The sequence below is a fragment of the Rhizobium freirei PRF 81 genome, assembly GCF_000359745.1.
GTDB lineage: Bacteria > Pseudomonadota > Alphaproteobacteria > Rhizobiales > Rhizobiaceae > Rhizobium > Rhizobium freirei.
Genome location: NZ_AQHN01000067.1, coordinates 56,990 through 138,466 on the forward strand (window position 1 = coordinate 56,990; position 81,477 = coordinate 138,466).

67 protein-coding genes and 1 riboswitch (1 of these 68 running past the window's edge) are annotated in these 81,477 nt (G+C 60.1%); of the genes, 42 read left to right on the forward strand and 25 right to left on the reverse strand.

The window, feature by feature from the left end; all coding sequences use genetic code 11:
* The 8 genes from hppD to RHSP_RS17885 all read left to right on the forward strand — a co-directional run.
* Positions 1-871 carry the 3' portion of a 4-hydroxyphenylpyruvate dioxygenase gene (hppD, locus tag RHSP_RS17850; protein ID WP_004120271.1) on the forward strand. Its footprint begins 239 nt before the window's first position, so only the last 871 of its 1,110 coding nucleotides appear in the window; its start codon lies off the left edge, out of view; its stop codon occupies positions 869-871.
* Positions 872-929: 58 nt separating this feature from the next.
* Positions 930-2,291, forward strand: a complete 1,362-nt coding sequence (hmgA, locus tag RHSP_RS17855) for a homogentisate 1,2-dioxygenase (RefSeq protein WP_004120272.1) — start codon at positions 930-932, stop codon at positions 2,289-2,291.
* Between the two features lie 122 nt (positions 2,292-2,413).
* Positions 2,414-3,439: a fumarylacetoacetate hydrolase family protein gene (locus RHSP_RS17860; protein WP_004120274.1), complete on the forward strand. Its 1,026-nt coding sequence runs from the start codon at positions 2,414-2,416 to the stop codon at positions 3,437-3,439.
* Positions 3,436-4,068: a maleylacetoacetate isomerase gene (maiA, locus tag RHSP_RS17865; RefSeq protein ID WP_004120277.1), complete on the forward strand. Its 633-nt coding sequence runs from the start codon at positions 3,436-3,438 to the stop codon at positions 4,066-4,068. The genes RHSP_RS17860 and maiA overlap by 4 nt, the downstream gene beginning before the upstream one ends.
* A 208-nt stretch (positions 4,069-4,276) precedes the next feature.
* Entirely contained in the window at positions 4,277-6,031 is a 1,755-nt protein-coding gene (locus RHSP_RS17870) for an alkaline phosphatase (RefSeq protein ID WP_004120279.1), read from the forward strand.
* Between the two features lie 75 nt (positions 6,032-6,106).
* Entirely contained in the window at positions 6,107-6,571 is a 465-nt protein-coding gene (locus RHSP_RS17875) for a hypothetical protein (RefSeq protein WP_004120281.1), read from the forward strand.
* 5 nt (positions 6,572-6,576) lie between these two features.
* Complete coding sequence (locus tag RHSP_RS17880; RefSeq protein ID WP_004120283.1) at positions 6,577-7,263, forward strand: ABC transporter ATP-binding protein; 687 nt, start codon at positions 6,577-6,579, stop codon at positions 7,261-7,263.
* Positions 7,260-8,543, forward strand: coding sequence for an ABC transporter permease (locus RHSP_RS17885; protein ID WP_004120285.1), 1,284 nt, complete (start codon positions 7,260-7,262; stop codon positions 8,541-8,543). The genes RHSP_RS17880 and RHSP_RS17885 overlap by 4 nt, the downstream gene beginning before the upstream one ends.
* Before the next feature lie 71 nt (positions 8,544-8,614).
* On the opposite strand, the gene RHSP_RS17890 is transcribed toward RHSP_RS17885, so the two are convergent.
* The 6 genes from RHSP_RS17890 to RHSP_RS17915 all read right to left on the reverse strand — a co-directional run bounded on the left by RHSP_RS17890 (position 8,615) and on the right by RHSP_RS17915 (position 14,970).
* On the reverse strand, positions 8,615-9,682 hold the full coding sequence (locus RHSP_RS17890) for an ABC transporter ATP-binding protein (RefSeq protein WP_037152676.1): 1,068 nt from the start codon (positions 9,680-9,682) through the stop codon (positions 8,615-8,617).
* 32 nt (positions 9,683-9,714) lie between these two features.
* A complete protein-coding gene (locus RHSP_RS17895; RefSeq protein ID WP_037152680.1) occupies positions 9,715-10,569 on the reverse strand; it encodes a carbohydrate ABC transporter permease in 855 nt (284 codons plus the stop codon).
* The gene (locus tag RHSP_RS17900; protein WP_420820097.1) at positions 10,559-11,464 is read right to left on the reverse strand and encodes a carbohydrate ABC transporter permease; all 906 of its coding nucleotides are present in this window, start codon (positions 11,462-11,464) and stop codon (positions 10,559-10,561) included. Before RHSP_RS17900 ends, RHSP_RS17895 begins: the two co-directional genes overlap by 11 nt.
* A gap of 100 nt (positions 11,465-11,564) precedes the next feature.
* Complete coding sequence (locus RHSP_RS17905) at positions 11,565-12,779, reverse strand: ABC transporter substrate-binding protein (RefSeq protein ID WP_004120316.1); 1,215 nt, start codon at positions 12,777-12,779, stop codon at positions 11,565-11,567.
* Positions 12,780-12,864: 85 nt separating this feature from the next.
* Positions 12,865-13,650: a DUF4037 domain-containing protein gene (locus tag RHSP_RS17910; RefSeq protein WP_004120318.1), complete on the reverse strand. Its 786-nt coding sequence runs from the start codon at positions 13,648-13,650 to the stop codon at positions 12,865-12,867.
* A 33-nt stretch (positions 13,651-13,683) separates the two neighbouring features.
* On the reverse strand, positions 13,684-14,970 hold the full coding sequence (locus RHSP_RS17915; RefSeq protein WP_200863271.1) for an alpha-L-fucosidase: 1,287 nt from the start codon (positions 14,968-14,970) through the stop codon (positions 13,684-13,686).
* Positions 14,971-15,206: 236 nt separating this feature from the next.
* On the opposite strand from RHSP_RS17915, the gene RHSP_RS17920 reads away from it, so the two are divergent.
* Positions 15,207-16,214, forward strand: a complete 1,008-nt coding sequence (locus RHSP_RS17920) for a LacI family DNA-binding transcriptional regulator (protein ID WP_004120323.1) — start codon at positions 15,207-15,209, stop codon at positions 16,212-16,214.
* 145 nt (positions 16,215-16,359) lie between these two features.
* Here RHSP_RS17920 and RHSP_RS17925 read toward each other — a convergent pair whose 3' ends face one another.
* Genes RHSP_RS17925 through RHSP_RS17935 form a run of 3 tightly spaced genes read right to left on the reverse strand, consistent with a single transcriptional unit; the run spans position 16,360 to position 19,710 of the window.
* Entirely contained in the window at positions 16,360-17,514 is a 1,155-nt protein-coding gene (locus RHSP_RS17925) for an ABC transporter permease (protein WP_004120325.1), read from the reverse strand.
* Positions 17,511-18,728: an ABC transporter permease gene (locus RHSP_RS17930; protein WP_004120327.1), complete on the reverse strand. Its 1,218-nt coding sequence runs from the start codon at positions 18,726-18,728 to the stop codon at positions 17,511-17,513. The genes RHSP_RS17925 and RHSP_RS17930 overlap by 4 nt, the downstream gene beginning before the upstream one ends.
* A gap of 1 nt (position 18,729) precedes the next feature.
* On the reverse strand, positions 18,730-19,710 hold the full coding sequence (locus RHSP_RS17935; RefSeq protein WP_037152685.1) for an HlyD family secretion protein: 981 nt from the start codon (positions 19,708-19,710) through the stop codon (positions 18,730-18,732).
* Between the two features lie 718 nt (positions 19,711-20,428).
* Here RHSP_RS17935 and RHSP_RS17940 point away from each other — a divergent pair.
* The 4 genes from RHSP_RS17940 to RHSP_RS17955 all read left to right on the forward strand — a co-directional run bounded on the left by RHSP_RS17940 (position 20,429) and on the right by RHSP_RS17955 (position 24,846).
* Complete coding sequence (locus RHSP_RS17940) at positions 20,429-21,523, forward strand: GGDEF domain-containing protein (protein ID WP_051074098.1); 1,095 nt, start codon at positions 20,429-20,431, stop codon at positions 21,521-21,523.
* A gap of 85 nt (positions 21,524-21,608) precedes the next feature.
* Positions 21,609-21,866: riboswitch (cobalamin riboswitch) on the forward strand.
* A 162-nt stretch (positions 21,867-22,028) separates the two neighbouring features.
* On the forward strand, positions 22,029-23,045 hold the full coding sequence (locus tag RHSP_RS17945) for an ABC transporter substrate-binding protein (protein WP_004120334.1): 1,017 nt from the start codon (positions 22,029-22,031) through the stop codon (positions 23,043-23,045).
* Between the two features lie 2 nt (positions 23,046-23,047).
* The gene (locus tag RHSP_RS17950) at positions 23,048-24,085 is read left to right on the forward strand and encodes a FecCD family ABC transporter permease (protein ID WP_004120336.1); all 1,038 of its coding nucleotides are present in this window, start codon (positions 23,048-23,050) and stop codon (positions 24,083-24,085) included.
* Positions 24,082-24,846, forward strand: a complete 765-nt coding sequence (locus tag RHSP_RS17955) for an ABC transporter ATP-binding protein (RefSeq protein ID WP_004120338.1) — start codon at positions 24,082-24,084, stop codon at positions 24,844-24,846. The genes RHSP_RS17950 and RHSP_RS17955 overlap by 4 nt, the downstream gene beginning before the upstream one ends.
* A gap of 113 nt (positions 24,847-24,959) precedes the next feature.
* Here RHSP_RS17955 and RHSP_RS17960 read toward each other — a convergent pair whose 3' ends face one another.
* The 6 genes from RHSP_RS17960 to RHSP_RS17985 form a co-directional block, all read right to left on the reverse strand.
* The gene (locus RHSP_RS17960; protein ID WP_004120340.1) at positions 24,960-25,289 is read right to left on the reverse strand and encodes an ArsR/SmtB family transcription factor; all 330 of its coding nucleotides are present in this window, start codon (positions 25,287-25,289) and stop codon (positions 24,960-24,962) included.
* Positions 25,273-25,785 carry an SRPBCC family protein gene (locus tag RHSP_RS17965; RefSeq protein ID WP_004120343.1) on the reverse strand — a complete coding sequence of 171 codons (513 nt, stop codon included), beginning with the start codon at positions 25,783-25,785 and terminating at the stop codon, positions 25,273-25,275. Before RHSP_RS17965 ends, RHSP_RS17960 begins: the two co-directional genes overlap by 17 nt.
* Before the next feature lie 210 nt (positions 25,786-25,995).
* Positions 25,996-26,481 (reverse strand): GNAT family N-acetyltransferase, encoded by a 486-nt coding sequence (locus tag RHSP_RS17970; protein ID WP_004120346.1) that lies wholly within the window; start codon positions 26,479-26,481, stop codon positions 25,996-25,998.
* 407 nt (positions 26,482-26,888) lie between these two features.
* Positions 26,889-27,587 (reverse strand): 4'-phosphopantetheinyl transferase family protein, encoded by a 699-nt coding sequence (locus tag RHSP_RS17975; RefSeq protein ID WP_004120349.1) that lies wholly within the window; start codon positions 27,585-27,587, stop codon positions 26,889-26,891.
* Positions 27,584-31,603, reverse strand: coding sequence for a Pls/PosA family non-ribosomal peptide synthetase (locus RHSP_RS17980; protein ID WP_081615328.1), 4,020 nt, complete (start codon positions 31,601-31,603; stop codon positions 27,584-27,586). Before RHSP_RS17980 ends, RHSP_RS17975 begins: the two co-directional genes overlap by 4 nt.
* A gap of 392 nt (positions 31,604-31,995) precedes the next feature.
* On the reverse strand, positions 31,996-32,940 hold the full coding sequence (locus tag RHSP_RS17985; RefSeq protein WP_004120352.1) for a GlxA family transcriptional regulator: 945 nt from the start codon (positions 32,938-32,940) through the stop codon (positions 31,996-31,998).
* A gap of 128 nt (positions 32,941-33,068) precedes the next feature.
* Between RHSP_RS17985 and RHSP_RS17990 the strand changes: the two genes are divergently transcribed.
* The 3 genes from RHSP_RS17990 to RHSP_RS18000 all read left to right on the forward strand — a co-directional run bounded on the left by RHSP_RS17990 (position 33,069) and on the right by RHSP_RS18000 (position 37,801).
* Entirely contained in the window at positions 33,069-33,866 is a 798-nt protein-coding gene (locus RHSP_RS17990; protein WP_037152693.1) for an SDR family NAD(P)-dependent oxidoreductase, read from the forward strand.
* A gap of 354 nt (positions 33,867-34,220) precedes the next feature.
* Positions 34,221-35,423, forward strand: coding sequence for a DUF3422 domain-containing protein (locus RHSP_RS17995; RefSeq protein WP_037152696.1), 1,203 nt, complete (start codon positions 34,221-34,223; stop codon positions 35,421-35,423).
* A 467-nt stretch (positions 35,424-35,890) separates the two neighbouring features.
* Positions 35,891-37,801 (forward strand): potassium transporter Kup, encoded by a 1,911-nt coding sequence (locus RHSP_RS18000; protein ID WP_004120359.1) that lies wholly within the window; start codon positions 35,891-35,893, stop codon positions 37,799-37,801.
* Positions 37,802-38,389: 588 nt separating this feature from the next.
* Here RHSP_RS18000 and RHSP_RS18005 read toward each other — a convergent pair.
* Genes RHSP_RS18005 through RHSP_RS18025 form a run of 5 tightly spaced genes read right to left on the reverse strand, consistent with a single transcriptional unit; the run spans position 38,390 to position 43,491 of the window.
* Positions 38,390-39,700: an aspartate aminotransferase family protein gene (locus tag RHSP_RS18005; RefSeq protein ID WP_004120361.1), complete on the reverse strand. Its 1,311-nt coding sequence runs from the start codon at positions 39,698-39,700 to the stop codon at positions 38,390-38,392.
* Positions 39,700-40,518, reverse strand: a complete 819-nt coding sequence (locus tag RHSP_RS18010; protein ID WP_004120363.1) for an N-formylglutamate amidohydrolase — start codon at positions 40,516-40,518, stop codon at positions 39,700-39,702. The genes RHSP_RS18005 and RHSP_RS18010 overlap by 1 nt, the downstream gene beginning before the upstream one ends.
* Before the next feature lie 14 nt (positions 40,519-40,532).
* A complete protein-coding gene (locus RHSP_RS18015) occupies positions 40,533-41,879 on the reverse strand; it encodes a glutamine synthetase family protein (protein WP_004120367.1) in 1,347 nt (448 codons plus the stop codon).
* A gap of 22 nt (positions 41,880-41,901) precedes the next feature.
* Positions 41,902-42,564, reverse strand: a complete 663-nt coding sequence (locus tag RHSP_RS18020; protein WP_004120371.1) for a cysteine hydrolase family protein — start codon at positions 42,562-42,564, stop codon at positions 41,902-41,904.
* A gap of 45 nt (positions 42,565-42,609) precedes the next feature.
* Positions 42,610-43,491 carry a MurR/RpiR family transcriptional regulator gene (locus RHSP_RS18025; RefSeq protein WP_004120374.1) on the reverse strand — a complete coding sequence of 294 codons (882 nt, stop codon included), beginning with the start codon at positions 43,489-43,491 and terminating at the stop codon, positions 42,610-42,612.
* Positions 43,492-43,659: 168 nt separating this feature from the next.
* On the opposite strand from RHSP_RS18025, the gene RHSP_RS18030 reads away from it, so the two are divergent.
* From RHSP_RS18030 to RHSP_RS18050, 5 genes are all read left to right on the forward strand, one after another.
* Positions 43,660-45,540 carry a branched-chain amino acid ABC transporter ATP-binding protein/permease gene (locus RHSP_RS18030; RefSeq protein WP_004120376.1) on the forward strand — a complete coding sequence of 627 codons (1,881 nt, stop codon included), beginning with the start codon at positions 43,660-43,662 and terminating at the stop codon, positions 45,538-45,540.
* A gap of 20 nt (positions 45,541-45,560) precedes the next feature.
* A complete protein-coding gene (locus tag RHSP_RS18035) occupies positions 45,561-46,715 on the forward strand; it encodes an ABC transporter substrate-binding protein (protein ID WP_004120379.1) in 1,155 nt (384 codons plus the stop codon).
* 97 nt (positions 46,716-46,812) lie between these two features.
* Positions 46,813-47,550: an ABC transporter ATP-binding protein gene (locus tag RHSP_RS18040; RefSeq protein ID WP_240535461.1), complete on the forward strand. Its 738-nt coding sequence runs from the start codon at positions 46,813-46,815 to the stop codon at positions 47,548-47,550.
* Positions 47,551-47,571: 21 nt separating this feature from the next.
* A complete protein-coding gene (locus RHSP_RS18045; protein WP_240535462.1) occupies positions 47,572-48,459 on the forward strand; it encodes a branched-chain amino acid ABC transporter permease in 888 nt (295 codons plus the stop codon).
* Positions 48,460-48,727: 268 nt separating this feature from the next.
* Complete coding sequence (locus tag RHSP_RS18050; protein ID WP_037152698.1) at positions 48,728-49,168, forward strand: lipid-binding SYLF domain-containing protein; 441 nt, start codon at positions 48,728-48,730, stop codon at positions 49,166-49,168.
* A gap of 306 nt (positions 49,169-49,474) precedes the next feature.
* Here RHSP_RS18050 and RHSP_RS18060 read toward each other — a convergent pair whose 3' ends face one another.
* Positions 49,475-50,107, reverse strand: a complete 633-nt coding sequence (locus RHSP_RS18060) for a DapH/DapD/GlmU-related protein (RefSeq protein ID WP_004120387.1) — start codon at positions 50,105-50,107, stop codon at positions 49,475-49,477.
* Positions 50,108-50,394: 287 nt separating this feature from the next.
* Between RHSP_RS18060 and RHSP_RS18065 the strand changes: the two genes are divergently transcribed.
* Positions 50,395-51,333, forward strand: a complete 939-nt coding sequence (locus tag RHSP_RS18065) for a FecR family protein (RefSeq protein WP_004120389.1) — start codon at positions 50,395-50,397, stop codon at positions 51,331-51,333.
* Positions 51,334-51,472: 139 nt separating this feature from the next.
* Here RHSP_RS18065 and RHSP_RS18070 read toward each other — a convergent pair whose 3' ends face one another.
* Complete coding sequence (locus tag RHSP_RS18070) at positions 51,473-53,644, reverse strand: CHASE2 domain-containing protein (RefSeq protein WP_276307827.1); 2,172 nt, start codon at positions 53,642-53,644, stop codon at positions 51,473-51,475.
* A gap of 186 nt (positions 53,645-53,830) precedes the next feature.
* Here RHSP_RS18070 and RHSP_RS34725 point away from each other — a divergent pair, with 186 nt between their 5' ends.
* Positions 53,831-53,968 carry an arginase family protein gene (locus RHSP_RS34725; RefSeq protein ID WP_420820098.1) on the forward strand — a complete coding sequence of 46 codons (138 nt, stop codon included), beginning with the start codon at positions 53,831-53,833 and terminating at the stop codon, positions 53,966-53,968.
* A 129-nt stretch (positions 53,969-54,097) separates the two neighbouring features.
* Here RHSP_RS34725 and RHSP_RS33115 read toward each other — a convergent pair whose 3' ends face one another.
* Complete coding sequence (locus tag RHSP_RS33115) at positions 54,098-54,613, reverse strand: beta/alpha barrel domain-containing protein (RefSeq protein ID WP_004120394.1); 516 nt, start codon at positions 54,611-54,613, stop codon at positions 54,098-54,100.
* A 412-nt stretch (positions 54,614-55,025) separates the two neighbouring features.
* Between RHSP_RS33115 and RHSP_RS34730 the strand changes: the two genes are divergently transcribed.
* From RHSP_RS34730 to RHSP_RS18125, 10 genes are all read left to right on the forward strand, one after another.
* Positions 55,026-55,427, forward strand: a complete 402-nt coding sequence (locus tag RHSP_RS34730; protein ID WP_157385370.1) for a hypothetical protein — start codon at positions 55,026-55,028, stop codon at positions 55,425-55,427.
* Entirely contained in the window at positions 55,424-55,954 is a 531-nt protein-coding gene (locus RHSP_RS18085; RefSeq protein WP_037152705.1) for a hypothetical protein, read from the forward strand. The genes RHSP_RS34730 and RHSP_RS18085 overlap by 4 nt, the downstream gene beginning before the upstream one ends.
* A gap of 2 nt (positions 55,955-55,956) precedes the next feature.
* Entirely contained in the window at positions 55,957-60,066 is a 4,110-nt protein-coding gene (locus RHSP_RS18090) for a YadA-like family protein (protein ID WP_051074100.1), read from the forward strand.
* A gap of 9 nt (positions 60,067-60,075) precedes the next feature.
* Complete coding sequence (locus RHSP_RS18095) at positions 60,076-60,705, forward strand: invasion associated locus B family protein (protein WP_004120403.1); 630 nt, start codon at positions 60,076-60,078, stop codon at positions 60,703-60,705.
* A 65-nt stretch (positions 60,706-60,770) separates the two neighbouring features.
* Positions 60,771-61,499, forward strand: a complete 729-nt coding sequence (locus RHSP_RS18100; RefSeq protein WP_004120407.1) for a hypothetical protein — start codon at positions 60,771-60,773, stop codon at positions 61,497-61,499.
* Positions 61,500-62,760: 1,261 nt separating this feature from the next.
* Positions 62,761-63,708 (forward strand): hypothetical protein, encoded by a 948-nt coding sequence (locus RHSP_RS18105; protein WP_004120409.1) that lies wholly within the window; start codon positions 62,761-62,763, stop codon positions 63,706-63,708.
* Positions 63,709-63,993: 285 nt separating this feature from the next.
* Positions 63,994-64,935, forward strand: coding sequence for a helix-turn-helix domain-containing protein (locus RHSP_RS18110; protein WP_004120411.1), 942 nt, complete (start codon positions 63,994-63,996; stop codon positions 64,933-64,935).
* A gap of 148 nt (positions 64,936-65,083) precedes the next feature.
* Positions 65,084-66,097, forward strand: coding sequence for a helix-turn-helix domain-containing protein (locus RHSP_RS18115; protein ID WP_004120413.1), 1,014 nt, complete (start codon positions 65,084-65,086; stop codon positions 66,095-66,097).
* A 374-nt stretch (positions 66,098-66,471) separates the two neighbouring features.
* Complete coding sequence (locus RHSP_RS33120) at positions 66,472-67,971, forward strand: EAL domain-containing protein (RefSeq protein ID WP_157385371.1); 1,500 nt, start codon at positions 66,472-66,474, stop codon at positions 67,969-67,971.
* 201 nt (positions 67,972-68,172) lie between these two features.
* A complete protein-coding gene (locus RHSP_RS18125; protein WP_081615329.1) occupies positions 68,173-68,643 on the forward strand; it encodes a MucR family transcriptional regulator in 471 nt (156 codons plus the stop codon).
* A 296-nt stretch (positions 68,644-68,939) separates the two neighbouring features.
* On the opposite strand, the gene RHSP_RS33125 is transcribed toward RHSP_RS18125, so the two are convergent.
* Complete coding sequence (locus RHSP_RS33125) at positions 68,940-69,674, reverse strand: helix-turn-helix transcriptional regulator (protein ID WP_004120417.1); 735 nt, start codon at positions 69,672-69,674, stop codon at positions 68,940-68,942.
* Positions 69,675-70,715: 1,041 nt separating this feature from the next.
* On the opposite strand from RHSP_RS33125, the gene RHSP_RS18135 reads away from it, so the two are divergent.
* The 8 genes from RHSP_RS18135 (at position 70,716) to RHSP_RS18170 (ending at position 77,871) form a co-directional block, all read left to right on the forward strand.
* A complete protein-coding gene (locus tag RHSP_RS18135) occupies positions 70,716-71,132 on the forward strand; it encodes a helix-turn-helix domain-containing protein (RefSeq protein ID WP_157385372.1) in 417 nt (138 codons plus the stop codon).
* A gap of 522 nt (positions 71,133-71,654) precedes the next feature.
* Positions 71,655-72,419: an amino acid ABC transporter ATP-binding protein gene (locus tag RHSP_RS18140; protein WP_004120420.1), complete on the forward strand. Its 765-nt coding sequence runs from the start codon at positions 71,655-71,657 to the stop codon at positions 72,417-72,419.
* Positions 72,416-73,060 carry an amino acid ABC transporter permease gene (locus tag RHSP_RS18145; RefSeq protein WP_004120422.1) on the forward strand — a complete coding sequence of 215 codons (645 nt, stop codon included), beginning with the start codon at positions 72,416-72,418 and terminating at the stop codon, positions 73,058-73,060. The genes RHSP_RS18140 and RHSP_RS18145 overlap by 4 nt, the downstream gene beginning before the upstream one ends.
* Positions 73,060-73,722: an amino acid ABC transporter permease gene (locus tag RHSP_RS18150; RefSeq protein ID WP_004120424.1), complete on the forward strand. Its 663-nt coding sequence runs from the start codon at positions 73,060-73,062 to the stop codon at positions 73,720-73,722. Before RHSP_RS18145 ends, RHSP_RS18150 begins: the two co-directional genes overlap by 1 nt.
* A 24-nt stretch (positions 73,723-73,746) precedes the next feature.
* Positions 73,747-74,586, forward strand: a complete 840-nt coding sequence (locus RHSP_RS18155) for a substrate-binding periplasmic protein (RefSeq protein ID WP_004120426.1) — start codon at positions 73,747-73,749, stop codon at positions 74,584-74,586.
* Between the two features lie 64 nt (positions 74,587-74,650).
* Positions 74,651-75,385 carry an aspartate/glutamate racemase family protein gene (locus RHSP_RS18160; RefSeq protein ID WP_004120427.1) on the forward strand — a complete coding sequence of 245 codons (735 nt, stop codon included), beginning with the start codon at positions 74,651-74,653 and terminating at the stop codon, positions 75,383-75,385.
* A 27-nt stretch (positions 75,386-75,412) separates the two neighbouring features.
* The gene (locus tag RHSP_RS18165; protein WP_004120429.1) at positions 75,413-76,558 is read left to right on the forward strand and encodes an aldo/keto reductase; all 1,146 of its coding nucleotides are present in this window, start codon (positions 75,413-75,415) and stop codon (positions 76,556-76,558) included.
* 29 nt (positions 76,559-76,587) lie between these two features.
* Entirely contained in the window at positions 76,588-77,871 is a 1,284-nt protein-coding gene (locus RHSP_RS18170; RefSeq protein ID WP_004120431.1) for an NAD(P)/FAD-dependent oxidoreductase, read from the forward strand.
* Positions 77,872-77,967: 96 nt separating this feature from the next.
* On the opposite strand, the gene RHSP_RS18175 is transcribed toward RHSP_RS18170, so the two are convergent.
* Positions 77,968-78,912 (reverse strand): LysR substrate-binding domain-containing protein, encoded by a 945-nt coding sequence (locus RHSP_RS18175; protein WP_037152715.1) that lies wholly within the window; start codon positions 78,910-78,912, stop codon positions 77,968-77,970.
* A gap of 92 nt (positions 78,913-79,004) precedes the next feature.
* On the opposite strand from RHSP_RS18175, the gene RHSP_RS18180 reads away from it, so the two are divergent.
* Positions 79,005-81,446, forward strand: a complete 2,442-nt coding sequence (locus RHSP_RS18180) for a GcvT family protein (RefSeq protein WP_037152717.1) — start codon at positions 79,005-79,007, stop codon at positions 81,444-81,446.
* The last annotated feature ends 31 nt before the right edge of the window (positions 81,447-81,477 follow it).

The window sequence follows — 81,477 nt, forward strand, 5'->3', positions numbered from 1 at the left end:
CGTCGCAGAGCACGGTCCGGCTGCGCCGTCGATGGCATGGCGGGTCGTCGACGCCAAGCACGCTTTCGACCATGCCGTCGCGAAGGGCGCTGTTCCCTATGAGGGAAATGACAAAGCGCTCGATGTACCGGCAATCGTCGGCATCGGTGGTTCGCTGCTCTATTTCGTCGAGACCTACGGCAAGAAGGGATCGGCCTACGACGCCGAGTTCGATTGGCTCGGCGAAGCCAATCCGAACCCCGAAGGTGTCGGCTTCTATTATCTCGACCATCTGACGCACAATGTCTTCCGCGGCAACATGGACAAGTGGTGGGACTTCTATCGCGATCTGTTCAATTTCAAGCAGATCCACTTCTTCGATATCGACGGGCGCATTACCGGTCTCGTGAGCCGCGCCATTACCTCGCCCTGCGGCAAGATCCGCATTCCGCTAAATGAATCGAAGGACGATACCAGCCAGATCGAGGAGTTCCTGAAGAAGTACAAGGGCGAGGGCATCCAGCATATCGCCGTCGGAACGGACGATATCTATCAGGCGACCGATACGCTTGCCGACAACGGCCTGCGTTTCATGCCCGGCCCGCCGGAAACCTATTACGATATGTCCTATGCGCGCGTGAACGGGCACGAAGAACCCATCGAACGCATGAGGAAGCATGGTATTCTGATCGACGGCGAAGGCGTGGTGAATGGCGGTATGACGAAGATCCTGCTGCAGATCTTCTCCAAGACCGTCATCGGCCCGATCTTCTTCGAGTTCATTCAGCGCAAGGGTGACGAAGGCTTCGGCGAAGGCAATTTCCGTGCTCTCTTCGAGTCGATCGAAGCTGATCAGATCAAGCGCGGCGTCATCGGTACGGCAGCCGAGTGATCCTTATACGACCCGGTGCCTGCACCGGGTCGCCGGCATTTCAGGGAGGAGTTGAGCGATGGACCAAACAATATCCAAGGCTTCCGACCGCCAGGCAGCGGCGTCGGAGAAGCTGCAATATATGCCCGGCTTCGGCAATGACTTCGAGACGGAGTCGCTGCCGGGTGCATTGCCGCAGGGCCAAAACAGCCCGCAGAAGTGCAATTATGGTCTTTATGCCGAGCAGCTCTCCGGCTCGCCCTTCACTGCGCCGCGCGGAACGAACGAACGCTCCTGGCTTTATCGCATCCGTCCAAGCGTGCGCCACACACGGCGCTTTTCGAACGCCTCTTATCCGCTCTGGAAAACAGCGCCATGCCTCGACCATCACTCGCTTCCGCTCGGCCAGCTTCGCTGGGATCCGCTGCCGGCACCGACGGAGCAGCTGACCTTCCTGGAAGGGATACGCACGATCACCACCGCCGGCGACGTCCTGACCCAGGCCGGCATGGCTGCACATGCCTATGTCTTCAACGAGGATATGGCCGACGACTACTTCTTCAATGCCGATGGCGAGCTGCTCGTCGTACCGCAGGTCGGTGCCATCAGGGTGTTCACCGAGATGGGCATCATCGATGTCGAGCCCTCGGAGATATGCATCGTCCCCCGCGGCATGATGTTCAAGGTCTCCCGCATCGGCGACGAGAAAGTCTGGCGCGGATATATATGTGAGAACTACGGCGCGAAGTTCACGCTGCCGGATCGCGGGCCGATCGGCGCGAACTGCCTGGCCAATCCGCGCGATTTCAAGACGCCCGTAGCCGCCTTCGAGGACAAGGAAACGCCCTGCCGCGTGCACGTCAAATGGTGCGGAAAATTCTATGTCACCGAGATCGGCCACTCGCCGCTCGATGTGGTGGCATGGCACGGCAATTACGCCCCCTATAAATACGACCTGCGGACCTTCTCTCCGGTCGGCGCCATCCTGTTTGACCATCCGGATCCGTCGATCTTCACCGTGCTGACAGCTCCGACCGAAAGCGTAGGGACTGCGAATGTCGATTTCGTCATCTTCCCGCCGCGCTGGCTGGTGGCCGAACACACCTTCCGCCCGCCCTGGTATCATCGCAACATCATGAGCGAGTTCATGGGCCTCATCCATGGCCAGTATGATGCGAAGGAAAAGGGCTTCGTGCCTGGCGGCATGAGCCTGCACAACATGATGCTGCCGCACGGGCCTGACGCTTCCGGCTTCGAAAAGGCATCCAATTCCGAGCTGAAGCCGGTGAAGCTGGATCACACCATGGCCTTCATGTTCGAGACCAGATTTCCTCAGCAGCTGACGAAATATGCCGCCGAGCTCGAAACGCTGCAGGACGATTATCTGGAGTGCTGGGACAATCTGGAGCGGAGATTTGACGGCACCCCGGGCATCAAGTGAAGACAGAGCATGTCGCGCAAAAGTGTGAAGCGGTTTTGCGGCAACGACATGCGAAAAATTAGGGGCCTAAAGCGCGTTTCGCCCTTTAGGGCGTTCGCATTCTCTGACAGTGGGACCGGAACATGAAGCTTGCGACTTTGAAAGACTCCACCAGAGACGGCCGGCTTGTCGTCGTCTCGCGCGATCTCACCCTCTGCTCCGAGGTCGGCCATATCGCCCGCACCCTGCAAGCAGCGCTCGACGACTGGGAGCATGTGGCGCCGAGACTTGCGCGTGTTGCCGAGGGTATCGAAACGGGCGCCCAGCCGACGATCCGGTTTCACGAACATGATGCCGCCTCGCCGCTGCCCCGGGCTTATCAATGGGCTGATGGCTCGGCCTACGTCAACCATGTGGAACTGGTGCGCAAGGCGCGCAATGCCGAGATGCCCGAGAGTTTCTGGGTCGATCCGCTGATGTATCAAGGCGGCTCGGATGGTTTTCTTGCGCCGCGTGATCCGATCGCCGCTGCCGACGAGGCCTACGGGATCGATATGGAAGGCGAGGTGGCCGTCATCGTCGCCGATGTCGCCATGGGGTCCAGCCCCGAGGTTGCCCGGCAGGCAATCCGCCTGGTGATGCTCGTCAACGACGTGTCGCTGCGCGGCCTTATCCCGCAGGAATTGGCAAAAGGCTTCGGCTTCTTCCAGTCCAAGCCGGCTTCGGCCTTTTCGCCGGTCGCGGTCACGCCCGACGAGCTGGGCGATGCATGGGATGGCGGCAAGCTGCACCTGCCGCTCTTGGTCGCGCTGAACGGCAAACCTTTCGGCAAGGCGAATGCCGGCGTCGACATGACATTCGATTTCGGTCAGCTGGTCGCCCATGCCGCCAAGACCCGCAGCCTTGTCGCCGGCACGATCATCGGTTCGGGGACCGTGTCGAACAAGCGCGATGGCGGGCCGGGCAAGCCCGTCGAAAATGGCGGCGACGGTTATTCCTGCATCGCCGAAATCCGTATGATCGAAACGATCGGAACCGGGTCGGCGAAGACCCCCTTCATGCGCTTCGGCGATCAGGTCCGCATCGAGATGCATGACCGTGCCGGTCATTCGATCTTCGGGGCGATCGAGCAGACCGTGCGGAAATATGAAGGACCGCAGTCACGATGAGCGAGGTCGTCCTTTACGATTATTGGAGATCGTCGGCGAGCTACCGCGTCCGCATCGCGCTCCACATGCTCGGAATGAGCTACAGATCGGTATCGGTCAACCTGTTGGATGGCGAACAGCGGAGCCCGGACTATCTCAAGCTCAACCCGCAGGGCTTCGTGCCGACGCTGGTAATCGACGGCAAGATCATGACGCAATCGCTCTCCATCATCGAGTATCTGGCCGAGCTTCGGCCGGAATGCGGGTTGATGCCGGCAGCCATCGCAGATCGGCAGCATGTGCGAGCACTCGCCTACGCGGTCGCGATGGATATTCATCCAATATGCAACACTCATGTCGCAGCCTACGTCGCGACCATATCGGACAGGGCTGAGGTTCGCGAGGAATGGATGAGGCATTTCATCTCCGGCGGACTTCACAAACTCGAGGCCATGTTGAGCGGCTTCGATGGCCCATTCAGCTTCGGGGATACGCCGACGATGGCGGATATCTGTCTCGTCCCGCAGGTCTACAACGCCCGCCGTTGGGGCGTGGACCTTACCGATCTCAAACGTGTCGTCGAGGTCGATAGACGATGCTCCGAATTGCCCGCATTTCAGGCGGCGCATCCGGACCGCGCAAAGCTTTAGCGAAAGGCCAGGGGCATAATCCGATGATGTCGCCGGGCAGGCAATCCGTCTGTTCGGCGTCGTTTTTTAGATGCTGCCCATACAATCATTATTCCTTAGCGATTGCCGCCTGGAATTCCCGGTTGCAGAAAGTTGGCGTATTTTTATGTAGTTGTCATCTGGCTTTTATAAGGGTGAGGAGGAAGTAACCAAGACGCGGGGGTATCAAATGCGTAAACTTCTTCTTTCTATGGTGTCGGCAACCGTATTGGCTGGGGCCGCCAATGCTGCAACCGTCTACCCTTTGGACCGGGCAACGGTACTCGTTGGCTCACCCTTCGACTTCAAGGTCGAATTCAGCAAGGTCGTCAAGCCGGAAGACGTGAAGATCACCATCAACGGCGAGAGCTACGACGCCGTTTTCGGTAAGGCTGCCGATTTCGTTGCCGAGGAAAAGGGTGCCGAAGACAAGGTTCTCGGATCGGCTCTGATCCTGCGTGGCATCAAGCTCGCAAAGCCCGGCCAGTACAAGGTCGAGGTTGCGGCCGGCGATGAGAAAAAGTCGGTCAATTGGGATGTTTATGCCACGTCGGCTGCGCCCAAGGCCAAGAACATCATCTTCCTGCTCGGCGACGGTCTTTCCGTCGCACATCGTACCGGCGCGCGTATCATGTCCAAGGGCATGACCGAAGGCAAGGCCAACGGCCGTCTCGCCATGGACGATGTTCCGCCGGTTGCCTTCATCGGCACGTCCTCGACATCGGCCATCGCGACTGATAGCGCCAATACGATGTCTGCTTACATGACCGGCCACAAGTCTGCCGTGAACGCGCTTGGCGTCTATGCCGACCGCACGCCGGCAAGCCTGGACGATCCCAAGGTCGAAACGATCGGCGAAGCTCTGCGCCGCACCGGCAAGAAGTCGCTCGGCATCGTGACCACTTCCGAAGTCGAGGACGCGACGCCGGCGGCGCTGGTTTCGCATACGCGCAAGCGCTCCGACAAGGCTGAGATCGTCGGCATGATGTACGACGTCAAGCCGGACGTGCTGCTCGGCGGCGGTTCGGCCTATTTCTTGGCCAAGAGCGTCCCCGGCTCGAAGCGCAAGGACGATAAGGACTATATCGCGCTCTTCAAGGATGCCGGCTACGCGGTTGCCACCGACAAGAACGAACTGGTGACGGCCGCCGGCTCCAACCAGGACAAGCTGCTCGGCCTCTTCCACACCGGCAACCTCGACGTCACGCTCGACCGCGAATTCCTGAAGAAGGGCACAGTCGGCAAGTTCCCGAACCAGCCGGGTCTGGTCGACATGACCAAGGTGGCGCTCGACAAGCTTTCCAAGAATCCGGAAGGCTTCTTCCTGATGATCGAAGCCGCGTCCATCGACAAGATGAGCCATCCGCTGGATTGGGATCGCGCACTGTTCGATACGATCGAGTTCGACAAGGCCGTTGCCGTTGCCCGTGAATTCCAGGCCAAGAACCCGGACACGCTGATCGTCGTCACCGGCGACCATACGCATGGCGTATCCATCATCGGCACGGTCGACGATAATAAGCCGGGTACGGAAATGCGCGAGAAGGTCGGCACTTACGCTGCCGCCGGCTTCCCGAACTATGAAGATAAGGATGGTGACGGCTATCCGGACCGCGTCGACGTTTCCCGTCGTCTGTTCCTTGCCGCCAATAACGGCCCGGATCACTACGAGACCTTCCGCCCGAAGCTCGACGGTCCTTTCGTTCCGGCAATCCAGAACGAGAAGAAGGAATATGTTGCCAACGAGGCCTACAAGGACGTGCCCGGTGCCGTCTTCGTTCAGGGCAACCTTCCGAAGGATGAAGACAGCGGCGTTCATGCCGTGGACGATATCGTGCTGCAGGCCGCCGGCCCGGGTGCGGAAGGCTTCCGTGGCTACATGGAGCAGAGCGACGTCTATCGAGTGCTGGCCGACACCTTCGCTCTCGGTTCCACGAAAATGTAAGGTCCGCTGATAGCTCTGACTTTGGACAGGCGGCCGGGAAGCCGCCTGTCTTTCCATCTTTCATGGGGGGTTCTCATGTCTCAGAGAAAGACGATTGTCGTCAGCCGGCGGACGCTGCTGACCGCCGCTGCCGCGCTGCCTCTGATGGCCTCTGCCATCGCAGCAAATGCCGCGGAAAAGCTGAGTTTCGGCGAACTCTATAAGAGCTTCGGCCCGCTCGGGCTCGAATTTTCCGACAAGGTGAAGCAGCTGAACGGCAAGGATGTGGCGATCAACGGCTTCATGGCACCGCCTTTGAAGGCGGAGGCCGCCTTCTTCGTGCTGACGGAAATTCCGATGTCGCTTTGCCCGTTCTGCTCTTCCGATGCCGACTGGCCTGACAATATCGTGGTCGTCTATCTCTCTTCCAAGCAGACGTTCGTGCAATTCAACGCGCCGATCATGGCGCGGGGCGTGCTGGAATTCGGCTCCTGGACCGATCCCGAAACCGGCTTCATCAGCCAATTGCGTCTCAAGGACGCCTCCTTCAAGACCGTCTGAACGCTATGCTCACTCTCGATGTTTCCGACCTGAAGATGCATTTCCCGGGTCTGGCCGCGCCGGTCCTCACCATTGATCGGTTTCATCTGCCGGCAGGTGGCCGGCTCGCGATCACCGGTGCGTCCGGTTCGGGCAAAAGCACGTTCGTCAATGCCATCACTGGGCTCGAAGACGTCACGGGCGGCACCGTGTCCTGGAGCGGCACGGAGATCACGCGCCTCTCCGCCGGCCGGCGGAGTGCCTTTCGCGCCCGCAATATTGGTCTCGTCATGCAGGACTTCCATCTGTTTCCCGGCCTGTCTGCCTTCCAGAATGTCGTGCTGCCGATCAAGTTGGCGCGGCGTCTCGCGAATGACGAGCGGGAACGTGCGCTCAAGCTGCTGTCCATGACCGGCATCGCCCGACCGCAGCAGAGGATCGAAACCTTGTCACGCGGCGAGATGCAGCGCGTCGCCGTTGCGCGCGCTCTTCTGTCGCGCCCCGGGGTCATCGTCGCGGACGAGCCGACCGCAAGCCTAGATCGCCAAGCGGGCAACGATGTTGCGGAACTTCTGCTTCAGCTTTCCGCTGAGGAGGGGACGACGCTTATCGTCGTCACGCATGACGCCGCACTTGCCGAGCGTCTTGGCCGCCGCATCAATCTGGCGAGCGGGCGCATTGAGGAAGACAGCCAAGAGGTTGCCGCGCAATGATCACGTTCATCCTTGCCGATCTCAGGCGTTTCTGGAGCGGGGCATTGGCTGTCGTGGTGCTGATTGCCCTGTCGGTCGCCTTGAGCGTGACGGTCACGCTTCAGGAGCGGGCCGTTCGGCTCGGCAGTGCACGCGCTGCGGAGAAATTCGATCTGCTCGTGGGAGCCGCCGGCAGCGAGACGCAGCTGGCGCTTTCGGCCGTATTCCTGCAGCCGGCGCCGCTGCCGCTGATGGAAGGAGCCGTCCTTGGCCGGCTTGCCAACGATCCGCGTGTCGAACTGGCGGCCCCGGTCGGCTTCGGCGATTCCGCCTACGGACATCCGATCGTCGGCACAACGACGGGCCTGATTTCATCGCTCTCGCCGTCGCTTTCGCAAGGGGCGATGTTCTCGCGTCTCGGCGAAGCGGTGGTTGGTTCTGATGTGGCCCTGTCGACGGGTGCGGAAATCAAACCGATGCACGGTACGGCAGAGACGGGCGACGAGACCCATACGGCCATCGCCTACAAGATCACCGGCCGCATGGCGCCGACGGGCACCGCCTGGGACCGAGCAATCCTTGTGCCGATCCGTGCTGTCTGGCAGTTGCACGGCATGCACGGCGAGGATCATCACGACCAAGATGGTGATGCGGCAGAGGCCCATGACGCAGGCCGTTCCGATCAAGATCGCCGCGAAGACCATGAACACGAGCATGGTCATCTCAATGCCGATGCGCCGCTGGACGAGCATTTCGACGCGCAAACGCCTGGCGTTCCGGCCGTGCTCGTCAAGCCGAAGACGATTGCCGATGCCTACCGTCTAAGGCAGGAATACCGAAGCGGCACGACGCTCGGCGTCTTTCCGGCTGAGGTGCTGACGAGGCTCTATGCAACGCTTGGCGATGCCCGCAGTCTCCTCCTGGCGATTGCGCTCGGAACGCAAGCGATCGTCATTGCCGCGATCGTCCTGGTGACGATCATGCATGTCGGGTCCAGGCGTCGGCAGATCGGCGCCTTGCGGGCGCTCGGCACGCCGGTCCGCTCGATCGTCGCGCTTGTCTGGGGCGAGCTCTTCATCCTGTTTGCCGCCGGCATCGCGCTCGGCATCGTCCTTGGCTATCTCGCAGCGCTGACGATATCGGCCCGGCTTGCCGCGTCGACGGCCGTGCGCCTGCCGGTCGGTTTTACCTTCGATGACCTATGGCTTATCGGAGGCTTTGCCGCCATCGCGGCGATCATCTCGATCGTGCCTGCATTCAGCGCCCTGCGCTCCAGTCCGGCTGCGGCGCTGCGCGCATGATAGCACGTTTGCGCCAGTTCTGACGGAGCCGGGCTCGCTCGACGAGAAGCGTCTGCGAGGTGAAGCTGATTTCAATGCAGACGTTCACCATTCGCCGGATCGAACAGATGCGTCTTCATCGGATCGATCTTGAGCCGGATAGGCTGGCCCGGGGAGACTGAAGGACGGTCCCTGACCGCCGCAACGATCGATTGGGCGCCGGCCTGCAATTGCAGATGTGTGTCCGAGCCGGTCGGTTCGATGACGATCACTTTGGCATGCACGCCGCTGGTATCCACAGCGATATGCTCCGGCCGGATACCGAGCTGGACGGATCGGCCGAGATGGCGGCGGGCGCTTTCCGGCAGCGGCCAATGCAGGTCTTCCGCAGCCTGCAATTCCAAGGTCCCGTTTCGGTCGGCGATGAGGCCATCTATGAAGTTCATCGATGGCGATCCGATGAAGCCGGCGACGAAGCTGTTAGCCGGCGCATCGTAGATTTCGTGCGGTGAGCCGATCTGTTCGATATGGCCGCCGCGCATGACGACGATGCGGTCGGCCATTGTCATCGCTTCCATCTGGTCATGCGTCACATAGACCATGGTGGTGCCGAGCCGCTGGTGCAGCGTCTTGATTTCGGTGCGCATCTGCACGCGCAGTTTTGCATCCAGATTGGAAAGCGGCTCGTCGAAGAGGAAGACGGCGGGGTTGCGGACGATGGCGCGCCCCATCGCCACGCGCTGACGCTGCCCGCCCGACAATTGCCGGGGATAGCGATCAAGCAGGGCGGTAAGATCGAGGATCGCGGCGGCATCGTTGACCTTCTGCTCGATCTCCTGGCGGCTGCGGCGCGCAAGCTTCAGCGAAAAGGCCATGTTGTCGCGCACGGTCATATGCGGATAGAGCGCGTAGGACTGGAACACCATGGCGATATCGCGCTCATTGGGTTCGAGATCATTGACGATACGATCGCCGATTTCGATCTCGCCGTCGCTGATGCTTTCCAGCCCGGCGATCATGCGCAGCAAGGTGGATTTGCCGCAGCCCGAAGGTCCCACAAGCACGACGAATTCTCCGTCCTGTGCGGCGACGGAGACGCCATGCAGCACTTCGAGTGCGCCGTAGCGTTTGATGGCGTTGCGAATGGTCAGTTTCGCCATGGATCTCTCTCCCGAAATTGTCGGCCGGCGCTTTAGCGCCCGCCCATGCCCGCATTGAGGGCGATGCTGTTGTAGATGAGCTTTTGCAGGATGATCGCGAGGAAGATGCCTGGAAGCATGGACAGAGTGGCGCCGGCCATCAGGTAGTTCCACTGCGTGCCCTGCTGCGTCTGAAACAGGGTGAGCCCGACAGGCAGGGTGGCATTGTCGGCACCGGTCATGACGATCAGCGGCCAGAGGAAATTGTTCCATTGCCCGATGAATGTGAAGAGCGACAGAAGTCCGATCGCCGGCATCGACAGGGGCACGATGATGCTGACGAGGATTCGCAGGCGCGACGCACCGTCGATCCTTGCTGCTTCCTCCAGCTCCATCGGAATTGAGAGGAAGAACTGCCGCATCAGGAATGCGCCGAAGGTGCCGAAGGAGACCGGCAGGATAACGCCCGGGAAGGTGTTGACGAGGCCGAGCTTGTTGACGATCAGAAACAGCGGAATGATGAGCATCAACGGCGGCACCATCAGCGTGCCGATATAGCCGAGCAGCAGCGTGTCGCGCCCCCTGAATTTCAGCCGTGCGAAGGCATAGCCTGAGAGGCAGGAGACGACGACGGTGATTGCGGTTACGCAGATGGCGATAACCGCGCTGTTCAGGAAGAAGCGGCCGAAGGGCAGCCGGGTCCAGGCTGCGGCAAAATTACCCCATTCGAAGACCTCGGGCAGGATATGCACCGGTATCGCCGTTACCTCGGCATTCGAGCGTACTGCGTTCGAGACCATCCAGAAGAAGGGAAACAGAAATGCGAGTGCCACCAGTCCAAGTGCCGCGTGATTGACGATGTCGAATGCCAGCTTTCGGCGTGCTCTGCTTTGGGATCTAAGCGTCATAGTGCACCCATTTGCGCTGGAACCAGAATTGCAGGGCCGTCAGCGCCATGATCAGCGCAAACATCACCCAAGCGATAGCGGAGGCATAGCCCATCTGGAAATTTTGAAAGCCGCGCTGGTAGATGGCATAGCCGAGCGTCGCGGTTGACGATCCCGGGCCGCCTTTCGTCATGACGAAAATCTGGTCGAAGACCTGCAGCGAGGTGATCGCCGTCATGACGGTGCCGAAGAACAGCGTCGGCGAAATCAGCGGCAGGCGAATTTTCCAGAAACGGTCCCAGGCCGTCGCGCCGTCGATCCGCGCCGCCTCGAGATAGGTTGCCGGCACCATGTCGAGGGCGGCGTTGAAGAGAACGGTATTGTAGCCAACGCCGGCCCAGATCGAGGTGAGGACAACAGCCTGCATGGCGAGCGCGCGATCGTTGAGAACGCCCGAAAACGGCAGCGACAGGGCAGCCATCAGGTTGTCGAACAGGCCGCCGCTGGTGAAGATCAGCATCCAGACCATGGCGACGGCAATCAGCGGGGTGAACGTCGGAAGAAAGAAGATCACGCGGAACCAGCGCTGCCCGATCTTCAGGCTCGAAATCCATGTCGCCAACCCGAGCGAGATGACGATATTGAGCACCAGATACTCGACCGTAAAGAAGAGGGTGTTGCGCAAGACCGTCCAGAATTGCGGGTCGGTCGTGAACAGGCGCAGATAGTTGGAGAAGCCGACGAAACGCGGCGTGCCGAGCAGCTGCCAATTGGTGAAGCTCAGCGCGATCGAAGCCAGGATCGGCAGGACGAGGAACAGGACGATGCCGATCAGACCCGGCAGCAGGAAGAACAAGGCCGTCCAACCCTCGCCCCTGAACCATTTGCGCGAGCGTGGCCTTGGTCTTGCGATCATGTCGGTGTGTTTGCCCAGCATCATGGGCCTCTCCTTTTCGGCAAGGGCACGGTGGTCGAGCCTATAGGCCCGACCACGACGTGCCGGCCAGGTGCCCGGACTACGGAAGCTGGCTCTGAATGTCGCCGAGCACGCCTTCGGGCTTCGAGTCTCCGGTCAGCGCCAGCGGCACGTACTGCATCACCAGATTCTCGAACTGGTTCCATTTCTCGTTGATGCGGAACGGCGTGGTATGGGCGAACATATATTGCAGCGTGTCGCGGGTGCCGCTGACGTTCTTCGCGGCTCCGTCATACCAGGCGGTCTGCTGCGCAAGTCGCGCCGGCAGCGCCCGCCCGGCCGAACCGAGGATTTCGGCGGCCTTCGGGCCTGTCAGCACCTGCAGCGCCTTGAAGGCGGCATCCTTGTGCTGGCTGGTGGCGGAAATACCCCAGCCCGAGCCGGCCGTGATGAAGCGCGACGGGCCACTTCCGCGCGGCAGCGGCGCGATGCCGATCTTGAAATTGGCATTGGCTTGCCCGGTAATCAACGACCACGGGCCGTCGATATACATGGCGACGTTGCCCGAGGCAAAGCGGCCGCTTGCGGCCGACGCATCGGCTGCAGATGCAAAGACCGGCGAGAGTTTGTCCTTGGCGGTGAGATTGGCATACTTGCCGAACGCGTCGACAAAGCCGGCGTTGGTGAGGTCGAATTCATTGTCGGCGTTGAAATAGTCGGCACCGAGCGCGACGGGGCCGGCGATGAAGTCGAAGGCCTGGGTGCCGTAACCATAGGTTCCGTCCTTGGTCAGGGCCTTGGCATCGGCCTTGAAATCATCGAACGTCCAGTCCTTGGCGGGTTCCTTCAAACCGGCTGCGGCGAACTTGTCGCGATTGTAGAAGATCATCCAAGGGCCGACGTCATACGGCAGGGCATAGAGTTTGCCGTCGCGGGAAAGGCCGGACATGATCGATGTCTCGAAGTCGGCAATCTTCACGTCGCTCTTCTTCACATAATCATCGAGCGGGGTCAGGAGCGAGTAGAAGTTCGGCACGCGCATCGACTGCATCGAGACGATATCAGCAATTTGTCCCGATGCGGCCAGCACGGGCAGCCGCGTCCAGTAATCCGTCCAGCCCGAAAGCTGCAGCTTGACCTTGATATCGGGATACTGCTGGGTGACGAGATCGGCCAGCTGCTGCCAGAGCTGCGCATCGTTGGGCTCTCCCCACATCTGCCAGGTCAGGGTCACGGGAGCATCCTGCGCTTGCGCGCCGATGCCAGGTAGAGAACTCGCCGCAAGGGCGGCGGCAAAGATCAATGAACGCTTCATGATGGTTCCTCCTCCTTAATGACTTTCGTTGCAGTGATGTTTATCACTATCCGGACGCTCCCCTCCGGCTTGGTTTGCGGCTTGTTCACGCCGCGATCATGGCCTCCAGGTCGGCGATCAGGCCGATCAGTTCGGTTCGCTGACGCCGCCATGTGTCCGGGCCTTGCACCGGCTCCAGAATGGCGGTCATCCGCTGGAGAAAGTCAGGCGGCAGCCGTTCGAGTTCGGCTGCCATGGGTAAATTCCAGCCATCGCCCGGAAAATAGACCCGGTTGAAGGCAAAGACGGTTTGCAGGATGGCGTTGGCAAGCTTGCCCGTCAGTCCGACGAGAAAGACGAGATCGCGGCGGACGACCTTGCTCTCATAGTGATAGTCCCTGGCCCAATAACGCAGGATATCCATGTATTGGTTGAGGACTGAGGCTCTGAGCGCTTCCGGATATTGCGCCAGCCGCTGCTTCCAGCCGGCCAGCAAACCCCGTGGATCGGCGATGATCTGCTGGCTGGCAAGATCCGTCGGCAGGTGATAGCCCCAGATCGTCCATTCGAAGCTCTTGGGCACGACGATGCCGGCAAGCCAGGAGTCCAGGTCGCGCTGGACGCCGGCATACCGCCGCATCCAGACGCCATCCATGCGGATGCCTTCGGCCTGCCATCTCCGCAGCGCCGCATCGAAACGCTGCCACGCTGCTGTCTGCCGAACCTCCGGTCCACGGTAGGCATCGGCATAGACGCGGAAATCGAAATCCGATTGCGCATCGGACCTGCCCTTGCCGCGCGATCCGGCAAGCGCGACGGCGCCATTGCCGTCTTCGGCCAGATCGGCGATCAACGGGGTCATTGCGGCAATGAGTTCGGCTTCGCGGCTCATGACGGCACCGGGCGGCTGGGCTTGGCTATCTCCTTAATCTTTGAGGATCAGTTCGATGACCGGCGTCACGACGTCAGGCTTCAGAACTGGCAGCTCCAGGGTCAGAATACCCTCGCCGACGGCGACGCCGATGTTGGAATCGACTTCGGCATCCGGGTCGAGCCAATGAAGCTCGCTGGCGTCGTGCAGGAACTGGGCATATTTGACCTTACGCCCCAGTCCTTCGATATGAATGTGACGGAACGGCCAGGTCTGGATGTGCAGATAGAGCCGATTGCCCTTCTGGGTGAAGCGGCAACCGCTCGGAGCCTTGTAGGTTGAAGGTCCGGCGCCGTAGATCGCACGGCCGTTTAGCCGCATCCATTCGCCATAGGTGTCGAGCGCCGTGATGGCGCGGGCGTCGAAGGTGCCGCGGCCGGTCGGGCCGACATTCATCAGAAGATTGCCGCCGAGAGACACCGTATCGATCAGGATATTGATGAGCTGGCCGGCATCCTTCCAGCTGGTTTCGTCGCGATAATAGCCCCAGGAGCCGCTGAAGGTGTGGCAGGCTTCCCAGCGCACCGGCAATCCGGCAATCGTCGGGGCGACACGTGGTGTATATTGTTCCGGCGTGACGAGGTCGGGCATGTGGTCGGCATCGCGTGGCAGGTCGAGACGGTCGCCGACGATGATGTCGGGCTGCAGCTGGCGCACCAGCTTGATGAGATCGTCGCTTTCCCAGTCGGCGCGGCCCTTGCCGGGCAGGCCCTTATAGATGCGGCGGGGATAGCTGAAGTCGAACCAGATCACATCGATCTTGCCGAAATTCGTCAGGAGTTCGCTCACTTGGTCGCGCATATACTTGGCATAGCGCTTCACGTCGCGACCTTCATTGAGCGCGGCGGCATCGGGATGGTTGCGCTGCGGATGATGCGCGTCGATCGGGAAATCCGGATGATGCCAGTCGAGCAGCGAATAATAGAAGCCGACCTTCAGCCCCTCGGCGCGAAGCGCTTCGACGTAAGGGCCGATCAGGTCCTTGCCATAGGGCGTGTTGGTGACCTTGTAGTCGGTCACCTTGCTGTCCCAGAGGCAGAAGCCCTCGTGATGCTTGGCGGTTAAGACGACATATTTCATGCCAGCTTCGCGAGCGCGACGTGCCCATTCACGGGCGTCGTAGAGATCGGGATCGAAGTTCTCGAAATACTTCTGATAGGCCTCGGTGGTGAATTCCTCGCGGTTTTTCAGCCATTCGTGGCGTGCGCCGAGGGCGTACAGTCCGAAGTGGATGAACATGCCGAAGCGGTCGTGTCCAAACCATGCCTTGCCGTCGGCCATATTACGGCCGCTACTGATCGCTGCGTCGCTCACATTATCCTCCCAGGATTTTCAGCTCTATCGAACCGGTTCGATTTAATCATTGATTCTATCGTCCGGCATGTCAAGTGCGCTGTTGAAATCTCTTTCCGCATATTGCTTCGTGGCCGACAAATGCTAGATTTGTGACAGGGACTCAACTGAGGGAATACCTTCAAATGGAAGGTTGTTGGCGATAGAAACGGTTCGAAAAATTTATGGCCACAATTCGCGACGTCGCCAAACTCGCTGACGTATCCGTCTCGACGGTGTCGCTGGCTTTGAGCAATCCGGCGCGTGTCAGCCCGAAGACGCTGGAAAAAATTCGTCAGGCGATCGCCTCAGTCGGTTTCGTCGCCGATCCGCTTGCGCAGAGCCTGGCGCGAGGGCGCAGCCGCATGATCGGCTTCGTCGTCGGCAATGTCGGCAATCCGTTTTTCGGGGATATCCGGCGCGAGCTGGAGAACTACGCGCTCGATCACGAGCATTTCGTCGTTGTCACCGACTCCTCCGGCAAGACGGCACGCGAGAGGGCGATGGTCGAGCATCTGATCGGTCTCAAGACCGCCGGCCTGGCGCTTGCGCCGTCGGGTTATGACCAGGAGTACCTCGATTTCGTAGCCAGCCTGAACGTACCGATCGTCTGTTTCGACCAGAAGGTCGCGGGCATCGAGCGCGATTTCGTCGGCTCCGACAACTATCTTGCCGGCGCGATGCTGACCGAGCATCTTCTCCAGCTCGGTCACAGGCGTATCGCCTTCATCACCGGCCCGAGTCATATGCATACGGCAACCGAACGCTATCGCGGCTTTGCCGAGACCATGGCCAATGCCGGTGTCGAGGTGAATTCGAATTTCGTCGTTGATGGGCAGTTCACGCGCACCGCCGGCTACGAGGCGGCCATGCGTCTGCTGATTCAGCCCGAGCGTCCAACAGCGATTCTCGGCGCCAACAATACGGTTGCGCTTTCGGCGCTGCAGGCCATGCAGGAACTGGGCTTCCGCTGTCCGGAAGACATTTCGCTTGCCATGATCGACAATGTGCAGTGGAGCTCGGTCATCACGCCGCGCATCACCATGGTGGTTCAGGATACGCTGGCGCTCGGCGGCATCATTGCAAGGCGGCTCATGCACCGCATCACCAACCCGCAAGGCGCGGTCGAGCCGCCGCAGGATTTCGTGCTGACGCCGAAATTCGTCCCCGGCAATTCCTGCCGGCGGATCTAGGGCAATTCCAGGAAAAGTGCGCAGCGGTTTTCCGTCCGGAATTGCGTAAAAACAATAAGTGTGAGCGGTTCTCAGATTCCGTGAAAAACTGAACCGCTCTAGTTCCATCGTGCACGACGTCAGGGAGATGCGGCGCCGGAAACTCCTAGGCTTTGGCAGCCAGGCGCTGCCGGCCTCTGCTCTCCAGCAGAATGGCGATCACGGTATAGACGGCCGCCAATATCCATAGCGTCAGGAATGGTTGGCGGACGTAGGGTAGGGGCGCACCGAGCTGCGAGACGGCAACGATGCCGTTGATAGCGGAGGTGCTCGGCAACACCGTCGCGATGGCATGCAGGAGGGGTGGCATCGCCTCGGTCGGCCATGAAAAACCGGCAAGGAAGAGGAAGGGTATGCCGAGTGCTGCCGACACAAGCTGCACCGTCAGGGGGCTGCGGAAGAGGCCGGCGATAACCAATCCGAGCGCACTGACGGCCAGCACGAAGGGCAGGGCAAAGATGAAGATCGAGAGCGGTGTGCCGAGACGCGGGATATTGTAGAGATAGGGAATGACAATGAGGTAGAAGGGCATAACGACCGCTTCGAGGATCAGGTAGGCGAGCAGCTTTCCGGCAACGACCGAAATCGGCCCGATCGAAGCCGCCGGCCCGGTCTTCAGCGCATCGTTTCGATAGGTGCCAAGCAATCCGACGCCGATAAGCAGCGTCTGCTGCATGATGAGAATGAAAGCGGCCGGCAGGATATAGGTTGCGTATCCGCCCTGCGGATTGAAAAGCGGCACGGCGGTCAAAGGCATGGGGTCCGAGGCTGCGGCGGCAATTCTGGGATCGACCCTTGCGGCAATCAGCCTAGCCGTCTCGACCTCCGCCCCCATGGTCTTTGCAACGGCGGTCACGCCGCCGGATATGCGCTGATAGATCAGGAAATAGCTGGCATCGGCGTAGAGCGCGACGGGCGACTGTCGATTGTGCAGCAGATCGCGCTCGAAATATTGCGGAATGACGAGAATGCCGAAGAGGTTGCGGGCATGGACCTCGCGCTCGGCGCTCGTCTGATCCGGAAGGACGGCGACGACCGCCACATCCGCGGACGCATCGACGCGCCGGGCAAGTTCGCGGCTGCTGTCGGTGCCGTCGAGATCGACGACGGCAATCGGCACATGACGCAGGGCTTCCGTGCGGTAGGGCTGCGGATAAAGGACGGCATAGATGATGGTGGCGACGATCAACACCGAAAAGGCAGGCTTCAGTGATAGAACGCGTCCGAGCTCGATACGGCAGACGGTGAGAACTGACTTCATCCCGCGACCCTCCCCTCGGCGGCCGTTTGTTCCATCTGGCGTCGCCGCCGTGCGCGGATTATTTCCAACCGCAATGCCGTCAGGCTCGCAAGCAGAAGCACCATGAAGAGCAGAACGGCAATCGGTTTCCAGGAAAGATCAATTGGCGTACCGCGAATGGTCTGGTCGATGCGCGCCATCAGATACCAGGTGCCGGGGATGATCTGCCCCCAGTAATAGGCAAAGGCATTCATGCCGATGCGCGGGAAGCCGATGCCCATGAAGCCGAAGGCCGGTGCCATCAACAGCGTTCCGATGCTGATCGCACTCGCCATCGGCCGAATAAGCAAAGCCAAGAGCACGCCGATGAATTGGTCGGCAAGAATAAACAGGACACCCGCCAGCACAAGCAGGTAGCGATTGCCGCGCAACGGCATGCCCAAGGCCCCGAAAAGAACCCAGTCCGCAATGCCGAGAACCACCAGGAACAACAGCGTATAAGGGAGTATCTTTCCGGCTATCGCCGGCCACAATCCTCCGCCAAGGCGCCGCAACAGGCGCAGGCGATGCACCGTTTCGACATCAAGCCCGATCGTATAAGCCATCGTCGTGACGATAATGACCTGCAATACGCTCGGCAGCAGAGCGGCGAGCAGAAAATGCGCATAATTGAGCGTCGGATTGAAGAGCGGATTGACCTGGACGGGTATGGGCGCGAGCGCCTTTTCGGCGGCATCGACGGGTTGGCCCTCGGCTGTTCTGAGCGACAGACGGATGCCGGCTGCAATGGAGGGAACCGCGGCGCTGACGCCGCGCAGCGTCAGATTGCCCGTCGTCATCGTCTGCGTGTTGTAGAAGAAGACGACTTCGGGGCGGCGTCCGGAAAGGACATCGCGCTCAAGGTTGAGCGGCAGCATCAACAGGCCATGAACCTGGCCGGACAGGATCAGCCGCCTGCCCTCCGCGAGGTCGCTGACATTGCGGATGACGGCCGTATCCGGTGTGGCGTCGACGGTGCGGATGATCGTTCGCGAAAGATCGGTATTGTCGAGATCGAGCACGGCGATCGGCAACCGCGTGGCAAGGCCGGCGCTGAAGACGGCTGCCAGCACCCCCATCAGCAGAAGTGGCAGGATGGTCGTGAGGAACAGCAGGAAGGGGCGGCGCCAGAGACGATCGAATTCCCTTCTGAAGACCGTCAGGAAGCCGGGGCGCAACCGCCCTTTCGCCATCATGTCAACGCTCCGCCGGCGGCCAGGATGCAATGACGCTCATCCCGGGGCGCAGGCCCTTTACGGGCTGGGCCGGGGTTGCCCGTACCTCGAAGGTGCGAAGGTCGAAATCCCCCGTCGCCCGTGTGGCGCGCCAGGTCGCATACTGACCCTGAGCGTTGATCATGGTCGTTTTTACGGTGATCTTGCTGTCGCCGAGGGCTGGAACGGTAACGTCAAAGCTGTCGCCAACCTTCAGGCCCTTCAGCAGATCCTCGCGAAGATTGAAGGTGAACCACGGGTTTTGCAGGTCGATCAGCGAAAAGATCGGGGCTCCTGCCGAAAAATTCTCGCCGAGTTCGGCGACACGCGTGGTCACCTGTCCCGAGATCGGCGCGAGGATCGTCAATTCATGAAAATCGGTCTGCTGCTGGTTGAGCGAAGCCTTTGCCTGCTCGACCTGCGTTGCCGCCAGGGCCTTTTCTTCCTTGCTGGCACCGGCGACGGCGAGCTGGAGATTGGCCTGGGCAGACTCGCGTTTGCGGATCGCGGCTTCGAGGTTCCGGGTCGTTTCGTCGACGCGCGATTGTGTCGAGGCCCCGGTCGTAATCAGTTTTGCCTGGCGATCCGAGTCTTCCTGGTACAGCCTGACGTCCGCATCCGCGGCAGCGAGTTCGGCCTGCCGCGCCGCGATGGTTTCCGGTCGCGTGCTGTTGACCCTGACGAGATCGGCCTGGGCAACGGCAAGCGCGGCTTCGGACATGTGCAGAGCGGCGGTCAGCTGCGGGCTCTCGAGTTCAGCGATTGCCTTGCCGCGCTCGACATTGTCGCCGACATCGGCATTCAGCTTCGCAACCCGGCCGGAAACACGCGGGCTGATGTCGACGCGATTGGCTGAAACTTCACCTTGGACGATAAGTGGCGGCGGTCGTGTGGCAAACCATAGAAGGACACCAAGCGCTGCCAGGATCACGATGCCAATCACAACACGTATCGTTCGCCACATACAGTCGTCTCCCCAGTTGCGCTTTCGAGGCCTGCGCCTCGTGACGGCCGACACTGTTTCGGGAGCTGGCCGAGGTCGCAGAGATGGCGAGGTCAGATGTGCATCCGCGCCCGCTTGCGTCATCTGCGCTATATCGGCCGGCTGTCCCGCCGCCGGCGATTGCCGCAGGACTGTAGCAGAGGAAAATGACAAAAGCACTTGCCGTTGAGCAGCTTGCCGCGTCTCTGTCCCTCGGGCATCGGCCTGCAATATTCCACAAAAATGCGGATTGTGATCCGACGCCGAAAAGCTGCCCCTCTTCTTAAGCGATGGCTCAAATAGCCAAGCCGTGCTTGACCATCCCACGCGAAGCTCCAAATAGGTTCGATAGGCCGGGTCGCCTTTTCATCACGGCAGTCTGTCCAGTTTCGCCATCCCTTCGATTACCTTTCAAATAATTTTGTTCCTCTTCATGCTCGCGCTCCTCAGAAAATTTATGATGTTGGGCACTGCCGCTCGCAAGCATCGAGTGTTGCCATAATGATGCGCGTCACTTTGAAAGTTCGGTCATCGCGATGATCATCGTTGCCTGCTCCAATTCGAGCGGTACAACAGCGCTTTTCGGAGGCGAGAGGCTTTATAAACCGTCTCGCAGAATTTGTTTGGTATTGCTTTTTGATGTTGACTATGACCCGTGCCGGCAATTTGCTGCGGGTCCATGCGAGGGTTTGGGACAGTGATGGAGATTCAAACACATTTGCCGTCCCTGGTGCGCGTCCTCGGGCAGGTGGCGATCATCGTCTACGCCTATTCCTGGGTCACCCGAACCATCGAGCGCGGCGTTTTGAAATCTGTCGCGGTCGGACTGCTCTTTGGCCTGGGAGGTATTCTGTCGATGGGCGATCCCATTCGATTTATGCCCGGCGTGTTCCAGGACGGCCGCTCGATTCTGCTTGTTCTGACGCCGATCTACGGAGGCGCGGTCGGTACAGTGGTTGCTGCCGTTATGATGGGCGTGTTTCGCTATCTGGTTGGCGGGATTGGGGCCATGGCCGGAATCGCCGGCATTCTGATCGTTGCGACCGCAGGATATTTTTTGACGCTGCTGCCGCGGCAATTGACTGGCACCGGATGGAAGCGCTCGGCCCTGTTCGGCCTGGCAACGACGACCTCGCTCGTCGTGCTCGTCTTCCTGCCATGGCCGGTCGCGCGTGAACTTCTCCTTTCGGCGACGCTTCCGGTGACGATCGTCAACATTCTCGGCGTTATGCTGCTCTCGGATCTGCTTGAAAAAGAAAGCTACCGCATCGGCATTCTGCGCGCACTCGAGAATGAAGCGACCCTCGATCCTCTGACGAAGCTTCCGAATCGCCGTGTGCTGCAGCGGGAAGGCGATCGCTGCAGCAAAGAAGCTGGAACGAGGCGGATTCCCTTTTCGATCATCATGCTCGATATCGATCACTTCAAGAAGATCAACGACAATTGGGGGCATTCCTTCGGCGATACCGTGCTGGCGCGGGTGGCGGATGTGATCCGGCTGACGGCTCGCAAGACCGACATCGCTGCCCGCTACGGCGGCGAGGAGATCGTGGTCCTGCTGCCGAACACCGACATGAGAGCGGCCGGCATCGTCGCCGAGAAGATCCGCGCCGACATCGAGACGACGGTCCTGATGTTCGGCCAAGAGGCCATCCATGTCACCGCCAGCTTCGGCATTGCCTGTTCCCATGAGCCGTCGGTCGATTTCAAGCAGGTTCTCGAAGCGGCCGACAAGGCGCTCTATCGCGCAAAGGCTGCCGGAAGAAATCGCGTCGAGCTCGCGGAAACGGCATAGGGGGCTGCTGCCGGTTTCGACTGGCGGCGCGGTAGCGTCTTTATAACTTCGTTAAAGCCGTCTTCTTGACGGGGATGGGCAGTCCGGCGTAACTGGATGCGACGGTTCCCCAAGGAAGACTCCGCGGGGATTAATAGGGAACACGGTGAGGACGACCCAAAAGGGACCTAGACCGTGGCTGCCCCCGCAACTGTGAGCGGATTGCCGATCATCCAGGAGTGACCAGCCCGCTGTTCACCTCTGAAGGCTTCAAGGCCATGCCACTGCGAACATGCATCGCGGGAAGGCAGATGATCGTCAGATATCCGCAAGCCAGGAGACCTGCCGTCGATCACGATCCAATCAGCCGGGCGGGGATGCTCGGAAAGGACAGAGATGATTGACCTGAGCCTTCGACATTACCGGGCGTTTTTCGGCCCTGATTGGGATCTCCGTCACCGGCGGCGGTCTGTCTGAGCGCAACTGCGCCGACACCGCCAGATTTCCATTCCGATCGAGACCTTTCATGCGCCATTTTTTGACGACCATAACATTTGCACTTGGGCTAACCGGGTTTGCCGCCTCCGGCTTTGCCGCGACCCAATATCCGCTCACCCTCAACAATTGCGGCCAGCAGATCACGATTCAGAAGGCGCCGAGCAAGATCGTTTCCGTCGGCCAGGGCATGACCGAGATCCTGTTCTCGCTCGGCCTTGCCGACAAGATTGCAGGAACGGCCGTATGGGTCGGTCCGGTGCTGCCGCAGCATGCCGAGGCCAATAGCAAGATCGCCCGGCTTGCCGACAACGATCCGAGCTTCGAATCCGTCGTGGGCAAGGAGCCCGATTTTGTCGCAGCCGAATTCGAATGGCATATCGGCCCGCAGGGCGCCGTCGGCACGCGCGAGCAGTTTTCCGAGCTCGGCATCAATACCTATATCGCGCCGACTGACTGCGTCGCCAAGACCAACGCCGGGGGTGGCGATGGCGTGCGCAAGGAGCTGTTCACGATGGACCTGATTTATCAGGAGATCGGTGAACTCGCTGAGATTTTCGACGTCAAGGATCGCGGCGAAGCGCTCGTCGCCGATCTGAAGAAGCGCGAGGCGGATGCGGTCGCATCGATTGCCGGGGCCAAGGCCAAAGGCCTTCCGATCGTGTTCTGGTTCTCCAGCAAGGAAGTCAGCGGCGATGCCTATATCGCCGGCAAGAACAGCGCGCCGGCCTATATCCTGAAGACCCTCGGCGCCAAGAATGTCGTGACGACGGAAGAAGAATGGCCGCTGGTCGGATGGGAAACCATCGCGCAGGCCAACCCTGCCGTGATCGTCATTGCGACCATGGATCGCCGCCGCTATGCGGCCGACGATCCGAGGGTCAAGCTCGGCTTCCTCGAGAAAGATCCGGTCACCAGCCAGCTCGACGCCGTCAAGAACAAGCATTTCGTGATGATGGACGCGCAAGCGATGAACCCGACCATCCGGACCATCGACGGCATCGAAATATTGGCCAAGGGCATCAAGTCCTTCGGTCTGGCGCAGTAAAGATGCGTCTGGTTGCCGAACGGCGAGAAAGGTGGGCGTTATTGGCGCTCAGCATGGCCGCGATCCTGTTTCTGGCCTTCATGGTCAGCCTTGCAGTCTCGATCGGCGAGATTTCGATCCCGCTGTTGACGACGGCAAAGGCCGTCTCGAACCGGTTGTTCGGAACGGCTTTCGAGCTTAGCCGGATCCATCAAGGCATCGTCTGGGATTATCGGCTCAGCCGTGCGCTCGTTGCGGCAAGCGCCGGAGCGTCGCTGGCGCTGAGCGGCGTGATCCTGCAGGCCCTGCTGCGCAATCCGCTCGGCGAACCCTATGTGCTCGGCATTTCCGCCGGTGCCTCCACCGGCGCGGTCTGCATCATGATCCTCGGGCTCGGCTACGGAGTTCTGGGGCTTTCAAGCGGCGCCTTCATCGGCGCAGTCGTCGCCTTCCTGTTTGTCGGCCTGCTTGCAGCCGGTGTCGGCGGCACGAGCGAGCGCATCATCCTGTGCGGCGTCGCCGGCTCGCAGCTCTTCAATGCAGTCACCTCCTATATCGTCACGACGTCTGCGAACGCCGAGCAGGCGAGGGGCGTGATGTTCTGGCTTCTCGGCTCGATGAGCGGCGTGCGCTGGCCGGATGTCTATCTCTCCGGGCCGATCGCCATAATCGGCTTCGTGATCTGCATGGCGCATGTCCGCGTGCTCGATGCTTTCGTCTTTGGAACCGATGCTGCGGCTTCGCTCGGCATCGCCGTGCGCCGCGCGCAGATCGTGCTTCTCGGCACGACGGCCTTGATGACTGCGGCGGTCGTCAGCGTTGTCGGCTCGATCGGCTTCGTCGGGCTCGTCATTCCGCATGCGGCGCGTTTCATGGTAGGTCCCAATCACGACCGCCTGTTGCCGGCGTCGGCGCTCGGCGGCGCGATTTTCATGGTCGCCGCCGATATCGTTTCCCGGATCATCATTCCTCAGCAGATCCTGCCGATCGGCGTCGTGACCGCGCTGTTCGGCGCTCCGGCCTTCGCAATCATTCTCTATCGCGCCCGGAGGACGGCATGAGCATCGCGGTCGACAACGTAAGCTTCGCTGCCGGCAACACGCTGATCGTCAACGGTATCAGCCTGTCGGTGGAAAAGGGAAAGGTGCTTGGCCTGCTGGGGCCGAACGGTTCCGGCAAGTCCAGTCTTCTGCGGCTGATCTGCCGTCTGAGAAAGGTGAGGAGCGGCGTCGTCAGGCTCGGCGGCAGCGACATTGCCTCGATTTCACGCGGCGACATCGCTCGTCGTATCGCGCTGGTGGAACAGCAGGCAACGACGGATACGCGGGTGACCGTCATCGATGTCGTCCGTCTCGGGCGCACCCCCCATCGTGGCCCGCTTTCTTCCTGGAGCGCCCGCGACGATGCAGCGGTTTTGGATGCGCTCGCCCGCGTCGGCATGCGGGATCGGGCGGGGCAGCTATGGCAAACCTTGTCCGGCGGCGAGCGGCAGCGCGTCCACATCGCCAGAGCGCTCGCACAGACCCCCAGCGAATTGCTGCTCGACGAGCCGACAAACCATCTCGATATACAGCACCAGCTCGATATTCTCGGCCTGATTTCGAAACTCGACGTCACTTGTGTCGTCGCGCTGCACGATCTCAATCTGGCGGCCATGTTCTGCGATAGTCTGGCGGTGCTGCAGAAGGGCGAAGTGGTCGCGGCCGGTTTACCTGAAGAGGTGCTGACGCAGGAGCTGATCGAGCGGGTATTCGGCGTGCGTGCCCATGTCCAGAAGTCGTCGGTCCACGGCCGCTGCAACATTCAATACATGGCAGGTTGATCTCATGGACAGCGCGAATTTCGATCTCAAGGAAGAGATCCGAGACTATTGGTCGAAGCGATCGGAAACCTTCGATCTGACTTGAACCTTTTCTCCCCCGTCTGCGTGCGGCCTCACGCCGTCTCGACGAGCGACTTGAGGCAGCTGAGCGCGCGGTCCCACCCGGCCGAGATGGCATTGAGGAACGCTCGCGCCTCCTCGATGCGGCTCCCGTCGAGAGCATAGAGCACTTCCTTGCCGTGGCGTTCGTGCGTCACCAATGCAGCTGCTTCCAGAACCTGCAGATGCTTTACGATCGCTTGCCGGCTGATCGCCTGCCCTTCGGCTAGATTGGTTGCCGACAAAGCGCCGACGGTGAGAAGCTGTGTGACGAGGGCCAGGCGTGTCGCGTCTCCCAATGCGGCAAAGATATCGGCCAGCTCGCGTTCACGCCCGTTCGACATAGCGCCTGATGTTCTCGACCTGTGCAGCCCAGCCGCCGTCATTCATCAGGAAGGCACGCTTGCGCCGATGGTCGGGTATGCCTTCGAAGCCGGATTCGGTAATCGTCAGCCGCGTCCCTTCCGTGACGGGTTCCAATTGGAACTCAACGAGCGTCGGCGATTCCTTAGCCGGATCGCAATCGATATCGATACCGTAGGGGATCCAGCGGAAGCTGAAAGATCGCGGTGCTTCCATCCGCTCGACGGTGCAGAAAACCGCATTCTGCGACGGCTGGCGAATGTCGGTGGGATCAAGACCCAGCGAGGCCTGATATTGCCGTAGAGCCTGAGGGTCGAAGTCCCCTTCGAACGTGCCGGTTATGGCCCGGCCAGGAAGAAAGGGTTCGTTCAGCTTTACGCCGAACCATTGCGAAAATTCCTCGACATCGGTGATGGCGCGCCAAACACGCTCGATAGGCGCACGCAGCACCACCTGTTTCTCAATGCGATCAAACATCGTCACATGTCTCCGCTTTCGCAACGACAAGGGTAGAGCATAGCAGCACGATAGCATGATGTGCAACCAATATGTTGCACATCATGCTATCGTGCTGCCGTTTCGGATTTCATGGCGCATCCGAAGTTTCGCCGATCCACGAGGAAGAAGCCGGCATTGCCGAACGGCAAGCCGATTGTCGCGAGCATCAGGATCCAGGCCAATGGCTGTTCAACTGGTGAACTTCAACACCATTTCGATCTCGTCCTCGAACATCTCGCCCGTCGGCACAAAGCCGAGGCGCCTATAGAAGCCTTCGGGACTATCGTCGCCGACGACGTAGCAGGTGAACAACTCGGAAAATCCGCGTGCTTTCATCTCGCGGACGACGAGTGCGATCGCCTTCTCGCCAAAACCCATGCGCTGATAAGGACCGGCGATCATCAAACGCCAGAGGAAGGCGCCGGGGCAATCGATGACGTCGTAGTCGGAGCCGATATGCAGCATCACGAAGCCTACCGGCGTGTCGTCGGCATAAATGGCGCGAAACCATGCATTTTCGGAAAAATGCGCTTCGGCGATGGAGGTGCCGTTGTCGGCGACCTTATCGCGCTGGGCTTCGGTCAGCGTCTCGCTCAGTTCGCAGATATCGCTGACAGTTTGCGAGGTGATGCGGCGCAAAGAGATTTCGGAGGCCGAAGTAGGCTGTTCGGTCATGATCGTTTCCATGTTGAGATTTTTGATCCGGCAACGCCGGCATGGTTTGCATCGTCCACCGACGATCCGAGATTTGCCCCAGAATGAGGTAGGTTTGCAGACGAGTATTGTCAATAAATAAAACTATAGGATGAAAACGGAGGAGGCGCTTCAACTCATTTAGGCAGATCGCTACCATGGTCGTGTCAATGTGCGCTCCAAAACCGGCCCTCAAGTTTGTTGCAGGCACCGGCTCTCTAAGCCGCCTCGCCCGCCTCTCCGATCTTTCTCGGGAACTTGCGGATTGGGTAACCATGTCATCACCGCGCTGCAGGTTGATGACATCGGGATGAGACGATGATCTTTGCCGTCATCCGATGGCACCTTCACCCCCTCGAAGGTCGCAACCGGTGCCATTGTGTATATTCTCACCAGCTGGGAGAAACCTGTTCTGGCCAGGAAACCGGGGCCACCGCATCGGCTGACGCCTCAGCGAGAACGACCACGCGCGGAAAGAGGCAGAATGAGAGCTGCGCCTTGCGTCCTGTCGCGGTAACGGCCTTGCGGCCCCGAAGGTCGACGGCGATGTGCTCGTAGCCGAGGACTTTGCCGTCGAGCGGATAGCTGGCCTTGTAGACGGCCTCCTTGGCGCTGAACAGCAGGCGCAACGCAAGATGCTGGTCGACGCCCTCGAGGATGTCGCCAGAGATTGGCACGATGGCGGCGATGTCGTCGGGTAGAGGTTCGGCTGGCTCGACGTCGATCCCGAGCGAGACGGTGCCGGTCTTGCGCGCCACGGCGGCAACCGCCATGACTTCGTCGTGGGCAAGGGAACCCGTAATTCCCTCCGGCCAGAGCGGGGCGCCGGAGGCCGAACGCCGGATGACGGGATTCTCGATGCCTTCCAGGACAAGCAATTGCCGGGCGATCGCGCGCACCGCGCCGCTTGCGCGCCGGGCATGAAGCTGGCGGGAGGTGATGGTCCGGGCTTCTTGCGGCAGCAGCAGCTTTTCGTCGCCGTCGCGTATGGTGCGGCAAGCGATCCTGACGCCGGATGGCGCCAGCTTCGCTATTTCTGCAAGCAGCGCCATCTCCGCCGCGCGGGCAGGCGCTTCGCCGCCGCTCATGCGTCGGCGACCGGCCTGACGAAGGAATGGAGCTTGGCAGGATTGCCGCGCCAGATCGAGTTCGGTTCCAGGATCTCACCCTTCATGACGAAGCAGTCGACGTCGGCGATCGAACCGTCGCCCATGGTCACGCCGTAGTGGATGAAGGCGGCGGGACTGAGCGTGCAGCCGTTGCCGATGCGGATGTGATCCGACTTGAAGGCGCCTTCCTCCAGCGAATGCGCCTGGATGACGCAGCCTTCGTTGAGCGTCGCATCGTCGCCGATCTCCACCAGCGAGCGTTCCGTCAGGTTAGAGCCGCCGTCATAGACGCGCCGGCCGACCTTCACCCCGAGCGCCCGCATGATCATCGGCCGGAAAGGCGTACCCGCGAAAAGGCGCACGATCGGGGAATCGGCGAGCTTCCAGTGGCGCTCATGCCGCCAGAAGGTGATGTCGTAAATGGTCGTCATCTGCGGCCGGAGGCGGCGGAAGCCAAGGCTTGCCCACTCCACCAGAATATAGAGTGGTATCGTGAGCCCCGCCGTCAGGACCACCGCGACGAACAGCGCCGTCTGCGCCCATTCCGTATAGTAGTTCAGCGCCCGGTCCCAGATCGTCAGCGTGACGAACAGCGCCACCCATTGCACGGCGAGGAACATCAGCGCGGTCGCGAAATTGTGGCGGTTCTTGTGCGGCAGGCGGGCGCGGCGATCATCTTCGCTCACCCCCTGGATCAGTTCCTTGTCGCGCTTGACCATGCGCGGGATTTCGAAGGGCGGCGAACCGAGCAGGCCGACATTTTCGCGCAGCACGCCATCGACCGGCACCATGACCTTCGTGCCGAGCAGGCAGTTCTCGCCGGTGCGGCCATCCGGCGGATAGAAGATGTTGTTGCCGAAATAGTTTCGCTCGCCGACCTTCGTGTGCTCCAGCCGGAAAGTCGAGGCCGACTTGTGGATGTTGATCATATAGAGCCCATCCGACACCATCGTGCCGCTACCAATCTCGCACATAAGCGGATTGTCCTGCTGCTGGTTGCTGCCGAAATTCGAGCCGGTCTGCACCACTTCGTTGAGGTTCCAGCCGAGCGCGCGGATATAATGGACGACGGCAGAACTGTCTCCGAAGAGCAGGTTGACGAGGCGTATGTTGGTGCACACCTCGACGACCGACTGCAGCCAGAAATGGAAGCCATAGAGCCTGTAGGTACGGCCTGGCTTGAGAACGAGGCTGAACAGGCGGGGCACTGCCAGTGCTGCGAATAGCGCGACGGCGATGGCACCGAAGAGGGTGATGGTCGTCCCGATCGCGACGATGCCGATCGTTTCCTGGTAGTCGTCGCTGACATTCTGCCAATAGGTTTGGAACAGCAGCGGAAACGGCGTGACGAGGGCGAACATGGTGATGAGCTGTACGGTATCGTAGAGGATACGCCGCGTTCTCGAAAGCGTCACGCCATGGACTTTGCAATAGTCCGCCGTCGTCGAGACGGCGGGCGAGCCGTGCCAATGCCCGTCATCGGGAATATGCTGGCCGCGCTGCAGTGACGAGGCGTGACCGAGCTGGGCGCGGGCGCCGATCGAGGTGTCGATGTCGATGACGCAGCCGAGGCCGACGAAGGCATCGCGGCCAATGGTAATTGGACCGGTGTGGATATAGCCGGCCTGGGCATGGTAGCCGAGGAGCATCGATTCCTTGCGCAGGATCGAGTTCTCGCCGATGGAGATGAGGTCGGTGCACACGGGAATGGCGCGGCACTCGATGGTGGTGTTGCGGCCGAGCCGAGCGCCCAGCATGCGCAGATAGAGGCTGTAGAGCGGGCTGCCGCGGAACAATACGACCGGTGCCGTGCGGATCAGCGTCTGCACAACCCAGAAACGATAGTAGCGTACGCCCCAGATCGGGAAGCTCTCGGGCTTCCAGCGCCCGATCAACAGCCATTTCATGATCACGGCAAAGCCGGACATGCCGAAGAAGACGCCAGCCGAAAGGAGCGCGCAGCGCAGATAGAGCTGCACCGGGTCGTCGAGCATGTCGTAGACCCAGTTGAGACCGTAGTTCAGAAGCCAGAGGCTGAGATAGCTGTAGACGCCATAGAACAGAAGCTGCGCTGCTCCGCAGGTCCAGTAGGCGAGGTTCGAGGCGCGATGCGTCAGGCACGGTTCTTCGACCGCCGCTGCCTCTTCCTCCGGCCCATGCAGGTGCTGCGCAAGGCTGGAGACGGTCGGATACATGTAAATGTCGCGCATCGACGTGGTCGCCCATTCCTTGCGCGTGCGCAACTTCGCGCAGAAGCGGGCCATCAGCAGCGAATTGGCGCCGAGGTCATCGAAGAAGTGATCCTCGACATAGATGTCGTCAATCTTCAGCACGTCCCGCAGCGCCTCCGTCAGGAAGCGCTGGTCTTTTGTGGACGGCAGGATCTCCTTGCGCTCGGTCCCGAGCCTCAGGCTGGCTGGCTTGGGAAGCTTGCGCGTGTCCACCTTGTCGGAAACGGTCATCGGCAGCGCCGGCAGCTCTTCCAGGAACGAAGGCACCATATAGTCGGGCAGGCGGCGGCGCAGTTCCTTGGCAAGGTCGGCGCGGGCGATCGAGTCGACCCCGATTTTCAGCGCATAGTAGCCGACGAGTTCGACACGGCCGGGCTCGATCTCCCAGGTGGTGACCGCTGCCTGCGCGATGCCGGGCTGGTCGAGCAGCACCGCCTCGATCTCACCGAGTTCGATGCGGTAGCCGCGGATCTTCACCTGCGTGTCGATGCGGCCGTGATACTCGATCTCGCCGTCGCTATTGATGCGGCCGAGATCGCCGGTGCGGTAGATCCGCTGCGAGGGGTTGTTGGGCAGGCCGACGAAATCGGGGATGAATTTCTGCTCGGTCAGGTCCGGGCGGTTGAGGTAGCCGACGGCAAGGCCGATGCCGGCGATGCCGATCTCGCCGAGTTCGCCCGGCTCGGAAAGTTTTGGCGACTGGGCGTCGAGGATGACGATGGAATAGGTCGGCAGCGGTGCGCCGATGGTCACCGGCTTGTCGGGCGTCAGGTATGCCATGGTCGCCGTGACCGTCGCCTCGGTCGGGCCATAGGTATTGAGGATCTGCCGCCCGTCCTTCGACCAACGGGTGACGAGATTGTGCGGGCAGGCCTCGCCGCCGACCAGGATGGCGCGCAGCGTCGGCACGTCGCTTTCGATGGAGGAGAGCAGCGTTGGCGAGCAGGCCATGCAGGTGATGGCATTGGCGCGCAGGAAATCCGACAGTTCCTCGCCGACGAGCGTCATTCGCCCTGGCGCGGGCACCACCGTCGCGCCGGCGGCGAAGGGCACCCATATCTCCTCGGTCGAGAAGTCGAAGGCGATGGTCATGCCCTGATAGACGCGGTCGCCCGGACGGTAGCCGTAGGCCTCGGCGGCGATGCGCACGAAATTGCAGATGCTCTGATGGCGCACCGCCACGCCCTTAGGCCGGCCGGTCGTGCCTGATGTGTAGAGGATGTAGCAGATGTCGTCGTCCGTTGCGGCGATATCCAGCGGCGTGTCGGCATATGAGGCGGCGTCGGAATAGCTGCCGTCGATGACGATATGGGGTACGGAAAGCCCGGCGGCACGCGTCGCATAATGAGGAACAGTGATGACGAAGCTGACGCCGGCATCCTCGACGATCAATGCCATGCGCTCTTCAGGGAACGCCGGAGCGAGCGGCACGAAGGCCGCGCCGGCCTTCATCACGGCGAGGATGGCGATATAGGTATCGGCGGAACGATCAAGAAGCAGCGCCACCCGGTCGCCCGGCTTGACGCCGCGTTCGATGATCAGACGAGCGAAGCGGTTCGCCTGGGCGTCCATTTCGCGGTAGGTCCAGACGCGTCCGCTATCGATAACCGCCGGCGAAGGGCCGTGGACATCGGCCAGCGTTTCGAAGACGCGGGAGAGCCGCTCATCCGACCGGCCCTTGTGGACAGAGTCGGGACCTCGCAGGATTTGCGGCGCGCGGCCTTTCCCGATTACTTCTATAACGTCCTGAGCCTGGCCGTGCATATCGGTCCCTAGTCGTTCATCTTCAAAATCGTGCTTGGTTGCCGTGTCCGGCGGTGCCAATGCGGCAACATTCTTCGCGCAGGCGCCTTACGAGCAACCCAAGCAAAAGGGAAGTGGATTTTTCGCCGCAGCGGAAAAAAGCCCCCTTTTGTGTGGTGTAAGTGCGAGCAACCCCCAAAACCCGGCGCGAAAAGCACTTGCCACTCTATGACTTAGCAGAAAGAAGCACGCCGTTACACCGGAATGTTGGCGTATCTTCGATATCTATCCCGGCATGGTTGACGATCGGGATCATGGATGCGCGAATTTAGGTTCGATCACCTTGTTTGTTCGCCCGGCATTGGTGCCGCTCTACACGACCGGCTATCAACAATAGCGGCCTGCGAAGTGCATCATGCCTGCAACTCCCGCTGCGCGGAACGGCGGATTGCCTGTGGCGGCTGGCCGAAGGCACGCAGGAAGGCGCGGCGCATGCGCTCGCGATCGGCAAAGCCGGTTTCTCGGGCAACGACATCGATCGCGTGGCGGCCCTGTTCCATCATCAGGCGGGCCGCTTCCAGCCGCAGGTTTTCGACGGCCTTGGCCGGCGACTGGCCCGTTTCGGCCCGGAACGTCCGGCTGAACTGGCGAGGGCTCAGATGTGCGGCCTCCGCCAGTTCTTCCACCGACAGTGTGGACGTCAGATTGCTGCGCGCGTAGGCAAGCGCCTTTTGAATGCGGTCGGATTTCGGCTCCAGTTCCAGAAGCGTGGAAAACTGCGACTGACCACCAGCGCGGCGATGATAGACGACGAGCTTGCGGGCAACGGCTCGGGCGATCTCCAGCCCGTGATCCTTCTCGACCATTGCCAGCGCCAGATCGACGCCGGCCGTCATGCCCGCCGAAGTCCAGACCGAACCGTCGATGATGTAAATGCGGTCCTCCTCTGTCCTGATCCGCGGATAACGGTTTCTGAGTTCGCGGGCGAGATACCAATGTGTCGTAGCGCGGCGGCCGTCGAGAACGCCGGCTTCGGCGAGAAAAAAGGCGCCGGTACAGATGGAGGCCAGACGGCGCGTCGCGGGAAGGGCTGCGCGGATGAAATCCGCCTCGGCCTTGGTTGGCAGCTTGATGTCAGGTGCCCCGGCAACGATCAGCGTGTCGAAACCGGGATCGCTTAAGGCTTCCGTATCGATGATCATGCCGAGCGAGTTGGCGATCGGGCCACCGGTCTCCGAGAGGAAATGAATGTCGTAGGCTTTCTCGTCGAGCTCGAGATTGGCGAATTCAAAGGCCGAGACGGCTGCGAGGCTCATGATCTGGAAGCCGGGAAAGAGCAGGAAGGCGATTTTCTGCATGGCATCATGTCCTGAAAGAATATGTCCTAAAAAGTGGTATATTTGACATTCATGACATCGGCAAGCGGGTATAAAACTCTCCTTAAGCGCAAGGCACCCGGCCGGCGCGCAAAAACGGAGACACGATCATGACACAGGAACATAAGGGTACGGCGCTGGTAACGGGCGCATCTTCGGGCATTGGTGCGATCTATGCGCATCGGCTGGCAAAGCAGGGCTACGATCTCATTCTCGTCGCCCGCAATGGCGAGCGGCTGAAGGCGCTGGCAAGCCGGCTGACCGATGAGACCGGCCGCACCATCGAGACGCTGTCCGCCGACCTTGGCAGCAAAGACGATCTCGCCAAAGTCGAAAAGGTGCTGAAGGAAGACCGGAGCATCACCATGCTCGTCAACAATGCCGGCTTCGGCGGTACGGCGCCGCTGCTCCAGTCCGACGCCGACAAGATGCAGGAAATGATCAATATCAACGTGACCGCGGTGATGCGGCTGACCTATGCCGTCGTGCCCGGTCTCGTCGCCCGCGGCGGTGGCACCGTCATCAATATCGCCTCCATCGTGGCGATCGCGCCCGAGGTTCTGAACGGCGTTTATGGCGGAACGAAAGCCTTCGTGCTCGCTTTCAGCCAATCGCTGAAGCATGAGCTTGCCGATAAGAACATCCGCGTCCAGGTCGTGCTGCCGGGCGCGACGGCCACCGAATTCTGGGGCATCGCCGGCACGCCCGTCGAACACCTCCCCGGCGAGATCGTCATGTCGGCGGAAAACATGGTCGACGCTTCGCTTGCAGGCCTTGCCGAAGGCGAATTCGCGACGATCCCGGCGCTTGAGGATGCGCAATTGCTTGCAGCCTATGAGCAGGCGCGCCAGGCCTTGATGCCGAACCTGTCGCGCGCGGCACCGGCTCGGCGCTACAAGGTCTCGTGAGCGCCGCCAACTAAAGCCGATATCGCCCCATGAATGCATTGGTTGCTCCGCCTTCGTGAAGCCGAAGGCGGAGCATGCAGCGATTTTGGTCGCCGGAAAGGACGCGACGCTTGCATTCGCCTTTTCGGCGGCCCGAAATCGCCTTGCCGTCTGCGCTCCTACAGAGCAATGATATAGCTGGCTTAGTTTCTCCAAGTCATTTGCAGCGTTGTTTTGTCGCGACCGAAGTAAAATCGATTAGGGTTCTGGCGATCGTATTGACGCCGCAAAGCCGGCCTGATTTGTGGTTTGCAACACGCATTATGTTTGCTGGTCGCAGATATTGCAGGGATTTGGACCTCGCAGGGTGGATTTATGACGGCGGATTTTAATGCCGAGCTCCATGCTCGGCCGTCCATTTACTTCACCGGCCCGGCCTATGTTGAACACATTGCGCTCATGCCTTCCGCGCCGCCCGCCTTGCATGGCAGCCGGTATCTGTCCGATGGCGGTGGTAGTGAGGATCCGCGAACCCAGGTGGAGCACCACACCGAATTCGTGACCATCACCCGCGTGACCCAATTAAGCACAGATGCCGACGAATGGCCCGTATCCGGCTTTTCAGTGTCTGAGATAGCGGCTCTCGTGGATATGGATGCGCCGAGGCTTATATCCCGGGTCGGCATTCTCGTGCTGGGAAACCCACCGGAGGAACTGGGGCCAACGCTTTCAAAGCTCGGATTTCGCGATACGGCGGCGTCTTCGATCGGTGGAGGAGCGGCGCAGGTATGCTCTGACTTCCGTGTCCAGGACGACCACACGAGCCGCGTCCTTCTCTTCAACAGGGATCTGAACGCCTACCGTCTGGGTCGAATGGTTCGACGGGTCTATGAAATTGAAACCTATCGATCCATGGCCCTGCTCGGTCTTCCCGAAGCCCGTCGCTTGGCCCCCTTGCTCGGCAACTACGATAAAAACCTCCTCGAGCTGACAAACCGAAACCAGACGACTCCAACCACCGAGCATAAGAAACTGCTCGAAGAGATTTCTGGCCTGTCCGCTCAGATCATTTCGGCCGCCGCCGAGACGCGAAATCGGTTTGGGGCCACCGCTGCCTATGCCAAAATTGTCGAGGAGCGCATCGGCGAGCTTCGCGAATCCCATGTGCCCGGCTTTCAGAGGTTCGGCGTTTTCGTTGCAAGGCGGTTCAGGCCAGCCGTTCGGACCTGCGAGGCGACCGCGTTGCGCCTGGACAAGCTCTCTCACGCCTCCATGCACTTGCTCGATCTCCTGCAGACGCGTATCCAGGTTGAAATCGAACATCAGAATGCTATCCAGATTCAGGCCATGGCAGATCGGGCCGCGACCCAGGTCAAGATCCAAAGGGCGGTGGAAGGCTTCTCCATCATCGCCATCAGCTACTATCTTTTGAGCTTGCTCAAAGTCGCCTTCGAGGCGGCCGATCATGCGGGTTACCACATAAGCCCATTGGTCATGCTGGTGTCGATCCCGCTCGTCATCGGGGCTGTCGCAATTTCTATCCTGCGGGTGAAACATGCCCTTTCCGCGCATGCCTAGAGGAGTTCCCGGAAAAGTGCCAAGCGGCTTTGCGTCTGGAATTGCGTGAAAACAAAGCGATAGAGCATTTCCATGGTTCCGTCTAAAACGGAAATGCTCCAGGTCTCGAAACCTTAGTCATTGGCGATACCGGAACATCGTTCTCCACGCTGGGCGCTTTTCCGCTCGTCATGCGGCTTGACTTCCATCAGCCATTGTCTGCTGCACCGTCTTGCAGGTCGCGCCGAAGCCGTCCAGGGAGGTGGGCCGATGCGCCGCTTCTCGTTAAAAATGAAGCAGAGGGGTGTGAATGCGCAAAGCCCGTTCCGGTGGGGAGCTCAGGCAAAACGCAGGGGGGCAGATCACTGAACGCAGCTCTTCAGTTTGCCAAGCATCGGCAAGCGGAGGCGAAGTTCAGCAACACAGTTCAGCCCTTCCCAAACCATGTTCGCGAATATAGTCTCGGCCTGAAAAGTTGAGGGGGATTGATGGCTGCGACGACGGATATCAAATCGCTGAAACACCAATCCGGCAGATCCCTTGCGATGCCTCTCGCCGCGCTCGGTATCGTCTATGGCGATATCGGCACAAGTCCTCTTTACGCTCTGAAGGAGGCGGTCAGGGCCGCCACGAACGGCGCGCCGGCAGGTGCCCAGGCAGTGATCGGAGCGGTATCCCTGATCTTATGGGCCTTGATCTTCATTGTCTCGCTGAAATACGCCGTGCTCATCCTTCGCGCTGACAACCGCGGCGAAGGCGGAATTGTCGCGATGCTCGCACTCCTGCATGCCCGCGAAGCCCCCGCCCGTTCGCCACGGGCGGCCCTGCTCGTCGTTGGGCTCGTTGGTGCAGCACTTCTCTACGGCGACGGGACGATCACACCTGCCGTATCGGTCCTCTCGGCGGTCGAAGGCCTGAAGGTCGATGCACCCTCGCTGAATGCCTATGTCGTGCCGATTACCATTGTCGTGCTTGTCGGCTTGTTTGCCGTCCAGCGATACGGAACCTCCTCCATCGGCCGCATCTTCGGCCCGATTATGCTTCTCTGGTTCGTTGCCATTGGGCTGCTGGGGCTCAAGGGCCTGCTGGAAGGTCCCGCGATCCTCGCCGCGGCAAACCCGTTCAATGCCCTGGAATTCATGATGCAGGTGAGTTGGGGCGGCAGGTTTGCGATTCTTGGCGCCGCATTTCTTGCCGTAACTGGCGGCGAAGCGATGTATGCGGATATGGGACATTTCGGCCGCGGGCCGATCCGTACAGCCTGGTTCGCTGTCGTTCTTCCGGCACTGGCGCTCAACTATTTTGGCCAGGGCGGTCATCTGCTCGCCAATCCGGATGCGATCGACAATCCGTTCTTCCAGCTTTCACCGGATTGGGCGCACTATCCGATGGTGTTTTTCGCGACTGCCGCAACTGTCATCGCCAGCCAGGCGATCATTTCAGGTGCGTTCTCTCTCACCCAGCAGTCCATTCAGCTTGGCTTCCTGCCGCGCATGCACGTGAAGTACACGGCGGCACATGAAATCGGGCAGATTTACATCCCCTTCGTCAATACGCTCCTGGCAATCGGTACGATCACCGCCGTGCTCGTGTTTCGTTCGTCGGACGCGCTTGCCGGTGCCTATGGCATCGCGGTTTCGGCACTCATGATCATTACGACCATTCTGGCCGCTCTGATTGCGCGGCAATGGGGCTATAACCTGTTCGCGGTCGTCGTTGTGAACGGCACCTTCTTCGTTGTCGACGCGGTGTTCTTCTCGGCGAACAGCATGAAATTGTTCGAAGGCGGCTGGTTCCCTCTTCTGCTTGCCGCTCTCATCGCCTTCATCATGCTCACCTGGCGGCGGGGCGAACAAGTCGTAGAAAAGATGCGAATGGGGCTGAGACATCCCGAAGAGGAAATGCGCCTTAAGATCGCAAATCCGAAACTCATCCGCTTGCCTGGAGTTGCGGCCTTCCTCACCTCCGCAAAGACCGGCATGCCGCTGGCCATGGCAAATTTCCTGCGGCATAACCACGCCCTCCACGAGCGCATTCTTCTCGTGACCGTGGAATCGAGCGAACAGCCCAGAATTGCAGATGAGATGCGGACGAAGGTATCCGACCTCGGCTCCGGCGTGAGCCGCGTTGTTATAGGCTACGGTTTTACGGAACAGCCGGATGTCCCGAAAGCAATCGGCGAAGCTGTTGTCGACGGAAGTCTGGACGGCGTCGATCCGCACGCGATCTCCTACATCATCGGGCGAGAGACGATTATTCCGTCTGGGCATCCGCACACGATGGCACATTGGCGGGAGATTCTATTCGCATTCGTGCAGCACAATTCGGAGCGAAGCGCCGTCTGGTTCAAAGTACCGGCAAGGCAAGCGATCGAGTTTGGAACCGAAATCGAGATATGACGACGCTTTACCGAGGGCGCGGCCTGTAGCGCTATCGGGTTACGGGCGTTTTGAAGCGGGTAGTGGTGACGGAAAAGCCAAGCGCCGATAGAGGGATCGCACCGACGGTCAGGAACAGAAACCTATCTCGACATAATCGGTGCGCCAATCCTTGGTCCCGGCCGGACGGATTACCCCGTCACCTAGTCGATTTACTGAAGCACCGTCACAAATTGCGCCTTTGGAGGCACGGGGCTCTCGTGATGCCCCGAAGTCGATCCGGCGATAACCGCAACGATTGCGACCACTATGTAGATAATGGTTCCGTTCGGCTTTCGCTCCGATATGCAACGCCTCGTCGACTCTAGCACGCGCGAATGTTCCGACATCTTGATCCTTTGCCTTGAAGGGCGCTTGTTTAGTCTATCAGCGGAGCCTAATGAATATCCAGATTCGCGTGGCTCCTTTGCAAAAGACGAATACCAGAAGACGTTTGGCCTAAACCGACACGATCAGTCTGTTGTTGGTTCACGGGCTGGGCTTCATACTCGCCGATATGAGCAAGCCCAATCAGTGGTTCCAGCCCGTATTGCTCTGACGGAGGAGGATTTACCAGCCAGCAAACTGCGAGACGAGCGTGTCGGAAACGGTCGAAAGTTCGGTGAAGGCCTGGTCGAGCAAGTTCACCGCGTGGCGGACCTCGTCTTCCGTCATGGTCAAAGGCGGGGTCATTTCCAGGACGTTGCCGTTCATGCCGACATAGTAGAGAACGAGGCCGAGTTCGTAGGCGCGGTAGATGAGCTTCGCCGTTTCCGCTCTTGCCGGTTCACGGCTCTGCCTGTTGCGGACGAGTTCCACACCGCAGGCAAGGCCGCGGCCGCGGATGTCGCCGATAAGCTCATGGCGCTCCGCCAGTCGGGCCAATCCCTCGCGCAGCAGCTTGCCCTTGCGTTCGGCCGCCGTCGTAAGATTTTCCGCTTCGATCGTTTCCAGAACGGCGAGGCCGGCTGCGGCACAAACCGGATTGCCGTGCAGGGTCTGCATGGCGAAGGCGCTTGCGCAGTCGAGGATTTCGGCCGGCGCGATGACGGCCGAGAGCGGCAGTCCGCCGCCGAGGCCCTTGCCGAGCACGAGGATATCAGGCACGAAACCCTCGTGCTCGAAGCAATGCAGGCGGCCGCTGCGGGCAAGCCCTACCTTCACCTCGTCGCAGACGACCGAGATGCCGTGCGCGCGGCAGATATCGGCGAATTTCCGCAGAAAGCCGTCGGGCGGCACGATCAGCCCGCCGTCCGACTGGATCGGCTCGATGAAGGCGGCGGCGATGGAACCGGCCGGGACGGCCGCCAGCCTCTCCTTGAGAAGCGCCAGGACCGCATCGCCGGTCGGGTCGTCCTGATAAGGTCTGTAAGGATCGGGGTAAGGGAGCAGGATCAGCCCGTCGGCCTTTGCAGCATCGGCTTGAACGCTATGGCCGGAAAAGGCCATCGAACCGACGGTGCAGCCATGATAGGCGCCGATGAAGGCGATGACGCCGGTGCGGCCGGTCGCCCGGGTGATCGCCCGGTATGCGGCCTCGTTGGCGTCGGATCCGGAATGACCGAACCAGACCTTATGCGTGCCCCGGCCGGGAAAGCTTGCCGTCAGCCTTTCGGCAAGCGCCACCGCCGGCGCATTGGAGGCGGAAAGGATGCTCGCGCCGGCCGGATTGGCGGCGGCACGGGAGACCGCCTCGATGATGGCGGGGTGGCCGTAGCCGAGGCTGGCCGCACCCCAGGCGCCGGAGAGGTCGATCAGTTCCCGGCCATCTTCCTCCACGAGCCGCGCGCCCTGGCCGCCGGCGACGGCGAGCGGGAAGAACCGCAGTTTCTGCAGGCTGCCGATTGCCGCGCCGTCGCGCCCGTAGAGATTTCCGGCCATCAGCCATGCTCCTTGAGCGTTGCCTTGAAACAGCGCGTGAGGCGCTCGCCCCATTCGCTAACGCCCAAGAGCGTGTCGATCAGGTCGTGCCGCACTTCGATCAGCGCGCCGGGAAGCCCGCGATCATCCGCATGGACGGGCACGGTATAGTCCTCCTCGGGATGAATGTTGTAGGGCTGGTTGTCGCCGATGGTGAGGGTGGCTTCGCTTTGCAGCTCGCGGATCAGCGTCTGGCCGAAGCCGGCTGCCTCGCCATAGAGGATGCCTGCATGCCACGGGCGCTGCTTGCCGAAATAGACGGGCGTGAACGAGTGGATGCCGACGACGAGCGGGCGCTTGCCCTCTTCCTGCAGACGGTCGAGCCGGCGCGCGACTGCATCGGCAAAGGGTGTGAACAGCGTGTCGATACGTTGCTGCCTTTCGGCGGCCGTCAGGTCGAGATTGCCGGGGATTTCCGTCGTCTCGCTCACTTCCGGGATCGCCGAAGGCACCCCGAGCGGCCGATTGCAGTCGATGACGAGGCGCGAATAGTTGGTCATGAACAGCGGCGCATCGAGCGCGCGGCTGAGATGCTGGGAAAGCGCACTGACGCCGATATCCCAGGCGATGTGGCGCCGGCGCTCGGCCTCCGGCAGGCCGAGTTCGCCGAGCGCACGGGGAATGAGGTTGGAAGCGTGCTCGCAGAGAAGCAGATAGGGCGACGCCCCGTCCGGATTGATCACGGCATAGGGTGGCGGCTCGTCGATCGCGAGCAGCGGCTGGCTGGGATCGTGCCGCAATCGGTTCCCGGACCGCATGATGACCTTGGTCGACGTCATGATCTGTCCATCGCTCAGTAGACGGTCGCGTAGCGGGCGCAGAGGTCTTCGGGCGAAAGCCCGTCGACGATCTCGATTTCCTTGCGCTTCATGGCGAAGTAGCAATCGAGGAAGTCTTTCGGGAACCAGCCCGTCACCACCTCGTCGGCCGCCAGCGTGTCGAGCGCTTCGGCAAGGCTCGACGGCAGGCGGCGGATGCCGAGCTTTTTCTGCTCTTCCGGCGAAAATTCGGAAGGGTCGGAGTTGATCAGCGGTGGCTGCTCAAGTCCTGCGCGGATGCCTTCGAGCCCGGCGCGAAGCACGACCGCCAGCGACAGGTGCGGGCTCGCGCAGGCATCGGCGGCGCGGTATTCCATGTTGAACTGCTTTGCCGGGTTGCTGCCGGGCAAGTCCAGCGTCGGGCAGATGCGCAGCGTCGCCTCGCGGTTCTTTTCTCCGAGGCACGTATAGGCCGCGCTCCAGTGATGCGGCACAAGCCGCATGTAGGAGAGCACGGAGGGTGCGGTGAAGGCGACGAGCGCCGGCAGGTGCTTGATGACGCCGGCCGCGAAGGAACCGGCGATCTTGGAAAGCCGGCCGGGGCGGGAGGCGTCGAAGGTGACGGGATTGCCGTCGAGGTCCGTGAAGCTGACATGCAGGTGCACGCCGTTGCCGACGCCGTTCGGATCGGTCTTCGGCGCGAAACTGGCGTTCCAGCCTAAGAGGGCGGCGACTTCCCTCGTGACGGCGCGGATCGTTGCGCCGCGATCGGCGGCGACAAGCGCCGAGGCGGGGCGGCAGGTGACTTCGAACTGGTCCTTGCCATATTCCGGCAGGAACATTTCCGGCTCAGCACCGGCTTCCTTGAGCGCGGTCATCAGCAGCGAGCCAAAGGGTTCGGCGCGTCGCTGGGCGCGCAGGCCGAAGGCGGGAGCGGCGGGCCAATCGGCGCCGAGCACCTGGAATTCCTGCTCGACCGCACTGAGGACCTTCAGGCCGGCTTCCTTTTCGAAGTCGGCAAGCGTCGCCTTGAGAAAGCTGCGCACGCAGCAATCCCAGGGCTCGCCCTTCAGGTCGGTAATATCCGAGTGGTAGAAATGCAGCGGTGTGACATCCGGCAGGCAGGTCACGCGCGCCTTGCTGGCGGGGTCGGCCATCAGCCGCAGGTCGCCGGCCGAGCCCCACGGATTCGGATCGGCGATAAGGTCGAACGGCGTCAAAGCGAGGTTCGCCGGCACCCAGCCGACACCCTTGCGCAGGTAGTCCTCGATGTAGGAGGCTGCAAAGCTGCGGCCGCGGGTGATGCCGGCTATGTCTGTCGTGACGAAGGTTGCAAGTTCCGTCAGGTCGGAGAGCGCCTTGCCATTGCTGCTGTCGTTCATGTTGTTCCCCTTTTTGAAACGATCAGGCCTGGCCAAGCGCGGTAAGGCGGCGGACGACGGTCTCGGTGTTTATGGTCCAGCAGTAGCCGGAATAGGCGCGAAGGGCGGCCTCGTGACGTTCCTGGCTGTAGGTGGCGCAGGCATCCTCGACCACGGTCACCAGATAGCCGCGATCGGCGGCATCACGGACAGCCATGTCGACGCATTGATCCGTCACGACGCCGGCAATGATGAGATAACGCGTATTGAGATTGCGCAGCACGTAATCGATGTTGGTCGAGTTGAAGACGCCGGAGGATGTTTTCGGCAGGATGATCTCGTTGTCGATCGGCTTCAGTGCGTCGATCACTTGCCCTTCCGGTGAACCCTTCGGCACATGCATGTCGGAAAGCTTGTGGTCGAGCGAACGGTCGCGGCCGTCGAGCGTCAGGCTTTCGATGATCGTGTGCAGCACGTTGCAGCCGGCCCTCCGGGCCGCGTCGAGGATACGAACCTGGTTCGGCACCACCGTATCGCGCAGGCGCCGGTGATAGTAGCTGTCGGCATCCTGCGGATGGGTCGGGTCAAGGTTCGGCTCGCACCAGATGCGCTGCATGTCGACGAAAAGCACGCTGGTCATGCCGGGCTCGTAGGCGCTGTCGCGCCGCAGTAGATCCTTGCCGTACTGTATTTCAATCATGGCCATGTCTGTCCTCCAGAGGAAATTTCGTTTCGTCGTTATCGCGGGATCTCACGTCCCGCCGCCGACTGTTGCCGTGTAGGCGTCTTCGGTAATGGCGTAGCTGCGGCGCAATTCTTCCATGCGCTCGATCCGCTGCCGCGATTGGGTCGCGAGCCGCGCGGTAAGGCCGGCAATCAGGGCTTCGGTCTGCGCTATCGCGGGAACCATCGTGTCGTAGGGCGACACCGTATCGACGGTTGACGTCAGGGTGACGGAGGCGAACTGCGCGATGGGTGAGAGCCATCGGTCGGTAAACAGCACGATCTTCGCACCCTGTTTTGCCGCCTGGCGGGCAAAGCGGATCGTATCGTTCTGGTAGCGCCGATAGTCGTAGACGAAGAGGACGTCGCGCTTGCCGAAGTCGACCAGATGGTCGACCTGATCGGCCTGTGAGCCGTTGATCCAGCGCGTGTCCGGGCGCAATTGCTTCATATGGGACCAGAGAAGGCCGGCCATGAAGCCGCTGAAACGGCCACCCAGGCAGTGAACCCGGAGATTGAGATCGGCTGCGGCATCGATTGCCGCCTCGAAATCGTCGGGCGGCAGCATGTGCATAGACGATTCGAGCGCGTGAATGCTGGCACGCATGAAGTACTGATAGAAATTTTCCTGCTCAAGCGAAGGCTTGCGGGTGTCGAGCATCGACAGCGGCGAACTCATGCGTTCCTGCACTTCGTCCAGCAATGCGGCCTGGAATTCCGCATAGCCCTCATACCCCAGCTTGTTGGCGAAGCGCACGACCGTCGGGTTGCTGACGCCGGCGGCCGCGGCGAGATTGGCCACGGTATTGAGGGCCGCCGCCGGATAGTTCGACAGCAGCTGCCTGACGATCTTGAGTTCGGCTCGGGTAAAATCGATGCCTCCCTCGGTGAGGCGATCTCGAATGGTCACTTCCTATCTCCCCCTGCGATCGGCGTTGGTCCGCTGATCTTCATTTTGTTACATTATTGCTATCAGTCAACAGAAATTGAAACAAGATTGACATATTGATTTTCTCGATTAACGTTTGTTGCGGGAACGGCCCAAAAAACCTGGGCTTAAAAAATCGGGAGAATTCTGATGGTGCGCATAAGGCGCGGGACCGTCGTCGGGATCGTTGCGACGGTGCTCCCTCTGGTCATTGCGACCCTCGTGGCGGCAGGCCTCTTTCCGGGAGGCGGCGAACGGCTGGTAACGCTGTTCCTGATCTACGTCGTCGCCGTGATTGGTACGTCCGTCTATAGCGGCAATTCCGGTATCATCTCGTTCGGCAATACCGGCTTCATGGCGATCGGCGCCTATGCTGCCGGGCTACTGACCATCAGCCCGATCATACAGAAAACGGCCCTGCCGCATCTGCCGGTTTGGCTGACGGGATGGGGTCTACCGTTCATTCCGGCCCTTCTCGTCGCTCTCGTCGTCGTGGCGCTGGTGGCGATTGCGATTGGTATTCCAGTGGCGCGGCTTGCCGGATCGTCTGCCTCGATCTGCACGCTCGGCTTTCTGGTGATCGTCCATGTCGTGCTTGTCGCATCGAGCGATTTCACCCGTGGCAGCCAGACCTTCTTCGGCATACCGCGTGCGGTAAATATCTGGATGGCGTTGCCCTTTGCGATCGTTGCCGTGGCGATTGCGCGCATCTACCGCGATTCAAGTGCGGGCATGAAGCTGCGCGCCTCGCGTGAAGATGAAATCGCCTCCACCGCCGTCGGCGTGAATGTGCGGCTGCATCGTTTCCTTGCCTGGGTTCTCGGGGCCGTTCTCTCCGGAGCGGCCGGCGTCCTGCTCGGTCATTTCATCGGTGCCTTCTCGCCGAAGGATTTCTATTTCAATCTGACCTTCCTGTTGCTCGCCATGCTGATCCTCGGCGGCATCACCACCGTTTCCGGGGCTGTCATCGGCACGGCGGTCATCATGGTAATCGTCGAACTGCTCAGGAAGCTCGAAGGCGGCGTCGATCTTGGTTTCTTCTCCCTGCCGACCGTCTTCGGCCTGACCGATATCGGCATCGGATTGGCGATCCTGCTTGTGATGTATCGTCTGCAGGACGGCCTTCTCGGGGTGCGTGAAATCGACGAGCAGCTGCCGCTCCTAAAACGCCTGGCTGGCGGGAAGGCACACTCGGCTGCGAAGCCCGCCACAACGGAAGCAGCCAGCATTGAAGGCGACGTGCTGCGGGTGGAAAATGTCGGCAAGCGGTTTTCCGGGCTGGTTGCGCTCGAGGACGCCAATTTCGAAGTCCGCCCTGGCCTCGTCACCGGGCTGATCGGCCCGAACGGAGCCGGCAAATCGACCCTGATCAACAGCATCTCGGGCGTCGTGCCGCCATCGACCGGACGGGTGACTGTCGGCGGCGTCGATGTCGCCTCGCTGCCGGTTCATCGTGTGCCGATTGCCGGCCTTGCGCGCACCTTCCAGAATATCCGCCTCTTCAAGAACCTGACGGCGCTGGAAAACGTCACGGTTGCCGCAAGCGCGATAGCGCGCGATGGCGCGGATCCCGTCGATCTTGCCCGCGAGGCGCTTTTCGAGGTCGGCCTTGGCGACGTCGCCGACCAGCTGGCGGGGACACTCTCTTACGGAGCGCAGCGCCGCCTCGAAATCGCCCGCGCCCTGGCGCTGAAGCCCCGTTATCTGCTGCTCGATGAGCCGGCAGCCGGCATGAATCCTGCGGAGACGATGGAATTGATGGCCGTGCTGGATCGGATCCGCACGAAATATCGCCTCGGCCTCCTCGTGGTCGAGCACGATCTCAAGCTCATCATGCGCCTGTGCGATATCGTCGTGGTCCTGAACAAGGGGCAGCAGATCGCCATCGGTACGCCGGCCGAGATCCAGTCGAATCCGGCCGTCATCGAGGCCTATATCGGCCGCCGCCGCTCGGTTGCAAAGCACGAGCCATCCAAAACCGAGGCACCTTTACTCAATCTCGATCCGCATACGAGCGGCAAGACAGCATAACAATCCAGAGGAGAATAATAATGAAGTCGACATTGAAGGTTCTTTTCCTGTCAAGCGCGCTTGGCGCCATGGCTCTTCCGGCTCTGGCCGACGATCTCGTGGTCGGCCTGGCCACGGCCCAGACCGGCACTCTCGCCCCTTACGACCAGCCGTCGCTCAAAGGTCTGCAGATGGCGGTCGATGAGATCAATGCGGCCGGCGGTGTCGCGGGCAAATTCCCGATCAAGCTCGTCGCCAAGGATACCCGCTCCGATGCGGGGCAGACCGCTCTCGTCGCGCAGGAGCTTGTCGATCAGGGCATCAGCATCCTGATCACGCCTTGCGATGCTGATCCTTCGATTGCAGCCGGCCAGATCACGCAGGCGGCACATATCCCGGCCTTCTCGTTCTGTGCGACGACACCGACCATGCCGCTGGCTGTCGGCGACTATATGTTCGGAAACTATCCCGCCGACAACGTGCAGGCCGCAGTCCTGGCAGGCTATGCCAAGGACAAGGGTTTCAAGAAGGCCTATATCCTGAAGTCTCCCGACACCGCCTACACGCTGAAACTGCCCGAATATTTCGCCACAAGCTTCAAGGCAAAGGGCGGCGAGCTGCTTGGCGAAGGCACCTTCGCCATGGGCCAACAGGACTTCAGCGCCGAGGTGACGAAGATCAAGGCTCTGAACCCGGCACCCGACGTCATCATGACGGCTGCCTACGAGCCGGACTTTCCGGCCTTCATCCGCCAGCTGCGCGGCGCAGGCGTCAACACGCCGATCCTCGGCAGCGACGGCATCGACTCGCCCACCACCTTCGGTCTTGGTCCGCTCGTCGACGGCGTCGTCTTCACCACCGCCGGTTTTGCCGTCGAGGGCAGCCCGCTTGCGGCTTTCAATGCGAAATACAAGGCCAAGTCCGGGCAGGATCCGGATACGGTCTACATCGCCAACGGCTATGACCTCGGCAAGGTCATCGAGGCAGCCGTCACCAAGGCCGGCAGCATTGAACCGACCGTAATCCGCAATGCCGTCGCCTCTCTCGAAGGCGTAAAGGGCGTGACCGGCGCCATCACCTATGCCGGCACCAAGGGAATGCCGCTACGTTCTGTCTCGCTGGTTCGCATCGATGGCGGCAAGCGTTCGCTGGTGAGCCAGGGCGTGCCGAACGCCGCGGATGTTCCTTCTCCGTGATCTCAACGACATGCCCCCGGTGCTTTGCCGGGGGTATGTCGCCGGAATGAATTCGTTCTATGGCTCAGGCGCAGAGGCTGCGGCAAGGATTTGTCCGATGATGATGAGTAGAATTTCCGACCAGGACCCCTTGCTTGATGTTAGCGGGCTAAAGGTAGCTTATGGCCCGGTCGAGGCTCTGAAGAGTGTTGATCTCCAGGTTCGCAAGGGACAGATCGTGACGCTGCTTGGCGCAAACGGCGCCGGCAAGAGTTCGACCCTCAACGCGCTTGTCGGCCTCGCCGCAAAGAAAGCGGGCAAGGTGACATTCGGCGGCAAGGACATTTCCGCGCTTCCACCTGAGACGATCGTCCGCATGGGCATGACGCTGACGCCGGAAGGCCGCCGCATCTTCCCGAGCCTCAGCGTCGATGAGCATCTTCTTCTGGGTGGTGCCATGCACAAGGGCCGAGGGGCCATCGACGCGGTGCGTGAAGACATGCTGTCGCGCTTCCCGATCCTGAAGGAGCGTCTGCATCAGAAGGCGGGATCGCTGTCCGGCGGCGAACAGCAGATGCTGGCCATTGCCCGTTCGATGATGTCATCGCCTGATCTCCTGCTACTGGACGAGCCGTCGCTCGGTCTTGCGCCGCAGATCGTCGACCAGATCTTCGAACTCATCTCGGGCCTGCGCGAGCGCGGTTTGACGATCCTGCTCGTGGAGCAGAATGTTTCTCTTTCGCTCGAGATCGCCGATGCCGGCTACGTGATGGCCAATGGCAGGATCGTACTCTCGGGCTCCGCGGCCGACCTTCGCAATTCCACCGAAATCCAGGGCGCCTATCTGGGCGCCTGACCGGCAAAGGGACTTCATCTCATGGACATGTTTCTGCAGCAGCTGGTCAATGCGCTCAGCCTCGGCGGCACTTATGCGCTTCTGGCACTTGGTCTTGCCGTCGTCTTTTCGATCATGGGCCTGATCAATTTCGCCCATGGCGAGCTGATGACGGCGGCCGGCTATGGTCTCTGCTTCGCATTGATCGTCGGCCTGCCTTTCGGCGTGGCAATCATTGTGGCGCTGGCGGTCGCGATCGTGCTTGTGCTCCTGATGGAGCGCACGGCCTTCCGGCCGGTACGCGGGGCAAGCGGCACCACGCTGCTTCTGACCAGTTTTGCCGTCAGCGCCATCCTGCGCGTGCTCTTCCAGAATTTCGTTTCTGCCCGCCCGAAGCCGGTCCCGATGCCGATGAGCCTTTCCGGCACGATCGAGATTGCCGGCCTGCATATCGGCATCATCCAGGGGATTTCGATCCTGGTAACCTTCATCATGCTGGCGGGATTGAACCTCTTCCTGCGGACCACCGTGCTTGGCCGAGCCATGCGTGCGGCCTCCGAGGATTTCGCCATCGTGCGGCTCATGGGCATTCGTGCCAATGCCGTCGTCGCCACGGCCTTTGCGATCTCCGGCCTTCTGGCGGGCGTAGCCGGCATTCTCTGGGTGGCGCAGCGCGGCAGCGTCGATCCGCTGATGGGCTTCCTGCCGGTGCTCAAGGCCTTCATCGCCGCGATCATCGGCGGTCTCGGCAGCCTTTCGGGCGCTGTCGCAGGTGGCTTCCTGCTGGGTTTCATAGAAGTCTTTCTGCAGGCCTATCTGCCGGAAAGCTTGCTCAGCTACCGCGACGCCTTCACCATTCTCCTGGTCATAGCGGTGCTGCTCTTCGCGCCGCAGGGACTGCTTGCCCGCAAGACGATCGTGAAGCTTTGAAGCTCCGTTCGCGCGGCTCACTGGCCGTCAGCGATGATGCCGATAGAGGGGATCATGTGCGCATCTGGTCATATTGCAGATGCCGCATCTGGATCGATGCTCGCTGGATTTTACGGTGCGTGCCTGTATCGTGGCGGCCTCCCCGCACGCAGATTCAGTTCGCGTGCTTGGAACTAATGAGGGGGCTAAACTGTTCTACCATAAGTTTGATCCGACGCTGACGTGCCCGGCCGATCTGGGTAAGCGGCGCTCTTGAGGAGTTCGCATCATGAAGATTTCGTCCAGATTTCGTTCAGCCGCGTTTGCCGTCATCGCCGCCACGGGAGTAAGCCTCGCCGGTGCCGCGCATGCCGATAGCGGTTCGATCCGCTTCGCCGTCTACAAGGCGGCCTTCTTCATCGGTGGCTCTGGAGGCGAGGGCACGCTGACCTTTCATGGCCGCCACTATCCCGTTTCGATCGGCGGCATTTCGGGCGGCCTCGCCTTCGGCGCTTCCAAGACCTATTTCCAAGGCACAGTTCGCCACATTCGCCGTGCCGGAGATGTGACGGGCGTCTACGGAGCCGCGGGCGGCGGTGGCGCTGTCGGCAAAGGGGCCCAGGTCATCGTCATGACCAATGAGAAGGGCGCCCAGCTCGAACTCACAGGCCGGCAGGTAGGCCTGCAAGTCAACGCCGATATCAGCGGTATGAGCATCACGGTGAAATAAGGACGGAACTCCGTTCCTCATTCCTTGGACGGGCCCGATTTGCTGGGTTAGGCGAATGGGGCCCTCAAGGGAAGCCGTCCAGGCTTTCGCGGGCTAAGGGGACGTCGGATGGCAGAAAGCGCCGCGAAACCCGCTATCTCTGCATGGCCGAGACGCCGTCCAAGTGCTGTTCGGCAATCACGACGAGCAGCGAGCGACCCATGTGCAAACCGCCGGCGCCCGACGTCTTTTCGCCGGCATCCCAATCTCGAAGCGGCGTGTCTCGGACGCGCCGCTTTTCCCTGAGAGGGACGCTGCCAGCACGCTCTACGACCAGCGCTCGCAAAAGGTCCCGATATCGCTCGACTGAAAGTCGGTGAGCCGCGCCATGATCGTCTCGAATGGCCAATCCCACCAGGCTATCGGCGTGAGCCTCTCTGCGATGACCCGCGTGAACCGCTCGCGAATGAGTTTGGCGGGAACTCCACCGACAATGGTATATGGCTCGACGTCCTTGGTGACGACCGCACCTGCAGCCAGCACGGCACCGTCGCCGACCTTTACGCCGGGCAAAACAATGGCCCCGTGGCCAATCCAAACGTCGTTGCCAATGACGGCGCGATCTTCTTTTCGCCGATCAAAAAAGGAAACGTCGCGTGCGGCGCCCGCCGAGTAATATTCCGGACAGTAGGTGAAGCGGTGCATGGACGGACGATCCATCGGGTGATTGGGGGCGCCAATCCTGACGTCTGCAGCGATTGCGCAGAACTTTCCAATCGTCGCATCGCCGACAATGCAGCGAGGCCCCAAGTAAGAATAATCCCCGAGTTCGACCGTGTGCAGAGACGTGTCCGCCAAAATCTCACAGCATCGGCCTATGCTCGAATCTCTTACGGTCGCCGTCGAGTGGATAACGGTCTCCGCGATCTTGGGGCGATTGGGTTGTGCGGTCGAGTGCATGGACAGTCTCCGGATTCTGGCTTGCCTAACCGGAGACGATGAAGGGTGTGTGACACAAGGCCGCCGAAGGACCGGGCGGGGAATCCAGCGATGGAATGCCGCAGAAAAGGCGGGCTTCGCAGGCAAAGGCGCTCGCCGCTCAAGGCTTCGTAACGCCGGATAGAATACACCAGATTATTCACAAACATAAGCTTATGCTAACTCAACCTTGCCGTTTATACTCAGAATGGATGATGGGACATTCGAGTGTGTCCTATGGTAAAACCTAGATAATCTTGGAGGGTGGGATGTTGTATGTACGTCACGCCGCGACCGTTGCGCTGAGCGTGGTGATGCTCGCGCCATTGCCTTTGAAAGCTGCCGAGACCGTCGGCCAGGCGGTGCTCATTAAGACCGAAGTCAGGGGCGCTGGCGGTCCGCTGGCGGTTGATGATCCCGTCCACCGTGACGAGCAAATCCGGACCTCCCTTTCAGGCCTTGGACAGTTCACATTTCGAGACGGCACGAAATTGGCTGTCGGAGCCGGGTCGTCCGTTACCATCGACAAATTCGTCTTCGATGACTCGGGCTCGGTCAAAAAGCTCACCATAAATGCGGCGAAGGGCACCTTTCGCTGGATGAGCGGAAATTCGGACCATTCGGCCTATCAAATCGTGACGCCGGCCGGAACGATCGGTGTGCGCGGAACCGCGTTCGATTTTTATGTCGGCGCCAACGGCGTGACGGCGGTCGTTTTGTTGAATGGCGCCGCTCAATTTTGCGGTGCCGGCGGCTGCAGGCAATTGAAGGAACAATGCGACTGCGTGGTGGCCAAACGCAACGGCGAGATAAGTGATCCGCGCCGTGTCAATCGCGATACTCTCAAGAAGCTCGGCAACCAGCGAGCTCTACCGTTTCTGTCCGGGGATCAGCAACTCTCTGGACGAATGGGCTTTGTCGGCGGTGGGTGCGGTCTGTCGACGGCGTCGAAAGAGCCGCCAAACGGGATATCTCCGCGCAGCGCTCCGGCAAACAATCCTGCTCCGGCACAGCCCAATACGCCGAGCGTACAAAGTACGCCGGAAACGCCACACACCCAGGCAGCGACACCCAGCACACCCGCCACTCCCAGCACGCCGAAGGACCATGATCATCATCATCATGACAGAGGCGATCATGACGACGAAGACGACCAAGGTCACGACCGCGACAATGGCGATCGGGACGGCGAGCATCAACATCGTTAGCACGAGGGGAGTTGTGGGCGGCAGCTGCAAAATCAGCAAGAGTACTTCCGCTTTTCTCCGATTTGCGAAAGCGCTCCATTTTCTTGTTTCATTCCGCATTCCGGACGGAAAACCCCTGCACACTTTTCCTGGAAATGCGTCAGATGTCGGCCGCTTGGTCTCCAGGCTCGTCGACGAAATGTCCGGCTCTGCGCGAAATCTGGCTGTAAAACCCCTGCAATAGTCCTGTCGTCGCAACCTGAGCCTTAAGTCTCGTGGCGCCGATAAGTTTGCGGCTGCTCGTCGACCGTGTTCGCAGCGCAGCGACAAGCTGCCGGTGCATGGCCTGAAGTTCGACAAAGTCGGCAGATTTTGCAAGATGCCTGTCGCCAACCACGGCGAAGAGCTTGGTTCGCATACTCTTACCCTTCAGCGTCAGCGCCCCCGCCTCGAGCAGAGCGCAATCGGGCAGCAAGCCTGCTGTCGGTCCAGATACCAGAATGTCGAAATTGATGTCCTTGCAGGCGGATTCGATGCGCGCGGCAATGTTCACGGCATCGCCGACGGCGGTGTAATTGAATCGTGTCTCGGCACCCATATTGCCGACGCATGCAAGCCCCGTATGGATGCCTATCCCTATTGCGACCCGCCGCTCGTCTCCGAAACCGAATGCATCGCTCTTGTTGAGAAGGGCGAGCGTTTCCCGCATGCCCAGGGCTGCGTGCACGGCCTTGCCGGCATGGTCGGAGACATCGACGGGAGCGTTCCAGAAGGCCATGATCGAGTCGCCGATGAACTTGTCGAGAGTGCCGTCGTTGGCGATGACATGGTGGCTCAGCGCATCGAGCAGCGTGTTGAGAAACGCGACGACGGCGCTCGGCGTCATCTGCTCGCTGATCTGGGTGAAGTTTCGCACGTCGACGAACATGACGGTCAGCTCGCGCTCATCTCCTCCAAGGCGCAGCGCGTCGCGCGTATGCTCGATACGGTGCAGCAGCGATGGCGAGAGATAGTGGCCGAAGGCTCGCCGCACGTCGCGCCGTTCCCGATCGGTCACGAGAAAGCGGAAGGCCGTCGCAGCGAAATGCGTGATCGATCCGGAGACGATCGGTGCCAGCGGGTCGAAGAGAAGCCCCCCGTAAAGAAAGGCGATCCAAGAGGCCACAAGGGCAAAAAAGGTAATCAGGAGGCCGCACGCAAGGGCGACAGCCGGATTGACGAAGGTGGTGACGATCACCAGAAGGCTGCCCAGCACGGCGATGGACAGGATTTCCAGCCCGTCCGCCCAATCCGGTCGGGAAAGGAAACGGCCCGAAAGGATCTGCTCGACGATCTGCGCATGAATGGAGACACCCGGCACGTTTTCGCCAAGGGCCGTCGTGCGGACATCCTGAAGGCCGGAGGCAGAGGTTCCGATGAAAACGATACTGCCGCCGATAGCGGCTCCGACATCGGCGGAAGCGCCTGCGGCTGCGAGAACCCTGCCTGCCGAAATATACCGTTCTTTGGTGTCGGGGCTGACATAGAGCCAGAGCTCTCCTGATGCCGTGACCGGCACCACGAAATTCCCGATCTTGACCCTGGTCAGCGTATTCGGTGCATCTGGTGCTGCGTCCAGCACGTAGGTCGAGGCCCCTTGAGCGACGCGCAGTGCTTCAAGCGCTAGACCGGGGTAAAGCTGCTTGCCGCTACTGAGAAAAAGCGGAACCGCGCGCACCACCGCCGATGACGTCCCCGGATTGAGGCTGATATGACCGAGCCCTGCGGCATTGGCCTCCAATTGCGGCTGCAGCGGCGTCGCGGCCTTGATCGCAGGCGGCGCACCGAAGGGACTTTCGCCTGTATAGGCAAAGCCTGCCTTGACCGGCGGCAGATAGTCCCCCTCGTTGGAGAGGCCGAAGCCTAGCACCACCGGCTTGCCCGAGAGCGATTGCGAAAAAATCTGATCATTATCCGGCAGCTTGCCCACCAGCGAGGGATCGATGCCGGTGACGTCGCGAACGACATTGCGAGGCGACAGGCGGTCAGGCTCGGCGAAGAGGACATCGAAAGCGATAGCGGCCGCGCCCATATCGGAAAGCCTGTCCACGAGGGTGGCAATCCGGTTTCTCGGCCAGGGCCATTGACCGAACTCGCGTAGCGACGCTTCGTCGATGTCGATGACCCGGACAGGCTGGTTCTCGAAGGTCCTGGGCTCCAGGCGCTGATACTGGTCGAATGTCAAATCGCGGGCGAGCCTTAGCAACTGAGGATCGCTTGCCCGCAGGATCGCAAGCGCCGTGACGATGGCCAAGCCGATAACGACGCCAATTTGCTGCGCACGCGTCACCATTTCGGTGTCTGTCCCTCTGCCCCGCATCCCTCGGCAATAAGTAGAAATTCGGAGAAATACAAAAGTCTATCTGTCGGTCGGTGCGACAGGGAAGAATATGCTGCCTTGTTCTCAAGGGTGATGCAACGATCAAAGTATCGAAGAGATACGGAATAGAATTATCGCGCAGCCGTATTCGGGCGAATCCTGCGTGGATTGAAAGAGCTGAATATTTTCGGAGGCGACGTTGTCGAACGTGGCCCCCAATACGATACAACGGCAAATACAGCGCATATTGCGGCCCGAATGGTGTTAGCCGTCTTATGCTTGATGGTGAGCGTCTGAACGATAGCGGTATGGCGGGTAAATCGTAAGGCATCGGAGGCGACGGCTCTCGCAGCCGTCTTCATCTCATGCCGGATGCCCTCTACCAGCCATCCCTTGCCCTCCGGCGAATTATCGCGGGTAGGGATCTTACGCGACGAGCCTGCTGCCGAGCATCCGAGCAAACGCTCTTGCTCTCTCCTCGGTCTCGCCTGCTGCAAATAGGGCCGCACCTACGACCGCGACATCAACCTCCAGTTTCGCAAGGCGCTTGAAGTGGTCTGGTATGATCTTTCCGTCGACGATGGTGTAAAGGCCTTTCGGGCGCTGAGAGAGGCGCTTAAAGGCATGTTGGTCGAATGCTCCACCGCCGGCCGGGGCCGTTAGAAAGAGGCAGCCGTCAACGTGCTCCAGGAGGGGATCGAGCGCTGCGACGGGTGTCGTGTGGCGAAGCGCCGCGTGTACTTTCGTTCCGTTGCTCCGGGCAATCTTTGCGATCTCAGCGAAGTCCACTTCCGATTCCACATGAACAGCAATGGACCTCACGCCCATTTCTGCAAAACGGGCTGCGGGAACCTCTGGCCGCGAGACCATCAGATGCACGTCGAGCGGTACCGTCGCGAATGGGCCGGCCCGCTTTCGAGAACTGTATTTGAGACGGAACATCCGCTCGCAATGTCGCCGGCGCCGAAGTCTGTGCTGGCCAGGCCGACACCAACAATCCGTGCATACGCCGGCAAAGTTACTTGTCTCCGAAAGTCGAAGCAGGGTGACTTTGAGACCAAAGTCAGAGGTGACCGCACGCTAACCCTTTGTGGTGAAGTCATAGACGGTTGCTTCGTTCGACTGCCTACATGGAGACGGAAAGTGAGCGATTTATGTACGAGTTTGATAGTGGCGATCCGATTCTGAAATACTGTCTGACGAGCTCGCGATACTTTGCCAGCGAAGTTTGTCGGAAGTCTATGACATCAGCCGTAATCGGTTCGAAGCTGCACGTTGTCGCGATTAGTGCCGTTTCAGTAGACGTGGGTGAGCCTTCAAGGCATGGCGCAGTGGAAAGTAAGGTTATTCATGCATGCGAGCAGGAAGTGATTTGACTCGGAACTTAGCTGCAAATTTTCGTACAATTGCCGAGTCCGGTCAGGTCGCTTGTGATGCTTGTTTCGCTCACACGATCGCCGTTGAGGGCGTCGAGACGATTGAATGGTCCGGGGCCGGCGTCCGATGCGGTCTTGGCCGGATGTTTGAAGGACCGGCGCACTGTCGCTGGATCTTGTCGAGTGCCGAAATCGTGCAGCGCCCTGCTGCCCCGATGATGGCCAAAAGTCTGGTCGTGCGGCAACCGCTGACCTCGCCGATGCTGAATGGTGTTGCGATCGGCCGTTCGCCGGTGATCGACAAAAACCATCCTCTTTCACGTCTCGGCGATCAGGCCAGAGCCTCGGCGGCACACACCAGGGTCGGAGATCAACCTTGAGTCAGCACCTTGGCTTCGATCCTGTCGCAGTACAATTATCCCCAGACATCCGCGAGCGCCTCGAGAGCAAGGCCAATTCCGTCGGTCGGGCGATGCGTCAGCGCTTCGCCGCGCAATGGGTCGAGGCGGAAGTCGATCTTCTCTTCCTCCATTATCTCTACGGCGTTGTCATGGCCGCGCTGCCGGATGCCGGCGCGCAGCAGGTGCTCCATATGCTTTGCCATCTCGCTGCACCGACGGTCTCTGCCGACGCGCTGGAGCGAGCGCTGCACTCCGTGCCGGAAACGGCGAATCTGCCTTTCGTCCGTGCGCTGGAAGCCGCCGAGAATATTGGCCGGCGCGATGCCGAGAGCCTTCGGGCGGACGAATTCGGCAGGCGCGCGCAATTTTTCGAACCCAGCGACGACAATCGGGCGCCGAATGAAGCCCAACTGCTGACGCCGAAATCCGGGGGCGGACCTAGGGGCGAAGAGCCCGCCTCCGGTCGAAACGACGAACAAGCTGAAACGCAAATTTTCGGAACGTGAGAATGTACAAGAATCAACTTGGAAATGTGGTCGGCATCCATGGTGCCGTTGGCAAGAATACACGCCGCCGGATCGTTGCGATCCTGCGCATGGCGCACCGCGTGCTGGGCTTCAAGCGCAGGAGGCTCGGCTTCGGGCCACTGGGTTGCGGCGGAACCGCGCGAATGGCTGGCGTATCGGTTGGAGCTGCCGCCGCGTTGACGTTGTTCGGTGTTGGAGTGGAGCCGGCATTCGCGCAGTCGGCGCCATCGATCATTACGACCACGAACGGCGTAGCCGTTCAGACTGGCATGTCGAACAGCTACAATTCTGTAGCAACAGTGTTTGTCACAGCAAATACAAATAGCGATCAAGGATCTTCAGAAGGTGTTTTGCTCAGTGGATATGGAATGGGTACTAGTCAGCGCAATTACTTTTACGGGTATACGGACTCTGCGACCGCTTTAACGAATATCATTATTGGTGACTCGACGAGCGCGTCTGGTAACAACAACAAGTTGACTGTTTATGGCGGACAAGTCGCGATTGGCAACGCTGCGAGCGCTGCGAGCGCTTATGCCTTCGCGATCGGCAATTCTGCCACTGCCAACGGTACCCATACGCTGGCTGTCGGGGATAGTGCCAAAGCGCTCGCGACCAATGCGACGGCACTTGGCTTCGGCAGCAACGCCACGGCGGCCGACAGCATCGCCCTCGGCGGCCAGTCCACGGCGGGGGGTACGGACGCCATCGCGATCGGTCGCAGCGCCACCGCCTATGGCACCGGCTCCATCGTGATCGGCCGCGGCGCAAGCGCACCCGGCGCAACTCCGGATACCAACGCCATCGCCATCGGCGTGAACGCGGTCGGCTATGGCTATAGTGTAGCGCTGGGTGATGGAGCCTCGGCGGACCAGAACACGTACCTGAAGCAAAACGGTGGTGTCGCCATCGGCCCTTCGGCCTCTACCAGCGACGGTACCACGCGTGCCATCGCCTTGGGCTCAGGTGCCGCAGTAAATCCCGCTTCGGGCGTGATCGATGCAGCCACGGCACTTGGCGCGGACGCGAGAGCCAGCAACAACGGCGCAGTCGCGATCGGCAAGACATCGACGGCGTCGGGCGCCGACTCGATCGCCCAAGGCACCAATGCCACGGCGGGGAATACGAACGCCATCGCCATCGGTGCGAGCGCCGCGGCGGGGAATACGAACACCATCGCCATCGGCGGCCAGTCCAGTGTGGCGGCAGCCGCCACATCCGGTATCGCCGTTGGCGCGCGGGCATCGGCTGCGTCCTCGAACTCCACGGTGCTCGGAACAGGTGCTGTCGTCGACGGAAATTCGGCCAACTCTTCCGTACTAGGGCAGAGTTCTGGTGTAACTTATGCGCAGAATGCGCTGGCGCTCGGGAGTGGCGCGAAGGTCAATGGTGCATCAGGCAGCGTGTCTGATCGCTCCATGGCAATCGGGAACGGCGCAACGGTGTCGGCCGGCGCGACCGATGCGATCGCGCAGGGCAGCGGCGCCAGCGCACAGACGTCGCAGTCGGTCGCGATCGGCAAGACTGCCACCGCAAAGGGCGGCAAGACCGTGTCGATCGGGTCGGGCAATACGGCCAATGGAGATGGCGCGGTCGCGATCGGCGATCCGAACATCGCGACCGGCACCGGCGCCGTCGCCATGGGTGCCAACAATACGGCCAGCGGCCAGGGTGCGGTCGCGCTTGGCAATTCCAGCACGGCGATCAATCAGGGGTCTGTCGCGATCGGCAACATTTCGAAGGCCGAAGATGCCGGTGCTATCGCCTTGGGCGACAGCGCCGACGCCAGGAACGTGCAGGCTGTGGCGCTCGGTTCAGGCGCTATTGCCAATAACCAGGGCGATGTGGCTCTCGGTGCTAATTCGACGACGGCCGTAGCGAATTCCGTCAGCGGCGTCACCATCAATGGCATTACCTACACCTTTAAAGGCACCACTCCGGGCAGCGTCGTCAGCGTCGGTTCCTCGGGCAACGAGCGCCAGATCACCAATGTCGCCGCGGGGCAGCTCAGTGCGAATTCGACTGATGCGATCAATGGCTCGCAGCTCTTCGCCACCAATCAAGCCGTTACGACGGTCAATGACCATGTGAACCGGCTTGGGAATACGACAGCGTCCGCGCTCGGCGGCAACGCCGTCTACAACACTACGACCGGCCAGCTGACGATGAGCAATGTCGGCGGCACCGGCCAGAACACCGTCGACGCCGCGATCACGGCGGTGAACACGACCGCCAACAAGGGCTGGAGCCTGCGGGCGAACGGCGACGCGGCGACGCAGGTCAAGCCGGGCGACACGGTGCAGCTCCTTGATGGCCAGAACATCAAGGTCACGCGCAGCGGCACGGACGTCACCATCGCCACCGCCAATGACCTGGTTGCCACCAGCGTGACGACGGGCGATGCCAAGCTCGATACGAACGGCCTGACCATCACCGGCGGCCCGAGCGTGACGAAGAGCGGCATCGATGCGGCAAACACCAAGGTGACGAATGTCGCAGCCGGCACAATCGCTGCGACCTCGACCGATGCCGTGAACGGCGGCCAGCTCTACGCCGTAAGTCAAAATGTCAATTCGCTGCAGAACGACGCGCTGCTCTGGAATTCGTCGCTCGGTGCCTATGACGCCAGCCACGGCACCAATTCGCCGCAGAAGATCGCCAACGTTGCCGCTGGTATCGCTGCGAACGATGCGGTCAACAAGGGCCAGCTCGACGCGGTGTCGACCACCGTTGCCAACCTAGGTGATCGAGCCGTCACCTACGACGGCAATCCGGGCGATCCGAAGGACAAGATCACGCTTGCCGGACCGAACGGCACGACGATCACCAATCTGGCGAAGGGCGGCGTGAGCGCCACTTCCACCGACGCGATCAACGGTTCCCAGCTCTACGGATCGTCGAAGAGCGTTGCAGCCGCGCTCGGCGGCGGCTCGACCGTCAATTCTGACGGCACGGTCTCCGCGCCGACCTATGTGATCGGCGGGAACAATTACAGCAATGTCGGCGATGCCTTCGGGGCAGTCGACAGCAACCTGACCACGCTGAATACCCAGTTCACCAACATCAACAATGGCGGCGGTATCAAATATTTCCACGCCAATTCGTTGCTGGCCGACAGCCAGGCGAAGGGCACGGACAGCGTGGCGGTAGGACCGGCGGCGGTTGCTTCCGGGGCCGGCAGCATCGCCACCGGCAGCAACGCGCACGCCAAGGCCGATACGGCGGTGGCGCTGGGCGCGAACGCGTCCGCCAACAATGCAGGCGATGTCGCGCTCGGATCCGGGTCCGTCACGCAGGCGGCCGTCCAGACCTCGACGATGGAGGTCAACGGCAAGACGTATAAGGTTGCGGGTACCGCGACAGCGACAGTCTCGGTCGGCGACACGGGCAAGGAGCGGACCATCACCAACGTCGCGGCCGGCCGTGTTAACGCCGCCTCCACCGACGCGGTGAACGGTTCGCAACTCTACGCCACCAATCAGGAGGTCGCGAGCCTCGGCTCGCAGGTCAATACGATCGACGCCACGGCGAAGAACTCGGTTCAGTACGACACCGACAGTGATGGTAAACGGACGAACTCCGTCACTTTTCAGGGGGGAGATCCGAAGGCTCCGGTCCTGCTTTCCAATGTGGCCTCCGGCACGAACGACACTGATGCCGTCAATGTGAAACAATTGAAGAGCAGTGCATCCACGACTTTGGCCTCGGCAAACAACTACACCGACAACCGCACCGCCTACGCGATCACGACGGCAAACAGCTACACCGATACGAGGTCGGCTCAGACGCTTTCGGCGGCCAACGCCTACACCGATGAAAAGTTCGGTATGCTGTCCGGTTCGATCGGAGAGGTCCGCAGGGAAGCCCGGCAAGCGGCGGCGATCGGCTTGGCCGCCGCTTCGCTGCGATACGACGAGCGTCCCGGCAAGCTTTCGGCCGCCATCGGCGGAGGCGTCTGGCGAGGCGAAGGTGCGGCCGCCTTTGGTCTCGGCTACACCAACGAGGACCAGACGATGCGCGCCAATGTCTCGGCGACCGCCTCTGGCGGTCAGTGGGGCGTCGGCGCTGGTCTGAGCTTTACGCTCAACTAGGGGTAAATCATGTTCGCGAAGGCCGGAACCCGCATCCCCACTATAGTGCCGCTCCTGGTCCTTGCGGGCCTGAGCGGTGGTTCCGCCATGGGCGCCGATCAGAAGAGAGGGACGCCGCCGGCAATGACCTCGCCGGCTTCGTCCTCACCGACGCCTGGACATACCGTAAAGCCATCGGATGTGGCACTTCCCGTCGACGTCCCGCCCGGCCAGTATCGCAGGATCACGCAGCCGTTCCAGAACTGGACTCTGATCTGCGACGAGAATCTGGTGAAGAAGCAAAAGGTCTGCAACATCACGCAGACCGTCGTAAACGCCGCTGGCACAACCGTCTTCAGTTGGTCGCTCGCCGCCAGCCAGGATGGCCAGCCTTTCTTCATCCTGCGCACGCCCCCGACGGTCGGCCAAGGGCGGACAATCCAGCTCGACCTGCGCGATGGCGGTTCCGTCGTCGCCGTGCCGGTCAAGGGCTGCGATGCCACTGTCTGCATTGCCTACCAGCTGGTCGGGCCCCGCCTTCGCGCCGCCGTCGAGAAGGGGCTTGCCGTGCAGGTCTCCTACGCCGCCGGCTCTCCGCCCGACACCGTTTCCTTCCGCGCCCCCTTCCAGGGACTTGCCAATGCGCTTGCGGCCATCTGAGCCGCAAGGACCGATTTTTCCGGTGTGCACCGCCGTGATTGCCGCCGATACCGAAAGGACCAGCCGTGAACGAAAATGAAGTGAAGAGCATCCACCAGCGGATCATGGACGCGCGCCGCGACACAGGAGGCGACCGTGATCTGTCGGCAAATCACGAAGAGCCGACAAAGAAAGGCTGGCGGCGCCCACTGATCTACGCCATCGCCGCCGTCGTCGTGATCGCAGCGGGCGGAATCGGATTCTACAAGTTCCCCGTCCTCGGGGAATCGATTGCGCAGGCCATGGACAAACAGAAGGCTGCCGCCGATCCGGCGCCGACCCCGCAACAACGTATCTCTGCTGAGGCTGCTCCGGCCACAACGGATCTGTTCCTGACCCACGCCAAGCAGGCGGGTGCCAATAGCTGCGCCGCAACCTATGCAGGTCTCGGAAATTCGTTGACGAACGGAACCCAGTTTATGGTGCAGACGCAGACCGCGAAGGCGGAGCCTGATCGCCATTCGCTCCAAGGCATTGTCGGCATGATGTTCAAATCCGACAAGGGTTATTCCGGCCCCGCTGCTGGGCTCGTATTCGCCGCGCCCACCGGGGAGGGCTGCGAGGGCAACATGGTGCGCGTGGTTCCCTTCCAGCAGAACTGTCAGGCCGCCGCCTCTTTCCTGCCACAAGGTAGTCAGGCAATACAACCGCTTTCGGGTGTTCCGGTCTATGCGCTTGGCACCGGTGGTCAGGCCATGCTCATGTCCGCCGGAAGTGGCTGTGTCGCCATCTCGATCATACGCTCGGGAGCCTAATCCGATCTCCCTAGTTCACTTTCCTATGTTCATTTGCAAATCAACCGTACATGGCCACTCCTTTCCGTCTGGCGGCGAAAGGCAAATACCTGGAGCTGCCGAACAAGGCAGGAGGCGGGGCGCTTCGACGAAGGCCGGCATCCTTTCATTCGCTGTCCGGCTGCCGCATTTCCGTAGGTCCATCTGGGACTGCAGCCGTCGAGTGTCAGGCTTCGATGTATTTGCCGCATGGCGGTATCGAGGGTTCTCCACCAGGCCCCTGCCTGCAACTTTGTTCAATGAGCAGATGAACTCGGAGCGCCGATTTTGGGCTGACTACCGATCTAGAGCGTCTTGAGTTGTGCAAGCTGCATAGGCACTTTGGTCGGGTTGGCAGCGAAGATCTTTTGGGCTGGCGTGCGCTAGCTTGCGACTGTTGCGCCAATCGCTCCTCCTTGGTGCGACATAGAGACGTACTCTGCGCCGTGAATATTGGATTGTCACCGCAGCCTAAAAATAGGGGTGTAAAAACCCTAAAATTCGGATAACGATAAGTTGAAGCATATGGACGGATTCGCTTCGAGGGTACGAGTGCAGCAACCTTATCGGGTAAAAAGTTTCGATTTGGAGACGCGTCTCTGGCCCCAATGCTCTATTGATGGACGGCGAAAAGCAGCTGCGCACGAACAAATCTCATCGCTGCTTCGCCTTGGGGATAACGCGATGAGGAACGGCGCATTATCTGCAGTTCGCTCTTCCTCGGTATTTCTCGATGCCTACTTTTCCGAGGCGTGTTGGAACACCGATCCCGCTATGACGACGATGCCGTCGGCAAGACGATGGGCCGGCATGATGGAGCCTTGCGCTAGGTACTCGGACGCAAATTCGCTTCGGCAGTTCTTAGCGGAGGCCCCTGATAGTTTTTTGGCGGGACCGTTGGCCGCGGACATCAATGCGCGACCACCTCTGACAAGAGGTGGTTGCGTTGTCTTGCTTTTCGCGTGTCGCACGGCCGCACAAGCGGAGAAATTGCCGCTTGAAGTCCCTGCGCCGTCGCAGCCTTCAGCGGTAATCTGAAATTCGCTGTCCGGGAGTTGGGTGCGTCGAACGGAACCTTCGGGGCCACGCAAGCATTGTGGCGGCAGGTTGTCTCGTATCGACTGAGAATATGAGGAAACAAAGGAGGTGCGAAAGAGAAGGTCGGACGGCCGAACGCCACCGGGACAGTAGGGTGGGAGATCGAATGCAAATAGCAAGAATTCTGTCGCGTAGAGAGCACTGAATGGTTCGTATTCAAGAGGAATTTGCGGCCCAACCATTGGGTCGGAGTGTCGGCGATCTCGATCTGCCGAGTTGGTTGGTCGACGATGCAAAGGCACTGCAGGAGCATCCATCATTTCATGCGGCACTTCGCCTCTATGCTGAGCTGGTGACCGAGAACTTCGAGAAGACATACGCGCTGACGAGGATCATCAGCGAGGAGGCCCGCTATATGATCAGCGTCGCATGGCTTGCGATGCATCATTCGAGAGATCCGCACGATCCAAGTTCAGGTGCGACCACGACGCGGCTGCAGGCATTTGCTGCACGATTTGGTTTGGCGGGTCCCAATCGTGTTGCTGCGCTTGTCGCTATTATGAGGCATGCGGGCTGGCTCCAGCAGAGGCATGTAGCAAGTGATCGGCGTATAAAGCTCATAGAGCCAACGGCACGAGGGCTTGCCGTTGCCGAGGCAATGACGGTCGCAACGCTGAGACCTATGCAGTTGCTCTCAAACGAGCACGACTATCTTCAAATCATGCGCGCCGATCCGGAATTTGTTGGTCGGTATTATGCAGAATCTATGCGCCTTTACGAGAGTGGTTGCAGGATCGCCCTTGCTCTCCCCGAATTCGATCTTTTCGGCAAGCAGAACGCGGGCCGGGAAGTGATGTTCAAGCTGTGGATTGCCATGACGAACAAAGGTCCGGTGGAGCCGACAGTTGTTTCGTGCGCTTACAATCAGCTGGCAAAAAGCTTCGGGGTGTCGCGAGGGCATATTCGGCGCATGATCGAGAAAGGACAAGGGCAAGGGCTCTTTGTCGTGCGCGCGCCCGGCGGGCAGGCGATCGAGATTCTGCCGCGCTTTATTCATCTGCATCTCACTCTGACCTCGCTCGAGTTCGCGCTGATGATTCGTGCGGCCAATGCCGCCGCGGCAACATCAGGGCGCGCCGAGCGGGTGTTCTGATGGCTCAGCCAAAGCATGATGCGGGTGGTCAAACCCAAGATCCCCACCAAAATGACCAGATACCAATCGAAATGACCGTTTGAGAACAAAGCAAGGAATCTTAAGAAGAAACAGGCGGTTGGAAAGCTCTTAAAAGTGCGAAATTCGCCAGCAGAATAATAAATTGCGCGAAGTCGGCGGTCTTTCATGACGAAGTCTCGATAAGACCAGGAAAATTTAAACAATACACCCAGTGTCGGCTCGATCTCAGCTGCCGCTATTGATAAAGTTGCGGGCAGAGCGGATATGAATACTGTTGTCCCACAGAACCGTGTTTTCAATTCGTTGCCGAACTCCCTTGCAGCTGGGACGTTGCCCGACGGTATCGGTCGGAGCTTTTTTGATGGCAACGAGGCTGTTACGTTCTTGAGGGATAGTACACAACTCGGTTGGCATGGCACTTATGCCGCGGTAACGCACGAGCGACCGCACGAGACCGAGCGACGGCCGATACCGGCGGTATGGATTGCTACCGGACTCACCAGGACCAGCCTGCGGCGCATCATACGAGGCCGTGAGGACTACGATCCCTCAATTCCAAGCAATGTGGTGACAATCACCCCTCCCGGGGAGAACGTCCGCGACGTCATCGGTCTGGCAGCCAACGCGCTTCACGTTTTTCTGTCAAATTCCATAATTGGCGAAGTGGCGGCGGAAATGTTTCCAGGTCGCGGCGAAGAGGTGTCGATTGCACCAGCTTTCTGCGTCGGCGATCCGGTGATGGCGCCTCTGCTGCAAATCGTTCAGCAGGCACTTCGAGATCCTGCAAGCGAAGCGCAATTGAAGGTTGATCACCTCACGCGTGCGCTTGCGGCGCATATCCTCTCCATGGGGTACAGGTCGGAATTCGTCCGGCCGGCTAACGACCTCGCCGCGCGACAGATGCGGGTCCTTCGGGAGTACATCGAGGGCAATCTCGCGAGCGAGATTTCGATTGCCGATCTTGCAAATCTGCTTGGTCTCAGCCGGACGCAGTTTCTGCGGCGCTTTAAGGCTTCAACCGGAACCTCGCCCTATCAGCGGGTGATGGAGATTCGGATCGAGAAAGCAAAGGAACTGCTTGTGCCCGCGCGGATGAGCTTGAGCGAGATCGCCGCCGCGTGCGGTTTTGCGAACCAGGCACACCTCACTGCGGTGTTCAAGCGCTTTGTCAAGCTGTCTCCGGGCGCTTTTCGTCGCCGGTTCTGAGTGCATGAGGATTGGGAAAGTTCATGACACTGATATTGGTTGTAACGAAATACCATTACGCAGTAAATTCAGGGCCAGATCCACATAAACGGCGCTGCGCAATGAAACGATTTTCGACGCGCTACGTTCGTGAAACAGGGCACCGTGAATGATGGCCCGCCAAACTGTTCAATCGAGCCAGGGCGAAGCGCCATGTGGAACTGGCAGCAAAACGTCCGGTTGGGACGATCATGTCGCCCCGAGCTTCTCAACATCCGGTCGTTCGGCGCAGCTTGGCGAATTTACATTGGAGCAGACGTCTCTTCGCATAGACGCCAACGTTGGTTTGGTGAAATCGAGCCAAGGACTTGGCTGGACAAATATTTATGTGGCGCTGACAACCGAACAACCCCATGAGGCACTGCACAGGGCGATCCCGGCTGCCTGGTTCGCGACAACCTTTACCGGTATCGACATGCGCCGATCCAGCATCGAAGGGGAACAGCATCAACGTTTTCCGAAAAACCTCGTCACGATTACGGCACCGGGTGAAGCTGTTCACGATGAGATCGGAAATCCGCTCGAGGCGATGCACACCTACCTCAGACAGGATATTCTCGACGAGGTCGCTGGCGAACTATTCTCCGATCGCGAGGCTAAGCGAACTATAGTCTCGGAGCTTTCCACGGACGATCCGGTTCTCAGATGGTTCTTGGCATCGATTAAGGCGTCCCTTGGCGATCCTCCCCTCAGCAATTCGCTTAAGATGGACTATCTTTCGCGTGCGCTTGCCTCACATCTCCTTCATAAGCACTCGACGGCAAACCCTGGGCGTATCAAGCCAGCACAGGCGGAAGCGCTGAGCGCGAGACAAGTTGGCTCTGTTGCCGACTACATTGAGGCCAATCTGGCGTCAAACCTGACGCTCAATGAACTTGCTGCGATTGTGGGCGTTGGACGCGCTCAGTTTCTCCGCAGGTTCAAGGCCGCCACGCGGATGACACCTCATCAATATGTTCTCATGAGACGCATCCAAAGGGGTAAGCGATATCTCGCCGATCTGCGGCTGGATCATTCATCGATCGCGTTCATGTGCGGATTTGTGAACCAAGCGCATTTCGCGTCAACCTTCAAACGCTTCGTCAATATGACTCCCCGCGAATTTCGCCGGACGGCGACGTAACTACCACCATCGGAAGTGAAAATTTCGGTCCTAATTTAACAACGTGCACCCAAATCGAAAATACGTCGGACGCCTAAGTGCGTATTATCGGCGACGTCCCACGATGCAGGTTTGCGTGAAATCCGAATGATTCTTCGATCGAAGATGTGTGAGAGGATCAGGTTACTAGAGCGTTTCTGCTTTTCTCTGAATCGCGGAAGCGCTCTATCTTCTTTTTTTTTGCGCATTCCGGACGGAAAACGGCTGCGCACTTTTCCCGGAAAAGCTCTAGGTGGAAAAATCTTGGTGATCGTCGTAGAGAAACGCCAACTTTTAGAGACAGATACCGTGGATTGCTTTCGATGGGCAATGGGAACGCCGGCGATGGGGCGCCTATGACGGGACTGCCCTCAACTGCACTCAAAAATGCTTTGGCAGGAACCTCGCGCGGGACTTTTTTGCCGTCTGAAACCCCTGCGATCAGTGGGGGCCAAGGGGCGTTGCGACTTGATATTCGCGTTCTCAACCGAATGCACATCGTTGCGGCCTTTGGAGCCGATGCCGCTGAAGCGGCCCAGCGCGCCATGGCTGACGCAGCGTCGCGTTATCTCCTCAGCGACGCAGCCATTCGGGCGATGCTTGGTGTTCAGCTCGCTGGGCCAGGGCTCACTCCCGTGCGTCAAATCGATGAAGACCTCATTGGCGTTGATCTGAAGGCTTACCCGCCGCTGGTCGATATTTCTTTGCTGATCGAAGGCCTCTCTCTCGCCCTCGCCCTCGAACCGGTGAGTTGGGAGGGGGAGCGGATCCATGTGGCGCCTCTGGTGCAGGTGTCAGGGGTTGCGACTGAGAACGTTTCGAACGACGGCGATGACCTCCTCCTGAAATCGGCTGTGTCCGACCCGCCTTTCGGCGGAGATCCGGTTCTCAATGGCGACGATTGGTCGGATCGCTACCGCCGTGACATGACCGCCGCGGCGCGGCTGCTCAATGATCTTGCCGCCGACGAGTTGAAGTTCGCCTACCAACCGGTCCGAATGGCGGGCCGGTCGAAGAGCCTACTCTACAGCGAGTGCCTGCTGCGCGTTCCGCAGTTCGGCGAGGTTGTACGCCAAACCGGGGCTGAGATCATCGCAATGGAACGGCTGGGGCTGGTCCGGGCACTCGATAACCACATGGTCTGGCGTGCTATCGATCGCCTGCAGGCAGATCCAGAGCTGCGGCTCGGCATCAACATCTCCGCGCAGAGCGCCCGTATTGACGGCTGGTGGGCCGGCCTTGAATACAGGCTCAAAGCAGAGCCTCAGCTGGCGCAGCGCTTGACCATTGAAATTACCGAGACCTCTTCCATCCCCTCCATCCCCACAGCAACCGCGTTTACTGATCGGATGAGGGCGCTCGGATGCAAGATTGCGCTGGATGATTTTGGCGCTGGACGTGATGCGATCCGAGATCTCTATGCACTACGGCCTGATATCGTGAAGATCGACGCCTTCTTTCTGCGCCAGGCAAGGCATTCAGAAAAAGGGCAGGCGGCGCTCAAATCTCTCGTTGGATTGGCGCGCGCGTTTGGCGGGGCAGTGGTTGCAGAGGGCGTGGAGACGCAGGTTGACAGCAACGCTGCCCTCGAGGCGGGAGCGGCTTGGCAGCAGGGTTACTTCATCGATCTGCCGAGACTGGAAACTCCTGGAGCAGGATGTGAGGTCCTGACTGAGAGGCCCCCTATCTTCGGACGACGGCTGACCCCGCCGCCCCATGTTGAAAGCAGCATTCCTGTAGCGTTCTCCAGCACTGCCGGTGCATTGCCGATGCAATCCTACTTCGAAGCCCGCTGGCTTCGTTGGGCAATTGTGGCAGCGGCCGCCACCTGGGCTTTGCTGTCGATCGGCGTGTAGCGTGCCGAACGGTCCGGCGTATTGCGTCATTGGTGTCGCAACGATCTTCAGCGGCGGTTCCATCGAGAGTTTCTTACAGGCAGCCAGGCGGGCTAGATCACCGCTATCGGCATCGACGGGGCGGGCGGCGCCTCCGATGGGGCGCCTCATCGCTCCCCTTGGGGGCGAGAGGGTTAGACAAGAGAAAGGTGAAAGCAGCTAATGCAAGTACACGAACAGAGACATGACGGTACGCGGGACACCTTGGGGCCTGCGGAAACCTTCAGCGGCGACGAACTTTTCGTCCGTACGACTGCGCGAATAGTGGGAGCGTATGTTTCCTTCAATCATGTTCCGGCGACCGAGCTTCCTGCGACGATCTCGGCCGTCAAAGGCATGGTCAGGAGATTGGCTGGCGGTGCGCTGCCCAGCGAGGCAATCATCATGCCTGCGGTCACGGTCAGAGATTCCGTCACCGGCGACTTCATCATATGCCTTGAGGACGGGAAGAAATTCAGATCGCTGAAGAGACATCTTGTCAAGCTCGGCTTTACGCCGGAAGAGTATCGAGCCAAATGGAAGTTGCCTGCAGACTATCCAATGGTGGCGCCCAATTACTCCACGATGAGGTCGCGGATCGCAAGGGAATTCCGCTTAGGTAGACGGAGAGAAAAACGATCCCCCGTGGCTTGAGCTACGGGCGCCTCGATCCTGAAAGCCCAGGAGTTGATTCAGCTCGCGATAACGCGCCGCATATCCAGCCGCTAAGAGGATCGCCGATAAACACCGGCGCATCCAAGGCCAATTTCTGGTCCGATCGCGGCTGGCGCGATGCAGGTTTTAAGCGGCATTTATGTACATTGTTAACGGTCAGGCGGCACCCGGACGGTGGGTAGGCGCGATCGAATCTGACGGCGGAGTAACGTGATCGCGATGCCTGGTTTGTCTCAGTGTGCGACGTCGCACTTCGGTCCCGCTACGGGGTTCCCCTAACCGATCAATCCGCGCCTGATTGCCTCGGCAACCGCCTCGGTTCTGTTGGCGCACGAAAGTTTCTTCGTCACTGCTTTGAGATAGCTGTTCACCGTCAAAACTGAATAGGCGGTTTCCTCGGCAATCTCCTCACTGGTCAGGCCGCGCGACGCGAGTTCCACGCACTGCAGCTCGCCCTTGGTCAGGCCGAGACGCTTTGTGATTTCCGGGATGAATCGTTTCGAGAGCGCCGAGTGAAGCGGCTCGGCGATGAAGCTGAGATATTCCTCTTGTCCCACTGTTAGTCGATGCTCGCTGGTGACTACCAACGAGCCGTAGATGCGGTCTGCTCGTGTGAGCGGGACCGCTATGCGGTTTCGGATGGCGTACCGATCGTGGAGTTGGCGGAGCCGACCGTCGGCATCATCGGATTGTTCAGTTGCCCAGGCCTCTTCGTCCGTCACTCTGCGGCGCTGCGTTATACACATCCGTGCCATGGGGTCGTGCGTGAAAAGATCCTCGGCGAAATAGCTGGCTAGGTATGCTGCCGGAAAATCTGTCGCGAGGATGGTCCCAGTGCCCGTCCTGTAGCCCTCGAAATCGAGGCCCGTGACGAGGATGTGCTCGAACGGAACCACTTTTCGTGATGCTTCGATGAGGCGCTTTGCATCATCCGGGACGAGAAGCTGCGCAATACTGATGTCTCGGATGATATCCGTGGAAACTTCTCGCCCGTGCAACTGTATCAGCATTGTTTCCTTAGCTTCTTCGCAACTGCAATGTTTTCGGTTTTCCGGATCGCCGGGCAAGAAAGCCCCATTTTTAGGTTTTCCGGAACCCTTTAAATCCGACAGTCCGCCTTTTCCACACGCCCCACGCTCAAAAGATCGTGTGTCGATCGCTGTCGGTCACGAGAGAGGCGCCGACAGGTTGGAAACCAGAGGTCATTCAATAGGACATGATAGCTCTTCGATATGGGACACGTTGGGTGGTTTCCCTCACTTTGGTGCGGTCAAGTGACAGTGTCAAAGAACGAAACCCAACCAAGCAATCGCGCTCCATTTGTCCACCTGAAGGAGGGATGCCGTCAAGGAATAAACAACTTGCTATGAGGCTAAGGGATTGGCGACCAACACAATTGTGGCGTCATGACCTACATGGGGTAGCGCTGGCTTCTTCAAGCTACGGATCGTATCCATTCCGCTGCAGGAAGAACCGAATGCTTTGGGCCGGTATTTGTCGGTGAGGAGCTCCTTGCCCCGGCACCGTCAGCCTTGGTCTCTGAGAAACTTGGGGGCTATGGCAGAATCCCGATCGCGTCGCGGCGGCCGGTGTCTCCTTGTCAGGAGGTGCGATCGGCCGGCACCGTCAAAGTCCAGTTCCGGCCGCTTGAACGCCATAGCCGATGAGGCGGGTGTTCTTTTCATTGGTGGTCGTGGCGCGAAGGTCGCCGCGGCGCGATCTGCATTCGCTCGGAAACTCCACACCACACGGCGCTGGGGAAAGTTTGATTCTCTCATGATGATGATCACGTCACGAACTGAAAATCAGCGGCGAGTTCACATCCAAAACGCCTGCGCAGGATTGGCGGGAGCAATATTCGTCCGAATCCGAAACCCATGACTCCAATCTGAAAGACGCCAGGCAGAGACATGAATAATGTTTCCGTAGCGAAAAGCTGTGCTGTCGCACCCTCTTTGGATATAGCGACCTGATTTCTGCGCGACTATGTCCGGGCGGACAGCAAGGCGACATCAGAATTGGCATGCAACTCGAACATTGTACGAGCGCGGATGCGAAATGCGCCCTGGATGGGCTTTGGTTTATATTTATCTCGGAAGTTTGTTATCGGGCAATCCAGTGATACACGAGCGCGCACCGCTGCATACAAGGTTTCCAAGTCGTTCCATCACGGTGGAACCATGACCCGGCCGGTAAGCGATCTGACGCGCAACCTGTCGGCAAATCTCTGCGCGCTTTTCTCGACCGGCCGCCTTACTCGAGACGCTCTTGCCGTCATGACGGGTTTGAAGCTCTCGCAGATCGGCGAAATAGTGGAATTGAGTGCGGACCCGACGCTGGAGGTTGTCGAGTTGATCGCTCTGGTTCTTGACTGCGACGCTGGCATTTTGCTGGATAGCGACCCGGGGCGCGTTTGCGCAATCTTCCTCGAGGGGCTTCCTCCCCAAGGTCCACACCTGTTGCATTAGCCTCCGAGCGAGTTTGAACAGGCCAAGACATGGGCAGCCGTAGCGCGTTGCGTCGATTCCCTTCACATCGGGATTTTTGTCAATGAGCGCAAGGCGCTCTGGATCGCTGACTGTGCATTGATTGCGCAAGATGGCGAATTGTTGGGCGAGGCGGTTATCCAGCCGTCTCCTCTTTCACCTGCGGCCCCTTTGAGGAAAACGCCCCGCCGCCGCCGAGCTGGATTACTCTTTGCCCTTCTATTGCCAATGATGCGGTATAACCTCAAGTTATTGGATGTCACATTTTTTTTGGACTCCCATCCCTCTTCGCCACTGTTAAAGTTTGGCCAACAAAGAGCGGGAACACGGCGCTTCCAAAGTGAAGCGACCGACAAAGCAAACAATACGACGCTATGAGCCAGGGCGTTCGCGCCGCCGGCTAAGCGTGCGCGTCATCGGGAGGCCAATGGCATTGGCGACAGCAATAGCTGCAACTGGCTTTCGAAATCTCTGCCCTGCAGAAACCCTAGGGCTGGGCCAGAAATGAAAGCTCAATACGGCAAAATACAAATCGGCCTGCATTCTCTTAGCAAACACTACGGAATCCACACCGTTCTGGACAGGATCGATCTCGAAGTCAGCTCCGGCGAGGTTCTCGCGATCATCGGTCCCAGCGGTTCGGGAAAGAGCACGCTACTTCGTTGCATCAACTACCTCGAACAGCCTTCGGGTGGTACGATCACTGTAGGCTCAACGACGATCAACGCAGCTCAATTGGTGTCTCGTGCCGAGCTTTCGAGCCTGCGCCGGCGTGTCGGCATGGTCTTTCAATCGTTCAACCTCTTTCCGCACATGTCTGTGCTGCGCAATGTCAGCCTCGCGCAAGAGCGCGTGCTTGGCCGCAGCAGAGCGGAGGCAGACGAGCGCTCGATGCAGCTGCTCAGTCGCGTCGGGCTTGCCGAAAAGGCAGGGCAGTTTCCGGGCCGTTGTTCGGGCGGGCAACAGCAGCGGATCGCGATCGCTCGGGCTTTGGCGCTCGATCCGGAGGTCATGCTGTTCGATGAGCCGACTTCGGCGCTCGATCCGGAACTCGGGCTCGAAGTGCTGGCTGTCATGCGCGAACTGGCCACGAGCGGGATGACGATGGTCGTTGTGACCCACGAAATGGGTTTTGCCGAAAACGTCTCCGACACCGTGATGATTATGGCAGACGGCCAAATCGTCGAAAAAGGTCCGTCGACCGAGGTCATGCGCAATCCACAGCACGAGCGGACCCGCCGTTTCCTTCGCGCGGTGCATGATCGATGAACGCCGCCGACCTCCTTGTGTTCATTCGAGGCCTCGCTTGGACCACGGCCTTGACGGCCGGTTCCTTTGCGATCGGTGCAATCCTTGCCGTACCTCTTCTCGCGGCTCGTCGAAGCCGTCTCCTTCCAGTGCGTCTCGCCGCCGGTGTCCTCATCCAGATCGTCCGCGCAATCCCGCCGATCCTATGGCTGTTCATCATCTTCTTCGGTCTGGGGATGAGCTATTTCCCGATCAATCCGTTTGTGGCGGCACTTGCCGGTCTGGGACTCATTGCGGCTGCAAACATGGCGGAAATCTACCGAGGTGCCCTAAGCTCGATTCATCACGGACAGTGGGAGGCCTGCGCGGCTCTCGACCTCGGCCGGTGGGATACGATGAGGGATGTGGTGGCGCCGCAGGCTTTCAGAGTGGCTTTACCGTCGGCGGCAAGCTATCTCATCGGCCTCATGAAAGAGACAGCCGTCGCCTCGACAATCGGTGTGACGGAGCTTGCCTACCAAGGCAACCAGCTTTCGCAGCTGACATTCCGCGGTCTTGAGGTCTTCGCGATCGTCGGGCTGTTTTACATTTTCCTCAGCTTGCCGGTCGCGTGGCTATCGCGGCTGGCTGACGCCCATCTCAGATCCAAGGTGGCGCGCTGATGTTTCCAAGCTATGAGGAAATTATCACCTGGATGCCGGATCTCCTCGGCGGTCTGTCCGTTAGCGTCCAGGTCACCGCGCTCAGCCTGCTCTTTGGTATCCCTTTTGGACTTTTGCTTGCCCTGGGTGTGCTGACGCGCAACAAAGCCTTGCGGTACGTTTCGCTCTTTCTTGTCGAAGTCGGGCGTGGTGCGCCGGCACTCGTGCTTCTGCAATTCATATATTTCGGATTGCCGAGTGTCGGGTTGACGGTCGAGTCCTTTGTCGCGGCGGTAATAGCACTCGCTTGGAACACCGGTGCCTATACCAGCGAGATTATCCGGGCGAGCCTCCAGTCGATTGCGCATGGCCAGCGCGAAGCCGCCGAGGCGCTCGGCCTCAGCCGAACCGACGAGCTGCGTTACGTCTTGCTTCCGCAGGGCCTGCGTGTGGCGCTGCCGGCGCTCCTCGGTTTCTCGATCCTCATTTTTCAGGGCACCTCGCTGTGCTTCATGATCACCCTGCCGGAACTCGTGAGCCGCGCTTACGAAATCGGCTCCAACACCTTCCGTTATTTTCCGGCCCTGCTTTGCGCGGGTGCTCTCTATGCCTGCATTTCGATACCTGCTGCCCTCCTCGTCAATCACGTCGAGAAACGCGCAAGCTTCTACACTCAACGCTAACCTTCCACAGAAAGGAATTCCGGCATGCCCGCATTCAAGTCCAAGACTTATCTCCTTTTGCCCGGTATTGTCGGTATGCTCCTGTCGGCGCAGATCGTGCACGCTGCCGATTGTACGCCTAAGCACAAGTTCTCGACGATCGAGCCAGGTACTTTGACCGTTGCTGTCACGACCTACGCGCCGCATTCCTATCTCGACGACACCGGTAATATGAAGGGGATCGACGGCGATATCGCCGCCGAATTCGCCAAGCGTGAATGCCTGAACGTCAAAGCAGTTGCAGTCGACCCTGCCGCAGCGATCCAGTATGTGCTTTCCGGCCAGGCTGATATCACCACCGGCGACTGGTATCGTACCGCGGAGCGTGCCAAGGCGATGAACCTGTCGGCACCGCTCTACACGGACCAGATGGCGATCTACTCGAAGCAGGACTTCAAGAAGGTATCCGATCTTGAAGGGAAAAAGGTCGGCACCGTTCAAGGTTATCTCTGGGTTGCCGACCTCAAGACGTTGCTCGGCGCGTCTCTGAAGCTCTACCCGAATTCCGTCAACATGCAGCAGGATCTGTTTGCCGGCCGCATCGAGGTGGCCGTCGACGGTTACTCCACGGGCGTCGTGGCCGCGCAGAAGGGTGTGCTCAAGGAAGTCAAGGTAGCGGTCGCGGCGGCCGATCCGCGCGTGAAGGCCACCAAGGAGGCAGCGCAAGCCGCTTTTCCCTTCTCGCTGAAGGCAAAGGACTTCGGTGAAGCCCTCGATAGCAACATCGAGGCGATGCACAAGGACGGGACGATCGTCAAGATTCTGAAATCCTATGGCCTTGACGGTACGGCGGCCGAAACCGGTGCGCCACGCCTGGTGCAATAAGTCTTGCTGAGCGGGGGAGGCAATCTCCCTTGCTCTTTTCCAACAGATATTGGGAGATTTGGCGATGACGGTCTATACGGTCACACGCAAGACGCAGTCTTGGTATGGAGAGCAGATCGGTATCCTCATTCTCGATGCTGCCTATCCTTGCGTTCCCGGCAATGTCGGGAATGCCACCACCTACACTTATCCTGTCCGGTTTCAGGAGGTTCGCGGAGCGTCGATCGACAGGCTCTTGAACCAGCGCGATCCCGCCTTGAAGGATGCTTTTGTGGAAGCGGCGCTGGAATTGCAGAGCCGCGGCGTCAAGGCGATTACCGGCGCTTGCGGCTTCATGGCCTATTTTCAGGAAGAAGTGGCAGCGGCGCTGGACATTCCGGTCTTTCTTTCGAGCCTGATGCAAATTCCCTTCATGCATGCGCTTTGCGGTGGCAGCGTCGGCTTGATTACCGCGAACGCCTCGCGCCTCGCGCCGAGACATTTCAGGGCCTGCAACGTGCCGGACGGCATTTCGCTGGCGATCGCAGGCATGGAAGATCAGACGGAGTTTCGCGAGGCGATCCTTGAGGAAAAGGGAACGCTTGATTCAACGGAAATCGAACGCGAAGTCACACAGGTTGCTCGCCGTCTCGTGAAAGAGCATCCCGATGTACGTTCCATCCTCCTGGAGTGCAGCGATCTTCCTCCCTATGCCCATGCCGTGCAAGCCGCCACTGGGCGCCCCGTTTTCGATTTCATCACGATGATCAACTATGTCCAGCAAAGCATTGCCCGCCGGCCTTACGAAGGCAGCATGTGAGGCATCGCAGTTTCGAGCGGGGGGAACATGACTGTCGATCAATATTATCTGCTCGGGCGCTCGGGGCTGCGCGTCAGTCGTCTGGCGCTGGGCACAATGACCTTCGGCAATGGTGGAATTCGTGGCATTGGCGGAAGCTGGGGTACGGACGAACCGACAGCACGGGCGATCTTCAATCGCTATATTTCCGCTGGTGGAAACTTCATCGACACAGCCAACTCCTATGCGGGCGGGCTCAGCGAAAGTCTTGTCGGCACCTTCGTGACGGAAGCGGGTTTGCGTGACGAGGTCGTCATCGCGACGAAATTCTCCAATAGTCTCAAACCCGGCAATCCGAATGCAGGCGGAAATGGCCGCAAGGCGATGATGCAGGCCGTGGATGCCTCGCTCAAGCGTCTAAAGACGGACTATATCGATCTTTATCTCCTTCATACCTGGGACCGCATGACCCCGGCTGAGGAAGTCATGCGAACATTCGACGACCTCGTCCGTGCCGGCAAGATCCGCTATGCCGGGCTCTCGGATGTGCCGGGCTGGTATGCTGCGCGTGCCCAGACCTGGGCGGAGGCGCACTCGCTCACCCAGCCCATTTGCCTGCAACTGCCATATTCGATGGTGGAACGGAGCATCGAGCATGAATTCGTGCCACTCGCCGAGACGCTTGGCATTAGCATCACTGCGTGGAGCCCGCTGGCCATGGGGCTTCTTTCCGGAAAGTATCGCGCCGGCTCGGGAGAGCAGGCGCGGCTTTCACAGGATGCATCAGGCGGTGGCCTCGGATTGTTCACCGAGCGCAACACGCGCATCCTCGCTGTGCTGGAAAGGATTGCCGGAGAGATGGGGCATAGCATGGCGCAGGTGGCGCTCAACTGGTGCGTAAACCGTCCCGGTGTCGCTGCCGCAATCGCTGGTGCAAGCCGGCTTTCGCAACTGGACGATAATCTTGCCGCACTGGATTTTACGATCCCAGCCGAATTTCGTTCGCAGCTCGACAGCGTCAGTGCCATTGATGCTCCCTATCCCTATGCGCTTTTTGCGGATGACTATCAGGCCGCGATCTTGAATGCCGGCGCGTCCGTCGGTGACAAACCGCCAAGCTATCGCAAGGAAATCCTGCTGCCCAAGGTCACGGATTATGTGTTCGGTCAATCGAAGAACAAAGATCTCGGTTGACCCGGCGATTGGTTGCAAGGAGCCATGACATGTTGAATGACGCACGCTCCCACGGCCTGTGGGAAAAAACGGCCATCCCAGCTCCCCTGACAATCTCCTTGTCCGGCGCGCTTACCGCGGATGTGGTGATTGTCGGTGGCGGTTTCACCGGGCTGTCTGCTGCGCTGCATCTTGCCGAAGCCGGACGGAGCGCCGTCGTGCTTGAGGGTAATGAAGTCGGCTTCGGCGGATCAGGCCGCAATGTCGGCCTTATCAATGCCGGCATGTGGGTGATGCCCAACGATCTACCGGGAGAGCTTGGCAATATTCACGGCGAGCGACTGCTCCAGCTCCTCGGCGATGGTCCGCAAGTTGTCATGTCCATTATCGACAAGCATGGCATAGAATGCGAGCTCGAACGCAGCGGCACCCTGCATTGCGCGGTCGGTGCCTCCGGTCTGAAGGAAATCAACGAGCGCGCGAGACAATGGCAAAAGCGCGGAGCACCGGTCGAAATCTTGGACGCGGCTGAGACTGCAGCCCGCATCGGTACGAATGCCTACGCTGGCGCGCTGCTTGATCGACGTGCTGGAACACTTCAACCGCTTGCTTATGCGCGCGGCCTTGCGAATGCGGCGTTGAACGCCGGGGCCAGGCTGCACACAGGATCGCCTGTCCACTCCTATGCGCAGGAGGGGACGGGCTGGAAGGTCTCAACCGCGGCTGGATCGGTCACGGCCAAATGGGTTATCGTTGCGACTGATGCCTATAGCGAGGGGCCGTGGGCGAAGGTTCGCCGCGAGCAGGTACATCTACCCTATTTCAACCTTGCCACCCGGCCGCTGTCATCCTCGCTGCGCCATTCGATCCTTCCCGGTCGTGAAGGAGTGTGGGACACGAAGGAGATCCTCTCGTCCTTCCGGATGGACAGGGCCGGCCGGCTGGTATTTGGTAGCGTCGGCGCTCTGCGTAACACGGGCACCGCCATTCATACCAGTTGGGCAAAACGCTCGCTTGCGCGGCTGTTTCCGCAGCTGGGTCCTGTCGAGTTCGAATATGAATGGTACGGCAAGATCGGCATGACGGATAATGCCCTGCCGCGCTTCCATCGTTTCGAACGGAATATTGTGGGCTTTTCCGGCTACAACGGCCGCGGCATTGCGCCGGGAACGGTCTTCGGACGGGTCCTGGCTCGCCATGTCCTCGGCGAGTTGAAAGAAGCCGATTTACCTTTGCCCGTCACCGATATGAAAGACCCGTCTTTTAGAGGCCTCAAAGAATCCTATTACGAAGTAGGTGCACAACTTGCGCATTTTTCCGGAGAGAGATTCTAGAGCAATCCAGCAAAAGCGCGCTGCGGTTTTCCGTCCGGAATGCGTAAGAAAACAAGAAGATAGAGCGTTTCCGCGATTCAAAGAAAAGCGGATGCTCTAGGTCGCGGACATCCCGGCCGTTTCGAAGATCGGGGCGTCCGCATCTTGGTCGAGCAGCCAATCTCGAAACAGCATCGCACCATGCTTTGCAGGACGCTGAGCCGGCATGACGATATATATCGTCTGGCCGGAACGATGAACCGCGTCGAGCGGGTAGACCAACCGGCCGGCCCGGACGTGGTCATGAACAAGGTGCTTCCAGCCGAGCGCGATGCCTTGTCCGAGAACGGCGGCTTCGATCGAGCTGAGGGCGTCCGTGAAGATGAAATCCTGATTGAGGCGGGCGACCGGAACGGAATGCTGCGCCAGCCATTCACGCCAGCCAAGCCGGACACGATGCCGTTCTTCGAAGTGCAGAAGCGGGTGGTTGAGCAAATCGGAAGCTTCGCTGATCGGGCCGTGCTCCCTTAGATAATCCGGGCTGCAGACGGGAATGACCTCCTCGGTCACGAAATGCCAAGCGTGTATCCCCGGCCATTTGCCGGCGCCGAGCCGGGCTGAAATATCTATGTTCTCTTCATTCAAGTCCTGATCGTCGCGGCTGCTTTCCTCGATGCGCAGCGCGATATCGGGATATTTCACCTTGAAATCCTTAAGACGCGGCAGAAGCCAGAGTTGCACGAAGGAGGCCGAGAACGAAACCCTGACGGTGTCGTTCGAATGCTTCGTGCGCAACGAGGTCAGGACCATGTGGAGATGGTCGAAGGCTTGCTGGGTCTCCTGATAGAATCTCAGGCCCTCGGCGGTCAGTTCCAGGCGGGTATGCTCGCGGCGAAACAGTTTCAGTCCTGTCGCCTCCTCCAGGAGCTTGATCGTCTTGCTGACGGCCGGCTGGCTCACATTGAGCTCCTCGGCCGCCGCCGTGAAGCTTCGCCGCCGCGCCGCCGCTTCGAAGACGAAAAGATAATTGGCGGAAGGTACAAGCGATCGAAGTCTATGCATAATCTGAAGTTATGCTCCTTTGCATTTTTTTGCAACGTCACAACCGAAGTCGCCGCCGCTAGTCTCGCCCGAAATCAACTCGGGAACTCCTAATGCAAACTCATGCTCGCGCCGTTGTCATCGGTGGTGGTTGTGTCGGCGCCGCCATCCTCTATGGACTCACCAAACGTGGCTGGACAGATGTCGCGCTGCTGGAGCGTACCCAGCTCACCGCGGGTTCGACCTGGCATGCGGCAGGCCTCATCCCTTCTTACGCCCGCAGCATCAACATCGGCCGAATGATCTCCAAGACGATCGAGATATATGAGGGCCTGGAGGCGGAAACCGGGCAGCATATCGGTTGGCACAAATGCGGGCAGCTGCGGATCGCCAATACGCGCGACCGCCTGGACGAGTACAAGAGCTATATGAGCGTTGCTGCCGTTCAGGGCATTCGCGCTGAGCTCGTCACACCGCAGGAAGCGCGCAAGCTTTGGCCGTTGCTCGAAAACAATCATGAGATGTTGGCAGCCCTCTATCACCCGGATGATGGCCATATAGCGCCCGCCGATGTCACGCAGGCGATGGCGAAAGGCGCTCGAGATCGCGGTGCCAAGATCTATCTCAACACCGAGGTTCGCGGCTTTGAACGCTTGCCGGGTGGCGAGTGGAAGATCCTGACCAACAATGGCGAGATCATTTGCGAACATGTCATCTCGGCAACCGGCAATTATGCGCGCCAGACCGGCGCCATGCTCGGGCTTGAAATTCCGGCGATCCCGATCGTCCATCAATATTGGATCACCGATGCGGTTCCGGAAGTCGCGGAGCGCAAGCGCCAGGGGTTGCCGGAAATGCCGATCCTGCGCGACGAGGCCTTCGAGGGATATCTGCGCGAGGAGGGTGATGGTCTCATGTTCGGCCCCTATGAGAAGACGGAGCACCTGAAGCTTTTTGCCGAGAACGGCGTTCCGGAATGGTTTGGCGCCGACTTGCTGGAAGAGGATTTCGATTCCGTTTCCTGGAACTGGGAGCGCGCGATGGAGCTTGTTCCGGCTCTTGGCCGGGTCGGCATCAAGGCGAATGTGCGCGGCCCATTCCAGATGACGGCTGACGAGTTGCCATTGGTCGGGCCGGCCTGGGGACTGGAGAATGTCTGGATCGCCGAAGGTGTGCCGGGTGGCATCCTCTGGGGTGGCGCGATCGGCTATTACCTGTCGGAGCGCATCGTCGAAGGAGCAAACAGCCTGGATACCTCCGAACTCGATCCGCGCCGCTTCGGCGACTATGCCAATAAGGAATGGACGCGACAAAAGGTACGCGAAAGCTGGGGCACCCACGCCGAGTTGCACTATCCGGGCCAGGACATGCCGGCAGCTCGCCCCCAGAAGACGGCACCCTCCTATGATATCCTGTCCAGGCGCGGGGCTGTCTGGGGTGTCCTCAACGGTTGGGAGATGCCGAACTGGTTTGCGCCGGATGGTGTCGAGGCGAAGGATCAATACAGCTGGCGCTGGACGGAAAAGGGCAAGTATGTCGGCGAGGAAGTCCATGCGGTGCGCAACGCCGTCGGTCTCGTCGAAATGACGCCGATGACCAAGTTCGAGATCTCCGGTCCGGGCGCCGAAGCGTGGCTCGACGGCATTCTCGCCAATCGCCTGCCAAAAGTCGGCCGCGTCAATCTCAGCCATCACCTGACAAAGAATGGCGGCGTCCAGGCGGAGTATATCGTGTCCCGTCTTGAGGATGGCACGTTCTATCTGATTTCGACGCCGCGGGCCGAGCGCTGGAATTTCGACGATCTTTCGAAACTTCTGCCGAAGGATGGATCGGTTCAGCTGCGGAACGTGACGAACGAGCGCGGCTGCTTCACCATCGTTGGGCCAAAGGCGCGCGAGGTGCTTCAGGGGCTTACTGAGCTCGATCTGTCCAATGAGGGCTTCCCCTGGTTTGGAGTCAGATCAGCCACGGTCGGTCTCGCCACCGACGTCCGGCTGCTGCGCGTGAATTATGAAGGCGAGCTGGGATGGGAGCTTTATCACCCGCTTTGCTATCAGCGGCATCTGCTCGAAGCCTTGCTGGCAGCGGGCGAGCCGCACGGCCTGCGCTTGATCGGTCTGCAGGCGCTGGAATCCCTCCGGCTGGAAAAATCCTACCGTGCCATGTATCGCGACATGAACCCCGAGCTGACAGCCTGGGAAAGCAGCCTCGACCGCTTCATTCGATTGGACAAGGGCGAGTTCATCGGCAGGCAGGCTCTGGTTCGGCAGAAAGAGCAGGGGATCAAGCAGCGATCGGTTACGATTTCCATCGAGACCGATGGTGCAAGCTCGCTCATCCATGAAGGTGTCTATCATGACGGCAAGCTCGCCGGCCGCATCACCTCCGGCGGTTACGCCTATACGCTTGGCTATGACGTCGCTTTCGCCCTGCTTCCTGTCGAGCTTGGCAATCCCGGGACCGAACTCGAGGTGCCGATATTGGGGGAAATGCGCAAGGCGTGCGTGATTGCTGAGTCACCCTACGATCCCGATGCCCACCGCGGTCGCATGTGAGCCGCCAAAGATCGAGTTCAGGAGAAAACAT

Bases quoted from the DNA above. Each gene is read 5' to 3' on its own strand.
- hmgA (WP_004120272.1), top strand. From the start codon at position 930: ATGGACCAAACAATATCCAAGGCTTCCGACCGCCAGGCAGCGGCGTCG.
- RHSP_RS17860 (WP_004120274.1), top strand. From the start codon at position 2,414: ATGAAGCTTGCGACTTTGAAAGACTCCACCAGAGACGGCCGGCTTGTC.
- maiA (WP_004120277.1), top strand. From the start codon at position 3,436: ATGAGCGAGGTCGTCCTTTACGATTATTGGAGATCGTCGGCGAGCTAC.
- RHSP_RS17870 (WP_004120279.1), top strand. From the start codon at position 4,277: ATGCGTAAACTTCTTCTTTCTATGGTGTCGGCAACCGTATTGGCTGGG.
- RHSP_RS17875 (WP_004120281.1), top strand. From the start codon at position 6,107: ATGTCTCAGAGAAAGACGATTGTCGTCAGCCGGCGGACGCTGCTGACC.
- RHSP_RS17880 (WP_004120283.1), top strand. From the start codon at position 6,577: ATGCTCACTCTCGATGTTTCCGACCTGAAGATGCATTTCCCGGGTCTG.
- RHSP_RS17885 (WP_004120285.1), top strand. From the start codon at position 7,260: ATGATCACGTTCATCCTTGCCGATCTCAGGCGTTTCTGGAGCGGGGCA.
- RHSP_RS17890 (WP_037152676.1), bottom strand. From the start codon at position 9,682: ATGGCGAAACTGACCATTCGCAACGCCATCAAACGCTACGGCGCACTC.
- RHSP_RS17895 (WP_037152680.1), bottom strand. From the start codon at position 10,569: ATGACGCTTAGATCCCAAAGCAGAGCACGCCGAAAGCTGGCATTCGAC.
- RHSP_RS17900 (WP_420820097.1), bottom strand. From the start codon at position 11,464: ATGATCGCAAGACCAAGGCCACGCTCGCGCAAATGGTTCAGGGGCGAG.
- RHSP_RS17905 (WP_004120316.1), bottom strand. From the start codon at position 12,779: ATGAAGCGTTCATTGATCTTTGCCGCCGCCCTTGCGGCGAGTTCTCTA.
- RHSP_RS17910 (WP_004120318.1), bottom strand. From the start codon at position 13,650: ATGAGCCGCGAAGCCGAACTCATTGCCGCAATGACCCCGTTGATCGCC.
- RHSP_RS17915 (WP_200863271.1), bottom strand. From the start codon at position 14,970: ATGGCCGACGGCAAGGCATGGTTTGGACACGACCGCTTCGGCATGTTC.
- RHSP_RS17920 (WP_004120323.1), top strand. From the start codon at position 15,207: ATGGCCACAATTCGCGACGTCGCCAAACTCGCTGACGTATCCGTCTCG.
- RHSP_RS17925 (WP_004120325.1), bottom strand. From the start codon at position 17,514: ATGAAGTCAGTTCTCACCGTCTGCCGTATCGAGCTCGGACGCGTTCTA.
- RHSP_RS17930 (WP_004120327.1), bottom strand. From the start codon at position 18,728: ATGATGGCGAAAGGGCGGTTGCGCCCCGGCTTCCTGACGGTCTTCAGA.
- RHSP_RS17935 (WP_037152685.1), bottom strand. From the start codon at position 19,710: ATGTGGCGAACGATACGTGTTGTGATTGGCATCGTGATCCTGGCAGCG.
- RHSP_RS17940 (WP_051074098.1), top strand. From the start codon at position 20,429: ATGGAGATTCAAACACATTTGCCGTCCCTGGTGCGCGTCCTCGGGCAG.
- RHSP_RS17945 (WP_004120334.1), top strand. From the start codon at position 22,029: ATGCGCCATTTTTTGACGACCATAACATTTGCACTTGGGCTAACCGGG.
- RHSP_RS17950 (WP_004120336.1), top strand. From the start codon at position 23,048: ATGCGTCTGGTTGCCGAACGGCGAGAAAGGTGGGCGTTATTGGCGCTC.
- RHSP_RS17955 (WP_004120338.1), top strand. From the start codon at position 24,082: ATGAGCATCGCGGTCGACAACGTAAGCTTCGCTGCCGGCAACACGCTG.
- RHSP_RS17960 (WP_004120340.1), bottom strand. From the start codon at position 25,289: ATGTCGAACGGGCGTGAACGCGAGCTGGCCGATATCTTTGCCGCATTG.
- RHSP_RS17965 (WP_004120343.1), bottom strand. From the start codon at position 25,785: ATGTTTGATCGCATTGAGAAACAGGTGGTGCTGCGTGCGCCTATCGAG.
- RHSP_RS17970 (WP_004120346.1), bottom strand. From the start codon at position 26,481: ATGACCGAACAGCCTACTTCGGCCTCCGAAATCTCTTTGCGCCGCATC.
- RHSP_RS17975 (WP_004120349.1), bottom strand. From the start codon at position 27,587: ATGAGCGGCGGCGAAGCGCCTGCCCGCGCGGCGGAGATGGCGCTGCTT.
- RHSP_RS17980 (WP_081615328.1), bottom strand. From the start codon at position 31,603: ATGCACGGCCAGGCTCAGGACGTTATAGAAGTAATCGGGAAAGGCCGC.
- RHSP_RS17985 (WP_004120352.1), bottom strand. From the start codon at position 32,940: ATGCAGAAAATCGCCTTCCTGCTCTTTCCCGGCTTCCAGATCATGAGC.
- RHSP_RS17990 (WP_037152693.1), top strand. From the start codon at position 33,069: ATGACACAGGAACATAAGGGTACGGCGCTGGTAACGGGCGCATCTTCG.
- RHSP_RS17995 (WP_037152696.1), top strand. From the start codon at position 34,221: ATGACGGCGGATTTTAATGCCGAGCTCCATGCTCGGCCGTCCATTTAC.
- RHSP_RS18000 (WP_004120359.1), top strand. From the start codon at position 35,891: ATGGCTGCGACGACGGATATCAAATCGCTGAAACACCAATCCGGCAGA.
- RHSP_RS18005 (WP_004120361.1), bottom strand. From the start codon at position 39,700: ATGGCCGGAAATCTCTACGGGCGCGACGGCGCGGCAATCGGCAGCCTG.
- RHSP_RS18010 (WP_004120363.1), bottom strand. From the start codon at position 40,518: ATGACGTCGACCAAGGTCATCATGCGGTCCGGGAACCGATTGCGGCAC.
- RHSP_RS18015 (WP_004120367.1), bottom strand. From the start codon at position 41,879: ATGAACGACAGCAGCAATGGCAAGGCGCTCTCCGACCTGACGGAACTT.
- RHSP_RS18020 (WP_004120371.1), bottom strand. From the start codon at position 42,564: ATGGCCATGATTGAAATACAGTACGGCAAGGATCTACTGCGGCGCGAC.
- RHSP_RS18030 (WP_004120376.1), top strand. From the start codon at position 43,660: ATGGTGCGCATAAGGCGCGGGACCGTCGTCGGGATCGTTGCGACGGTG.
- RHSP_RS18035 (WP_004120379.1), top strand. From the start codon at position 45,561: ATGAAGTCGACATTGAAGGTTCTTTTCCTGTCAAGCGCGCTTGGCGCC.
- RHSP_RS18040 (WP_240535461.1), top strand. From the start codon at position 46,813: ATGATGATGAGTAGAATTTCCGACCAGGACCCCTTGCTTGATGTTAGC.
- RHSP_RS18045 (WP_240535462.1), top strand. From the start codon at position 47,572: ATGGACATGTTTCTGCAGCAGCTGGTCAATGCGCTCAGCCTCGGCGGC.
- RHSP_RS18050 (WP_037152698.1), top strand. From the start codon at position 48,728: ATGAAGATTTCGTCCAGATTTCGTTCAGCCGCGTTTGCCGTCATCGCC.
- RHSP_RS18060 (WP_004120387.1), bottom strand. From the start codon at position 50,107: ATGCACTCGACCGCACAACCCAATCGCCCCAAGATCGCGGAGACCGTT.
- RHSP_RS18065 (WP_004120389.1), top strand. From the start codon at position 50,395: ATGTTGTATGTACGTCACGCCGCGACCGTTGCGCTGAGCGTGGTGATG.
- RHSP_RS18070 (WP_276307827.1), bottom strand. From the start codon at position 53,644: ATGGTGACGCGTGCGCAGCAAATTGGCGTCGTTATCGGCTTGGCCATC.
- RHSP_RS33115 (WP_004120394.1), bottom strand. From the start codon at position 54,613: ATGTTCCGTCTCAAATACAGTTCTCGAAAGCGGGCCGGCCCATTCGCG.
- RHSP_RS34730 (WP_157385370.1), top strand. From the start codon at position 55,026: ATGCGAGCAGGAAGTGATTTGACTCGGAACTTAGCTGCAAATTTTCGT.
- RHSP_RS18090 (WP_051074100.1), top strand. From the start codon at position 55,957: ATGTACAAGAATCAACTTGGAAATGTGGTCGGCATCCATGGTGCCGTT.
- RHSP_RS18095 (WP_004120403.1), top strand. From the start codon at position 60,076: ATGTTCGCGAAGGCCGGAACCCGCATCCCCACTATAGTGCCGCTCCTG.
- RHSP_RS18105 (WP_004120409.1), top strand. From the start codon at position 62,761: ATGGTTCGTATTCAAGAGGAATTTGCGGCCCAACCATTGGGTCGGAGT.
- RHSP_RS18110 (WP_004120411.1), top strand. From the start codon at position 63,994: ATGAATACTGTTGTCCCACAGAACCGTGTTTTCAATTCGTTGCCGAAC.
- RHSP_RS18115 (WP_004120413.1), top strand. From the start codon at position 65,084: ATGATGGCCCGCCAAACTGTTCAATCGAGCCAGGGCGAAGCGCCATGT.
- RHSP_RS33120 (WP_157385371.1), top strand. From the start codon at position 66,472: ATGACGGGACTGCCCTCAACTGCACTCAAAAATGCTTTGGCAGGAACC.
- RHSP_RS18125 (WP_081615329.1), top strand. From the start codon at position 68,173: ATGCAAGTACACGAACAGAGACATGACGGTACGCGGGACACCTTGGGG.
- RHSP_RS33125 (WP_004120417.1), bottom strand. From the start codon at position 69,674: ATGCTGATACAGTTGCACGGGCGAGAAGTTTCCACGGATATCATCCGA.
- RHSP_RS18135 (WP_157385372.1), top strand. From the start codon at position 70,716: ATGCGAAATGCGCCCTGGATGGGCTTTGGTTTATATTTATCTCGGAAG.
- RHSP_RS18140 (WP_004120420.1), top strand. From the start codon at position 71,655: ATGAAAGCTCAATACGGCAAAATACAAATCGGCCTGCATTCTCTTAGC.
- RHSP_RS18145 (WP_004120422.1), top strand. From the start codon at position 72,416: ATGAACGCCGCCGACCTCCTTGTGTTCATTCGAGGCCTCGCTTGGACC.
- RHSP_RS18150 (WP_004120424.1), top strand. From the start codon at position 73,060: ATGTTTCCAAGCTATGAGGAAATTATCACCTGGATGCCGGATCTCCTC.
- RHSP_RS18155 (WP_004120426.1), top strand. From the start codon at position 73,747: ATGCCCGCATTCAAGTCCAAGACTTATCTCCTTTTGCCCGGTATTGTC.
- RHSP_RS18160 (WP_004120427.1), top strand. From the start codon at position 74,651: ATGACGGTCTATACGGTCACACGCAAGACGCAGTCTTGGTATGGAGAG.
- RHSP_RS18165 (WP_004120429.1), top strand. From the start codon at position 75,413: ATGACTGTCGATCAATATTATCTGCTCGGGCGCTCGGGGCTGCGCGTC.
- RHSP_RS18170 (WP_004120431.1), top strand. From the start codon at position 76,588: ATGTTGAATGACGCACGCTCCCACGGCCTGTGGGAAAAAACGGCCATC.
- RHSP_RS18175 (WP_037152715.1), bottom strand. From the start codon at position 78,912: ATGCATAGACTTCGATCGCTTGTACCTTCCGCCAATTATCTTTTCGTC.
- RHSP_RS18180 (WP_037152717.1), top strand. From the start codon at position 79,005: ATGCAAACTCATGCTCGCGCCGTTGTCATCGGTGGTGGTTGTGTCGGC.